Source organism: Streptomyces sp. NPDC089424 (assembly GCF_044749345.1).
Classification (GTDB): Bacteria; Actinomycetota; Actinomycetes; order Streptomycetales; family Streptomycetaceae; genus Streptomyces.
In genome coordinates, this window is sequence record NZ_JBIVHU010000007.1 from 1 (window position 1) to 115,343 (window position 115,343).

95 protein-coding genes, 1 pseudogene and 1 riboswitch (1 of these 97 running past the window's edge) are annotated in these 115,343 nt (G+C 72.5%); of the genes and pseudogenes, 30 read left to right on the plus strand and 66 right to left on the minus strand.

The window, feature by feature from the left end; genetic code table 11:
- Positions 1-412: 412 nt before the first annotated feature.
- Together ACIP2X_RS27055 and ptsP are read left to right on the plus strand one after the other, a co-directional pair.
- Positions 413-862, plus strand: a complete 450-nt coding sequence (locus ACIP2X_RS27055; RefSeq protein ID WP_401677263.1) for a PTS glucose transporter subunit IIA — start codon at positions 413-415, stop codon at positions 860-862.
- A gap of 78 nt (positions 863-940) precedes the next feature.
- On the plus strand, positions 941-2,611 hold the full coding sequence (gene ptsP / locus ACIP2X_RS27060; RefSeq protein WP_401677265.1) for a phosphoenolpyruvate--protein phosphotransferase: 1,671 nt from the start codon (positions 941-943) through the stop codon (positions 2,609-2,611).
- 81 nt (positions 2,612-2,692) lie between these two features.
- Here the strand turns inward: ptsP and ACIP2X_RS27065 are convergent, their stop codons facing one another.
- A complete protein-coding gene (locus tag ACIP2X_RS27065; protein WP_401677267.1) occupies positions 2,693-3,601 on the minus strand; it encodes a hypothetical protein in 909 nt (302 codons plus the stop codon).
- 132 nt (positions 3,602-3,733) lie between these two features.
- Positions 3,734-5,701, minus strand: coding sequence for an acetoacetate--CoA ligase (locus ACIP2X_RS27070; protein ID WP_401677269.1), 1,968 nt, complete (start codon positions 5,699-5,701; stop codon positions 3,734-3,736).
- A gap of 211 nt (positions 5,702-5,912) precedes the next feature.
- Here ACIP2X_RS27070 and ACIP2X_RS27075 point away from each other — a divergent pair, with 211 nt between their 5' ends.
- Complete coding sequence (locus ACIP2X_RS27075) at positions 5,913-8,276, plus strand: glycoside hydrolase family 31 protein (protein ID WP_401677271.1); 2,364 nt, start codon at positions 5,913-5,915, stop codon at positions 8,274-8,276.
- A gap of 1 nt (position 8,277) precedes the next feature.
- Here the strand turns inward: ACIP2X_RS27075 and ACIP2X_RS27080 are convergent, their stop codons facing one another.
- A complete protein-coding gene (locus tag ACIP2X_RS27080; protein WP_401677273.1) occupies positions 8,278-8,814 on the minus strand; it encodes an NUDIX domain-containing protein in 537 nt (178 codons plus the stop codon).
- A 180-nt stretch (positions 8,815-8,994) separates the two neighbouring features.
- Here ACIP2X_RS27080 and ACIP2X_RS27085 point away from each other — a divergent pair, with 180 nt between their 5' ends.
- The 4 genes from ACIP2X_RS27085 to glpK all read left to right on the plus strand — a co-directional run bounded on the left by ACIP2X_RS27085 (position 8,995) and on the right by glpK (position 14,650).
- Positions 8,995-9,420, plus strand: coding sequence for a Zn-ribbon domain-containing OB-fold protein (locus ACIP2X_RS27085; RefSeq protein ID WP_401677275.1), 426 nt, complete (start codon positions 8,995-8,997; stop codon positions 9,418-9,420).
- Positions 9,417-10,607: a lipid-transfer protein gene (locus ACIP2X_RS27090; protein ID WP_401677277.1), complete on the plus strand. Its 1,191-nt coding sequence runs from the start codon at positions 9,417-9,419 to the stop codon at positions 10,605-10,607. Before ACIP2X_RS27085 ends, ACIP2X_RS27090 begins: the two co-directional genes overlap by 4 nt.
- Positions 10,608-10,820: 213 nt before the next feature.
- Positions 10,821-12,473 carry an EAL domain-containing protein gene (locus tag ACIP2X_RS27095; RefSeq protein ID WP_401677279.1) on the plus strand — a complete coding sequence of 551 codons (1,653 nt, stop codon included), beginning with the start codon at positions 10,821-10,823 and terminating at the stop codon, positions 12,471-12,473.
- Between the two features lie 656 nt (positions 12,474-13,129).
- A complete protein-coding gene (gene glpK, locus ACIP2X_RS27100; RefSeq protein ID WP_401677281.1) occupies positions 13,130-14,650 on the plus strand; it encodes a glycerol kinase GlpK in 1,521 nt (506 codons plus the stop codon).
- Positions 14,651-14,733: 83 nt separating this feature from the next.
- Here glpK and ACIP2X_RS27105 read toward each other — a convergent pair whose 3' ends face one another.
- Genes ACIP2X_RS27105 through ACIP2X_RS27125 form a run of 5 tightly spaced genes read right to left on the minus strand, consistent with a single transcriptional unit; the run spans position 14,734 to position 22,725 of the window.
- On the minus strand, positions 14,734-15,342 hold the full coding sequence (locus ACIP2X_RS27105) for a GTP-binding protein (protein ID WP_401677283.1): 609 nt from the start codon (positions 15,340-15,342) through the stop codon (positions 14,734-14,736).
- Positions 15,323-18,970 (minus strand): hydantoinase B/oxoprolinase family protein, encoded by a 3,648-nt coding sequence (locus ACIP2X_RS27110; protein WP_401677285.1) that lies wholly within the window; start codon positions 18,968-18,970, stop codon positions 15,323-15,325. The genes ACIP2X_RS27105 and ACIP2X_RS27110 overlap by 20 nt, the downstream gene beginning before the upstream one ends.
- A gap of 24 nt (positions 18,971-18,994) precedes the next feature.
- Positions 18,995-19,390 (minus strand): DUF742 domain-containing protein, encoded by a 396-nt coding sequence (locus ACIP2X_RS27115; RefSeq protein ID WP_401677287.1) that lies wholly within the window; start codon positions 19,388-19,390, stop codon positions 18,995-18,997.
- A 9-nt stretch (positions 19,391-19,399) separates the two neighbouring features.
- A complete protein-coding gene (locus tag ACIP2X_RS27120; protein ID WP_401677289.1) occupies positions 19,400-19,837 on the minus strand; it encodes a roadblock/LC7 domain-containing protein in 438 nt (145 codons plus the stop codon).
- On the minus strand, positions 19,834-22,725 hold the full coding sequence (locus tag ACIP2X_RS27125; protein ID WP_401677291.1) for a nitrate- and nitrite sensing domain-containing protein: 2,892 nt from the start codon (positions 22,723-22,725) through the stop codon (positions 19,834-19,836). The genes ACIP2X_RS27120 and ACIP2X_RS27125 overlap by 4 nt, the downstream gene beginning before the upstream one ends.
- Before the next feature lie 419 nt (positions 22,726-23,144).
- Here ACIP2X_RS27125 and ACIP2X_RS27130 point away from each other — a divergent pair, with 419 nt between their 5' ends.
- Positions 23,145-23,765 carry a hypothetical protein gene (locus ACIP2X_RS27130; RefSeq protein WP_401677293.1) on the plus strand — a complete coding sequence of 207 codons (621 nt, stop codon included), beginning with the start codon at positions 23,145-23,147 and terminating at the stop codon, positions 23,763-23,765.
- 118 nt (positions 23,766-23,883) lie between these two features.
- Here ACIP2X_RS27130 and ACIP2X_RS27135 read toward each other — a convergent pair whose 3' ends face one another.
- From ACIP2X_RS27135 to ACIP2X_RS27150, 4 genes are all read right to left on the minus strand, one after another.
- Positions 23,884-28,638: a hypothetical protein gene (locus tag ACIP2X_RS27135; RefSeq protein ID WP_401677295.1), complete on the minus strand. Its 4,755-nt coding sequence runs from the start codon at positions 28,636-28,638 to the stop codon at positions 23,884-23,886.
- Positions 28,639-28,679: 41 nt separating this feature from the next.
- Complete coding sequence (locus ACIP2X_RS27140; RefSeq protein ID WP_401677297.1) at positions 28,680-29,552, minus strand: hypothetical protein; 873 nt, start codon at positions 29,550-29,552, stop codon at positions 28,680-28,682.
- A gap of 22 nt (positions 29,553-29,574) precedes the next feature.
- Positions 29,575-31,101 carry a hypothetical protein gene (locus tag ACIP2X_RS27145; RefSeq protein WP_401677299.1) on the minus strand — a complete coding sequence of 509 codons (1,527 nt, stop codon included), beginning with the start codon at positions 31,099-31,101 and terminating at the stop codon, positions 29,575-29,577.
- 91 nt (positions 31,102-31,192) lie between these two features.
- Positions 31,193-31,888 (minus strand): GntR family transcriptional regulator, encoded by a 696-nt coding sequence (locus ACIP2X_RS27150; RefSeq protein WP_401677301.1) that lies wholly within the window; start codon positions 31,886-31,888, stop codon positions 31,193-31,195.
- Between the two features lie 178 nt (positions 31,889-32,066).
- On the opposite strand from ACIP2X_RS27150, the gene ACIP2X_RS27155 reads away from it, so the two are divergent.
- The 5 genes from ACIP2X_RS27155 to ACIP2X_RS27175 are packed head-to-tail and all read left to right on the plus strand — an operon-like array spanning position 32,067 to position 36,484.
- Positions 32,067-33,386 carry an MFS transporter gene (locus tag ACIP2X_RS27155; RefSeq protein WP_401677303.1) on the plus strand — a complete coding sequence of 440 codons (1,320 nt, stop codon included), beginning with the start codon at positions 32,067-32,069 and terminating at the stop codon, positions 33,384-33,386.
- Complete coding sequence (locus ACIP2X_RS27160) at positions 33,383-34,204, plus strand: putative hydro-lyase (RefSeq protein ID WP_401677306.1); 822 nt, start codon at positions 33,383-33,385, stop codon at positions 34,202-34,204. Before ACIP2X_RS27155 ends, ACIP2X_RS27160 begins: the two co-directional genes overlap by 4 nt.
- Positions 34,205-34,221: 17 nt before the next feature.
- Positions 34,222-34,980 (plus strand): LamB/YcsF family protein, encoded by a 759-nt coding sequence (locus ACIP2X_RS27165; RefSeq protein ID WP_401677308.1) that lies wholly within the window; start codon positions 34,222-34,224, stop codon positions 34,978-34,980.
- Positions 34,977-35,618 carry an allophanate hydrolase subunit 1 gene (locus tag ACIP2X_RS27170; RefSeq protein WP_401677310.1) on the plus strand — a complete coding sequence of 214 codons (642 nt, stop codon included), beginning with the start codon at positions 34,977-34,979 and terminating at the stop codon, positions 35,616-35,618. Before ACIP2X_RS27165 ends, ACIP2X_RS27170 begins: the two co-directional genes overlap by 4 nt.
- Positions 35,615-36,484: a biotin-dependent carboxyltransferase family protein gene (locus ACIP2X_RS27175; RefSeq protein WP_401677312.1), complete on the plus strand. Its 870-nt coding sequence runs from the start codon at positions 35,615-35,617 to the stop codon at positions 36,482-36,484. Before ACIP2X_RS27170 ends, ACIP2X_RS27175 begins: the two co-directional genes overlap by 4 nt.
- 344 nt (positions 36,485-36,828) lie before the next feature.
- On the opposite strand, the pseudogene ACIP2X_RS27180 reads toward ACIP2X_RS27175, so the two are convergent.
- From ACIP2X_RS27180 to ACIP2X_RS27200, 5 genes and pseudogenes are all read right to left on the minus strand, one after another.
- Positions 36,829-37,674 (minus strand): annotated as a pseudogene (locus ACIP2X_RS27180) (SGNH/GDSL hydrolase family protein); the annotation flags it as partial.
- Complete coding sequence (locus tag ACIP2X_RS27185; protein ID WP_401677314.1) at positions 37,671-38,834, minus strand: glycosyltransferase; 1,164 nt, start codon at positions 38,832-38,834, stop codon at positions 37,671-37,673. The gene ACIP2X_RS27185 and the pseudogene ACIP2X_RS27180, both read right to left, overlap by 4 nt.
- Positions 38,831-39,958: a glycosyltransferase family 4 protein gene (locus ACIP2X_RS27190; RefSeq protein ID WP_401677316.1), complete on the minus strand. Its 1,128-nt coding sequence runs from the start codon at positions 39,956-39,958 to the stop codon at positions 38,831-38,833. The genes ACIP2X_RS27185 and ACIP2X_RS27190 overlap by 4 nt, the downstream gene beginning before the upstream one ends.
- Positions 39,959-40,151: 193 nt before the next feature.
- Positions 40,152-41,564, minus strand: a complete 1,413-nt coding sequence (locus ACIP2X_RS27195; RefSeq protein WP_401677318.1) for a HEAT repeat domain-containing protein — start codon at positions 41,562-41,564, stop codon at positions 40,152-40,154.
- Positions 41,565-41,887: 323 nt separating this feature from the next.
- Positions 41,888-42,280 carry an ankyrin repeat domain-containing protein gene (locus ACIP2X_RS27200; RefSeq protein WP_401677320.1) on the minus strand — a complete coding sequence of 131 codons (393 nt, stop codon included), beginning with the start codon at positions 42,278-42,280 and terminating at the stop codon, positions 41,888-41,890.
- 295 nt (positions 42,281-42,575) lie between these two features.
- Here ACIP2X_RS27200 and ACIP2X_RS27205 point away from each other — a divergent pair, with 295 nt between their 5' ends.
- A complete protein-coding gene (locus ACIP2X_RS27205) occupies positions 42,576-42,770 on the plus strand; it encodes a hypothetical protein (RefSeq protein ID WP_365458266.1) in 195 nt (64 codons plus the stop codon).
- Positions 42,771-42,834: 64 nt separating this feature from the next.
- A complete protein-coding gene (locus tag ACIP2X_RS27210; protein WP_401677322.1) occupies positions 42,835-44,433 on the plus strand; it encodes a hypothetical protein in 1,599 nt (532 codons plus the stop codon).
- 76 nt (positions 44,434-44,509) lie between these two features.
- Here the strand turns inward: ACIP2X_RS27210 and ACIP2X_RS27215 are convergent, their stop codons facing one another.
- Positions 44,510-46,009: a PLP-dependent aminotransferase family protein gene (locus ACIP2X_RS27215; RefSeq protein ID WP_401677324.1), complete on the minus strand. Its 1,500-nt coding sequence runs from the start codon at positions 46,007-46,009 to the stop codon at positions 44,510-44,512.
- A gap of 215 nt (positions 46,010-46,224) precedes the next feature.
- Here ACIP2X_RS27215 and ACIP2X_RS27220 point away from each other — a divergent pair, with 215 nt between their 5' ends.
- The 3 genes from ACIP2X_RS27220 (at position 46,225) to ACIP2X_RS27230 (ending at position 49,032) form a co-directional block, all read left to right on the plus strand.
- Positions 46,225-46,992, plus strand: a complete 768-nt coding sequence (locus tag ACIP2X_RS27220; protein WP_401677326.1) for a glycerophosphodiester phosphodiesterase — start codon at positions 46,225-46,227, stop codon at positions 46,990-46,992.
- Positions 46,993-47,044: 52 nt separating this feature from the next.
- The gene (locus ACIP2X_RS27225; protein WP_401677328.1) at positions 47,045-48,391 is read left to right on the plus strand and encodes an MFS transporter; all 1,347 of its coding nucleotides are present in this window, start codon (positions 47,045-47,047) and stop codon (positions 48,389-48,391) included.
- A gap of 266 nt (positions 48,392-48,657) precedes the next feature.
- Positions 48,658-49,032: an RNA polymerase-binding protein RbpA gene (locus ACIP2X_RS27230; RefSeq protein ID WP_003977404.1), complete on the plus strand. Its 375-nt coding sequence runs from the start codon at positions 48,658-48,660 to the stop codon at positions 49,030-49,032.
- Positions 49,033-49,424: 392 nt separating this feature from the next.
- On the opposite strand, the gene fxsA is transcribed toward ACIP2X_RS27230, so the two are convergent.
- From fxsA to ACIP2X_RS27250, 4 genes are all read right to left on the minus strand, one after another.
- Positions 49,425-49,979 (minus strand): FxsA family membrane protein, encoded by a 555-nt coding sequence (fxsA, locus tag ACIP2X_RS27235; RefSeq protein ID WP_401677330.1) that lies wholly within the window; start codon positions 49,977-49,979, stop codon positions 49,425-49,427.
- Between the two features lie 56 nt (positions 49,980-50,035).
- Entirely contained in the window at positions 50,036-50,842 is an 807-nt protein-coding gene (locus ACIP2X_RS27240) for a polyprenol monophosphomannose synthase (RefSeq protein WP_401677332.1), read from the minus strand.
- Positions 50,843-51,437: 595 nt separating this feature from the next.
- Complete coding sequence (locus ACIP2X_RS27245; protein WP_401677334.1) at positions 51,438-53,042, minus strand: amidohydrolase; 1,605 nt, start codon at positions 53,040-53,042, stop codon at positions 51,438-51,440.
- Positions 53,043-53,133: 91 nt separating this feature from the next.
- On the minus strand, positions 53,134-53,574 hold the full coding sequence (locus ACIP2X_RS27250; RefSeq protein ID WP_086703418.1) for an Lrp/AsnC family transcriptional regulator: 441 nt from the start codon (positions 53,572-53,574) through the stop codon (positions 53,134-53,136).
- 268 nt (positions 53,575-53,842) lie between these two features.
- Here ACIP2X_RS27250 and ACIP2X_RS27255 point away from each other — a divergent pair, with 268 nt between their 5' ends.
- Positions 53,843-54,289 (plus strand): hypothetical protein, encoded by a 447-nt coding sequence (locus ACIP2X_RS27255; RefSeq protein WP_401677336.1) that lies wholly within the window; start codon positions 53,843-53,845, stop codon positions 54,287-54,289.
- Positions 54,290-54,805: 516 nt separating this feature from the next.
- Here ACIP2X_RS27255 and ACIP2X_RS27260 read toward each other — a convergent pair.
- A complete protein-coding gene (locus ACIP2X_RS27260) occupies positions 54,806-55,978 on the minus strand; it encodes an acyl-CoA dehydrogenase family protein (RefSeq protein WP_401677338.1) in 1,173 nt (390 codons plus the stop codon).
- Positions 55,979-56,301: 323 nt separating this feature from the next.
- Here ACIP2X_RS27260 and ACIP2X_RS27265 point away from each other — a divergent pair, with 323 nt between their 5' ends.
- The gene (locus ACIP2X_RS27265; protein ID WP_401677340.1) at positions 56,302-57,543 is read left to right on the plus strand and encodes a glycoside hydrolase family 18 protein; all 1,242 of its coding nucleotides are present in this window, start codon (positions 56,302-56,304) and stop codon (positions 57,541-57,543) included.
- 74 nt (positions 57,544-57,617) lie between these two features.
- Here the strand turns inward: ACIP2X_RS27265 and ACIP2X_RS27270 are convergent, their stop codons facing one another.
- The 3 genes from ACIP2X_RS27270 to ACIP2X_RS27280 form a co-directional block, all read right to left on the minus strand.
- Positions 57,618-58,277, minus strand: a complete 660-nt coding sequence (locus tag ACIP2X_RS27270; RefSeq protein WP_401677342.1) for a TetR/AcrR family transcriptional regulator — start codon at positions 58,275-58,277, stop codon at positions 57,618-57,620.
- A gap of 65 nt (positions 58,278-58,342) precedes the next feature.
- Positions 58,343-58,483, minus strand: coding sequence for an SCO1431 family membrane protein (locus ACIP2X_RS27275; protein ID WP_401677344.1), 141 nt, complete (start codon positions 58,481-58,483; stop codon positions 58,343-58,345).
- A gap of 164 nt (positions 58,484-58,647) precedes the next feature.
- Positions 58,648-60,024, minus strand: a complete 1,377-nt coding sequence (locus ACIP2X_RS27280) for a peptidase C39 family protein (RefSeq protein WP_401677346.1) — start codon at positions 60,022-60,024, stop codon at positions 58,648-58,650.
- A gap of 159 nt (positions 60,025-60,183) precedes the next feature.
- Between ACIP2X_RS27280 and ACIP2X_RS27285 the strand changes: the two genes are divergently transcribed.
- Together ACIP2X_RS27285 and ACIP2X_RS27290 are read left to right on the plus strand one after the other, a co-directional pair.
- Positions 60,184-60,840 (plus strand): uridine kinase, encoded by a 657-nt coding sequence (locus ACIP2X_RS27285; protein ID WP_401677348.1) that lies wholly within the window; start codon positions 60,184-60,186, stop codon positions 60,838-60,840.
- A 434-nt stretch (positions 60,841-61,274) separates the two neighbouring features.
- Entirely contained in the window at positions 61,275-63,134 is a 1,860-nt protein-coding gene (locus ACIP2X_RS27290; RefSeq protein WP_401677350.1) for an AAA family ATPase, read from the plus strand.
- A 32-nt stretch (positions 63,135-63,166) separates the two neighbouring features.
- Here ACIP2X_RS27290 and ACIP2X_RS27295 read toward each other — a convergent pair whose 3' ends face one another.
- From ACIP2X_RS27295 to ACIP2X_RS27335, 9 genes are all read right to left on the minus strand, one after another.
- On the minus strand, positions 63,167-64,246 hold the full coding sequence (locus tag ACIP2X_RS27295; RefSeq protein ID WP_401677352.1) for a hemolysin family protein: 1,080 nt from the start codon (positions 64,244-64,246) through the stop codon (positions 63,167-63,169).
- Positions 64,243-65,568, minus strand: a complete 1,326-nt coding sequence (locus ACIP2X_RS27300; RefSeq protein ID WP_401677354.1) for a hemolysin family protein — start codon at positions 65,566-65,568, stop codon at positions 64,243-64,245. The genes ACIP2X_RS27295 and ACIP2X_RS27300 overlap by 4 nt, the downstream gene beginning before the upstream one ends.
- A 206-nt stretch (positions 65,569-65,774) precedes the next feature.
- Positions 65,775-66,218 carry a PH domain-containing protein gene (locus ACIP2X_RS27305; RefSeq protein ID WP_401677356.1) on the minus strand — a complete coding sequence of 148 codons (444 nt, stop codon included), beginning with the start codon at positions 66,216-66,218 and terminating at the stop codon, positions 65,775-65,777.
- A gap of 16 nt (positions 66,219-66,234) precedes the next feature.
- Positions 66,235-67,083, minus strand: a complete 849-nt coding sequence (gene hisG / locus ACIP2X_RS27310; RefSeq protein ID WP_401677358.1) for an ATP phosphoribosyltransferase — start codon at positions 67,081-67,083, stop codon at positions 66,235-66,237.
- Positions 67,084-67,133: 50 nt separating this feature from the next.
- Positions 67,134-67,406, minus strand: coding sequence for a phosphoribosyl-ATP diphosphatase (locus tag ACIP2X_RS27315; RefSeq protein ID WP_401677360.1), 273 nt, complete (start codon positions 67,404-67,406; stop codon positions 67,134-67,136).
- 34 nt (positions 67,407-67,440) lie between these two features.
- Positions 67,441-67,926: a 6,7-dimethyl-8-ribityllumazine synthase gene (ribH, locus tag ACIP2X_RS27320; protein ID WP_401677362.1), complete on the minus strand. Its 486-nt coding sequence runs from the start codon at positions 67,924-67,926 to the stop codon at positions 67,441-67,443.
- A gap of 20 nt (positions 67,927-67,946) precedes the next feature.
- Positions 67,947-69,245 carry a bifunctional 3,4-dihydroxy-2-butanone-4-phosphate synthase/GTP cyclohydrolase II gene (locus tag ACIP2X_RS27325; RefSeq protein WP_401677364.1) on the minus strand — a complete coding sequence of 433 codons (1,299 nt, stop codon included), beginning with the start codon at positions 69,243-69,245 and terminating at the stop codon, positions 67,947-67,949.
- Positions 69,242-69,886: a nicotinamide riboside transporter PnuC gene (locus tag ACIP2X_RS27330; protein ID WP_401677366.1), complete on the minus strand. Its 645-nt coding sequence runs from the start codon at positions 69,884-69,886 to the stop codon at positions 69,242-69,244. Before ACIP2X_RS27330 ends, ACIP2X_RS27325 begins: the two co-directional genes overlap by 4 nt.
- Entirely contained in the window at positions 69,883-70,485 is a 603-nt protein-coding gene (locus tag ACIP2X_RS27335; RefSeq protein WP_401677368.1) for a riboflavin synthase, read from the minus strand. Before ACIP2X_RS27335 ends, ACIP2X_RS27330 begins: the two co-directional genes overlap by 4 nt.
- Before the next feature lie 143 nt (positions 70,486-70,628).
- A riboswitch (FMN riboswitch) is annotated at positions 70,629-70,759 on the minus strand.
- 216 nt (positions 70,760-70,975) lie between these two features.
- On the opposite strand from ACIP2X_RS27335, the gene ACIP2X_RS27340 reads away from it, so the two are divergent.
- Together ACIP2X_RS27340 and ACIP2X_RS27345 are read left to right on the plus strand one after the other, a co-directional pair.
- Positions 70,976-73,327, plus strand: coding sequence for a chitinase C-terminal domain-containing protein (locus ACIP2X_RS27340; RefSeq protein WP_401677370.1), 2,352 nt, complete (start codon positions 70,976-70,978; stop codon positions 73,325-73,327).
- Positions 73,328-73,532: 205 nt separating this feature from the next.
- On the plus strand, positions 73,533-74,288 hold the full coding sequence (locus ACIP2X_RS27345; RefSeq protein WP_401677372.1) for an SDR family oxidoreductase: 756 nt from the start codon (positions 73,533-73,535) through the stop codon (positions 74,286-74,288).
- A 3-nt stretch (positions 74,289-74,291) separates the two neighbouring features.
- Here the strand turns inward: ACIP2X_RS27345 and ACIP2X_RS27350 are convergent, their stop codons facing one another.
- Complete coding sequence (locus ACIP2X_RS27350) at positions 74,292-75,602, minus strand: ROK family transcriptional regulator (RefSeq protein ID WP_401677374.1); 1,311 nt, start codon at positions 75,600-75,602, stop codon at positions 74,292-74,294.
- A gap of 117 nt (positions 75,603-75,719) precedes the next feature.
- Here ACIP2X_RS27350 and ACIP2X_RS27355 point away from each other — a divergent pair, with 117 nt between their 5' ends.
- The 4 genes from ACIP2X_RS27355 to ACIP2X_RS27370 all read left to right on the plus strand — a co-directional run bounded on the left by ACIP2X_RS27355 (position 75,720) and on the right by ACIP2X_RS27370 (position 80,171).
- Positions 75,720-76,940 carry an MFS transporter gene (locus ACIP2X_RS27355; RefSeq protein WP_401677376.1) on the plus strand — a complete coding sequence of 407 codons (1,221 nt, stop codon included), beginning with the start codon at positions 75,720-75,722 and terminating at the stop codon, positions 76,938-76,940.
- A gap of 42 nt (positions 76,941-76,982) precedes the next feature.
- Positions 76,983-78,359 (plus strand): uracil-xanthine permease family protein, encoded by a 1,377-nt coding sequence (locus ACIP2X_RS27360; protein ID WP_401677378.1) that lies wholly within the window; start codon positions 76,983-76,985, stop codon positions 78,357-78,359.
- A 91-nt stretch (positions 78,360-78,450) separates the two neighbouring features.
- Positions 78,451-79,137 carry a DUF5995 family protein gene (locus ACIP2X_RS27365; protein ID WP_401677380.1) on the plus strand — a complete coding sequence of 229 codons (687 nt, stop codon included), beginning with the start codon at positions 78,451-78,453 and terminating at the stop codon, positions 79,135-79,137.
- 104 nt (positions 79,138-79,241) lie between these two features.
- Positions 79,242-80,171, plus strand: a complete 930-nt coding sequence (locus tag ACIP2X_RS27370) for an LLM class F420-dependent oxidoreductase (protein WP_401677382.1) — start codon at positions 79,242-79,244, stop codon at positions 80,169-80,171.
- A gap of 2 nt (positions 80,172-80,173) precedes the next feature.
- Here ACIP2X_RS27370 and ACIP2X_RS27375 read toward each other — a convergent pair whose 3' ends face one another.
- The 11 genes from ACIP2X_RS27375 to fmt all read right to left on the minus strand — a co-directional run bounded on the left by ACIP2X_RS27375 (position 80,174) and on the right by fmt (position 92,729).
- Entirely contained in the window at positions 80,174-81,871 is a 1,698-nt protein-coding gene (locus tag ACIP2X_RS27375) for a flavin monoamine oxidase family protein (RefSeq protein WP_401677384.1), read from the minus strand.
- Between the two features lie 54 nt (positions 81,872-81,925).
- Entirely contained in the window at positions 81,926-82,714 is a 789-nt protein-coding gene (locus ACIP2X_RS27380) for a carbon-nitrogen hydrolase family protein (RefSeq protein ID WP_401677385.1), read from the minus strand.
- Between the two features lie 198 nt (positions 82,715-82,912).
- A complete protein-coding gene (locus tag ACIP2X_RS27385; RefSeq protein ID WP_401678292.1) occupies positions 82,913-84,058 on the minus strand; it encodes an MFS transporter in 1,146 nt (381 codons plus the stop codon).
- A gap of 79 nt (positions 84,059-84,137) precedes the next feature.
- A complete protein-coding gene (locus tag ACIP2X_RS27390; protein ID WP_385385848.1) occupies positions 84,138-84,590 on the minus strand; it encodes an Lrp/AsnC family transcriptional regulator in 453 nt (150 codons plus the stop codon).
- Positions 84,591-84,600: 10 nt separating this feature from the next.
- Positions 84,601-86,070, minus strand: coding sequence for an amino acid permease (locus ACIP2X_RS27395; protein ID WP_401677388.1), 1,470 nt, complete (start codon positions 86,068-86,070; stop codon positions 84,601-84,603).
- A 363-nt stretch (positions 86,071-86,433) separates the two neighbouring features.
- On the minus strand, positions 86,434-87,879 hold the full coding sequence (locus tag ACIP2X_RS27400) for a GuaB1 family IMP dehydrogenase-related protein (protein ID WP_401677390.1): 1,446 nt from the start codon (positions 87,877-87,879) through the stop codon (positions 86,434-86,436).
- Between the two features lie 132 nt (positions 87,880-88,011).
- On the minus strand, positions 88,012-88,326 hold the full coding sequence (locus tag ACIP2X_RS27405; RefSeq protein ID WP_401677392.1) for a barstar family protein: 315 nt from the start codon (positions 88,324-88,326) through the stop codon (positions 88,012-88,014).
- A 73-nt stretch (positions 88,327-88,399) separates the two neighbouring features.
- The gene (locus ACIP2X_RS27410; RefSeq protein WP_401677394.1) at positions 88,400-89,443 is read right to left on the minus strand and encodes a sugar-binding transcriptional regulator; all 1,044 of its coding nucleotides are present in this window, start codon (positions 89,441-89,443) and stop codon (positions 88,400-88,402) included.
- 89 nt (positions 89,444-89,532) lie between these two features.
- Positions 89,533-90,219 carry a ribulose-phosphate 3-epimerase gene (gene rpe / locus ACIP2X_RS27415; protein WP_401677396.1) on the minus strand — a complete coding sequence of 229 codons (687 nt, stop codon included), beginning with the start codon at positions 90,217-90,219 and terminating at the stop codon, positions 89,533-89,535.
- 88 nt (positions 90,220-90,307) lie between these two features.
- On the minus strand, positions 90,308-91,726 hold the full coding sequence (locus ACIP2X_RS27420) for an RsmB/NOP family class I SAM-dependent RNA methyltransferase (RefSeq protein WP_401677398.1): 1,419 nt from the start codon (positions 91,724-91,726) through the stop codon (positions 90,308-90,310).
- 70 nt (positions 91,727-91,796) lie between these two features.
- Positions 91,797-92,729: a methionyl-tRNA formyltransferase gene (gene fmt / locus ACIP2X_RS27425; RefSeq protein ID WP_401677400.1), complete on the minus strand. Its 933-nt coding sequence runs from the start codon at positions 92,727-92,729 to the stop codon at positions 91,797-91,799.
- Positions 92,730-93,012: 283 nt separating this feature from the next.
- Between fmt and ACIP2X_RS27430 the strand changes: the two genes are divergently transcribed.
- On the plus strand, positions 93,013-93,555 hold the full coding sequence (locus ACIP2X_RS27430) for a hypothetical protein (RefSeq protein WP_401677402.1): 543 nt from the start codon (positions 93,013-93,015) through the stop codon (positions 93,553-93,555).
- 131 nt (positions 93,556-93,686) lie between these two features.
- Here ACIP2X_RS27430 and ACIP2X_RS27435 read toward each other — a convergent pair whose 3' ends face one another.
- The 14 genes from ACIP2X_RS27435 to pyrR form a co-directional block, all read right to left on the minus strand.
- Positions 93,687-95,840, minus strand: coding sequence for a primosomal protein N' (locus tag ACIP2X_RS27435; protein WP_401677404.1), 2,154 nt, complete (start codon positions 95,838-95,840; stop codon positions 93,687-93,689).
- 125 nt (positions 95,841-95,965) lie between these two features.
- Positions 95,966-97,174 (minus strand): methionine adenosyltransferase, encoded by a 1,209-nt coding sequence (gene metK, locus ACIP2X_RS27440; protein ID WP_365449207.1) that lies wholly within the window; start codon positions 97,172-97,174, stop codon positions 95,966-95,968.
- 238 nt (positions 97,175-97,412) lie between these two features.
- Entirely contained in the window at positions 97,413-98,618 is a 1,206-nt protein-coding gene (gene coaBC, locus ACIP2X_RS27445; protein WP_401677407.1) for a bifunctional phosphopantothenoylcysteine decarboxylase/phosphopantothenate--cysteine ligase CoaBC, read from the minus strand.
- A 130-nt stretch (positions 98,619-98,748) separates the two neighbouring features.
- Complete coding sequence (gene rpoZ / locus ACIP2X_RS27450; RefSeq protein WP_003988945.1) at positions 98,749-99,021, minus strand: DNA-directed RNA polymerase subunit omega; 273 nt, start codon at positions 99,019-99,021, stop codon at positions 98,749-98,751.
- Between the two features lie 51 nt (positions 99,022-99,072).
- Positions 99,073-99,630, minus strand: a complete 558-nt coding sequence (gene gmk / locus ACIP2X_RS27455) for a guanylate kinase (RefSeq protein WP_401677409.1) — start codon at positions 99,628-99,630, stop codon at positions 99,073-99,075.
- Between the two features lie 60 nt (positions 99,631-99,690).
- On the minus strand, positions 99,691-100,014 hold the full coding sequence (locus ACIP2X_RS27460; RefSeq protein WP_003977346.1) for an integration host factor: 324 nt from the start codon (positions 100,012-100,014) through the stop codon (positions 99,691-99,693).
- A 256-nt stretch (positions 100,015-100,270) separates the two neighbouring features.
- A complete protein-coding gene (gene pyrF / locus ACIP2X_RS27465; protein ID WP_401677411.1) occupies positions 100,271-101,113 on the minus strand; it encodes an orotidine-5'-phosphate decarboxylase in 843 nt (280 codons plus the stop codon).
- Positions 101,110-102,216 (minus strand): quinone-dependent dihydroorotate dehydrogenase, encoded by a 1,107-nt coding sequence (locus tag ACIP2X_RS27470; protein ID WP_401677413.1) that lies wholly within the window; start codon positions 102,214-102,216, stop codon positions 101,110-101,112. The genes pyrF and ACIP2X_RS27470 overlap by 4 nt, the downstream gene beginning before the upstream one ends.
- A gap of 68 nt (positions 102,217-102,284) precedes the next feature.
- Positions 102,285-105,593: a carbamoyl-phosphate synthase large subunit gene (carB, locus tag ACIP2X_RS27475; protein WP_401677415.1), complete on the minus strand. Its 3,309-nt coding sequence runs from the start codon at positions 105,591-105,593 to the stop codon at positions 102,285-102,287.
- Positions 105,586-106,728 carry a glutamine-hydrolyzing carbamoyl-phosphate synthase small subunit gene (carA, locus tag ACIP2X_RS27480; protein ID WP_401677417.1) on the minus strand — a complete coding sequence of 381 codons (1,143 nt, stop codon included), beginning with the start codon at positions 106,726-106,728 and terminating at the stop codon, positions 105,586-105,588. Before carA ends, carB begins: the two co-directional genes overlap by 8 nt.
- Positions 106,725-107,294, minus strand: a complete 570-nt coding sequence (locus ACIP2X_RS27485) for a hypothetical protein (RefSeq protein ID WP_401677419.1) — start codon at positions 107,292-107,294, stop codon at positions 106,725-106,727. The genes carA and ACIP2X_RS27485 overlap by 4 nt, the downstream gene beginning before the upstream one ends.
- A complete protein-coding gene (locus ACIP2X_RS27490) occupies positions 107,291-108,577 on the minus strand; it encodes a dihydroorotase (protein WP_401677421.1) in 1,287 nt (428 codons plus the stop codon). The genes ACIP2X_RS27485 and ACIP2X_RS27490 overlap by 4 nt, the downstream gene beginning before the upstream one ends.
- A 5-nt stretch (positions 108,578-108,582) precedes the next feature.
- Entirely contained in the window at positions 108,583-109,557 is a 975-nt protein-coding gene (locus ACIP2X_RS27495) for an aspartate carbamoyltransferase catalytic subunit (protein ID WP_401677423.1), read from the minus strand.
- 104 nt (positions 109,558-109,661) lie between these two features.
- Entirely contained in the window at positions 109,662-110,222 is a 561-nt protein-coding gene (gene pyrR, locus ACIP2X_RS27500) for a bifunctional pyr operon transcriptional regulator/uracil phosphoribosyltransferase PyrR (protein WP_401677425.1), read from the minus strand.
- A gap of 275 nt (positions 110,223-110,497) precedes the next feature.
- Between pyrR and bldD the strand changes: the two genes are divergently transcribed.
- A complete protein-coding gene (gene bldD / locus ACIP2X_RS27505) occupies positions 110,498-111,001 on the plus strand; it encodes a transcriptional regulator BldD (protein WP_401677427.1) in 504 nt (167 codons plus the stop codon).
- 283 nt (positions 111,002-111,284) lie between these two features.
- On the opposite strand, the gene nusB is transcribed toward bldD, so the two are convergent.
- The 5 genes from nusB to aroB all read right to left on the minus strand — a co-directional run.
- The gene (gene nusB, locus ACIP2X_RS27510; protein WP_401677429.1) at positions 111,285-111,722 is read right to left on the minus strand and encodes a transcription antitermination factor NusB; all 438 of its coding nucleotides are present in this window, start codon (positions 111,720-111,722) and stop codon (positions 111,285-111,287) included.
- A gap of 2 nt (positions 111,723-111,724) precedes the next feature.
- On the minus strand, positions 111,725-112,291 hold the full coding sequence (gene efp, locus ACIP2X_RS27515) for an elongation factor P (RefSeq protein ID WP_365460426.1): 567 nt from the start codon (positions 112,289-112,291) through the stop codon (positions 111,725-111,727).
- A gap of 61 nt (positions 112,292-112,352) precedes the next feature.
- Positions 112,353-113,459, minus strand: a complete 1,107-nt coding sequence (locus ACIP2X_RS27520; protein ID WP_401677431.1) for an aminopeptidase P family protein — start codon at positions 113,457-113,459, stop codon at positions 112,353-112,355.
- 427 nt (positions 113,460-113,886) lie between these two features.
- Complete coding sequence (locus ACIP2X_RS27525) at positions 113,887-114,771, minus strand: Pro-rich N-terminal domain-containing protein (RefSeq protein WP_401677433.1); 885 nt, start codon at positions 114,769-114,771, stop codon at positions 113,887-113,889.
- A 162-nt stretch (positions 114,772-114,933) separates the two neighbouring features.
- A protein-coding gene (gene aroB, locus ACIP2X_RS27530; RefSeq protein ID WP_401677435.1) for a 3-dehydroquinate synthase crosses the window boundary here: on the minus strand, positions 114,934-115,343 show its final stretch. Its footprint extends 682 nt past the window's final position; 410 of the gene's 1,092 nt are visible here — the last part of the coding sequence; the start codon falls outside the window, past its right edge — the gene reads right to left on this strand; it ends in the stop codon at positions 114,934-114,936.

The following is a 115,343-nucleotide window of genomic DNA, read 5'->3' on the forward strand; positions in this document are numbered from 1 at the left end:
TTTGGCACGCTGTTGAGTTCTCAAGGAACGGACGCTTCCTTTGTACTCACCCGAGAATCTCTCTCGCGGCTTTCCTCCGGGCGCTTCCCTTCGGTGTTTCCAAACTCTATCAGGGTTTTTCCGGCCCTCTGACCACCGTTCTGCGGGCATGCAGAAGGAGACCCGAGTTAGGATCTGACAAGTTGGGTGCCGCCGGGCAACGACGCTTGTTCGCATCGCTCAGCCTCAAGCAGGAGTACGACTGTACATGGGGCCGCGGAGCGCGTGCAAATCCATTACGCTGGTGGTCTAGACCTCTATTGGGAGGTATCCGGCGAACCGGGACTTCCCATGACATACCCTGCTCAGCAGTGGGCCGTCCGGGACAGGCCGTGACGGCTCATCTATGAATCTCCACCCCTGGGAGGCTCCCATGACCACCGTTACGTCCCCGCTCGCCGGACGCGCCGTCGGACTTGCCGCAGTGCCGGATCCGGTCTTCTCCGGGGCCATGGTCGGCCCGGGTACCGCCATCGACCCCGTGCGCGAACCGTCCGAGGCCGTCGCGCCCGTGGACGGAGTCATCGTCTCCCTCCACCCGCACGCCTTCGTCGTGGTGGACGCCGAGGGACACGGAGTCCTCACCCATCTCGGCATCGACACCGTGCAGCTCAACGGTGAAGGCTTCGAACTGCTCGTGAGCAAGGGTGACACCGTGACCCGTGGTCAGGGCATCGTGCGCTGGGACCCGAGCGCCGTCGAGGCCGCCGGCAAGTCGCCGGTCTGCCCGGTCGTCGCGCTCGAGGCCACGGCCGAGGCGCTCTCCGAACTCCGTGAGGACGGCGACGTCAAGTCGGGCGACAGCCTCTTCGTCTGGGAGTGACGTCATCGCCGTCGTGTGACGGCATGCAGGACAACCACCGCGGCGGCGGGGTCCGCCGCACTATCGGAGACGGGTGAGATGGAGACAACGCTGCGAGGCGTCGGCGTGAGCCACGGGGTGGCGATCGGCGAGGTTCGGCACATGGGAACGGCGGTGCTCGAACCGCCCGCCAAGCAGATTCCGGCCGAGGAGGCGGAGCGCGAACAGGGGCGCGCCCGCCAGGCCGTGGAAGCGGTGGCGGCCGACCTGATGGCGCGGGGCAACCTGGCCGGGGGCGAAGCCCAGGCCGTGCTCGAGGCGCAGGCGATGATGGCTCAGGATCCCGAGCTGATCGCGGACGTGGACCGGCGGATCGCTGTCGGCAGTACCGCCGAGCGCGCGGTGTACGACGCCTTCGCCGCGTACCGGGATCTGCTCGCCGGTGCCGGTGAGTACCTCGCCGGGCGCGTGGCGGACCTCGATGACGTGCGGAATCGTATCGTCGCGCGGCTGCTCGGGGTGCCGATGCCGGGCGTTCCGGACAGCGACGAGCCCTACGTCCTGGTCGCGCGTGACCTCGCGCCCGCGGACACCGCACTGCTGGACCCCACGCTCGTTCTCGGTTTCGTCACCGAGGAAGGCGGGCCGACGAGCCACAGCGCGATCCTGGCGCGGGCGCTCGGCGTGCCGGCCGTGGTGGCGCTGCCGGGCGCCGGTGAGCTGGCCGAGGGCACGATGATCGCCGTGGACGGCAGCACCGGCGAGATCTTCGTGAACCCGAGCGATGGGAAGAAGGCCCAGCTGGAGGCCTCGGCCGCCGAGCGCAAGGCCGCGCTGGCCGCGTCGACCGGTCCCGGCGCCACCTCCGACGGTCACAAGGTGCCGCTGCTCGCCAACATCGGCGGTCCCGCGGACATCGCGGCGGCGGTGGAGGCCGGCGCCGAGGGTGTCGGCCTGTTCCGGACGGAGTTCCTCTTCCTGGACGACAGCAAGCAGGCACCCTCCGAGGAGAAGCAGGTCGAGGCCTATCGACAGGTTCTCGAGGCGTTTCCCGAGGGCCGGGTCGTCGTGCGGGTGCTGGACGCCGGTGCCGACAAGCCGCTGGACTTCCTGACGCCGGCGGACGAGCCGAACCCTGCCCTCGGTGTGCGGGGCCTGCGGACGCTGCTCGACCACCCCGAGGTGCTGCGCACCCAGCTGACCGCGCTGGCGAAGGCGGCCGAGGGACTGCCCGTCTACCTCGAGGTGATGGCCCCGATGGTGGCGGACCGTACGGACGCCAAGGCGTTCGCGGACGCGTGCCGGGACGCCGGGCTGCGGGCCAAGTTCGGCGCGATGGTGGAGATTCCGTCGGCGGCGCTCCGGGCTCGTTCGATCCTTCAGGAAGTCGAGTTCCTGTCGCTGGGCACGAACGACCTGGCGCAGTACACGTTCGCCGCCGACCGTCAGGTGGGCGCGGTGTCCCGGCTCCAGGACCCGTGGCAGCCGGCGCTGCTGGACCTGGTCGCGCTGTCCGCCGAGTCGGCGACGGCCGAGGGCAAGAGCTGCGGGGTCTGCGGTGAGGCCGCGTCCGATCCGCTGCTCGCGTGTGTGCTGACCGGTCTGGGTGTCACCTCCCTCTCCATGGGTGCGGCGTCGATTCCCTATGTCCGCGCGGCTCTCGCGAAGTACACGCTGGCGCAGTGCGAGCGGGCCGCGGCTGCGGCGCGTGCGGCCGACACCGCTGAGGAGGCGCGCAACGCGGCTCAGGCGGTGCTGTCCGGCGAGTAGGCGGACGCGGCCGACGACGGTGCTTCTGTCCGGGGCGCTCCACCTGGTGGTGGGGCGCCCCGCGCATGTCCGTGGCCCCGGTCAGTGGCGGTGTTCCGGCTCCGGGCCCTGACCGCCCTCCCCTTCTTCTCCCAGGTCCGGCGGGACGCCGTAGTCGACCCCGGATTCCGGGGAGATCAGGTCGCCCGATTCCACATCGGTGCAGTAGGCGTCGAAGACCTCGCCGGCGGTCAGGGGTTCGAGCCCGCCCCCGCGCAGGCGCCAGCCGTAGACGCGGTCCGTGGTGGCGGGAGCGGTGGTCCGCATGACCAGTCCCCCTGGGCTGCGGGTGGCGATGCCCAGGGCCAGCACCGTGGTGAATTCGAGCGCCTCGGCCTCGTCGAGCCGCGAGGTGCCGTCGGCGGCCCGGTCCGCGTGGAGAGCGGCGACCAGGGTTTCCGGGGTGCCGGAGACGCTGCAGACGAGGTGCCGGTCGCCGGGCGGCGCTGTGTCGAGGATGCGCACGAGCAGTTTGGAGGCCCGGTCGAAGGCGGTGCCGCCGATGTCCTCGCCGCAGGTCGCGCAGGCGCCGACGCGGGCCAGCAGTGTCGAGGCGTACTCCCAGGTCGCCTGCCGTACCGCTTCGTCGACGAGGGCGGGGAGGAGGTCGGCGAGCTGCTGGCCCTCGTAGGGAACGGTGGGGCCGGTGGCCGCGAGTTCGGCGGTGAAGCGTGCGCGGCTCGACGGGAGATCGGGGTCGAGACCTCGGCCCTCGCAGAAGTCGGCGTACTCCTGGGGGTCGAAGAGGGCGACGGTCGTGTGGCTGCCCTGGGCGGCGCGTGTTTTGAGCAGGGCTTCCACCTGCCGCAGGTAGGTTTCGTGGTCGTCGAAGATGAAGCTGCGGTAGCGCCGCATCGCCCGGAAGTCGTATTCGTCGGTGAGCAGGCCGATGGTGCCGGCGACCTCGCGGTGCAGGACGCGTCGCGTGGTCGTGCGGTCGGTGTGCGCCATGTTTTCCCCCTGTGTGCTGCACGGTCGATCAATGCTCACTCACAGTAACCGCCGCCACTGACAGCGACCTCGGCTCACCGTGTCGCCGTGGATGAGCCGAGGCCGTCGTCGTGGCGGTCGTGCGCTGGGGGGTCAGCCTCGCTTGCGGGCGAGCTCCTCGTAGAAGTGGAGCAGGTCGAGGTTGTCGATCGAGCCGGGGTTGACCGCCTTCTCCAGCGGGGTGCCCTGGAGGAGCCGCTTGACCGGGACCTCGATGCGCTTGCCGGTGAGGGTGTGCGGGACTCCGGGCACCTCGATGATCTCGTCGGGGATGTGGCGGGGGGAGAGCTGCTCCCGGATGGTCTGCTTGATCCGGGTCAGGAGGGCCTCGTCGAGGACGGCTCCGGGCGCCAGGTGCACGAAGAGCGGCATCCAGTAGCCGCCGTCGGGCTGTTCGATGCCGATGACGAGGGATTCCCTGATCTCGGGCAGTCGCTCGACCGCCTCGTAGATGTCGGCGGAGCCCATCCGCACGCCCTGCCGGTTGAGCGTGGAGTCGGAGCGGCCGTGGATGATCACGGAGCCCCGGGACGTGAGGGTGATCCAGTCGCCGTGCCGCCAGACGCCGGGGTAGGTGTCGAAGTAGCTGTCGTGGTAGCGGCTGCCGTCGGGGTCGTTCCAGAAGTGGATCGGCATGGACGGCATCGGGTTGGTGACCACGAGCTCGCCGACCTCGTCGGTCAGCGGTGTGCCGCTCGGGTCCCAGGACTGCAGGTCGGTGCCGAGTCCCGGGGCCTGGAGTTCGCCGATGTGCACGGGCAGGGTGGGCACGGCTCCCGCGAAGCAGGAGCAGACGTCCGTGCCGCCGCTGACGGAGGCGATCCACAGGTCGTCGCGGACCTCGTCGTGCAGCCAGCGGAATCCGTCGGGCGGGAGGGGCGAGCCGGTGGTGGCGACGCACCGCACGCGCGCGAGGTCGAAGTCCCGGCCGGGGTGGATGTCCGCCTTGCGGCAGGCCATGACGTACGCGGCGGAGGTCCCGTAGAACGTGGCTCCCGTGCGTTCGGCGATGCGCCACTGGGCGCCGGTGTCGGGGAAGCCGGGGCTGCCGTCGTAGAGGACGACCGTGGTCCCCGTCAGGAGGCCGGAGACGAGGAAGTTCCACATCATCCAGCCGGTCGAGGTGTACCAGAAGAAGCGGTCCTCGGGTCCCAGGTCGCAGTGCAGGCCGAGCTGCTTGAGGTGTTCGACGAGGATGCCGCCCTGGGACTGGACGATGGCCTTGGGGAGCCCGGTCGTGCCGGAGGAGTACAGCACCCACAGGGGGTGTCCGAACGGCACCTGTGCGAACTCGGGCTCCGTGTCCGCGCCCGTCAGGGCCGACCACTGAAGGGCGTCCTCGGGAGCCGCCGTGCCGAGGAGCGGGATGTGCACGACCGCGCGCAGGGTGGGCAGTTCGCGGCGCAGTTCGGCCACGGTGTCCCGGCGGTCGTGTTCCTTCCCGCCGTAGCGGTAGCCGTCGACGGTGAACAGGACGACCGGTTCCACCTGCTGGAAGCGGTCGAGGACGCTGCGGGCGCCGAAGTCGGGGGCGCAGGACGTCCAGACGCCGCCCACGGCGGCGGTCGCGAGGAAGGCGACGACGGCCTCGGCGATGTTGGGGAGGTAGCCGCTGACCCGGTCTCCGGGACGTACCCCGAGGGCGCGCAGTTCCGCGGCCAGGGAGCCGACCTGCCGGCGGAGCTCGGACCAGGTGACGGGGCGGGGCTCCTGGGTCTCGTCCACGCACAGGAGGGCCGGTTCGTCCGGGCGGGTCGCGGCGGCTCGCAGGGCGTGTTCGGCGTAGTTCAGGGTCGCGCCGGGGAACCACTGCGCGCCGGGCATCGACCGGTCGGCCAGCACGCGCGCGTAGGGCGTCGAGAACCGCACGTCGAACCACTCCGTGACGGCTTGCCAGAACGCCTCCAGCTCGTCGACGGACCAGCGGTGCAGCGCGGCGTAGCCGCCCTCGCTCGGTGCGCCGTGGTGCTCGGCCGCCCACGCCTGGAACTCCGTGATCTGCGCCTGGGCGATGCGTTCGGGATCGGGCTGCCAGAGCGGCTGGGGGTTCACGATCGACATGGCGGCTCCCGGACTGTGCGCGTCGTGTGCGTCGCTCGCGCACGTGCTGGGGTGTGCGCGTGACGCGGCTGACACGGACGATGCCATGTGATCGACTTCTGCACCAGGGTGCCGCCCACATAGTCCGTGTCGTGAAGATGTGGTCCTGGCACGGGTGAACGGCAGTTGAACGACACACGAGAAGGCGCCGGTCAGTGGCAGGGTGAGCGGCATGGACGGTCGTGACCTGGTGCATTCGGTGAAGGCGGTCGGTTTGGTGGGGGCGGCTCAGGGGTTGCGTACCGTACGGGCGGCGTGGCGCAGGCGCCGCGCGGACGCCGCCGGCCTGCCCGCGCGGGGGGCCGAACGCGCGCGGGTGCCCGGCCAGGTGCAGGAGGCGACGCCCGGTCCTGGTGGTGGCGTTCTGCGGTTCAGCAGGTCCGAGCTGCGGATCACCGTCGCGGTGAACGGTGCCGTGTTCTGGGGCTGGGACGGTGCTGCCCCGGAGCCGTCGTACGCGCTCGCCGGCCGTTGTCCGGAACCCGATCCCCGGGCGGTGCTGGAGCCGGACAAGGACGGCGGCTGGCGCGTGGTGGCGGAGCGGGTCACGGTCGTCGTGTCCCGGAACGGGGCCGTGGAGGTGCGCACCCCCGGTGGGGTGACGCTGCGCCGGGATCTGCCGCCGCGGTGGTGGGAGCCGGTCGGGGGCGGTCAGGCGCGTTGGATGCAGCGTTCCGAGGTGTCCGCGGACGCGCGTTTCTTCGGGCTCGGCGGGCGTTCCTCGGGTCCCCGGCTGCGGGACGGCTCCTACCGGCTGTGGAACACCGACCCGGGGCGCGCGTTCGCACCGGGCGACGATCCGCTGTACATCACGATGCCGGTGCAGCTGGTGGTGGCCGACGCGGGCACGCACCTGGTGTTCCACGACTCCTCGTGGGACGGCACGGCGACGGTGCGCGAGGGCGAGGAGGGCGGGGGTTCCGGGCACGATCGGCCGGGGACGTGCGAGATGCGTCTGGAGGGCGGTCCGCTGCGGTGCTGGGTGATCGTGGGCACCCCCGCGCGCGTGCTGCTGGCCTGGGCCTCGCTCACGGGCGCGCCCGCGCTGCCGCCGGCCTGGGCGCTCGGCCATCATCACGCGCGCTGGGGTTTCGGCAGCGCGCGCGAGGTGCGGCGGATCGTGGCGGGGTACCGCGAGCACGGGCTGCCGCTGGACGCCGTGCATCTGGACATCGACCACTTCGACGCCCATCAAGTGTTCACGGTGGACCGGGAACGGTTCCCCGAGCTGCCGGCGCTCGCCGAGGAGCTGCGCCGGGACGGCATCCGGCTGGTGTCGATCGTCGACCCCGCGGTGAAGGCCGAGCCGGGCAACGAGGTCTACGACAGCGGTACGGCCCACGACGTGTTCGTGCGGGACGCCTCGGAGGAGCCGGTGCGGGGTGTGGTGTGGCCCGGTGAGGTGGTGTATCCGGACTTCACGCACGCGCGCGTGCGCAAGTGGTGGGGCGGGCTCTACGAGGAGCGGCTGGCGCAGGGGTTCTCGGGGTTCTGGCACGACATGAACGAGCCGACGTCGTTCGCGGCGTTCGGGGAGCCGACGCTGCCGCGTTCGGCGCGGCACGGCCTGGAGGGGCGCGGCGGCGACCATCGCGAGGCGCACAACGTGTACGCCCTGTGCATGGCCAGGGCGGGCTACGAAGGGGTGCGCGAGCTGGCGCCCCAGGAGCGGCCCTTCCTGTTCTCACGGTCGGGCTGGGCCGGTATGCAGCGCTACGGGGGCACCTGGTCGGGCGACGTCGCCACCGGCTGGCCGGGACTGCGTGCGTCGCTGTCGCTCGTCTTGGGGCTCGGGCTGTGCGGGGTGCCGTACTCGGGGCCGGATGTGGGCGGCTTCGACGGGAGTCCCTCGCCGGAGCTGTATCTGCGCTGGCTCCAGCTGGGCGCCTGGCTGCCGCTGTTCCGCACACACGCGAGCATGCGCGCGGGGCGCAGGGAGCCGTGGGAGTTCGGGACCGAGGTGCTGGAGCATGCGCGCGAGGCGCTGGTCGAACGGCGACGGCTGCTGCCGTACTTCCTGATGCTGGCGCATCTGGCCCGCCGCACCGGCGCGCCCTATGTGCGGCCGCTGTGGTGGAGTTCGCCGGAGGACCGGGCGCTGCGGGACTGTGAGGACGCGTTCCTGCTCGGCGACTGTCTCCTGGTGGCGCCGGTGCTCGACCCCGGCGCGGACCGGCGTGCGGTCCAGCTGCCGCGGGGCCGCTGGTACGACACGGCCACCGAGCGGGCGTACGAGGGCCCGGGTCAGGTTCTCGTGGACGCGCCGTTGTCGCGGATCCCGGTGCTCGCGCGCGCGGGGGCCGTGATCCCCACGCGCGGGGCGGAGGGCGGGCTGGAGCTGGAGGTGTGGGCTCCCGTCCGGGGCCGGACCGGGTCCGGGCTGGTGGTGGCGGACGCCGGGGACGGGTGGGAGGAACCCACGATCGAGCGCTACTACGCGCGTCGGGAGGACTCCGGTGTGGTCGTCGAGCGCGAGGGGCGGGGCGGCGAGGAGCCGCCCCACCCGGTGCGGGTACGAGGGCTCGGCGAGCCCTGACTCAGATGTACCGGCCCTCGAACCAGGCCTTCACGGCGAGGGTGTGCAGCGGGAAGGCGAGTTCTTCTGGCGTGCGCAGGAGGTGCCAGCCCTCCGTCTCGTCCGTGGCGGCCGGCTCGGGCAGGCGGTCGGCGGGGCGCTCCGGCAGGGCGCCGAACAGCAGCAGGTGGCCGTCGGGTGAGCTCATCGCGTCCATGAGCCGGACGTCGCGGCTCGCCGCCTCGATGCCGGTCTCCTCCCTGAGCTCGCGGACCAGGGCCTGTCGCCAGTCCTCACGGTCGTCGATGTAGCCGCCGGGCAGTGCGACGCCCCCTTGCGCGGGGGCGACGGTGCGGGTGATGACGACCAGGGCGGTGCCCTGGGTGTCGTACACGGGCTGAAGTGCGACCGCGACCGGCAGCGGGTTGCGGTACGCGACGGTGGCGCAGGCAGGGCAGGTGCGGGGCCAACCGGAGACGCCCTCTCCGTAGGGCGATCCGCAGCTCGAACAATGGGAGTTCGGGGCGGAGTTGGGGGCGGAGTGCTGAGTTTCGGACACGCGCGGACTGTAGCCGATCTTGCCGGGAGCGTCTCCAGGTGGGTCGCCGAGCGGGACCGGGCGGGTCGTTCCCGGCCGGCCGATCGCTGCCCTTAGCGCTTCTCGGGATCCGGTGGGACACTTCTGACGCATCGTCAGTTGTCGTGCTCGGGAGGGATCTTGTCGCGTACACGAACACCCGTGGTCGAGGGTTGGTTCACCGGGGACGGGGAGGAGTTCCGCCTGCTGGGCACGCGCTGTTCGGTCTGCGCCGCCGTCTTCTTCCCCCGCGAGGACACCCTTTGCCGCAACCCCGGCTGCGACGGCGGGGAGCTGGAGGAGGTGCCGCTGTCACGGAAGGGGCGCGTCTGGTCGTACACGGACAGCCGGTACCGGCCTCCGTCACCCTACGTGAGCGATCCGGAACTTCCGTGGGAGCCGTACGCGTTGATAGCAGTGGAGCTGGAGTCCGAGCGGATGGTGGTGCTGGGGCAGGCGGCTCCCGGGATCACCGTCTCCGACCTGGCGGTGGGCATGGAGGTGGAGGTCGTCGCCGGCGTGCTGTCCCAGGACGTCGGGACGACCTGGACCACGTGGCACTGGCGGCCGACGGGGGTGGTGGCATGACGGGAGACGTGGCGGTGCTGGGGGCGGGCATGCACCCCTGGGGCAAGTGGGGGCGGCGTTTCGTCGAGTACGGCGTGGTGGCCGCGCGCGCGGCGCTAGCCGAGGCAGGGCTGGAGTGGCGGCAGGTGGGCTCCGTCGTCGGCGCGGACACCGTGCGTGGCGGCTACCCCGGGTACGTGGCGGGGGCCACCTTCGCCAAGGCGCTGGGCTGGCAGGGTGCGCGGATCACCAGCGTGTACGCGGCGTGCGCGTCGGGCGCGGCGGCCATCGGCACCGCCCGGGCACAGATCCTGGCCGGATTGGCCGACGTGGTCCTCGTGGTGGGCGCGGACGCCGCGCCCAAGGGCTTCTTCCGGCCCGCGGGAGGCGACCGGCCGGACGATCCGGACTGGCTGCGGTTCCGGGTGCTCGGGGCGAGCAATCCCACGTACTTCGGGCTGTACGCGCGCCGGCGCATGGCTGTCCATGGCGACACCCTGGAGGACTTCGCCCTGGTCAAGGTGAAGAACGCGGCCCTCGGCGCGCGGAACGCGAACGCGCGCTATCGCAAGCGGGTCACCGCCCAGGAGGTGGCCGCCTCGCCGGTGGTTGCGGACCCGCTGCGCTTGCTCGACATCTGCGCGACCTCGGACGGGGCCGCCGCACTGGTGCTGTCCAGCATGGACTTCGCGCGCCGCCACGGCGTGCCGGAGCCGGTACGGATCCGGGCCGTCTCCACCGTGACACCCCGCTATCCCAGTACCGTCCTGGACCTGCCGGACATCGCGACGGACTCCGCCTCGGCTGCCGCGCCCGCCGAGGAGACGTTCCGGGCCGCCACGGCCCGGGCCGCCTACGAGGAGGCGGGCGTCGGACCCGAGGACCTGTCCCTCGCCGAGGTGTACGACCTGTCCACGGCGCTGGAGTTGCAGTGGTACGAGGACCTCGGGCTGTGCGGGGAGGGCGAGGGCGCCGCACTGCTGCGCAACGGCGGGACGGCGCCGGGCGGGCGCATACCCGTGAACACGAGCGGGGGCCTGGCGTCCTTCGGGGAGGCGGTTCCGGCGCAGGCGATAGCCCAGGTCTGCGAGGTGACATGGCAGTTGCGCGGTCAGGCCGGTGATCGGCAGGTGCCCGGGGCGCGGGTGGGGATCACCGCCAACCAGGGGCTGTTCGGGCACGGGTCGGCGGTGATCGCGGTGCGGTGAGGAGGGCGGCGCTGCGCCGTATCGCGAGGCTCCCGCGTCGGCGAGCGGGGTAGGTGCCTCGTGCGGGCTCGGCGTCACCGTCGCACCACGGACGATGCCCTGTCACACCGTCCTCGTGCGCCTTGTCCGCACGCTGTGTGATCACCTCGGAATCCTGCGTGAACGTCTCATGAACTGGGCCTCAGCCCTCTCCGGGGGCGCCATCATGCTCCCGTGCGCTCCTGGTCGGACACTTTCCGCTTCGCTTTCCAGCCGGTGGTCAACCTGTCCACCGGCGGGGTCGCGGCGCTGGAGATCCTCGCCCGGCCGGAGGCGGGGGAAATCCTGGCCGAGGCGCGTCGGGATCCCGAACTCGACGGTCGTCTCGCCGTCCTGGCGGTCCGCGCGGCGGTGCGCAAGGAGTCACTGCTGCCGTTTCACGTCAACGTGTTCGCCGGGACGCTCGCGGACCTCGGTGGACTCACCTCGCTGCACGCCGCCGTGCGCGGGGCCGGGCGCATGCCGTGGGAAGTCACGATCGACGTCTGCCCGCCGTACACGCACGTGCCGCAGCACGCGCTGCTGGAGGCGGTCGCCGCGCTGCGGGAGCAGGGCTTCCGGATCAGTGCCGACGGCGTCGGGGACGGCGACGTACCCCTACGGCTGCTCACGGATCTCGGGCCCGACCTGGTGAAGCTCGACGCGTCCCTGCTGGCGCGGCCTGCCGCGGTGCGGGCGATGCGGACGCTCTGCGACGAGTTGGGGGCGCTGCTGTGCGTCGAGGGCGTGGAGACCGAACTGCAGTTCGCGGCAGCGTTGTCAGCGGGTGCCCAACTGGCGCAGGGTGAGCTGTTCGCGCCCCCCGCCAGGCTGCCCGCCGCGGAGGTGTACGTTCCGCCCCGCTCCCCCGAGACCGACGCGCCGTCGCCCTCGGGGCCGCTGGTGCGGGAGTTCGTGCGCCCGGCCGCTCTCCTGCCCGCGAACGCCTCCGCGGCTCAGGTGCGTGCGCTGCTCACCGGGTCCCCCGACGTCTCCGGGGTGCTGCTCGTGGACCGCGACGGGGTGCCGGTGCGGTCCATGCACCGGTCGCGGTTCCTGCTCTCCCTCTCGGGCCGCTACGGGCACGCCCTGTACGCCGACCGGCCCGCCGCCAAACTGGGTGACGCGCCACGCACGGTGGGCATCGACGCCACCGCGTGGGAGGTGCTGGAGGTCGTCGCGGACGGCGGCCGCGACCGTACGTCCGACGACGTGGCCGTCGTCGACGCGTACGGGCGGTGCGTGGGCGTCGTACGGCTCGCGGACCTCGTCCGGGCGCTGGCGGAGACGCGGGTCGAGGAGGCGGCCGGGCTCAATCCGCTGACGCGGCTGCCCGGGTCGGACACGATCACCGGCGAGGTGGACCGACGCATCGCGGGCGGCAGGCCGTTCGCGCTGAGCTGGCTGGACGTCGACCATTTCAAACAGGTGAACGACGGCGCCGGGTTCGCGGCCGGGGACGAACTCATCCGGTCCGTGGGACGAGCCTTGCAGGTCGCGGCCTACGGCAGCACGCGCGTGGGGCACATCGGCGGGGACGACTTCCTGGTGCTCGCCGATCCGGAGGGGCTGGATCCGCTCGCCGTCTCGGTCCTCGACGTGCCCTGGTCGGCCGGAGGCCTGCCGGTGACGCTGTCCCTGGCCACCGTGCTGTGCCCGCCCGGGAGCGTCAGTGATCACCGAGAGGCGGCGGCCTCCCTGGCGCCCCTGAAGAAGGCCGCGAAGGCGCTCAGAGGGGCCAGCTGGGTGCTGGGACGAGCGGGACTGCCCGGACACGAGATCCTGCGCGGCACGGACCCGACGCCGAGTGGGGCCGGGTGTGCCCTGGGGGAACCGGGCAGAGGCTGAGAGGGCGCCTGAGCCCGCGGGGACGCGCCCAGGCCTCCCGGTGCCGTGGGCTCGCGATCGCGGCTCAGACGGCGACCGAGGGGGGCGCGGGCCCGCACGCCGGAGCGAGCCCGTCTCGGGAACGGGTGCCGTCAGCGACCTTGACGCCCCCTGAGCGCCGGTGAACACTTCGGGTGGGCAGCCGACATCGCCGTACATTCGCGGCGCATTCCGGCACTGTGCCGTACGGCTCGTGGGTCGAGGCCCACTCCCTGGCCGGGCCGGCTGCGACGGCTCGCCCGTCACGGGCGCCGGCGGGGCGCGGAAACTGTCCGGCTCCGGCTGATCTGCACGGGAGCAACGCGAAGCACCCTGCACGGGGGATCGGGCCGAGCGCCCCGTCCACGGGCCTAGGAGCCGCCATGAACAGCGGAGACGTCTTCGCCGGCGAGGTCGGCACGACCAGGATCCCGCCCGCCACGGCGCCGGCGCGACACCGACGGTCACCCTGGGTGGCCGCCCGAGCACTCTCGCCCCACGCGGGCTCCCGCCGATCCGGCGCGAAAACCCTCCGACCGGGGCGACGCGTGGATTTCGGCCGATGGGCCACTCGGCGGTCAGTGCTCGCCGGCCTCACCCACATCGCCGCTTTCTGAACCGAGCCCAAGGGGAAAGCCATGACGAACAACGCCGAGAAGTACGTGGCCGCGATCGACCAGGGCACCACGTCGAGCCGCTGCATCATCTTCGACCAGAACGGCGCGATCGTCGCTGTGGACCAGCGTGAGCACCGGCAGATCTTCCCCAAACCGGGCTGGGTCGAGCACGAGGCGACCGAGATCTGGTCGAAGGTGCAGGCCGTGGTCGCCGGGGCCGTCGCCAAGGCCGGACTGCGCCCCGATCAGCTCAGCGCCCTCGGCATCACCAACCAGCGCGAGACGACGGTGCTCTGGGACCGCGCCACGGGCAAGCCCGTGCACAACGCCATCGTGTGGCAGGACACCCGCACCGCCGCGCTCTGCGTCGAACTGGGTGGCAAGGACGGCCAGGACCGCTTCCGTGAGCAGACCGGGCTGCCGCTGGCGAGCTACTTCTCCGGGCCCAAGGTGTCGTGGCTGCTGGACAACGTGCCCGGTCTGAGGGCGCGCGCGGAGCAGGGTGAGATCGCCTTCGGCACGATGGACTCCTGGCTGATCTGGAACCTCACCGGTGGCACCGACGGCGGCCGGCACGTCACCGACGTCACCAACGCCGGGCGCACCATGCTGATGAACCTGGAGACCCTCCAATGGGACCCCGCGATCCTCTCGGCGATGCAGGTGCCCGAGTCGGTGCTGCCCGAGATCATGTCCTCGGCAGAGGTGTATGGGACGGCCGTCGGCCAGCTCGCGGGCGTGCCGGTGGCGTCCGCGCTGGGCGACCAGCAGGCGGCCGTGTTCGGGCAGGCGTGCTACGACGTGGGGTCGGCGAAGAACACGTACGGTACGGGCAGCTTCCTGTTGCTCAACACCGGGAGCAGGCCGGTGCCGTCCAAGAACGGGCTGCTGACGACGATGGGCTACAAGATCGGCAGCGAGGCGCCCGTGTACTGCCTGGAGGGATCCATCGCGATCACGGGCGCCCTCGTCCAGTGGTTCCGCGATCAGCTCGGTGTCATCCGTACCGCCGACGAGATCGAGACGCTGGCGGCGAGTGTCGACGACAACGGCGGCGCGTACATCGTGCCCGCGTTCTCCGGCCTGTTCGCGCCGTACTGGCGCTCCGACGCGCGCGGGGTCGTCGCCGGGCTGACCCGGTACGTCACCAAGGGGCATCTGGCGCGTGCCGTGCTGGAGGCGACGAGCTGGCAGACGCGCGAGGTCGTCGACGCCATGTACCAGGACTCGGGCGTGCACATCCGCACCCTGAAGGTGGACGGCGGCATGACGAAGAACAACCTGCTGATGCAGCACCAGGCGGACGTCCTCGGCGTGCCCGTGATCCGGCCCGAGGTGTCCGAGACGACCGCCCTGGGCGCCGCCTACGCGGCCGGACTCGCCACCGGCGTGTGGAACGACCTCGACGAGCTCAAGGGGCAGTGGCAGAAGGACGCGGAGTGGACACCGGCCATGGAGGCCTCGGAACGGGACCGCGAGTACCGGCGCTGGCGCCGGGCGGTGGAGAAGACCCTCGGCTGGGTGGAGGACGGCGACAACTAGCCGTCGCCACACCTCAGTGAGGGCGTCGCGCCCATGGGCTGCGGCCCGTACCCCGGTCGGCGAGGGTACGGGCCGCTTGCGCGTCAGGTCGTCGTCACGGCCTGACGGCGGTCCGCCGCCTGCGTCATCGCGTGCTGGACGACGCCGATGAGGACCTCCTTGACCGACTCCCGCTCACGCGCGTCGCACAGCAGCAGCGGTACGCCGTCGTCCAGGTCGAGGGCCTGGCGTACCTCCTCCACCGGATAGCGGGCGGCGTCGTCGAAGCAGTTGACGCCGACGACGAACGGTATGGAGCGCCGCTCGAAGTAGTCGACCGCCGCGAAGCAGTCGTCCAGACGGCGGGTGTCGGCGAGTACGACGGCGCCGAGCGCGCCTTCGGTCAGCTCGTCCCACATGAACCAGAACCGTTCCTGGCCCGGTGTGCCGAAGAGGTAAAGCACGAGGTCCTCGCGCAGCGTGATGCGGCCGAAGTCCATGGCCACCGTGGTGGTGTGCTTGCCTTCCACGCCACTGGTGTCGTCGACCGGCCGCCCGGCTTCGGTGAGCAGTTCCTCGGTGCGCAGCGGCCTGATCTCGCTGACCGCGCCGACGAGGGTCGTCTTGCCCACCCCGAAGCCGCCGGCCACCAGGATCTTGAGCGTGACGGGCTCGACCGGGGGCTTGCCGCGCTCAGATCGCCCGAAGATCATCGGTCTCTTCTCCTGCTCGATGGGGGTCGGGGGGCGGTGGCCCGTAGCCTCCGCCGCCGGGGGTCTCGATGACGAGTACGTCGCCGGGGCCGACGTCCGTCGTGTCACTTCCGCCGAGTGCGCCGACCGTTCCGTCCGCGCGCTCGACGCGGTTGGCACCGAGGGCCCCGGGCTCGCCGCCGGCCATGCCGTACGGGGGAACCCTGCGGTGCTGGGAGAGCGTGGATACGGTCATCGGCTCGCGGAACCGGATACGGCGGACCGCGCCGTCCCCGCCGCGCCACCGCCCCGCGCCGCCGCTGCCACGGCGGACGGAGAACTCCTCCAACTCCACGGGCAGGCGCCACTCCAGGACTTCGGGGTCGGTGAGGCGGGAGTTGGTCATGTGGGTCTGGACGACGCTCGCGCCGGGGAAGCCGTCGCCGGCCCCCGAGCCGGAGGCGACGGTCTCGTAGTACTGGTGGCGTTCGTTGCCGAAGGTGACGTTGTTCATCGTTCCGGAGCCCTCCGCCTGCACGCCGAGCGCGGCGTAGAGGGCGCCGGTGACGGCCTGGGAGGTCTCCACGTTGCCGGCGACCACCGCTGCGGGCGGCTCGGGCGAGAGCATCGAGCCGGACGGCACGATGATGCGGATCGGGCGCAGACAGCCGTCGTTCAGGGGGATGTCGTCGGCGACGAGGGTGCGGAAGACGTACAGGACCGCGGCGTTCACCACCGAGTAGGGGGCGTTGAAGTTGCCGGCCAGCTGCGGTGACGTACCGGTGAAGTCCACGGTGGCGGAGCGGTCGTCGCGGTCCACGCGCACGCGTACGCGAAGGACGGCGCCCGAGTCGGTCTCGTAGGCGTACTCGCCGTCGTCGAGTGCGTCGATGACGCGGCGCACCGCTTCCTCGGCGTTGTCCTGGACGTGCCGCATGTACGCCTGGACCACGTCGAGGCCGAAGTCCTCCATCATGCGGGTGACTTCCTCGACGCCCTTGTGGTTGGCGGCGATCTGGGCGCGCAGGTCGGCGAGGTTGGTCCCGGGGTTGCGGGAGGGGTGGGCCGCCTCGGTGAGCAGGCGGCGGGTCTCCTCCTCGCGGAAGCGGCCGTTCTCGGCGAGGAGCCAGTTGTCGAAGAGGACGCCTTCCTCCTCGATGGTGCGGCTGTCCGCGGGCATGGAGCCCGGGGCGATGCCGCCGATCTCCGCGTGATGGCCGCGGGAGGCGACGTAGAAGAGGATCCGCTCACCCTCCGTGTCCGACGTGCCGCCGGTGTCGAAGACCGGGGTGATCACGGTGACGTCGGGGAGGTGGGTGCCCCCGTGGTACGGGTCGTTGACGGCGTACGTGTCCCCCGCCCGCATGCCAGGGCCCCGCCGTCGGATGACCTCTTGGACGCTGGTGCCCATGGATCCCAGGTGGACGGGGATGTGGGGGGCGTTGGCCACCAGGTTCCCGTCCGGGTCGAACAGGGCGCAGGAGAAGTCCAGGCGTTCCTTGATGTTGACGGACTGGGCCGTGGATTCGAGCCTGGCGCCCATCTGCTCGGCGATGGACATGAAGAGGTTGTTGAAGACCTCCAGGAGAACCGGGTCGGCTTCCGTGTCCACTTCGGAACTCTGCGTGACCGCCGCGCGTTCCATGACCAGATGCCCGTCGTCGGTCGCAGCGGCCCGCCAGCCGTCGTCCACGACGGTCGTCGCGCCGGCCTCGGTGATGATCGCGGGTCCGGTGACGGTGTCGCCCGGGGGCAGTTCCTCGCGGCGGCGCAGGGGCACGTCGCGCCAGGCGCCGTCGCTGTGGAGGCGGACGGTGTGCGCGGCCGCGGGGCTGCCTTCGCGGTCGGCCTGGTAGGGAGCGAGAGCGGAGAGATCGGGGGGTTCGGTGATGCCGGTGGCTTCCACGGAGAGGGCTTCGACGACGACCGGGCGGTCGAGGGTGAAGGAGTACGTGGCGCGATGACGTTCCTCGAAGGCCTGTTTCATGGTGGCGGGCTCGGTGAGCTCGACGGTGAGGGTCGTGTCGGTGCCGTCGTAGCGCAACTGGGCGCGGCGGATGATCTCGATGCGGCTTTCGGGGACGTCCTCGGCGAGGAGTTCGGCGCGGGCCGCGGCCTCCAGTTCGTCCGCCGTCCTGGTGACGCCGGCCATGGAGGCGTCCTCCAGGGGCGCTTCGACGGACTGTTCCCGCATCGCGGTGGTGTCGGCCAGACCGATACCGAGCGCGGAGAGGACACCGGCCATGGGCGGGACGAGTACGGTGCGGATGCCGAGCAGGTCGGCCACCTTGCACGCGTGCTGCCCGCCCGCCCCGCCGAACGTGGTCAGGGCGTAGCGGGTGACGTCGTGGCCCTTCTGGACGGAGATCCGCTTGACGGCGTTGGCGATGTTGGCGACGGCGATGTGCAGGTAGCCCTCGGCGACCTGCTCGGGCGTCCGGTCGTCGCCGGTGCGCTTTCGGATCTCGCCCGCGAGGGCGTCGAAGCGCTCGCGGACGAGGGAGGTGTCGAGGGGCTGGTCGCCCTCGGGGCCGAACACCTGGGGAAAGTGGTCGGGCGGGACGCGGCCGAGCATGACGTTGGCGTCGGTGACGGTGAGGGGGCCGCCCGCGCGGTAGCAGGCGGGGCCCGGGTCCGCGCCCGCCGAGTCCGGCCCTACGCGGTAGCGGGAGCCGTCGAAGTGCAGGACCGAGCCGCCGCCGGCCGCGACGGTGTGGATGTCCAGCATGGGCGCGCGCAGCCGCACACCGGCGATCTGTGTGGTGAAGACCCGTTCGTAGGCGCCCGCGTAGTGCGACACGTCGGTGGACGTGCCCCCCATGTCGAAGCCGATGACGCGGTCGAAGCCGGCCAGTCGCGACATGCGGGCCATGCCGACGATGCCTCCGGCGGGTCCGGAGAGGATCGCGTCCTTGCCGCGGAACTGCCCGGCTTCGGCGAGTCCTCCGTTGGACTGCATGAACATCAGCCGTACGCCTTCGAGCTCGTCGGCGACATGGCGGACGTAGCGGCGCAGCACCGGCGACAGATAGGCGTCGACGACGGCCGTGTCCCCGCGTGGGACGAGCTTCATCAGGGGGCTGACCTCGCTCGACAGCGAGATCTGCTCGAAGCCGGTACGGGCGGCCAGTTCCCCGACGGCCTGCTCGTGGGCGGGGTGCTGGTGGCTGTGCATGCAGACCACGGCGACCGCGCGGATGCCGTCGTCGTACGCCTGGCGGAGCGGCCCCGCGAGGGCGTCCAGGTCGGGCTCGCGCCGGACGGTGCCGTCGGGGGCGATGCGCTCGTCGACCTCGACGACCCGCTCGTAGAGGAGCTCGGGGAGGTCGATGCGGCGGGCGAAGATCAGGGGCCGGTTCTGGTAGGCGATGCGCAGGGCGTCGCCAAAGCCCCGCGTGATGACGAGCAGGGTGCGTTCGCCCTTGCGTTCCAGGAGCGCGTTGGTGGCGACGGTCGTCCCCATGCGCACCGCCTCGACGGGGTCCTCGGAGCCGGAGAGGAGTGCGCGCACGCCCGCGACGGCCGCGTCGGAGTAGCGTGCCGGGTTGTCGGACAGCAGCTTGTGGACCAGCAGCCGTCCGTCCGGGCGCCGCGCGACGATGTCCGTGAAGGTGCCGCCCCGGTCGACCCAGAACTGCCAGCCGCTCACGTCTCCACCTCGCTTCCGCGCTGCTCAGAGCGCCCGGAGGCCGTTGATCACGTCGCGCAGAATACTCTCGTCCGGCAGCTCGGCCGGGGGTACGGGCCGGGTCACATGGACGAGTTCCGCGTCCGTCAGGTCCCCCACGAGTACCCGTATCACCCCGATGGGCAGATCGAGCTCCGAGGCGAGTTCGGCGACGGACTGCGGGACCTCACGGCACAGCTCGACGATGTCGACATGTTCCGGGGACAGGGTCGGGTCCGTCTCCGGGTCGTCCACATGGGGCTCCGTCACGACCACCGCGATCAGGTCGAGGCGGTGCTGGGCCGCATGGCTGGTGCGGCCCCGCGTCATGGCGTACGGACGGACGACCGGTCCAGCTTCGTCGTCGAACCAGTGGCTTCTTGCCTGACCGTCTGCGCTCATGCCATCCCACTACCCGCCCGAGGGCAGATCGGTGCGTGGAGCGGTGCCCAGATGCACGCCGACCCGCTTGACGAGGAGCGTCATCTCGTACGCGACGAGGCCGACGTCCGAGTCGGCGTCGGACAGGACGGCGAGGCAGCTGCCGTCGCCGGCGGCGGTGACGAAGAGGAAGGCGTCGTCGAGCTCGACGACCGTCTGGCGGACGCTTCCCGCCTCGAAGTGGCGGCCGACGCCCTTGGCGAGGCTGTGGAAACCGGAGGCGACGGCGGCGAGGTGCTCGCCGTCCTCGCGGGTGAGGTCCTTGGAGACTCCCGTCGCCAGACCGTCGCCGGAGAGCACGACGGCCTTGCGGATGCTCGCGACACGGTCGACGAGATCGTCGAGAAGCCAGTTGAGCTCGCCGGACTTCCCGTTCACGCTCTGGCCGGTCGCCTTCGGTGCGGTCATCGACCGTCCCCCTCTGTCGTTCCTTGTGGTGCTGTGCCGCGGGGGGCGTCGTCCCCCGTGGCGTTCTCCTTGCGGCCACGCTGCCAGCCGCGCTGGAGCGAGGCCATACGGCTGCGGACCTCGTCGGCGTCGCGTTCCACCGGCGCCGCCCGTTCCTCGCTGCGGCGGCCGGGATCCTGCTTGAGCTGCGGTGCCAGGCTGGCCTGGCGGACACGGCGGGGCAGGGTGCCGGTGCCGGGCGCCTCGGGGCCGGCCTCGCCTGGGCGGGCGGATCCGGTGGCGATGGCCCGGACCGTGGCGTCCTCGTCCTCCCGGCCGAGGTCATGCGTTCGGGGCCCGTGGTCCTCGCCTCGGCGGCCAGGAGGCTCGGCGCCCGCGTCGCTGCCCTGCCTGCCCGGGGCTTCGGGTGAGTCGCCGGTGCCGTCGGACGTGGGCTCGTCCGGGTCGCCGAGCCGCCCAGCGGGTTCTGCGCCTCGGCCGAGGGGTGAGCCGCCGCGGCGACGGGTCGGCAGGGCCGGGGTGCGCTCCTGGTCCGGACGGCGGGGGCCCGGTCCGGACGCGGTCTCCTCGTCGGTCTCCGGGCCGCGCGACCGCTGGTCGGTGACCGGCCTGCCGTGCGAGCTGACCAGCTTGGGTGCGCGGCGTCGCGGCAGCGGCACCGGAGCGCTGACATGATCGTCCGTCGCGGAGCGGGCAGGGCCGCCGGGGGCGTCGGACCTGGGTGTCATGTCACCGTCCGCGGGGCTGAGGCCTCGGCGCGGACGGAACAGGCCGCCGTGTTCGTTCTCCTCGCCGTCGAGCGCGTCGGGGAAGTCCTCGATGGCGTCGAGGTCGACCGGGCCCTCCAGCTCCACCGGACCGTCCAGCAACGCAGGCGACCGGCCGGGCAGTTGGACCGGCACGTGGGAGAAGGTGGTCCTGCGGCTCTCCTCCAGCTCGGCCTCCCTGGAGGGGCGCGCGCGATCGAGCCGGAAGCCGAGACCGTTGGTGTCGGGCACCTCGTCGGTCAGCAGCGAGTCGGGGATGAAGACGACCGCTGTCGTGCCGCCGTACGGCGAGGGCTGGAGCGAGACCCGGACGTTCTGCCGCTGGGCGAGGCGGCTGACGACGAAGAGCCCGAGCCTGTCCGTGTCGGACAGCTCGAATTCCGGCGTCTCGGCGAGCCGCAGATTGGCGTCCAGCAGGGCCTCGGCCGCCATGCCGAGGCCGCGGTCGTGGATCTCCAGGGTGAAGCCGTTGGCCACGCGCTCGCCGAGGACCTGGACGGCGGTGTGCGGCGGGGAGAACACCGTGGCGTTCTCCAGGAGTTCGGCCACGAGATGGGTGAGGTCGGCGACGGCCGGGCCGGTGACGGCGATCCGGGGCAGGCGGCGGACCTCGATGCGTTCGTAGTCCTCGACCTCGGCGACGGCGGCGCGCACGACGTCCATCAGCTGGATGGGCTTGCGCCACTGCCGGGAGGGCGCGGCGCCGGAGAGGATCACAAGGCCCTCGGCGTGCCGGCGCATCCGCGTGGTGAGGTGGTCGAGCCGGAAGAGGTCGGCGAGTTCCTCGGTGTCCTCGGTCCTGCGCTCCATCGTGTCGAGCAGGGTGAGCTGCTTGTGCAGCAGGACCTGGCTGCGGCGAGCGAGGTTCACGAAGACCTCGGACACGCCGGCGCGCAGCGCGGCCTGCTTGACGGCGGCCTCGACCGCGGCCCGCTGGAGGGTGTTGAGGGCCTGACCGACCTCGCCGATCTCGTTCCTGTCGAACTCCAGGCGGGGGACCTCGGTCTCGACGTCGACCTGCTCGCCCACGGAGAGGCGGCGCATCACGCTGGGCAGCCGCACACCGGAGGCCTCGTGGGCCTCCAGCCGGAGCTGGCGCAGGTCACGGATGAGACCGCGGCCGATGCGTATGGAGACGACGAGCGAGACCAGTACGGCGATCAGCCCGAGGAACCCGGCCACGACGGCCTTGACGATGATGCCGGTGGCGATCGGGCGGACGCGGTCCTGATAGCGGTCCGCGGCCTCGTCGTCGAGGCTGCCGAGTTCGTCGAGCACGTTGCCGGCCGTGGTGTCCCACGTGCGGGCCGAGATGCCACCGGCGTCGTCCGAGGCGGAGCCCACGGCGGACTCCTCGGCCACCCGCAGTGGAGCGGTGGCGGCGTTCTTCCAGAAGCGCTCGTACCGTTCGCGTTCCGAACTGGGCAGCATCGGCAGGCTGGTGTCGTAGAGGACGCCGCGCTGCGCCACGAGATCGGAGATGTCACGGCTCTCGGCGCGGGAGAGCTTGCCGACGACCAGGGCCGAGCCGAGGAGGGCGTCCTCACGGGAGAGGAGTTCGCGGGCCCGGACCACGTTCACGAGGGCGCGGTACTGGGTGTCCATCTCCACGTTGTCGACGACGTGGAGGTCACCGAGCAGGACGAAGCAGGGGTCGACCAGGCGGTTGTAGAGGTCGAGCGCCTGGGAGCGGTTGACGGTGCCGTCCTCCACGCTCCGGCGCAGGGATCCGATGCCGTCGAACGCGTCGAGCATCGCGGTCAGTCGCTCGCCCGAGGTCTCACCGAGATCTTCGCGCACCTCGGCGCTCTCGGCGTTCCTGCGCACCTTGGCCAGGGCCTCGTCGGTGGCGGCGCGACTGCGCTGAAGTGCGGCGAGCCCGTCGGAGGCGCGCGGGTCGGCGAGATAGACCAGGGTCTGCCGCCGCTCCTGCTGGAGGACCCGGACGGTGTCCTCGGCCGGATAGCCGATCTTCTCGACGACGGTCGAAGCACTGAACAGCTGTGCTGCCTCGCGTCCCGTCAGCACCGTGGCGAAGGCCCAGATCGCGCTCAGGGACAGCAACGGCACGAGAAGCAGCGCCACGATCTTCCGGCGGATGGACTTCCCGCGAAAGCGCATGGCCTCCCCCAGCTCGACCCCCCACCGGCAGGGGGGTACACATGTGCGTCAACAAACGGCGCGAGCCTACTACCGACGCACCCGTAACTCGAAGAACGTTCCGGAACACGATCTTCCGTTCGCCTGTGAGGCACGGGGAGTTGTCCGGTCATTGCGGGAGATTGCCGCCCTGAATCCGGCGGCCCCCGGGAAACCGGGCCCGTTCGACTCGCCTGGGTGTTTGGCCGGAATTCTTCGTTCGCCGGGAATCTTCGGGGCGCCCCGTTCGTCCTTCTCTACAGGGAATGGGGGCGGAATCGGCCACAGGAGCCGCTTCCTGCACCCGGGCGGCGTAAAACAGCGCAAGCCGGGCAGCCACTGGGGAGTCGGGTCTTCGGACCGGGGCAATCGGTCTGCTGGCGGTGGGGAGTGACACGGTGATGGGCACGGCGGAGCGGCAAGAGGCACCTGGGACGGGTGGAGTCGCACAAGTAGCGGCGCGGCGGGGCGCCGAGGCGCCGGATCACGACATTCGGGTGGGCGGACCGACGGTGCGGGACGGGGACTTCACGCCGGAGAAGAGCGAACGGAAGCGCGAGACCGAGGGACGGGCCGGCTACGGGGGCCCCGACCGCTCCCCGGAATCGGACACGTCCCAGGAGCGGTCGTCCTACCGGCCGTTGTGGATCGAGGAGCCGGCGAAGCGGCGCCGGCTGCCCGATCCGGTGCGGACGGCGGCCGTGCGGGCGGTGCTGATCATCTCCGTGACGCTGATACAGGCGATGGTGGCGTTCCTGTGCACCCTGGCCGGGTCCTGGCTCGCCTTCCCCATGGTGCTCAGCAGCATCGCCAGCACCGTGGCGGCGACCTGGAGCGTCCTCGACGTCTGGGTGACCCGTCAGGTGTGGAACCAGCGCAACGGTGTGGTGTCGGTGCCGAGCAGCACCGCACGCGCCCTGCGCCGCGAACGCCGCAGGGCGCGCCGGCAGGCGCGGTCCGCCGAGCGTGCGCAGGAGCGGATACACGGGCGAGGCGGGGCCGGGCAGTTGTCGCATCCCTGAGGCACGGAGACCGCTCCGGGCCGAGCCGGTCGGCCCCGAGCGACGAGACGGGTCTCTGGACGGATCCTCCGACGGATCTCTTGGGCGGATCTCTTGGGCGGATCTCTTGGGCGATCTCTCAGGCAGGCCTCTCCGACGGCCGCTTGTACATGCGCGTCGCCGTGATCTCGCTGTGGACCGTCTCTCCGGATCGGGGCTGCGCCGGCAGCCCCGGCCGGAGGTGCTCCTCGACGCTGATGTACTTCAGGCCCGCCCTCAGGTCGGCGTCGTTGCGCAGCCGAATGACCAGCGGGAACTCGGCCAGCGCGGTCGTGTCGAACAGTCCGGTCGTGTAGAGGAGCTGCACGCCCAACGCGTCCGACACGGCCCGCTGGAGCTCCAGCAGGTACGTGGCGTTGGCCCGGCCGATCGGGTTGTCGAGGAAGAGGGTGCCCGCGTGCCGGTGCCGTGCCCTGCCCCGGTCGTTGGAGCGCAGCGCGGCCATCGTGCAGTACAGGGCGATGGCCGCGGTGAGCAGCTGGCCGCCGGAGAACACGTCGCCCATCTGCCCGACGGGCACACGCTCGGCCCGCAGCACGGCGTCCGGCTTGAGGATCTCGACGGCGACGCCCTTGGGCTGGAGGGCGGCGGCCACACCCCGCAGAAGCAGGGACATGCCGTCGCGGCGCAGATCGGAGTTCTTCTTGACGGCGGCTTGGGTGGCCTCGTCGACGACCTCGCCGAGCCGCTCGGTGAGAGTGGCCTGGTCGGGTTCCTCGAAGCGGATCCGCAGGAACTCCTGCCCGGACCACTCGCCGAGTCCTTCGGGCAGCCGTGACAGCCGCTGCGCGGCGCGCAGGGTGGCCAGCGCCGACTCGACCAGTCCGCGCAGCCGGTCCACGATCGAGTCCCGGTTGCGCTCCAGCTGCTCCAGCTCGTCGGTGAGGACCCGCAGCCGGGGCGCGAAGGCGTCGGCCCACTTCTGCGCGTGCTCGGGCAGCGCGGACGCGGGCAGTTCGCGGATCTGCTGGCGGGCGGGGGTGCGTACCTGCTCGTAGCGGGTGGAGTTGGCGTGCCGTACGAGGACGTCGCTCGCCTCCCGGACGGCGCCCTCGGCGGCGGAGAGGTCGGCGGCGCAGCCGCGCAGCGACCGGCGCGCCTCGGCGGCGGACTGCCGGGCGTCCTCCAGGCCGCCCGGGTACGGCTCCGGCGCGTCCCGCTCCTCGTCACCGGCGTGCTCGCGCAGCAGGTCCCGCAGCAGCGCGGCGATCTCGTCGAAGCCGCCCGCGGCGTCCTCGGCGGCGCAGTGCGCGTCGAGCAGTTCGGCGTGCGCCTCGCGGGCCTGGGTGAGCGCCTCGGCGTGCGCGGCGAGTTCGGCGCTCGCCGTGCGCAGCAGTGCCTGCGCGTGCTCGGCGTCGCGCGGCTGAAGCTCTTCGGACAGCTCGGTGTGGGCCTCGCCCTCCTCGGGGGCGTGCCGTTCGGCCTCGCCGCGCAGCCGGCCGAGCTGCTCGCTCGCGCCGGACATCCGGGTCTCCAGGAGCTGCACCAGCTCCTCCGCACGTGCGGCCGCGGACTGCCGGGAGGGCCCGTCGGATCCGTCGGGGGACTGCAGAAGCTGCTCGGCGCGGGTGCGGACCTTGTTGCTGAGCCGGTCCAGATCCGCGCGCGCGGCGCTCTCGTCGCTCTCCGCCCGCGCCTGCTCGGCCCGCAGGTCGGCGCCGACGCCGACCTTCTCGTACAGCTGGGAGGCGGCGCGGTACGCCTCGCGCAGGGCGGGCAGGGCCGCCTTCGGCGTCTGCGCCTCGTCCTCGGGCACGTCGTCGGGGGCGCCGGCGATCTCGGAGCGCTCGGCGCGCAGCGCACGCGCGGTGCGGCGGGTGTCGTCGGCGGCCCGCTGGGCGGCGCGCCGGTCCTCGTCGGCGGCGCGGGCCCGCTCCAGGCAGGTCTGCGCGCGTGCCTCGGACTCGGCCGCCTCGTCGGCGAGTTCGCGCACCTTGACCTGCCAGCCGGCCCGTTCGCGCAGCCGGAAGGCGAGACCGGCCAGGGCGTCGGCGGAGCGCCGTGCCCGCTGCGCGGCCTCCTGCCGCTCCTCACGCACCTGCGCCGCCTCGGCGGCGGCCTCCTCGGTCTCGGCCCGTGCGGTGCGCGCCTCGCTCAGCTCCGCCTCGGCCTCCTCGGCGAAGGCGCGCGCCTCACGCGCGGCCTGCGCCAGTTCCACGAGCCGCCCGGCCGGGCAGCCGGTCCGCCAGGACGTGAGCCGCGCGGCCAGTTCACGGTCCTTGCCGAGCCGGGTAGCGAGTGCGCGGATCTCCTCGTCGCGTGCGGTCGCCCGCGCCCGCAGCGTCTGCCGTTCCTCGTCGGCGGCGTGTTCGTCGTGCATGGCGGGGTTCGGCGGGACGAGGAAGACGTCGCCCTCGCCGGCGGTGTCCGGGGCCGGGGTGGGGGCGAGCAGGGCGGCCGCCGTGCCGACCGCGACGGCCGACCGGGGCAGCAGCGCGGCGTCGCCGAGCGCGTCCCGCGCGCGGGCGTGCGACCCCGGGTCGGTGATGATGACGCCGTCCACCAGCTCGGGGCGGGCGGCCAGCACCCGCGCGTGGTCGGTGGGGTCGACGGCCTGCGCGAGGTAACGCCAGCCGGGCAGTGCGGGGATGCCGTGCTCGCCGAGGAACTCGACGGTCGCCAGCACGTCCGGGCCGGGCGGCAGCAGGCCGCCGTCGCCGAGCGCGCCGAGGATGCGGGAGTCGTCGGCGGCCGCGGTCCGCAGCTCGAAGAGCTGGCGCTCGGCCGAGGAGACGGCGTCGTCGAGCAGTTCGCGCAACTCGTCTGCGAAGCGGTCGAGTTCCTCAGGGGCGAGCGCGCCTTCGGCGACGGGGCGTCGGGTCCTCGGGGCCGTGCTGGTGCCGTCGTCGCCGGTGGGGGCGTCGCCCGGCCGCGGCCCGGTGGCGGGCGCGGGGTCAGCCGAGCCGGGACGCCCGGATCCGGTGACGTCGGCGCCGTCGGCACCCGTGCGCGGCGCGGGCACGGAGCCGGACGTGGCCGGTGCCGGGGCGACCGGCAGGCTGAGCAGTTGCGCGAGCCTCTCCTCCGCCGCCAGTGCCTCGGCGGTCCGCCGCTCTCCGTCGTAGGCACGCTCGGCGGCGGTCGCCGCGTCCGCCGCGCGGGCGGCCGTCAGCTCGGCCCGGGACTCGGCGGACGCTGCCTCGCGCGCGTGCTCGCTCGCCCGGCGGGACGCCTCCCGGGCGGTGTCCCAGGCGGCCACGGCCGACTTCTCCGCGTCGCTGGCGGCCAGGGCGGCCCGGGCCGGATCGGCGTCGGGCGCGCTGTCGTCGAGCCAGCCCGCGCGCACCGCCTCGGCGGTCTCCTGCTCGACCTCGGTGAGGCGCTGCCGCAGGTGGCCGACCTCGCTGCGGGCGCGCTGCGCCTCGGTGGCGGCGGCGGTCGAGTCCCGGTGGGCGCGGTCGCCGACCTCCTGGAGCGCGGCGGACCGCTCCTCCTCCTCGTTCGCCAGCGTCTCGGCGCTCTCCGCCGCCGCGTGCAGGGCCCGTACGAGGTCCACGGCGGCCCGGGTCCGCGCGGCGAGCGCGGGAGCGGCGTCCCGTTCGGCCTCCTGGATCGCGGCCGCCACGCGGGCGACCCGGTCGGCGGCGGCGCGGTGGCGCAGCACGGCCTCGGCGGCCTGCCAGGCCGAGTGCAGGGTGCGCGCGTCGGCGAGTTCACGCTTCTGGGCGGCCGCCGACTTCTCGGCGGCGGCCAGCGCCAGGGAGGCGTGCCGGAAGGCGAGTTCGGCGGCGATCAGCGCGCTGCGCTCGCGCGCCGACTCGGCGTGGGTCACGGCGTAGGCGGCGGCCGTGACGCGCTGCGCGAGGTCGGCGGCCCGGACGCGCTCCTGGGCGCCGCGCGCCGACAGCCGCCGGGCCAGGGCGCGCGTCCGCCGCTCGGCCCCGGCGTGGATGTCGCGCGCGCGTGCGCGGGTCTCGGCGGCGTCGACGATCCGCCCGAGCAGATCGACCGACCCGGCGGTGAAGTCCCGCTCGGCGATCAGCTCGGCCCGGCGCCCGAGCTTGTTCCCGAAGCCGCTGACCAGGTCGGCGAGGCCGTCGGTGTCCCGGGTGTCGGTGACGGCGCGCAGCAGCAGGTCCGTGAAGTCGGAGTCCTTCTTCACCGCGAAGAGGCCGGCCGCCTCACCCTCGTCGGCGTTCATCTCCCGTTGGTAGCGGAAGAGTTCGGGGTCGAGGCCGAGGTCGCCGAGGTGCTCGGTCCAGCGCTCGTGGATCTCCTCCCAGTGCACTTCGAGATGGGGATACGCCTTGCCCGCGTCGGTCAGGGCGTCGCGGAACCCCTTCATGGTGCGACGCCGCCCCTGCGCCCCCGACTGCCCCTCCACGGAGGGCCGTACGGCGGTGGCCTCGGCGACGGGCAGGTTGTCCAGGGTGAGTCCCGGTCCGGGCCGGAAGGAGTACCAGGCCTCGGCGAACTTCCGGGGGTCGTTGGAGACCTGCCGGCCGCGCCATTCGCTCACCTTGCCGACGACGACGCACTCGCCGGTGAGCACGTGCTGCCACTCCAGGGCGACATGTCCGCAGTCGTCGGCGAGCAGGAACTTGCGCAGCACACCGGAGCTGGCGCCGCCCAGGGTGTTCCGGTGGCCCGGCAGCATCACCGAGAAGATCAGCTTGAGCAGGACGGACTTTCCGCCGCCGTTCTCCAGGAAGAGCACTCCGGCGGGGGCGGGCCGGCGCGGCGGGCCGACCGGCTCCTCCTCGAAGAACTCCGCCTGCGTCGGTGCGGGGTCGGGCACGGGCTCGCCCACGCCGCGCAGGTCAAGCACGGTGTCGGCGTAGCGCGCACCGGCGGGCCCGATGGAGTAGAGGCGGACCCGGGACAGCTCGTACATGGCGGACTCTCGTAAGTCTTCGGTGTGGATCAGAGGGGGTGTCAGACGGAGTGGAAGGGCAGCCCGGCGTCGGCCACCAGCTCCGGGGCGTCGCCCTCCTCGGGGGGCAGCAGCGTCGGGGTGCCGTCGGTCACCGGGACGACGCCCAGCTCCAGCAACTCGGCCATGGCCGCGCTGCCCGCCATGTCCCGCACCTGGAGCTGGTAGCGGGCGGTCGTGCGGTAGGTGCCGCCGCTGTCGTCGCCCGTCCGCTGCAGGAACCCGGAGTCGGTGAGGAAGGCCACGGCCTTGCCGACGATTCCGGTCGTGGAACCCGCGAGGCGGCGCGCGTCCTTGGTGGCACCGGTGGCGCTGCGTCTCACCCAGATCCGCCAGGCGGCCTCCAGTCCCGGCGCGTCGGTCGCGGGGTCGGTGTTCTCGCCCTGCTCGGCGGCCCGCTCCTCCAGCCGACGGCAGGCCTGACGTACGAAAGCGTCCACGCCGTTGACCGTCACGCGGCCGATGTAGCCGTCGTCGGCGAGGTCCTCGGGGCGCGGGAACGCCATCGCGGCGACCGCGAGATGCGCGAGCCCGTGCAGGAACCGGTCGCCGGAGTCGGCGGCCGTGCGTCGCGCGTAGTCGCCCATCCGCACCGCGAACACGGAGTCCTCGGCGGCGGTCACGGCCATGCCCGCGCGCGCGGACACCTCCAGCACGACGAGGCCCAGCCCGGCGGCGACGGCGTCCGCGAGCCGCGCGAACGCGGGGTCCTCGCGGTACCGCCGCAGCAGGTCGGCGTACTCCTGGTCGCGGGCGGGCAGCAGCTTCGGCTGCAGCCCGAACGCGACGAGCCGCGCCGCGTCGGCTGCGTCCGCGGGGGTGACGACAGCGCTCCCCGGCGCCCTTGCGCCCTCCGACTCCACGTGCTCGCTCACGACTTCGACTCCTCAGTGGTCCTCACGCGGCCTCCGTACGGTCCGCCGCCATCCCCGCCGCGTCCAGCAGGGCCGTGCCGACGATCAGGTCGGCCCCGCCGAACTCGGGGTCGTCCAGTTCCGTCCCGTCGTCCACGGAGAACAGCAGCTTCTCCTCACCTTGCCGGTAGGCCGTCCCGACCGGTGGGCTGGCCGCGTGGACGGCCATGAGCGCCACGAGGTACGGCAGGTCGGGATCCGTGCGCCGGGCCTCGGCCAGCAGCCCCGACAGACGTCTCGGCGCGTCCGGCTCCAGGTCCAGCAGTACTCTCGCCGCCGCGAGTTGCTTCTCGCTGAACCGACTGTCGTCCGGTGTGGCGATCAGATCGGGCTCCGGCATCTCCGCTCCGAGGTGCGCACGCTCCACGGGCGGGGTCAGCAGTATGTCGACCAGGTCCCCGACCCGGACGGAGACCGGCGTTCGCAGGCCGGTCCCCTTGGCGAAGAAGGCGTCCGTGACGCGGAGTGCCTGCTCCAGGGGCAGCGGCAGCACCGGCGCGACCAGGTGCCCGTACAGGTCGATGCCCGCCGTGGCCATCGGCGTCGCGAAGGCCTGCCGGTCCTGTTCGGCGCGGAACAGGGGCCCGGCCTCCAGCAGTCGGGACTGCAGCTGCGTGTGCCGCCGGATGCAGTCCTTGACGATGTCGACCAGTTCGGCGGCCCGCCGCTTGTGCTCGGGGTCCTCCGACTCGTCCCGTGCCTTGCGGATGTTGGTGAGGATCGCGTTCTCGTGCCGGTAGCGGTCGGCGACGTGGTCGAGGGCCTCCGCGATCATGTCGGGGACGGTGCTGAGCCAGTCCACCGCACGGACGTTGCGCCGCGTCGCCTCCAGGGCGCGGCGGAGCGTCTCCGAGTACTGGACTGTGCGGTATCGCGCCTGTTCGGCCGCGAGCTGGGCGTCGGCCAGCCGGCCCCGGTTGATCAGCACCTCCAGCTTGACCTCGGCCGCGATCTGGGCGCTGGTGACATCCGTGTCCAGGGCGCCGACGAGGACGTTCACCGCCTCGTCGGTGGTGCGGAGGTAGACGCTGCCGCCGGGTCCGGGCACCTCTTCGATCAGCTTGAAGTCGTAGTCCCGCCGGACATATGCACCGTCCGGGGCGAACGTGCCGTAAACGGCGCGGAATCCCCGGTCCACGCTGCCGACGTTGATGAGGTTCTCCAGGACCCAGCGGGCCACCCGCTCGTGTTCGGCGGCCGGTCGGCGCGGGGCCTGGGCGGCGATGCGCGGCACCAGCCGGGCCACCACCTGGTCGTGGTCGGCGCCGGTGTCGAAGTCCATGTTCAGTGTGACGAGGTCGATGGCGGCGAGCGCCACCTCGGCCATCCCGTACACCGAGTACTCACCCGCGAGGTTGGCCTTGCGCGCGTCGAGGTCGTGCAGCGGCGCGGTGCAGGCGAGCGCGCGCAGCCGCCGCGCCAGTCCCTCGTCGGCGGCCGGGCCCAGAGCTGGGCGCGGCCCCGCGGTGAACTGGGGCGGAACACGGTCCGTCGACGCAGGCGAAGTCACGGTGCACAGATTAGGTCCTCGGTCCGACAACGGCCCAAACGACGCAGATGCCGCCCCAGGTCACGCAGGTCGCCGGGACCCGGCCGGCGCCCTACACGTCGTCGCCCACCCGCCGCCGGTAGACCTCGACCACCCGCGCCAGCGAGTCGTCGAGGTACACCTCCAGCAACCGCTCCGCCTCACGCCTGTCGCCGGCCTGGAGGGCCTGCAGTATCTGGCTGTTGCGGGTGAGGTAGGGCTCGTGGAGCCGGCGCGGGTCGTCCACGACGTGGAAGGCGAGCCGCAGTTCGGCGAAGACGCTGCGCATCAGCTCGTCGGTGCGCTCGCTGCCGGCCAGGGCGACCAGTTCCCGGTGGAAGTGGATGTTGGCCGTGCCGAGGCCCTTCCAGTCGTTCTCGACCGAGGCCCGCCGCCCCTCCGTCACGGCGGAGGCGAGCCCGTCGAGCGCGTAGGGCGGCTCGCCGAGCCCCCGCACGACGGCGCACTCGACCAGGCGCCGGGTGCGGTAGATGTCCTCGACGTCCTCCACGGCCAGCACCCGGACGAAGACGCCCCGGTTCAGCTCGTGGACCAGCAGTCGTTCGTGGGTGAGCAGCCGGAACGCCTCGCGCAGGGTGTTGCGGGAGACGCCGAGCGCCCCGCCGATGCTGTCCTCCGACAGCCGGGTGCCGGGCGGGAAGTAGCCCTCGGCGATCCGGCTCCTGAGGATGTCCGAGACGCGCTCGGCGGTGCTGGTGCGCCCCAGGAGGGCCCGGTCGTCGGCCAGTCCCGTCAGCTGCTCTGCCATGCCGGGAATTCAATCGCAGATACCAGAACGAAACAACATGAGTATTGAGGGATCGTTGAACGATCCTCTACCTTGCTACGAACGGCGCCGCCCCTCCCTCACGGCGGCGGCGCCGTGACGCTTCCGCACGGCACGGCTCAGTCCGCAGCACCCTCCGTCCCCCCTCTGCGAGGTGCCCATGAGCACGACCCCTCCACCACAGGCCCCGCCCACCGACACGCACCCGGGAAAGGGTGAACAGCACGACGACAACGGCGCGTTCGGCTGGCTGCGCGCCCTCGGCCCGCGCGGCCGGCGTGCCTTCGCCGGCGCCTTCGGCGGCTATGCGCTGGACTCGTACGACTACTTCACGCTCCCGTTGAGCATGGTCGCGCTGGCCGCCTACTTCGGCCTGGACAGCGGCCAGACGGGCCTCTTCACCACGGTCACGCTCGTCGTCTCCGCCATCGGCGGCGCCCTCGCCGGCGTGCTGGCCGACCGCATAGGCCGGGTCAAGGCGCTGATGATCACGGTGGTCACGTACGCCGTGTTCACGGTGGCCTGCGGTTTCGCGCCCAACTACGAGACGCTGCTGGTCTTCCGGGCCCTGCAGGGCCTCGGCTTCGGCGGCGAGTGGGCGGTCGGCGCGATCCTGGTCGCGGAGTACGCGAGCGCCAAGCACCGGGGCCGCACCCTCGGGGTGATCCAGAGCTCCTGGGCCGTCGGCTGGGCCCTGGCCGCGATCGTCTACACGCTGGTCTTCTCGTTCCTCGACGAGGGTCTGGCCTGGCGCGTGATGTTCTGGACCGGCGCCCTGCCGGCCCTGCTCGTCATCTGGATGCGGCGACGCGTGCACGACGCCCCCGAGGCCGCCGCGGCCCGCCGGCGCAGTCCCCGCAAGGGCTCCTTCGCGGCCATCTTCCGCAGGGGGACGGCCGACTCGCCGGGACTCCTGCGCACGACGGTGTTCGCGGTGCTGCTGTCGACCGGTGTCCAGGGCGGCTACTACACGCTGGCGACCTGGGTGCCGACGTACCTGAAGTCGGAGCGCGGGCTGTCCGTCGTCGGCACCGGCGGCTACCTGACCTTCCTGATCTCCGGCGCCTTCATCGGCTACCTCACGGGTGGTTACCTCACCGACAAGCTGGGCAGGCGCCGCAACATCTGGCTGTTCGCGCTGCTGTCGGCGATCTGCATCCTGGCGTACGCGAACATCCCGAGCGGGGCCGACACCCTCGTGCTGGTGCTCGGCTTCCCGCTGGGGTTCTGCATGTCCGCCATCTTCAGCGGCTTCGGCTCGTTCCTCAGCGAGCTCTACCCGACCGCGGTGCGGGGCACGGGGCAGGGCTTCACGTACAACACCGGCCGTGCCATCGGCGCGGTCTTCCCCACCACCGTCGGTTTCCTGGCGGACAGTTGGGGTGTGGGAGGCGCGCTGGTCTTCGGCGCGATCGGCTACGGACTCGCGGCGCTGGCCCTGCTGGGGCTGCCCGAGACGCGCGGGAAGGAGCTGGTGTGAACCGCACCGAGGACCGTCCCCTGACCGTCGTCGACGAGCACGCGCACGCGTGGAGCCCCAAGGACGCCCGGGCCCGCTTCCGGGCGGGACTGACGGGCCCCACGGCCGGGGTCGCGGCGGGCCACACCCAGGCCAACCTCATCGCGGTCCCCTCCGACTGGGCCTACGACATGCTGCTGTTCTGCCAGCGCAACCCGAAGCCGTGCCCGCTGCTGGACGTCACGGACGCCGGTTCCTGGACGACCGGCCTCGCGCCCAAAGCGGACCTGCGCACCGACCTGCCGCGCTACCGGGTGTGGCGGGACGGCGAGCTGGTGGACGAGCCGACCGACGTGCTCGGGCACTGGCGGGACGACCTGGTCTCGTTCCTGATCGGGTGCAGCTTCACCTTCGAGTGGGCTCTGTCCGCCGCGGGTGTCCCGCTGCGCCATGTCGAGCAGGGACGGAACGTCCCGATGTACGTCACCAGCCGTCAGTGCCGTCCGGCGGGGCGGCTGCGGGGGCCCATGGTGGTGTCCATGCGGCCGGTCCCGCCCACGCGGCTCGCGGCGGCGATCCGGGAGAGCAGCCTGCTGCCGGCGGTGCACGGCGGTCCCGTGCACTGCGGCGACCCGTCGGCGCTCGGGATCGGCGACCTCGCCCGGCCCGACTTCGGCGACCCGGTGACCGCCGATCCGGACGACATCCCGGTGTTCTGGGCCTGCGGGGTCACCCCGCAGGCGGCGGTGACGGCCTCGCGGCCGCCGTTCGCCCTCACCCACGCGCCGGGCCAGATGTTCCTGACCGACGCCCGCGACGAGCAGTACCGCGTGGCCTGAGCAGCACAAGGGGACCCATGACCGCGATCGATCTGAACGCCGACCTCGGCGAGGGCTTCGGGCGCTGGCGGCTGACCGACGACGAGCGGCTGCTGTCCGTCGTCACCAGCGCCAACGTGGCCTGCGGCTTCCACGCCGGGGACGCGGCCACCATGCGGCGGGTGTGCGAGCAGGCCGCCGCGCGCGGGGTGACGATCGGCGCGCAGGTCTCCTACCGCGACCTGGCGGGGTTCGGGCGGCGCGCGATGGACGTGCCGCCCGCCGAACTGGCGGCCGAGGTGGCCTACCAGATCGGCGCCCTGGAGGTCTTCGCGCGCGCGGCCGGCTCCCGCGTGGCCTACGTCAAGCCGCACGGCGCGCTGTACAACCGCGTGGTGCACGACGAGGAGCAGGCCGCCGCGGTCGTCGACGGCGTGCTCCTGGCCGACGGCTCGCTGCCCGTGCTGGGACTGCCCGGCTCCCGGCTGCTGGCACGCGCCGCCGAGGCCGGGCTGCCGCCGGTCCCGGAGGCATTCGCGGACCGCGCCTACACCGACGAGGGCACCCTCGTGCCGCGCGACCGCGACGGCGCCGTCGTGACCGATCCCGAGGCCGTCGTGGCGCGGTCGGTGGACCTGGCCCGCTCCGGGTCGGTGGCCGCCAGCTCCGGGGCCCGCATCGCCGTACGCGCGCGCTCCCTGTGCCTGCACGGGGACACGCCCGGCGCGGTGGAGCTGGCCCGGCGGGTGCGCCGGCGGCTCGAGGAGACCGGTGTCCGGGTGGAGGCCTTCGCATGAGGGTCCTTCCGGTCGGGGACGAGGCCCTGCTCGTCGAGGTCTCCTCCGGCGACGAGGCGCAGGCGCTGCACGCGGAACTGCTGCGCCGGCGCGCCGACGGATCGCTCACGGTCCGCGAGATCGTGCCCGCGGCCCGCACCGTCCTCCTGGACGGCGTCCTCGACGCCGCCCGTCTGGCCGCCGAGCTGACCGCCGCCGACGTGCCACCGGCTCCCCCGCGCGCGGGCGAGGTCGTCGACATCCCGGTGCGCTACGACGGCCCCGACCTGAGGGACGTCGCCGCACTGTGGGGCGTGAGCGAGCGGGAGGTGGCACGCCTCCACGCCGGGACCGAGTTCCGCGTCGCCTTCTGCGGGTTCGCGCCCGGCTTCGGCTACCTCACCGGTCTGCCGTCGCGCTACGACGTCCCGCGCCGGGCCACACCGCGCACCGCCGTCCCGGCGGGGTCGGTCGCCCTGGCCGGGCCCTACACGGGCGTGTACCCGCACGCCTCGCCGGGCGGCTGGCAGCTGATCGGCACCACGGACGCGGTGCTGTGGGACCACACGCGCGTACCGGCCGCCCTGCTGTCGCCGGGCACGCGCGTGCGCTTCGTCGCGGTGGCCCCCGGAGTCCCGGACCCGGTGGGGCTTCCATGACGGACCGTGCGCTCGCCGTCGTGCGGGCCGGAGCGCTGACCACCGTCCAGGACCTGGGCCGTCCGGGGCATGCCCACCTCGGCGTGCCGCGCTCCGGGGCGCTCGACCCGCCCGCGGCGGCCCTGGCCAACCGGCTGGCCGGCAATCCGCCCGGGGCGGCGCTGTTGGAGACCACGCTCAACGGCTGCGCGGTGCGGCCGCGTTGCGCGGTCACCGTCGCGGTCACGGGCGCCCCGTGCCGGGTCACCGTGGACGGGCGCCCGGTCGCCTGGGGCGCGCCCGTGCGGGTGCCGGCGGGCGCGGTCCTGGACGTCGGCGCGGCGACCCACGGGGTACGCGGCTACCTGGCCGTCTCCGGTGGCGTCGCCGTCGAACCTGTCCTCGGGAGCCGCTCCACGGACCTGCTGTCGGGGCTCGGGCCGCCGCCGCTCGCGAACGGCGCGGTGCTGCCCCTCGGCCGGGCCGGCGGCCCCCACGCGCGCGTGGACGGCGTCCCGCAGCCAGCGCCGCCCGCGGAACTGGTCCTGCGGGTGACGCTCGGGCCCCGCGACGGCTGGTTCACCCCGGAGGCCGTACGGACCTTCCTGTCCCGCCCGTACCGCGTGTCCGCCGCCGCGAACCGGATCGGGCTGCGCACCGAGGGGCCCGCCCTGGAGCGGGCCCGTCCCGGCGAACTGCCCAGCGAGGGCATGGTCCTGGGCGCGGTCCAGGTACCGCCCGACGGCCGGCCGGTCGTCTTCCTCGCCGACCACCCGACCACCGGCGGTTACCCGGTCGTCGCGGTCGTCCGCACGGCCGACCTCTCGGCCGCCGCGCAGGCCGCGCCCGGCACCCCGGTGCGCTTCGTGGCGGTACGTCGTCGCTGACGCGCCGTGCGGGCTCGTGCGCGCGCTCGGCCCTACGCCGCCTCCGGCTCCGGCTGCGGCTCCGCGACCGAACGCTGATCCGGTACCGGACGCTGGTCGGTGACCGACCGCTGTGCGGACATCGCCGCCTGCTCGACCTCGACCCGCTGATCCGCCATCGCGCCCTGCTCCGTGACCGACCGCCGGCCCGGCACCGCCGCTTGCTCCACCGCGACCCGCTGATCCGCGCGATGCTCGGCCCGCGCGCGATGCTCCGCCGTCGCCCGGTGGTCCGGTGCCGTGCGCTGACCCGGCATCGACAAGCCCTCCGGCAGGAAGGACTTCCCCGGCTCCGGCCCCAGCCCTGCGCCAGCCCTCGGCTGCGGCAGCGACAGGGTCGCCAGCGCCGTAGTCACCGCGGTCGCCGACCGCAGGTCGAGCCGGGCGCTGGTGCCGCGCGCGCGGTGGCGCATCTCGACGGCGGCCAGCCGCAGCAGTTGGGGCAGCAGGTCGTTGCACCGCCGCAGCACCCAGGCGGTGCCCGCGGTCGCGAGCCACAGCAGGCTCGCCGACCTCGTCGGCGGCGGGAACTCGGGGTCGGCGGCGGGCGCGGCGCCCGTGGCGATCCCCGCCTCCGCGAGCAGTCCGTGGAACCGGACGGCGAGTTGCCGGTGCCCCCGCTCCCCCGGGTGCAGCCGGTCCGAGGACCACATCTGCCGGTCGTCGACCCAGTCACCCTCGGCGGCGTGCACGTGCACGGCCCCGTACCGCTCGGAGAGCGCGTGGACCACGGTGTTCACCGCACGCTGCCGGCGGGCGAGCGGGCTGGCGAGGACCCCCGGCAGCCCCAGCATGGAACCCGGGTCGGGCAGGCAGGCGGTGAGGACGGCCGTGCCCTGCCGGGTGAAGGCCGCGTACACCTTGTCGAGGCGTTCGGTGATCTGGTGGATGTCGAACGTGCGGCGCAGGGTGTCGTTCACCCCGACGAGCACGGAGGCGACGTCCGGCCGCAGGGCCAGCGCGGCGGGCAGCTGGGTCTCCAGCACGTCACGCGTCTGCGCGCCGCTGACCGCGAGGTTGGTGAATTCGGCGGGCGGCTCGGACAGGCCGCCGGCGAGCAGCGCGGCCCAGCCGCGCCACCCATTCCCCAGGGGGTCGCCCACCCCTTCGGTCAGCGAGTCCCCGAGGGCGACGTATCGGACGGATCTCATGCCACGCCCTCCGCACGGGCGAAGGGCCGCTCGGGCACCGCCGCGTCGTGCGCGGCGAGGAAGGCGTCCACCGCCGTACCCCAGCCGAAGCACTCGGCACGCGCGCGTGCGGTCTCCCGGCGCTCTCGCTCGGGGCGGTCGAGCAGCATCTCCACGGCGTCCGCGAAGGCGTCCCCGTTGTCCGCCGCGGTGGCACCGGCGGATCCGATCACCTCGGGCAGCGCGGAGGACGCGCTCGCCACGACCGGTGTGCCGCAGGCCATGGCCTCCAGCGCCGCCAGCCCGAACGTCTCGGCCGGGCCGGGGGCCAGGCACACGTCGGCGGTGGCCTGGAGCGCGCCGAGCAGGCTGCGGTCGGCGACGTGCCCGAGGAAGGTCACCGGCAGGTCGCGTTCCTGCGCCCGCTTCTCCAGACCGGCGCGCATCGGCCCGTTGCCGGCCACGACGAGCACCGCTCGCACCCCGCGCTGGCGCAGCGACTCCAGGGCGTCCAGGGCGGTTCCCGGCCGCTTCTCGACCGACAGCCGCGAGCACATCACCAGAAGCTTCTCGTCCGCCCGCGCGTGGGTCTCGCGCAGGGCCGCGTCGCGCAGGGTGGGGCGACGGTTCATCAGGTCGACGCCCAGGGGCGCCCGTACGACGTTGCGGGCGCCGATCCGGATGAACTCGCGCTCGGCGAACTCCGTGGTGCACACGACCTTCGCGTAGGTGTGGGCCGTGCGGACGTTGAGGGCGTCGGCGGCCCGCCGGGACAGGTTCTCCGACAGGCCCCAGGTGCGCAGCACGCCGTCGGCGGTCTCGTGGGACACCATCACGGCGGGCACCCGGGCGCGCCGCGCCCACCGGCCGGTCCACCTGAGGGTCGTCCGGTCGGAGACCTCCAGGCGGTCCGGTCCGAGTTCCTCCAGGAGGGCGGCGACGCGGCGCTTGTCGACGAGCACGCGGTAGCCGCCGGTGCCGGGCAGCACGGGCCCGGGCAGGGTGATCACCCGGCCCTGCTCGGTCTCCCGGTCGCTGTACCTCTCGCCCGGCACGATCAGGACGGGGTCGTGGCCGGCGAGCTTGAAGCCCTTGCCCAGCTCCCGCAGCGCGGTGCGCAGGCCGCCGGAGGCGGGGGCGACGAAGTTCGCCAGCCGGACGATGCGCAGGGACGTGTTCATGCCGCCACCGCCGGCCTGCGCGCGTCGAGGACGGCCTCGTAGTGCGTGATCAGCTGGTCGCCGATGGCGCCCCAGGTGCGGCCCTCAACGGTGGCGCGGGCGGTCGTACCGAAGGCGGCGCGCAGCGCCGGGTCGGCGGCCAGGCCGGCCACGGCGTCCCGCAGGGCGTCCGCGTCGCGCGGCGGCACCAGGATCCCGGTGCGGCCGTGGTCGACGAGGTCCATGGGGCCGCCGGCCGCGGGCGCGACCACGGGCACACCGCTCGCCATGGCCTCCTGCACGGTCTGGCAGAAGGTCTCGAAGGGGCCGGTGTGGGCGAAGACGTCCAGCGAGGCGAAGATCCGGGCGAGATCGTCGCCGGTGCGGCGGCCCAGGAAGACCGCGCCGGGCAGCGCCTCGGCCAGGCCGGGCTGGCTCGGTCCGTCGCCGACGACGACCACGCGCACGCCGGGGAGCCCGCAGACGCCGGAGAGGAGTTCGACGTGCTTCTCGGGGGCGAGCCGCCCGACGTAGCCGACGATCAGCTCACCGTTCGGGGCGAGTTCGCGGCGCAGTGCCGCGTCCCGCAGTTCGGGGCGGAAGCGCGCGGTGTCGACTCCGCGCTGCCACAGGTGCACCCGGGGGACGCCGTGGACCTCCAGGTCGCTCCGGGAGGCGCTGGAGGGGGCGAGGGTGCGGTCGGCGGCGGAGTGCACGGAGCGGATGCGCCGCCAGGCCGCGGCTTCCCCTGCGCCCACATAGGTGCGGGCGTATCCGGCGAGGTCGGTCTGGTAGATGGCGACGGCGGGGACACCGAGCCGGGCCGCCGCGGCCATGCCACGGACGCCGAGGATGAAGGGGCTGGCGAGGTGCACGATGTCGGGCTGGTGGTCGATCAGCGCGGCGGCCAGGCGCCGGCTGGGCAGGGCGACCCGGACCTGGGGGTAGCCGGGGAGCGGGAGGGAGGGGACGTGGACGACGGGGCAGGGCGCCAGGGCGTCTGCCTTGTTCCCGGGAGCGGGGGCCGGGGCGACGACGATGGGAGCGTGACCGCGATCGACGAGGTGTCGGGCGGTCTGGAGCGCGCAGTGGGCCACGCCGTTCACATCGGGGGGAAAGGATTCGGTCACGATGACGACACGCATAGGGCTGTTGTCGCCACGCTGGACGTGGCCGCGTCAACGTCGATCTTTCCGGACGGGGAACGATCCATGAGCGTTGCGCTGCGCACCCGAGCGCGTCGGCGCGCGGTCACGCACTCCTGATCTCCGGGTCGCCTGCCGTTCACCCGGCGGGTACGACGGCGCCCTGTCACCCCCCGCGGGGGATGGGTGGCGTTCACATGGCTTCGGGGCCGATCCGGCTGCGTACCGCGGTCTGGACCTCCGCCTCCTCGGCGGGGTCGGAGGCGAGTCGGCGCAGTTGCTCGACGACGCGGGTGTCCCCCGTCTCGGCGTGCCGGGCGGCGAGCTCCCGGGTGGTCTCCTCACAGTCCCAGAGGCACTCGACACCGAAACCGGAGGGGAAGGAGGGGTCGGTCGCGGCGAGGGCTCGGGCGGCCCTGCCCCGTAGATGGGAGGAGCCGGTCTCGCGGTAGACGTGGCGCAAAACCGGTGCGGCGCAGCCGATGCCGAGCCGTCCGGCGCCGTCCACGAGCGTCCACAGGGTCGGCGCGTCGGGGCCTTCGCCGCGCACGGCCTCCCGGATCGCGCCGAGGACCAGGTCGCTGTCCTTGGCGCCGCCCCGGCAGGCGAGCACGCGTCCGGCCGCGGCACCCAGCGGATCGGGCCGGCGGGCCCAGCCGCGCGCCCGCTCGACGGCGGCCGGGCCACGCATCCGTTCGAAGGCCTCGACGGCGGCTTCGACGACCGGCGCGGAGCCGGTGACCACGGCCGCCTCGACCAGATCGAGGACGTCGGGGTCGTCGGTGTCCGCGAGATAGCGCAGCGCGGTGCAGCGGGCGCCCTCACTGCCGTCCTGGGCGGCCCGGACGATCTCGGCCCGGTCCTCGGGGCCGGCGACGGCCGACAGACAGCGGGCGGCCGGAACGTGCAGCGCGACGCCGCGTTCGATGCCTTGCTGGGCCCACTCGAACACGGCCTGGACGCTCCACCCGGGGCGGGGCCCGGCCGGTCGCATCTGCCGCTGCCAGCGGTCGAAGCAGCCGGCTTCCTGCGCGGCACGCACCCGCGTGCCGACGGAGGCGCGCGAATCCTCGGCCCACAGCCGCCAGGGCCGCGGCTCGAAGGCGTCCCGCACGACGGCGGCCAGCTCGGCCTCGCCCTCGGCGTCGGCGGGGAAGCGGGCCAGCACGGGCACGGCCAGGGCGCGCAGCCCGGCGTCGTCGTCGCGCAGCGCCAGTTCGTCCAGGGCCCAGGCCCAGTTGGAGCCCTGGGCGGCGTACCGGCGCAGCAGGACGAGCGCGTCGCGCCTGCCGTAGGAGGCCAGATGGCCGAGGACGGAGAGGGCGAGCCCGGTGCGGGACTCGTCGTCGTCGACGACGTCCTCGGGGGCGAAGAGGTGTGCCTCGATCGCGTCCAACTCGCCGTTCAGGTCGAGGTAGAGGCGGGCGTAGTACAGGGAGCGGTTCTCCACCTGCCAGTCGTGGCGGGGATCGCGCAGCACACAGTGGTTCAGGGCCGCGAGGGCCTCGGGGCGCGGGGCGGTGAGCGCGTGCAGTGTGCCGTCGCCGCGGCCCCGCTGAAGCAGGCCGAGCAGCGTACCGCTGGGCGCTATGACCGGATCGAACATGGGAAACAGCCTCACATCAAGCGTCGACGCAACCGGGGAACGTGCTCTACCTGGCCGCGTGACAACACGTCGGGGCGCCCGCCGTCTTCTGCTTGCTGTAGACCATCTTCCTCTGCCTCTCGTCGGTGGCCCATGCGGGCCGCGTCACGGCCCACGCGGTGCGGCATCACCTGCCCAGCCATCGCGTCCGTGAATCACGACGTCATGATGACCCGGCACTTCTCGATGCCGCGACCGATATTTCCGGCGGCCAGGTACCGCCTCCCCCGTTTTCCGTGTCCTGCCCGGCCGGCGGGCCTGTCCCGCGTGGCCGGGGTGGTGTCTCAGGACGTGCCGAACAGTTCCAGCAGCTCCGCCTTGCCGAACATCCGGGCGGTGTCGACGGCCGACGGCGTTCCCGCGGCCGGGTCGGCGCCACCCTCCAGCAGGGTCTTGATCACTTCCTGCTCCCCCTTGAAGACCGCCCCGGCGAGGGGCGTCTGGCCCCGGTCGTTGACGCGGTCCGCCTCGGCGCCACGGGCCAGCAGCTCCCGCACCGTCGTGGCGTGGCCGTGGTAGGCGGCGAGCATCACGAGGGAGTCGCCGCGGTCGTTGGTGAGGTTGACCGGGACGCCGGCGTCGACATAGGCCACGAGCGCCTCCGTCTGCCCCTGCCGGGCCAGATCGAAGATCTTGGTCGCGAGCTCCACGACCTCGGGGTCGGGGGCTTCGGTCATCGGCCGGACCACCTCTCACTGCGTACGCGTAGGAACCGCGGCTGGCACACCGCTGGGCCCTCCGGGTGAATCGCCAGCGTACTGGCTGCGCGGGGACATGACCGGCCATGCCCGAGGCAAAGATCAGCAATGCACCCGCCGGGGCGCACACCCGTGGTGCCCCAGGGCCGCCACGGCTCCGCCGTACGGACGATATCAACCAGATTTCACTCAGTTGCACCTTTTATCGTATAGATACATCCTGTGAACAGGGAAGCACTCATGGTGACTGTCCCCCTCGACACCAGGAGACCTCATGATTCTGTCCATCTCAGGCGTCGTCCTGCTCGGCATCCTCGTCTTCATCTTCTTCCGCAGGGACGGACTGAAGGCGTCCCATGCCTGCATCGCGGCCCTGTTCGGCTTCTACCTCGCGAGCACGGCCATCGCGCCGAGCATCAAGGCGGGCGGCGAGAGCCTGGCGGGTCTCCTGGGCGGCATCAAGTTCTGACCCCACCCACCGGCCGTCCGGCCGCACCGTCCCGCCCGCACGCACGCACCTCCAGGAGACAGCAGTGGCACGGCGCCCACTTCCCCGCATTCTCAGCCACGGCGGCCTGCAGTTGGCCAGGAGCCGGGAACTGGCCCGCACGGCGGCCGACAGCGCCACCGACGTCCTCCACCCGCTGATCATCGTCACCAGGGGGCTGCGCCGGCTGGCGGCGGCCGGACGGCGCAAGTGGGTGGAGACGCCCAAGGACAAGCGGGGCCATCTGCTGTTCCTGGTGGCCTCGGTGATCCTCGCCGTGGCGCTCGCACCGTACGGTCCGCTGCTCGCCGCCATCGCCCTGATGGCGGCGGCAGCCTGGCAGGGGCGGGACCGCACGCCCCCGGCTCCCGAGGGGCCCGACGAGACCCAGACGCAGCGCCTCACGTCCCTGTACGAGGCGCTGGTCCCGTGCTTCTCGGTGGCGGAGGACCCCGCTCCCCTGTACGCCCACGGCGGGGAGTGGGAGAAGGTCTTCCCGGAGTACGAGTTCGACGGCGCGGGCCGGATCGCGCACCTGGAGGTGCGCTACCCGGCGTACTTCGCGGACAGCGAGGCGGAGACACGCGCGCGTGTCGAGCACCTGCTGACGGCCAAGGCGGGCCGCGACCGCGAGTACCACTTCCTGTGGGACGAGGAGGCCAACCAGCTCACGGTCACCGTCCTCGCCCCCCTGCCCGCCGACATCGCGGCCCAGCGCTTCGTGACGGCACCCGGGGAGACGGTCCTCGGTTTCACCGACGCGAGCGAGGTCCAGCGCACGCTGCCGCTGGTCCACGGCGACGAGCGGCGCGACGTCCCGCCCGTGGTGTGGCGCACGGGCATCCGCTCGACCGAGCCCCACCTGCTGGTCACCGGCCAGCCGGGCAGCGGCACCTCGACCCTGCTGCGCTCCGTGGCGCTCCAGGCCCTGCAGTACGGCGACGTGCTCGTCGTCGAGGGCGGCGGCACCGGCGAGTACGCCTGCCTCATCGGGCGGGACGGCGTCCTCGCCGTGGAGTGCGCGCCGGCCGGGGCGCTGGCCAGCCTGGAGTGGGCGGCGACCGAGACGGAGCGGCGGCTGATCGCCGTCAACCGCGCGCGTCAGGCCGGCCAGCCGGCACCGGACGACACCAAGCGGCCCCTGTGGATCCTGCTGGACCGCCCGGCGGCGCTCGCCCACGTCGCCGCCGCGGACGGCCGCCAGGACCCGCAGGCCCTGCTTCAGGTACCGCTCCGGCACGGCCGCGCCGCGAACGTCACGGTGGTGATCGCCGAGCAGTTCGACAGCCTGGACACGCTGAGCGAACCGGTGCGGCAGCACACCCGCGCGCGGGTGGTCCTCGGGCCCGCCACCAGGGAACAGCTCACGACCTTCCTCGGGGCGCCCCCGCACACCACCCCGGTCGCGCACGTCCCCGCCGGCCGCGGCTACGCCCGCCTGGGCGCGGGCCCGGTCCTGCGCCTCCAGGTCCCGGCGACCCCCGACCCGTACGACGACGCCACGAGCGACGCCCACCGCCAGGCCGTGCTGGATCTGCTCCCGCCCCGCACGACTCCGGCGGACGCGGCGGCGGACCCGGTGGTGACGGGGGCGCCGGTACCCGGACCGGTCGCGGCGAAGGCGGCGGTGGCGGAGAGCTCCTGATCCCTCCCACCTGCACGACGAGGCCCCCGCGACACCCGGCCGCGGGGGCCAGGTCGTCCCGGACCGCCCCCCCTGGCTACGCCACGAACGTCCGCGGCGTCTCCGCCCCCACCGCCCCGCCGCTCCTCACCAGACGGGCCGCCGCGGCCAGGCGTACCGCCGCCTCCTCGGCCACCGCGCCCCCCACGGTGAACGGCAGCCGCACGTACCCCTCGAAGGCGCCGTCGACACCGAAGCGGGGACCGGACGGCACCCGTACCCCGACCCGCTCCCCCGCCTCCGCGAGGCGCGAGCCCGACAGTCCTCCCGTGCGCACCCACAGCGTGAGCCCGCCCTGCGGGACCTCGAACTCCCAGTCGGGCAGCTCCCGGCGCACCGCGGCGACCAGGGCGTCCCGGTTGTCCCGCGCCTGCACGCGCCGCAGCTCCACGGCCTGCTCCCAGCCGCCGGTGCCGAACAGCCAGTGCACGGCGAGCTGCTCCAGCACCGGCGTGCCCAGATCGGCGTACGCGCGCGCGGCGACCAGGCTGCGGATCACGTCGGGCGCCGCCCGCACCCAGCCGATGCGCATCCCGGCCCAGAAGGCCTTGCTGGCGGAGCCGACGGTGACGACGGTCGACCCGGCCGGGTCGAAGGCGCACACCGGGCGCGGCATCTCGACGTCGGGGTCCATCCACAGCTCGTTCATCGTCTCGTCGGCGACGATCACGGTCCCCGCCGAGCGGGCCGCCTCCACGAGCTGCCTGCGCTGGTCCTCGTCGGCCAGCGCGCCGGTCGGGTTGTGGAAGTCGGCGACGACGTAGGCGAGGCGCGGCGCCGCGTCCCGCAGCACCTGACGCCAGCGGTCCACGTCCCAGCCGCCGAGCCCCTCGGCCATCGCCACGGGCACCAGCCGGGCGCCCGACTCCCGCATCAGCTGCAGGATGTTGGCGTACGACGGCGACTCGACGGCGACGCGCTCGCCACGGCCCGCGAACAGATGGCAGATGGCGTCGATGGCACCCATCGCGCCGGTCGTCACCATGATCTGTTCCGGCATGGTGGGGATCCCGCGCGCGGTGTAGCGCTCGGCGAGCATCGAGCGCAGCGCGGGCAGCCCGGCCGGATAGTCCCCATGCGTGTGCGCGTACGGCTGGAGCTCGCCCAGGGCTCCCTGGACGGCACGGGTGAGCCAGGGCTCCGGCGCGGGCAGTGCCGCGCAGCCGAGGTCGATCATCGAGCCGAGCGCCTCGGGGGGCAGCGGTTCGAGCCCGCGCGCGGGGAGCGGGTTCCCGGCCGGAACGGCGGTCCAGCTGCCGGCGCCGCGCCGGGACTCCAGGAACCCCTCGGCGCGCAGCGCCTCGTAGGCCGCGGCAACCGTGGTGCGGCTGACGGAAAGGGCGAGCGCGAGCTCGCGTTCGGCGGGCAGCCGCGCGGCGACCGGAACGCGCCCTTCCAGGACCAGCAGCCGGATGCCGTCGGCGAGCGCCCGGTAGGCGGGCGGCCGGCGCGATCCCGGTCCCGCCGGGCGGTCCTGTTGCGACTGGAGCTGGCGCGCCAGCTGTGCCGCGCCCACTGCCGAGGTCCACTGCCCCATGACGATCAGTCCACCTTCCCCGAATTGGCCCCTGGTTGCGCCACTCCCCCTGCCACAGGGTGCCACGCGCCAGGCCACCGGCACCACCAGAGGGCCTGCCCGCCCGGACCGTCGCCCACCCGCCGCCCCGGCGGCGACGTGTTCGCCGCTGTCCCGGCATCCGGCGGAAGCACCGGCTTTGCCGCGGGTCAACCCCGGCGCGCCATACTGCGTCCGTGAGCACGCACATACGCCATCCCTATCTCGACCACCCCGGCCCGATCGCCTTCGCCCACCGGGGCGGCGCCGCGGACGGCCTGGAGAACACCACGCTCCAGTTCCGGCGCGCGGTGGAGATGGGGTACCGGTACATCGAGACCGACGTCCACGTCACCCGGGACGGGCGGATCGTCGCCTTCCACGACGCGACGCTGGACCGGGTGACCGACGGGGCGGGCCGCATCGCCGACCTGCCCTGGGACGACGTACGGCAGGCGCGTGTGGCGGGCGCCGAGCCGGTGCCGCTCTTCGAGGAGCTGCTGGAGACCTTTCCCGAGGTCCGCTGGAACGTCGACCTGAAGGCCGAGTCGGCCCTCCACCCCTTCCTGGACCTGATCGGCCGCACCGACGCCTGGGACCGGATCTGCGTCGGCTCGTTCTCGGAGGCCCGCGTGGTGCGCGCCCAGCGCCTGGCAGGGCCGCGCCTGGCGACCTCGTACGGCACCCGGGGGGTGCTCAACCTGCGGCTGCGCTCCTGGGGCGTGCCCGCCGCGCTGCGCCGCTCCGCCGTCGCCGCCCAGGTGCCCGAGACGCAGTCCGGCATCCGGGTGGTGGACCAGCGGTTCGTGCGCGCCGCCCACGCACGCGGGTTGCAGGTGCATGTGTGGACCATCAACGAGGCGGAGCGGATGCACCGGCTCCTGGACCTCGGCGTCGATGGCATCATGACCGATCACATCGACACGTTGCGCAAGGTCATGGAGGACCGGGGCGTCTGGGTCTGACGCCCCGGACGGCGTCCCGCGCACGGCACTTGACGGGGAAGCGAGGGCACGGGTGGGCACCGACACCCTGCGGACACCGGCGGCGGACGAAGCGGCCGGACGGCGGCGCGAACAGCGCGGCTGGTACTTCTACGACTGGGCGTGCTCCGTCTACTCGACGAGCGTGCTCACCGTGTTCCTGGGCCCCTATCTGACGTCGGTGGCCGAGTCGGCCGCCGACGCGGAGGGCTTCGTCCATCCGCTGGGCATCCCGGTGCGCGCCGGTTCCTTCTTCGCGTACTCGGTGTCCCTGTCGGTGATCGTGGCCGTGCTGGTGATGCCCCTGGTGGGCGCCGCCGCCGACCGCACCGGCCGCAAGAAGCCGCTGCTGGGCGCCGCCGCCTACCTCGGGGCCGCGGCCACGGCCTGCATGTTCCTGCTGGACGGCGACCGGTATCTGCTCGGCGGCGTGCTGCTGATCGTCGCGAACGCCGCGCAGTCGGTGGCGATGATGCTCTACAACTCCTACCTGCCGCAGATCGCGCCGCCGGAGGAGCGGGACGCGGTCTCCTCGCGCGGGTGGGCCTTCGGCTACGCGGCGGGCGCGCTGGTCCTGGTCGTCAACCTGGTCCTCTACCTCGCCCACGACAGTTTCGGGCTCTCGGAGAGCATGGCCGTGCGCATCTGCCTGGCCTCGGCGGGGCTGTGGTGGGGCGCGTTCGCGCTGATTCCGCTGCGCCGGCTGCGCGACCGCCGCTCCCCCGCGCGCGAGTCGGCGGTCACCGGCTGGCGGCAGCTCGCGGCGACCATCCGCGACATGCGCCGCCACCCGCTGACGCTGTCCTTCCTGCTGGCGTACCTCGTCTACAACGACGGCATCCAGACGGTGATCACCCAGGCGTCGGTGTACGGCTCGAAGGAACTGGGCCTCGAGCAGTCGACGCTGATCGGCGCGGTGCTGCTGGTCCAGGTGCTCGCGGTGTTCGGCGCCCTGGGGCTGGGCCGCCTGGCCCGCCGGTACGGCGCCAAGCGCACGGTCCTCGGCTCGCTGATCGCCTGGACGGTCATCCTGGCCGCGGGGTACTTCCTGCCCGCCGGGGCACCGGTCTGGTTCTTCGTCCTGGCCGCCGGGATCGGGCTCGTCCTCGGCGGCAGCCAGGCCCTGTCGCGCTCGCTCTTCTCCCATCTGGTCCCGCCGGGCAAGGAGGCCGAGTACTTCTCGGCGTACGAGCTGAGCGACCGCGGGATGAGCTGGCTGGGGCCGCTGCTTTTCGGGCTCACCTATCAGCTGACCGGGAGCTACCGCGACGCGATCATCTCGCTGGTGGCGTTCTTCGCCCTGGGCTTCGTCCTGCTGGCGCGCGTGCCGGTGCGGCGTGCGGTGGCGGAAGCCGGGAACCCGGTCCCCGAACGGATTTAGCACTGACGGCGAAAGGGCGGTAGTGTACGCGTTTGGCCTGCCAGGCGTACCGTTACTGCGCGTCAAAGATGCCGAAACGCTGGGTGACATCTGCTGTCAGATGTGACAAACCGGGCGCTGGTGGGTACAACATGGGCGGCTACGACGGCGACGCATGACCCGGAACGGGACTCCGAACGGGAATCTTTACCGCCGACCGGACGTTGACCGGATGACGACGACAGCGACACCTGTCCTGTGGGCGACAAGCCCGGGAGGCACGATTCATGAGTGAGCGAGCTCTTCGCGGCACGCGCCTCGTGGTGACCAGCTACGAGACGGACCGCGGCATCGACCTGGCCCCGCGCCAGGCCGTGGAGTACGCATGCGAGAAGGGGCACCGGTTCGAGATGCCCTTCTCGGTCGAGGCGGAGATTCCGCCGGAGTGGGAGTGCAAGGTCTGCGGGGCCCAGGCACTCCTCGTGGATGGCGACGGCCCGGAGGAGAAGAAGGCCAAGCCGGCGCGTACGCATTGGGACATGCTGATGGAGCGGCGCACACGTGAGGAGCTCGAAGAGGTCCTCGAAGAGCGTCTCGCCGTTCTGCGCTCCGGCGCCATGAACATCGCGGTGCACCCCCGAGACAGCCGCAAGTCCGCCTAGTTCCCGAGCGGCTTCGGCGGGGTTTCACACAGCACCCCCATTGACCGCGGGCGCCGTACGTGAGTGTGCGTACGGCGCCCGCGGTCGTTTCGTGCTGCTCGCGCGCGCCCGCGGCCGTCCGTGGTGGCCGCGGGTGCCCGTAGTCCTTGGTGTGCCTGCGGGCCGAGCGGGGGGCTCCGCCCCGTCGGGGTGGGAGGCGGACACGGACGGCTCAGCGGGCCCCGGCCGGGTCGGCCGGGCCCTTCCTGTTCCGCCCACCGGTGGCCGGCCGGAAACGGCGGTCTGCCGCCACGGCGGGTCGGCCGGACGCACCGGTCGTGCCGGTGCGCCGCGCCGACCTCGGTCGGCCCCCTCGCATCAGGGCGCTTTGCCGGCCTGGTGTCCGGGCGGCCTCAGCGGTTCAGCGGCGGGCGAGGTTCCTGGGGAGCGTCGCCCGGCTCCTCCCTGATGACCTCACCCTGCACGACCTTGCCGTCCGGGCGGTGAATGCGGGCCTGCTGGAAGGCGTCGCCGAAGCTTCCGGGGGTGGCGGCCCGGAGCCTGCGGTCCACCGTCCGCTCCGTGTAGCGGCCGACGGCCTTCTGGACCGGCGGCAGCAGCAGGAGCAGACCGGCCGCGTCCGAGACCAGGCCGGGCAGCATCAGGAGCAGGCCGCCCAGCATCATCAGACCGCTGCCCCCGCCGCTGGACGGCGGCACACCGCGCTGCAGCGCCTCGTTGAGGTTCTGGAAGGCGCGCCGCCCGGCACGCTTGATGACCACCGCGCCCAGCGCGAATCCGGCGACCAGCAGCAGGAACACCGTGAAACCGCCCGCCGCGCCCGCGACCACGGTCAGCAGCCAGATCTCCAGCACCAGCCAGGCGGCGATGCCCAGCGGCAGGAACGTACGCAGCCGCGAGCGCCGGGGCCGTGCGGGACAGGGAGGGTTCGAAGCGCCAGTCGTCATGCCCCCAGTGTGCCTGGCACCCGCTCAGCACGGGATAAGCGCCGGCGTCGGCCGCCCTACGACCGCGTGGGCCCCGGCCCGCCCTTCCCCATCAGCTTGGTGACCCGCTCGCCCACGCCCCACGTGGTGACCCGCCACAGGGCCTCGACCAGGATGTCGCGGCTCATCTTGGAGTCCCCGAGCTCGCGCTCGACGAAGGTGATCGGGACCTCGACGACGTGGTAGCCGGCCTTGATGGCGCGGCGGGCGAGGTCGACCTGGAAGCAGTAGCCCTGGGAGGCGACCTCGTCGAGGCCGAGGCCCTCCAGCGTCTCGCGGCGGAAGGCGCGGTAGCCGCCCGTCACGTCCCGGATCGGGACGTCCAGCAGCACGCGCGAGTACAGGCTGCCGCCGCGGGAGATGAACTCACGCGACTTGGGCCAGTTCACGACCCGGCCGCCGGGCACCCAGCGGGAACCGAGCACGAGGTCGGCGCCCTTCAGCGCGGTGAGCAGCCGGGGCAGTTCCTCGGGCTGGTGGGAGCCGTCGGCGTCCATCTCGATCAGGACGCCGAAGTCGTGCTCCATGCCCCAGCGGAAGCCGGCCAGGTAGGCGGCGCCGAGTCCCTCCTTGCCCCTGCGGTGCAGCACGTGGACCCGCTCGTCACCGGCCGCCAGTTCGTCGGCGATCTTGCCGGTGCCGTCGGGGCTGTTGTCGTCGGCCACGAGCACGTGGGCCTCGGGGACCGCCTCCCGCACCCGGCCGACGATGGTCTCGATGTTCTCCGCCTCGTTGTAGGTCGGAATGATCACCAAGACCGCGCCGAGCGGGCCGAAGCGCCTCCCCTGGGCCTCTGCCGCACGGTTCCCCTCGCCGTCGTTCACTGCTGCCCCTTCACGTCAGTCCGCACGGCTCCACCATAGTGGCCGCCGCCTGCACCGACGCGAGGAGACGTCGCCAAGGTGGTGTCACATCCGAGGGAGTGGGGTAAGGATGGCAGTTTGGTCCTCTATGCGGGACATGCGGGCCAGGCGTGACATGCGGGCCAGGCGTGACATGCGGGCTTGCCATCGCCCGGCGGATGGGAGCCCGGCGCCCTTCGGGCCGACCTGGGACCCGCTGGCTGCGGATCGACCTGAAGCCGTTGTCTACTGAGCGCCCGGGCCCCATCCGGGTCACACCGTGCCGACCTGGCCGGAACGTTCCCCCGCCGTGGCGCGGTCGCTGTGCCTGGCTCCCAGTGACGGTGCCCCGGTGCGGTACACCGTCCCTGACCCAGCGGCGCCGCGACGAGTGTGCGGACGATGCCCGGTCGGGCGTCCCGTGGTGGACTCGGCCGAACCTACCCGCCCCGGGCCGCCGCCTGTCAATAGCCGTACGACCTGCGGGTCTTCCCGCGGAGCGCGGGTCGGCCCGGTGGTTACGCAGGTCGTGAGACACCGCTCGGGGCGCCGATCCGCTGCGCGCCACCCCGGGAGATCACTCGCTCGGCCGCACGAACACCGTACGGCCGCCCACCACGGTGCGCAGGCAGACGGGCAGGTCGGAGCCGGGAGTCAGGTCGGGCAGCCCGGGGGTGCCCGAGCGCGGGTCGGTCGACCAGCGCGCGACCCGGTCGTCGGGCGCCTGCACCACGAGCGCGCCGGTGCGCCACACGGCGTAGTCCGCGGGCGCGCCCGGCACCAGGACGCCCGCGTCGTCCCGCCCGACGGCCCGCCATCCGCCCCGGGTGTGCGCCGTGAAGGCGGCGCGTACGGAGACCCGGTGCGCGGGCGTGCGGTGGAAGGCTGCGGCGCGGACGGTGCCCCACGGGTCCAGGGGGGTGACCGGGCTGTCGGAGCCGAACGCCAGCGGTACGCCGGCCCGCAGCATCGCCGCGAAGGGGTTCAGCAGGGCGGCGCGTTCGGCGCCGAGGCGCTGGGCGTACATGCCGTCCGTGCCGCCCCACAGCGCGTCGAAGGCCGGCTGGACCGAGGCGGTGAGGCCGAGTTCGGCGAAGGCGGCGATGGTCTCGGGGGTGAGCATCTCCGCGTGTTCGACGCGGTGCCGGGCGGCGCGGACTCGGGCGAGGCCGAGCTTCTCGGCGGCGGCGCGCACGCCCTCGACGACGGTGGCGACGGCGGCGTCTCCGATGGCGTGGAAGCCCGCCTGGAGGCCCGTCTCGGTGCAGGCGACCACGTGTGCGGCGACGCTGTCGGCGTCCAGGTAGGCGGTGCCGGTGTGGTCCGCGTCGGCGTAGGGCTCGTGCAGACAGGCGGTGTGCGAGCCGAGGGCGCCGTCCACGAACAGGTCCCCGGCCGCGCCGACCGCACCCAGCTCGCGCGCCTTGTCGATGTCGCGCTCGGCCCAGTAGCCGACGACGCGCGGGCCGGCCTCCTCGGCCGCGAGCCGCAGCAGGGCGGTGAAGTCGTCCTCGGAGGAGATGTCCGGCCCGGCGCACTCGTGGACCGACCCGATGCCGAGGGAGGCGGCGTGCGCGAGGGCGGCGCGCTGCGCCTCGGTGCGCTGGGCGGGCGTCACGGCCGCGAACGCGGCGGCACGCACGGCGTGGTGGGCCTCGCGGGTGAGGGGGGCGTCCTCCTGCCGCTCCAGACCGGGCACGAGGTCGAGCAGGGCGGTGCTGACGACCGCGGAGTGGACGTCGATGCGGCTCAGGTAGAGGGGGCGGCCGCCGGTGGCCGCGTCGAGTTCGGCGCGCGCCGGGGGGCGGCCGCCGGGCCAGCGTGCCGCGTCCCAGCCGTGGCCGAGCAGGACGCGGTCGTGGGGTCGCGCGGTGGCGAACTCCCGCACGCGGGCCAGCGCCTCGTCCAGGGAGCGCGCGCCGGACAGGTCGAGGCCGGTCAGGGCCAGACCGGTCGAGGTGGTGTGCACATGGGCGTCGGTGAACGCCGGGGTGACCAAGGCGCCGTCCAGGTCCACGACCTCGTCCACGCCGTCCGCGAAGGCGTCGGCGGCGCCCTCGGAGCCGACCCAGGCGACCTGGCCGCGCTCGACGACCATCGCGGTCGCGAACGGATCGGCGGGACTGTGGACCTCTCCGCGGCGCAGCAGGACGGTCTTGGTCGGGACGGTGCTCTCACTCATGACAGACAGTCTCCCGCCTCGCGCGCCCCCTGCAGCACGCAGGTGCCCCACGGCGCCCGGCCCGCGCACCGGGGGCGGCGCCGGGAGCCCGTCAGACCCGTGGCGGCCGGGCCTCGTACGGCGTGGACAGCACCACCGTCGTGCGCGTCGAGACGCCCGCGAGCGAGCGCACCCGGGCCAGCAGTTCCTCCAGCTCGTGCGGGGTCGCGACCCGCACCTTGAGGATGTAGTTCTCGTCGCCGGCGACACTGTGGCAGGCCTCGATCTCGGGGACGCCGGCGAGCCGGTCCGCGATGTCGTCGGGGGCGCTGGGGTCGAACGGTTTCACCGAGATGAACGCGGTCATCGGCAGCCCGACCGCCTCCGGGTCGACGACCGCGGCGTACCCGCGGATCACACCGCGCTGCTCCAGCCGGCGCACCCGCTGGTGCACGGCCGACGTGGACAGCCCCGTGGCCTTGCCCAGGTCGGTGTAACTCATCCGCCCGTCCTTGACGAGCAGCTGCACGATCTGTCGGTCCAGCTCCTCCATGGCGCAGAACCTACAGTGCGCCTGACCTCATGGGACACCTCAGCCGTGCAGGTCATGCCCGGTTCGTGACGTCCCGGCGGGCCGTACGTGAGCCGCTCGGGGGACAAATGCACCAGGCCGCGGCACCTGCGAGCGGCATGTGACGAACGCCACAGGCTTCGAACAGTCTCCGTAATGAAGTCGTGATTACCCCGCGGAGGCGCTGGGAAGTGCTTGCTGTGGTCGAGGCCGCAGCGCCGTCACGGCCCAGCCCGAGGGGGAGAATCCCATGCAGAGTCTTAAGCGCCCTGGTCGTACCGCACCCAAGCGGCAGCAGCTCGTCGTCGAGCCCGAGCCGGAGGGCGTCGAACCCGACGCCTTCGGTGGTGAGGATGCCGACGAACTCGACGCGTACGACACCTTCGAGATGTACCGGGTGATCTGCCCGGACTGCGCACAGCCCATCGCCCTGCTCGCGGACGAGGACTTCCTCCCGGAGCACGCGCTGTGCGCCTCGCCGTGGAACCCGTTCGGACTCACGGTCTGCGCCGGGACGGGCCGCCGGGCCGCCGACGCGCGCCCCGCGGACGAGTCCATCGAGCCCCAGGAGCAGCAGACCGCACTGCTGTTGACGCTCCCTCAGGGTCTCGACTGGCGCACGCAGCCCTTCTCGCACGTCGGCGGCCCGGGCTCGCGCCCGATGCGGGTCCCCGTCATGCGGCGCCACGCCGCCTGAGCCACCGCGCTCGGCCTCAACTCCCGTAGCCGCCCCGCACCATGGAGCTCAGGCCGCCGTGGTGCGGGACCGGTGCGTCCGGGTCCCCCGAGCACAACACGCGGGTGCGCAGGGGCGGTTCGGCGGCCGCTGGACATCAGCGGCGGAGGGTCCCGGTACGGCGGACCCGGCCGGCGGGGACGACCGGAACGGGCGACGAACCCACGCTCGATTCCGGGGCCCGGTGACCTGTCCGCATACCGTCGCGTTGCCCAGATATGACCCCGACCCCTACCTCGTCCACGACCGGGCGTCAGTACCGCGTTTTCGCTCCCCGGTACGCAGAATCGCTTCCGCACGCCCCGCGCCCGCTGCCGACCCCGCTCCCGCCGCCACCGCCGCAGGCCCAGCCGCTTCCCGACCCGCCCATCTACCGCGATCTGATGCGCACTTGGGCGCACCGCGGCCGCACCCTGCCGGGGCACCACGACCCGGAATGGATCCGGCTGGCGGCGCCCCTGGTCAAGGCCGGTCAGTTCAGCGCGTCTCCGGACCTGCCAGGTGACGGGCGATGACCATCCGCTGGATCTGGTTGGTGCCCTCGACGATCTGGAGGACCTTGGCCTCCCGCATGTAGCGCTCGGCCGGGAAGTCCGCCGTGTAGCCGTAGCCCCCGAGGATCTGGACGGCGTCGGTGGTCACCTTCATGGCCGTGTCGGTGCAGTGCAGCTTGGCCATCGCCGCCTGCCGGGCGAAGGGCCGCCCGGCGTCGCGCAGTCGCGCCGCCGCGAGGTACAGCGCGCGGCCCGCCTCGATCTGGGTCGCCATGTCGGCGAGCATGAAGCGCAGCCCCTGGAAGTCGGCGATCGGCCGCCCGAACTGCCTGCGCCCGGTGGCGTACTCGACGGCCTCGTCGAGCGCCGCCTGTGCCACACCGATCGCGCAGGCGGCGATGCCGAGCCGTCCGGAGTCGAGCGCGGACAGGGCGATCGCGAAGCCCTGCCCCTCCTCGCCGAGCCGCCGCGCGTCCGGGACGCGCACACCGTCGAGGTGGACCTGGGCGGTGGGCGAGCCCTTCATGCCCATCTTCTTCTCGGGGGCGGCCGCGCTCAGCCCTTCGGCGTCGCCGGGCACCAGGAAGGCGGTGATGCCGCGTGGACCGTCCGCGCCGGTGCGGGCCATGACGGTGTAGAAGTCGGCGACGCCGCCGTGCGTGATCCAGGCCTTGGTGCCGGTGATCACCCAGTCGTCGCCGTCCCGGACGGCCTTGGTGCGCAGGGAGGCCGCGTCGGAGCCGGAGGCCGGCTCGGAGAGGCAGTACGCGCCGAGCAGGCCGCCGCCGAGGATCGCGGGCAGATGCTCGACCTGCTGCTCCTTGGTGCCGTAGGCGGCGAGGGCGTAGGAGGCGAGGGTGTGGACGCTGACCCCGAGGCCGACCGTCAGCCGGGCCATGGCGAGCTCTTCGAGGACCTGGAGGTAGACCTCGTAGGGCTGGTCGCCGCCGCCGTATTCGGCGTCGTAGGGCAGGCCGAGCAGCCCCGACTGCGACAGGAGGGTGAAGACGTCGCGGGGGAAGCGTCCGGCCTCCTCCTCCGCGGCCGCGTGCGGGGCGATCTCGCGCTGCGCGATGTCGCGGACGAGCGAGATCAGATCCCGGGCCTCGTCCGTGGGCAGTAGCCGGTCCACCGGCTGCGGGGCGCGGTCGGGCATGGCGACGCTCTCCTCCCTTTCGGGCGCTGCGGCGGGCGCACGCCATGGGTGGGGCGGCTCCGCCGGGTCTCACTGATGCGGCCGATGCTCCTACTCCCGGGTCACGAAAGCTGCTGACCAGCGGCTGCGCGCTGTGAGTATGCCCGATCGGACGCAGCACGTCACCGGTTAACGACCGCTTACTTCAGGAATTCCCCGCCGCGTCATATTGGTCCGCACCATTGACCCCACTGGTCTAGTCCTCCTACTGTGACGGATCACCAACGCCTCATCGCGTTCATGCCAATCGGCAGTCCCCCTCTCCCCCACGAGGAGACCACCCGATGCACATCCGCCTCAGTCCCCGCGTCCGCTTCCGGGCGCTCGTCGCCGCCGCCTGTTCCGCCGCCCTCGGCGCCGGGCTCCTGACGGGCCTCGGCACCGCCTCCGCCGCCCCGGCAGCCCCGGCAGCCCCGGAGGCGGCCGGCTCCAAGGTCGTCGGCTACTTCACCGAATGGGGCACCTACGACCGCAAGTACCTGGTCAAGAACATCGAGACCTCCGGTTCCGGCGCCAAGCTCACCCACATCAACTACGCCTTCGGGAACGTCACCGGCGGCAAGTGCGCGATGGGTGACGCCTACGCCGCGACCGACCGCGCCCACACCGCCGCCGAGTCCGTGGACGGCGTGGCGGACACCTGGGACCAGCCGCTGCGCGGCAACTTCAACCAGCTGCGCAAGCTGAAGAAGAAGCACCCCGACCTCAAGATCCTGTGGTCGTTCGGCGGCTGGACCTGGTCGGCCGGCTTCACCGAGGCCGCGCGCAACCCGGCGGCCTTCGCCCAGTCCTGCTACGACCTGGTCGAGAACTCCAAGTGGGCGGACGTCTTCGACGGCATCGACATCGACTGGGAGTACCCGAACGCCTGCGGCGCCACCTGCGACACCAGCGGCCGGGCGGCGTTCAAGAACCTGATGGCCGCCGTCCGGGCCAAGTTCGGCTCCGGCAACCTGGTCACCGCCGCGATCACCGCCGACGCCACCGCAGGCGGCAAGATCGACGCCGCCGACTACGCGGGGGCGGCCCCGTACGTCGACTGGTACAACCCGATGACGTACGACTTCTTCGGCGCCTGGGACGCGGCGGGACCGACCGCGCCGCACTCGCCGCTGACCTCGTACACCGGCATCCCGAAGCCGAACCTGCACAGCTCGGCCACCATCGCCAAGCTCAAGGGCCTCGGCATCCCGTCGTCCAAGCTGCTGCTCGGCATCGGCTTCTACGGCCGCGGCTGGACCGGCGTCACCCAGGCGGCACCTGGCGGCACGGCGACCGGGCCGGCGGCGGGGACGTACGAGCCGGGCATCGAGGACTACAAGGTGCTGAAGACCAAGTGCCCGGCGAACGGCACGGTGGCGGGCACCGCGTACGCCAAGTGCGGGAGCAACTGGTGGAGTTACGACACCCCGGCGACCATCGCCACCAAGATGACGTACAAGAACCAGCAGGGTCTGGGCGGTACGTTCTTCTGGGAGCTGAGCGGGGACACCGCCAACGGTGAGCTGATCAGGGCGATCAACTAGCCGCCGGAACGCGGGAAGGGGCGTGGGTCCAGGTGGACCCGCGCCCCTTCTGCGTCTGCGTCGCCGCTTCGGTCTCAGCCGTCCCGGCGGGCCGGATCCGGGGCCGGGTACGACGGGTCCAGTTCCTCGATCGCGCGCATGGCGCCGCCCAGGGTCTTCACCAGCAGCTCGCGCATGGTGTCGCGGGTGAGGTCGGGGCGGTCGATCCAGTCGAGGGTGGCGCCCTCGACACCGCACACCCAGGTGAGCAGGCCCATCCGCGCGAGCGGGGCGATCTCCCGTTGCCCGTACGCCCCTTCGGCGAGGGTCGCCACCATGGCCTCGCGCACCCCGTCCCGGATCGCGTGCACCTCGGTGTCGAAACCGACACCGCCGCTGACGATCGTGCGGTAGGCGGCGTGGTTGTGCTCGGCGTAGCGCAGGTAGCCGTCGATCGTGCGGTGCACCCGGTCCACGGGGGCGAGTTCCAGACCGCCGGCGGCGTAGGTGACGAGGTCGGTGACCGAATCCTGGACGATGGCCAGGTAGTAGCCCCGCTTGGACTGGAAGTAGTAGTAGATCAGCCCCTTCGCGACGTGGGCCTGCCGGGCGATGTCGTCCATCGAGAGCGCGTCGTACGACGTGTCGGAGAACAATCTGCGCCCGATGGCGATGAGTTCGGCGCGGCGAGCCGCCGAACGCTCGGTGCCGCGCGCCCGGGGCCGGACGGCGTCGCGCTGTTGGCTGATATTCAATTTCGACCCTGGTTCCAACGGGTGGCGGGACAAGCGCAGTATGGCAGGTCGGCCCACCGGTCAGATCACAGCAGTCCCACCTGCGTCAGGAGCATCGCGAGCACCACGACGAGGGCCCAGCCCGCGATGTGTTCGACGATCTTCGGGCCGTCGTCCTTGGGGCCGCCGGTCCGGACGCGGGCGGCGGTGGCTGACTCTGCGCTCATGATCTCTCGCTGATGTGTCGTACGGGCGGTGGACTCCCCCCACCGATCTGTCCACCTTGCCATCGTCGGCGGCATTTGCGACGGAGACGTTGGTCACAGCGCAACGGCTCCCGGCGTGCTGCCGGGAGCCGTCAAAGCGTCGCGGCGGACGGCCGCCGCCGAGGTCAGCGCACTCCCACCGCCGCGAGCGCCAGCCGCTGGCGGACGGTCGGACGCGCCGGGAAGTACAGGTAGCAGACGCCGCCGGTGCCGGAGGACACGTTGCCGGAGGCGTTGTAGCGCTTGGTGCGGAGCCAGATGTTCTCCCACTCGCGCCGGTCGTAGACCCGCCGCACCGCCTGGTTGCTCGGCGAGGCCGGGTCGTTCGCGATCACGTCGCCCTCGGCCGTGAAGCCGATCACGGTCATCAGGTGGCCCGAGGTGCCGTAGCCCGCGCCGGTCAGCTCCTTCTCCAGGAACGACTGGGACGTTATGGCCGGGATGCCGGCCGCGATCAGCACCTCGAGGTCGGTGAGCGAGCCGAGCCGGGTGACCACGCCCTGCAGACCCGGGAAGGTCGCGGCGTAGGCGGCGTTGAACGGCCAGTTGCCGCAGCCCGCGTACTGGTAGTCGTAGGTGTGCCGGGCCGCGTGGCACACCTGCGGGTCGGCGAAGTCCGGGTTCACCCAGGACAGCTGCTCCTTGCTGAGCCGGCCGCCCCAGTACTCGACGATCATCTGCGAGGAGGTCGGGCTGCACCAGGCCTCGCCGCCGTTGTCGTACTCCGGGTACTGCCCCTTGTGGATCTCCTGCGAGTACCTCGGTACGAGCAGCTCCTTGGCCAGGCGGGGCTCGGACGCCGGGACCGTGAAGCGGTCCGGGACGTCGGAGCCCATCGCGCCGAGCCGCCAGACCGTCGGCGTGAGCCGGGTGCCGGGCTTGCGGTAGAGCGTCAGACGCAGCCGGTACGAGGTCAGGCGCAGGCCCGACGCCGGGTCGTCGACGGAGAAGGTGTCCGTCCAGATGGTGCTTCGGCCGTCGGTCTGGTCGTCCACCGAGGTGCGCCGGATGTCCTGCTCACCGGCCGCCCAGCGGCCCATGACGTACCAGGGCGTGTCCGTGCCGTCGGAGTAGGTGCCGCGCAGGTCCACCTGGATCCAGGTGCCGGCCGGTGTGTGCGCGTTCCAGGAGGCGATCACCTCCGTCGCGGGGACGGTGAGCCGGTGCACCGGTCCGGTCCAGGTCGCGTACTCCCAGGTGGAGGTCGTGCCGGTGTGCGGATCGGGGTAGCTGGTGGTGCCGGCCCGTGCGGCGATCACCACGCCGGGGCGCGTGCCGTCGACGGCACGGGTGCCCTGGGTGGCTCCGGCGCGCCAGTCGGCGTACGTCGTCCAGAAGCGGTTGTCGACCAGGCGCGCGGGCACCTTGGTGAGGCCGGCCGCCACCGGGTCCTCGGCATCGGCGGACGGGGCGGCAACCGCCGGGCCCGCGCTGCCCGCGACGGCGGCGGCGACCGCTGCGGCCAGGAGGGCTCTGCGGGACGGCTGTTCGGCTCTGCTCATGGGCGGATGACTCCCAGGGTCCGAGTCGGGGCAGGTCCACTGCACGGATGTGTGCGCCAACTATGGCCTCAGGAGGCCGTCACTGCCAGCACTTCGGGGCATGCCGCGCCCGGCAATATTGGTCGGGACCACTGGCATGAGCTGGGGGATGATGGGGAGGTGTCGCACTTCTGCCGCCTTGCCCCGGCCACCGCGCTGCCCCGGCTCGCCCGTCTGCTGGGCGAGCTGCCGCCGTCCTGCGGCCCCGTCCGCCTGATCGGCGTCGACGGGCACGCGGGCTCCGGAAAGACCACGTTCGCCGGGCAGTTGGCGGACGCGCTGGGCGGCGCGCCTGTGCTGCACCTCGACGACATCGCCAGCCACGACGAGCTGTTCGCCTGGACCGAGCGCCTGATCGGCCAGGTGATCGAGCCGCTCGGGCGGGGCGAGACCGCGCGGTACGCGCCCTACGACTGGCGGGCCCGGCGGTTCGGGCCACCCCGTCCGCTGCCGCCCGCCCCGGTGGTCCTCGTCGAGGGCGTCGGAGCCGGCCGGCGTGCCCTGCGGCCGTGGCTGGCGCATCTGCTGTGGCTGGAGTTTCCGCACGAGGACGCCTGGGCGCGGGGACAGTCGCGGGACGGGGAGGAGCAGCGGGACTTCTGGGCCGGGTGGATCCAGGCGGAACGGCGGCATTTCGACGAGGACCCCTCGCGCCCGTTCGCCGACATGCTGGTACGCCCGTTGCGGACGGGATATGAGGTGATTCCGGGGCCTGGGGGATCGCCTGGTCCGGACCAGAATGTGACGCACGGTGACGGGCCATCCGCAATGTGCTGAACTGGTGAAGACCCCTGCGGCTGAACTTGGCCGACTGCTTCAACTCGGCTTGACCGGGGGGCCGTACAGGTCTTACGTTCTCAATGTGCGGCCCCAGGGGGTCGCCGACAGACGCGAAGCCCCCGGTTGTTCCCCCGTGACCGGGGGCTTCGTTCTGCCCTCATTCACTTCCGGCAGCCGCTCCGAGGCGCGATCCGCTCACCCTCGGTCACCATGCGCGGCGTGCCCCGTGAGCTCCCACCTCGCCGAACGCCCGCTGCCGCACCCTACGGCGGGCACCGACCCGACGGTACGATGCCCTCGGTGCGACCTGCGGACGACTGCTCCGCGCACCGTGGCAACTCCGGTCCGCAGCACAGCGGTTCGACATCGGTCGGCCGACGGGCGTCGGCCCGGCGGCGAACCAGCGGGGGCATGGTTTGTGGGGGGACGGGATGGACTTCGGCACGCAGGGCCCCGAGGCCCCGGCCGACCTGGCCTGGCTGCGCGGCGTGGACGCGTACACCATGGGCGCCTATCCGCAGGCGGAGGAGGAGTTCCGGGCCGCGGTGCGGCTGGACCCCGCGATGGCGGACGGCTGGCTCGGGTTACACGCGTTGCGGGTGGACACGACGACCGCGCTGCTGCGGATGTTCCGGCACCGGGACCGCTTCGGTGAACAGCGCACCCGGCACCGGCGCACGCTCAACTCCTGGTACTGGCTGGGCTGGTGGGTGCAACCCGTGCTGGAGAGCCCGCGCGACCTGCTGCTCGCGCACGCCTCGCACTGGCTGGACGGCCGGCACGTCCCCGAGCTGGACCGCGCCCTCGCGGGCCTGCCCCCCATAGACACCGACCGCCAGGTGCGCTTCCTGCACGCCTGCCGTGCCTATCTCGTCAAGGACTGGGAGCAGTTGGTACGGCACACCGACCCACTGCTCGACGATCCGCTGCTCGGCATCGAGGCCGGCCTCTTCGGCGGTATGGCCCGGGTCCGCCTGGAGATGTACGGACAGGCCGAACCGCTGCTGTCGGCGGCCCTGATGCGCTGCCGCAGCGAGCAGCCGCAGCGCAAGGAGCTGCGCTACTGGCTGGCCCGCGCCCACGAGGGCACCGGCCGCTCCGCCGCGGCGCTTCCCCTCTACCGGGCGGTGCACCGCGTCGATCCGGCCTTCATGGACACCTCCGCCCGGCTCGCGGCGATCGCCGAGGGCGACGGCTACGACGACACCGCCGACTTCGCGTCGATCGCGCTCACCGGGGCGGGGGACGTGGTCGACGGTCCCGACATGCTCGATCCGCTCTTCGGCACCGAGGGCCGGGACCTGAGACTGCCCGACGCCGGGCCGCCCACCGGTCCCCCGCCCTCGGTCACCGATCCGGCGGTGCGGGAGCGGACCGTGCTGCCCTCGCTGCCGCTGCCCGCCGGTCCCACCGACCCCGGGCTGCTGGAGGAGGCGCTCGCCGAACTGGAGCGCATGGTGGGCCTGGAGCCGGTCAAACGCCAGGTCAAGGCGTTGTCCGCACAGCTGAACATGGCCCGGCTGCGGGCCGGTCAGGGTCTGCCGGTGCAGCCGCCCAAGCGCCACTTCGTCTTCTCCGGCCCCTCCGGCACCGGCAAGACCACGGTGGCCCGCATCCTGGGCCGGGTCTTCTACGCCCTCGGGCTGCTCGGCGGCGACCACCTCGTGGAGGCACAGCGGGCGGACCTGGTCGGCGAGTACCTCGGGCAGACCGCCGTCAAGGCCAACGAACTGATCGACTCGGCGCTCGGCGGCGTGCTGTTCGTGGACGAGGCGTACTCGCTGTCCAACTCGGGCTACGGCAAGGGGGACGCCTACGGCGACGAGGCGCTCCAGGTGCTGCTGAAGCGGGCCGAGGACAACCGGGACCACCTGGTGGTGATCCTGGCCGGCTACCCGGAAGGCATGGACCGCCTCCTCGCCGCGAACCCCGGGCTCTCCTCCCGCTTCACCACCCGCGTGGACTTCCCCTCGTACCGCCCCCTCGAACTCACCGCGATCGGCGAGGTGCTGGCCGCGGAGAACGGCGACGCGTGGGACGAGGAGTCGCTGGACGAGCTGCGGTCGATCGCGGGGCACGTGGTCGACCAGGGGTGGATCGACGAGCTCGGCAACGGGCGGTTCCTGCGCACCCTGTACGAGAAGAGCTGCGCCTACCGGGACCTGCGCCTGTCCACCTGTCCGGGGGTGCTCTCGCGCGACGACCTGGCGACGCTGCGGCTGCCGGACCTGATGCAGGCGTACGGAGAGGTGCTCTCGGGCCGGGGGCCGCAGGACCCGTCACCCATGTGACGGACCCCGCGGCCACGCCGCGCAGGGCCGGCTCAGCCGGCCATGACCTCCTCGGCCGTACGGGGTTCGGACAGCACGGGCGCGGGCGGCAGCTCCCGGTGCGCCGGATCCGTCACCTCCCCGACCAGCAGCTCCAGTACGTCCTCCAGGGCGACCAGCCCGAGCACGCGCCCGGAACCGTCCGCCACCTGCGCCAGATGGGTGGCGGCGCGGCGCATGACGGTGAGCGCGTCGTCCAGCGGCAGCTCGGAGCGCAGCGTCGTCATGGGCCGCCACAGGTGCTGGGGCACGGCCCGCTCCGACTCCTCCAGGTCGAGGACGTCCTTCACGTGCAGGTACCCCATGAACGCCCCGTTCTCGGCGACCACCGGGAAGCGGGAGTACCCGGTCCGGGCGGTCAGCGCGATGATCCCGCCGGGCGTCACGGAAGGGCTCACCGTCACCAGCGACTCGCGCCGCAGGAGCACGTCGGTGACCGGGCGGGAGCCCAGTTCCAGCGCGTCCTCCAGGCGCTCGGCCTCCTCGGGGTCGAGCAGGCCCGCCTGGCCGGCGTCCTCCACGAGCCGGTTGAGCTGCTCGCTGGTGAACACCGCCTCGACCTCGTCCTTGGGCTCGACCCGGAACAGCCGCAGCACGCCCTGGGCGCAGGCGCCGAGGGCCACCGTGATCGGCCTGCACACGCGGGCGAAGGCGACCAGACCGGGGCTGAGCCACAGCGCCGCCTTCTCCGGCGCCGCCATCGCCAGGTTCTTCGGGACCATCTCGCCGATCACGAGGTGGAAGAAGACGACGGTGGCCAGCGCGATGACGAACCCGAGGGGGTGGATCACCGCGTGCGGCAGGTGGAGCAGGCCGAAGACAGGTTCCAGCAGGTGCGCCACCGTCGGCTCGGCGACCGCTCCGAGGGTCAGCGAGCAGATCGTGATGCCGAACTGGGCGGCGGCCATCATCTGCGGCAGGCGTTCCAGGCCGTACAGCACCTGGCGGGCCCGGGTCGTGCCGAGCGGTTCGATCTGGCTGCGGCGCACCGAGACCAGGGCGAACTCGGCGCCGACGAAGAAGCCGTTGGCGAGCACGAGCAGCGCCGCGAACAGCAGCTGGAGCAGACTCATCGCACGGCCTCCCTCACCGGGGCGGTGCGCACGATGCGTACCCGCTCGGCGCGGTAGTGCCCGATCTCACGCACGGCCAGCCGCCAGCCGGGCAGTTCGGCGCGGTCGCCGGCGGCCGGGATCCGTCCGAGCAGGTCGGCGACCAGGCCGGCGACCGTCTCGTAGGGTCCCTCGGGCACGTCGAGACCGATGCGCTGCAGGGCGTCGACCCGGCAGCTGCCGTCGGCGTCCCAGGCCGGCCGGCCGTCCTCGGGCGGGGCGGACACGAGCTCGGGCCGGTCGTGCCCGTCGTGCTCGTCCCGGACCTCGCCGACGAGTTCCTCGACGATGTCCTCCAGCGTGACCACACCGGCGGTGCCGCCGTACTCGTCGACGACGACCGCGATGGGCTGCTCGCTGCGCAACCGGGCGAGCAGCGGCTGCACCGGGAGCGTCTCGGGGACCAGCAGGGGCGCCTTGGCGATCCGGCCGACGGGGGTGCGCAGCCGCTCCGGCGCGGAGACGGCGAGCGCGTCCTTGAGGTGGACCATGCCGACGACCTCGTCGATGCGCTCCCGGTAGACCGGGAAGCGGGACAGCCCGGTGGCCCGGGTGAGGTTGACCACGTCCTCGGCGGTCGCCGAGGACTGCAGGGCGCTCACCCGCACCCGTGGGGTCATCACATGCTGCGCGGTGAGCTCGCCGAGCGACAGGGTGCGCACGAAGAGGTCCGCGGTGTCCTGCTCCAGGGCCCCGGCGCGCGCCGAGTGCCGGGCGAGGGAGACGAGCTCACCCGGGGTACGGGCGGAGGCCAGCTCCTCGGTGGGCTCGACGCCGAGGGCGCGGACCAGCCGGTTGGCGACGGAGTTCAGAGCGGCGATCACCGGCCTGAACACCCGTGCGAACAGATGCTGCGGGCCGGCGACGAAGCGCGCGACCTGCATGGGGCGGGAGACCGCCCAGTTCTTGGGGACGAGCTCACCGACGACCATCTGCACGGCCGAGGCCAGCAGCATGCCGACGGCCACGGCCACCCCGGACACCGCGCCCTCGGGGATGCCGACGGCCGTGAGGGGGCCGTCGAGCAGCGCGGCGAGGGCCGGTTCGGCGAGCATGCCGACGACCAGGGAGGTGATGGTGATGCCGAGCTGGGTGCCGGAGAGCTGGAACGACAGCTCCTTCAGCGACTCGACGACCCGGTGGGCCCGTCGGTCGCCCTCGGCGGCGGCCTTCTCGGCGTCCGGGCGGTCGACCGTCACAAGGCCGAACTCGGCCGCGACGAAGAAGCCGTTGGCGAGGATGAGCAGGAACGCGGCTGCCAGAAGCAGCAGGGGGAGGGTCATGATGCCGCCGCCCGAGCACGATGTCGGCAGGGGGCGGCGCAGGTACTACAGGACGATCCGTCCATCGCCGGAGAGGGTCACTCCTCGGGTCGCAGGAACCCCTGTGCGCCGGGCGGGCACCACAGGGGCGGAGGCGTCATGGAAAACGCCTCCGCCAACAGATTAATCAAGACACCGGCCGGTTCGGCAGGGTGAAGTGCTCCGAGTCAGGCCCGATGTTCCCCGGAACGGGCCTCGACCAGCGTCCGCAGCGCCCGCGCGTCGGCGATGGCCTGGGCCTTGGCGATGCCGGGCTGGATACCGATCGCGGCCAGGCTGGTGCCGTCGCTGAGGTCCAGGAAGACCCACGGATCGCCGACCCGCAGATGCACCTGCACGATCTCGGCCCACTCCAGGCGCCGGGTGCTGGCGAAGTTCACGACGGTGACGCCGGACTCGTCCGCGACCACCTTCGGGCGGGCGAGCAGCACCGCCACCCCCGCCAGTATGGCGGCCGTGAAGATGAAGCTGAGCCGCTCACCGGGGCCGAGCCGGTCCAGCAGCAGCGCGATCGTCGACACGACGACGAAGGTCACCACCGCGGCGGTGAGCAGCACGGCGCGGGTGCGGCCCGGACGGAAGGTGACGGGCAGCGTGGGCAGGTCGGACATGGCGGTGCGGTGTCCCTCAGAGGCGGCAGGCGTGGATGGCGGTGGTCAGGATGGCCCGGGCGCCGATCTCGTACAGGTCGTCCATGATCCGCTGGGCGTCCTTGGCGGGGACCATGGCGCGGACCGCGACCCAGCCCTCGTTGTGCAGCGGCGAGATGGTCGGGGACTCCAGGCCGGGGGTGAGCGCGACGGCCTTCTCCAGCTGCTCCACGCGGCAGTCGTAGTCCATCATCACGTACGTCCGTGCCACCAGGACGCCCTGGAGCCGGCGCAGGAACTGCTGCACCTTGGGCTCCTCGCCGTCCGCGCCGGTACGGCGGATGACGACGGCCTCGGACTGCATGATCGGCTCGCCGACGACCTCCAGGCCCGCGTTGCGCAGGCTGGTGCCGGTCTCGACGACGTCCGCGATGACCTGGGCCACGCCGAGCTGGATGGCCGTCTCGACGGCGCCGTCGAGGTGGACCACGGAGGCGTCGATGCCGCTGTCGCCGAGGTGCCGGGCGACGATGCCCTCGTAGGAGGTGGCGACCGTCTTGCCCTTGAGGTCCGCAAGGTCGCCGACGGTGCCGGGCTTGGTGGCGTAGCGGAAGGTGGAGCGGGCGAAGCCGAGCGGCAGGATCTCCTCCGCGTCGGCGCCGGAGTCGATCAGCAGGTCGCGGCCGGTGATGCCGATGTCGAGCTGCCCGGAGGCCACGTAGATCGCGATGTCCCGGGGGCGGAGGTAGAAGAACTCCACGTCGTTCACCGGGTCGACGATCCGCAGTTCCTTGGACTCGCGGCGCTGCCGGTAGCCGGCCTCATGCAGCATGTCCGCCGCAGGGCCGGAGAGGGAACCCTTGTTGGGGACGGCGATGCGCAGCATGAGGTCGGCTTCCTTTGCTCGGGGTGCTTCGGTGGGTGCTGTGGGGCGGGTCAGAGGTGGGCGTAGACGTCGTCGAGGGAGATCCCGCGCGCGACCATCATCACCTGGACGTGGTACAGCAGCTGCGAGATCTCCTCGGCGGCCGCGTCCTTGCCCTCGTACTCGGCGGCCATCCAGACCTCGGCGGCCTCTTCGACGACCTTCTTGCCGATGGCATGGACGCCCTTCTCGACCAGCTCGGCGGTGCGGGAAGTGGCGGGATCGCCGTGGGCGGCCTTGTGCTGGAGCTCGGTGAAGAGCTCCTCGAACGTCTTCTTGGACATGGTGACGCCCACTCTACGGGTTGCCCCGCCCGACCTAACGCCAGGGTTCGGACACCGAACGGAGCGTAGCCGCGGTCGCCACCGCCGCCGTCACCGCCTCGTGTCCCTTGTCCTCGTTGGAGCCCTCCAGGCCGGCCCGGTCCAGGGCCTGTTCCTCGGTGTCGCAGGTGAGGACGCCGAAGCCGACGGGGACGCCGGTGTCGACGGAGACCTGGGTCAGGCCCTGGGTGACGCCCTGGCACACGTACTCGAAGTGGGGGGTGCCGCCGCGGATGACGACGCCGAGGGCGACGACCGCGTCGTAGCCGCGGCCCGCGAGGACCTTGGCGACGACCGGGAGCTCCCAGCTGCCGGGGACCCGCAACAGGGTCGGTTCGTCGATGCCCAGATCGTGCAGGGCGCGCAGCGCGCCGTCCACCAGACCGTCCATCACCTTCTCGTGCCATTGCGCCGCGACGACGGCGACCCGAAGGTCACCCACGTTGCGTACGGACAGTTCCGGTGCGCCCTTGCCGCTCACGTTTCTCCTCGGTCGTTCTCTTACTGGTTGCCGCAGGTGGTCACGGCAGGCGTGTCCAGCCAGGGCAGGTCGTGGCCCATCCGGTCCCGCTTGGTGCGCAGGTACCGGAGGTTGTGCTCGCCCGCCTGTACGGGCATCGGCTCGCGCTCGGTGACGTCGATGCCGTGCCGCACGAGCGCGTCGGTCTTGTCGGGGTTGTTGGTCATCAGGCGGACGCTGCGCACGCCCAGGTCGGCCAGGATCTGCGCGCCGGCCGCGTAGTCGCGGGCGTCGGCGGGCAGGCCCAGCTCCAGGTTGGCGTCGAGGGTGTCCCGGCCGCGCTCCTGGAGCTCGTACGCCCGGAGCTTGGACAGCAGGCCGATGCCGCGGCCCTCGTGTCCGCGCAGATAGACCACCACGCCCCGGCCCTCGGCCTGGATGCGCTCCAGGGAGGCCTCCAGCTGGGGGCCGCAGTCGCAGCGCAGGGAGTGGAAGACGTCGCCGGTCAGGCACTCGGAGTGGACGCGGACCAGGACGTCCTTGCCGTCGCCGAGGTCGCCGTGCACGAGGGCGACGTGCTCGACACCGTCGACGACGGAACGGTAGCCGTACGCCGTGAAGGTGCCGTGGACGGTGGGGAGCCGGGTCTCGGCCTCGCGGCGGACGGTGGGCTCGGAGGTGCGCCGGTAGGCGATCAGGTCCTCGATGGAGATGATCGTCAGGCCGTGCTTGCGGGCGAACGGGACCAGCTCGGGCAGCCGCAGCATCCGGCCGTCCTCGCCGGCGATCTCGACGATCGCGCCGGCCGGGCGCAGGCCCGCGAGGCGGGCGAGGTCGACCGCGGCCTCGGTGTGGCCGTTGCGGGTGAGGACACCGCCGGACCGGGCGCGCAGCGGGAAGACGTGGCCGGGCCGGACGAGGTCGGTGGGCTCGGCGGTGCCGCTCGCCAGCAGTTGCAGCGTGGTCGCGCGGTCGGAGGCCGAGATGCCGGTGGTGACACCGTGCGCGGCGGAGGCGTCCACGGAGACGGTGAAGGCGGTCTTCATCGACTCGGTGTTGTCCTCGACCATCTGCGGGAGCCGCAGGCGGTCCAGCTCCTCCGCCTCCATGGGGGCGCAGATCAGGCCGCGGCACTCGCTCATCATGAAGGCGACGATCTCGGGGGTCGCCTTCTCGGCGGCGATGACGAGGTCGCCCTCGTTCTCGCGGTCCTCGTCGTCGACGACCACGACCGGGCGGCCGGCCGCGATGTCGGCGACGGCCTGCTCCACGGGGTCGAGGGAGAGGTCGGTGAGGTCTTCGGTGTACTCGGTGCTGTAGAGGACGGGGGCCGCGGTCATGCCGGTGCTCCTTCCAGGACGGGCCGCGTGTCCCTGCGGGAGCGCAGCCACCAGTCGCGCATGCCCCACAGGACGAGTGCGCCGTAGATGACGTAGACGAAGCCGGAGAAGGCGAAGCCGTTGGCGAAGTTCAGGGGCACGCCGACCAGGTCGACGAGGAGCCAGGCGAACCAGAACTCGACCATGCCGCGCGCCTGGGCGTACATGGCGACGACCGTGCCGACGAAGATGTAGGCGTCCGGCCAGGGGTCCCAGGACAGGGACGGGACCGCCGTGAACAGGCCGCCGACCGCGAGGGTGCCGAGCGCCGCCGCGCCGAGCAGCGCACCGCGCTCGCGCCAGGTGGCGAACCGGACGGCGATCGAGCCGTCCTGCGCCTGCTGCCGGCCGCGGTTCCACTGCCGAAAGCCGTATACGGCGACGAGCATGACGACGATCTGCTTGCCCGCGCTGCCCGAGAGGTGGGCGGTGGCGAAGGCCGCGAAGAGGATCAGGCCGGAGACGAACTGGGCGGGCCAGGTCCAGATCGAGCGGCGCCAGCCGAGCGCCAGGGCGAGCAGCCCGATCACGTTGCCGATCATGTCGGACCACTTGATGTGCTGGCCGAAGAGGCTGAACGCCTCGGAGTTGAGCCAGTTCACCGGCCGGCCCCCTGACCGCCCAGCAGCCGCTCCACGTACTTGGCGATGACGTCGACCTCGAGGTTGACCGGGTCGCCGGGCTGCTTGAGGCCGAGGGTGGTCAGCGCGAGGGTGGTGGGAATCAGGCTGACGGTGAAGTGGTCCGGGCCGGCCTCGACGACGGTGAGGCTGATGCCGTCGACGGTGATGGAGCCCTTGTCGACGACATAGCGCGCCAGCTCCGCCGGGAGCGAGATCCTGACGATCTCCCAGTGCTCGGAGGGGGTGCGCTCCAGCACGGTGCCGGTGCCGTCGACGTGGCCCTGCACGATGTGGCCGCCCAGCCGGGCGCCCACGGCGGTGGGCCGTTCGAGGTTGACGCGGGAGCCGACGGCGAGGACGCCCAGGCTGGAACGCTTGAGGGTCTCGGCCATGACGTCGGCGGTGAATTCGTCGCCCTCGTGCTCGACGACCGTGAGGCACACGCCGTTGACGGCGATGGAGTCGCCGTGCTGCGCCCCTTCGGTGACGACGGGGCCACGGAGCCGGAAGCGGGAGGCGTCGCCGAGGTTCTCGACGGCGGTGATCTCGCCCAGCTCTTCGACGATTCCGGTGAACACTTCCCGGGTCCTCCTGCCATTTCGGGCACGGACTCCGGGGCTGCCGAGACGGCAGAGCACGAGTGAGAACACCGGGGCGACGCCGGACGGACACGTCCCACGAGGGACGATCACGGTCGGCGGCGCGCACGAATGCCCGCTCGCCGCGCACTGCCTCCCATCCGGACTTTAACCGTCGGTCCAGGAATTTCACCTGGTCAACCGGTCGCTGGAGGCGACCGGGTCGCGGACTGTAACCGCCGGTTCGGACTTTCACCGACCCCGGAGTGCGCTGCTACTGGTACACGGCCAGTGTGCCACGACCGATCGGCGTCCATGCGGGAGAGTGATGTGGGGTGGCTCACAAGGTGCGTCGCTGGACTTCTCAGGCGACCGGAATCGTGCCTCAACTCCCGGGCCTCGATGCCCCCTTGGGAATTGGTACAGACCTATTGACGCACTGGTCTAGTCCTCTCTAGGGTCTGCGCAACTCCGTGGAGAGGAACCGATCGTGCTGTCCCCCTCACGTCACAGAACCAGACCCGCCCTCCTCGCCGCCGCGGCGGCCGTGGCGGGCCTGGTCCTCGCGAGCCTCCCCGCCACCGTCTCGCACGCCGCCGACCAGGAGACCTGCCGCCCCGACGGCCTCCACCGGACCGCGGGCGTGGACGTCCCGTACTGCTCGGTCTACGACTCGGCCGGGCGGGAGAAGATGGGCGCCGACCACCAGCGCCGGGTGATCGGCTACTTCACCGGCTGGCGCACCGGCAAGGACGGCACACCCGCCTATCTGGCCTCGGACATCCCATGGGACAAGATCACCCACATCAACTACGCCTTCGCGCACGTCGACGGCGGCAACAGGATCTCCGTCGGCGCGGACGGCGCCACGAACCCGGCGACCGGGATGACCTGGCCGGGGGTGACCGGCGCCGAGATGGACCCGGCGCTCCCCTACAAGGGCCACTTCAACCTGCTGAGCAAGTTCAAGAAGCAGCACCCGGACGTCAAGACGCTGATCTCGGTCGGCGGCTGGGCCGAGACCGGCGGCTACTTCGACGCCGACGGCACGCGCGTGGACTCCGGCGGCTTCTACGCGATGGCCACCAACGCCGACGGTTCGGTCAACCAGGCCGGCATCGACACCTTCGCGAACTCGGCCGTCGACTTCCTCAGGAAGTACGGCTTCAACGGCGTCGACATCGACTACGAGTACCCGACGACCATGAAGGACGCGGGCCACCCGCTCGACTGGCCGCTCGCGAACGCCCGCCGGGCCGGGCTGGTCAAGGGCTACGCCGCCCTGATGAAGACCCTGCGCGAGAAGCTCGACCGCGCGGGCGCGGCGGACGGCAGGCACTACCTGCTGACGGTGGCGGCGCCCTCGTCCGGATACCTGCTGCGCGGTATGGAGACCTTCCAGGTCCAGAAGTACCTGGACTACGTCAACATCATGTCCTACGACCTGCACGGCGCCTGGAACGAGTACGTCGGACCCAACGCCTCGCTCTTCGACGACGGCAAGGACGCGGAACTCGCCGCGGCGGGCGTCTACTCCACGTCCCAGTACGGCGGCCTCGGCTATCTGAACACCGACTGGGCGTACCACTACTTCCGCGGCTCGATGCCGGCCGGGCGCATCAACATCGGCCTGCCCTACTACACCCGCGGATTCAAGAACGTCACCGGCGGCACCGACGGCCTGTGGGGCAGGGCCCCCGCCACGAACTGCCCCGCCGGTTCCGGGCTGACCAAGTGCGGTGACGGCGCCGTCGGCATCGACAACCTGTGGCACGACAAGGACGACAACGGCAGGGAGTCGCCCGCCGGCTCCAACCCGATGTGGCACGCCAAGAACCTGGAGAGGGGCGTCGTCGGCGACTACGTGACGCGGTACGGCTTCCCGGCCGGGACGACGCTGACCGGGACCTACGCCCGGAAGTACGACGCCACGCTGGTCGCGCCCTGGCTGTGGAACGCCGAGAAGAAGGTCTTCCTGTCCACGGAGGATGAGCAGTCCGTGCGCGCCAAGGCGGACTACGTGGTCGACCGGGGCATCGGCGGCACGATGATCTGGGAACTGGCCGGCGACTACGGGTGGAACGCGGCCAAGGGGCAGTACGAGCCGGGGTCGACGCTGACGACGGCGATGTACGAGAAGTTCAAGTCCGCCTCGCCGTACGGCACGAAGCGCTCGACGATCGACCTGCCGTCCGAGGCGCTCAACATCGAGGTCGAGCTCGGGCAGTTCCCGCTCGGCGACTCCAACTACCCGATCGGCCCCAAGCTGAAGATCACGAACCGGACGAACGCGACGCTGCCCGGCGGTACGGAGTTCCGCTTCGACTACGGCACTTCGGCACCGGGCAACGCCAAGGACCAGTCGGGCTGGGGCACTTCGGTGATCCGCAGCGATCACACCGGGCCGAACGTCGGCGGTCTGAAGGGCGACCACCACCGGGTCTCGCTGAAGCTTCCGGCCTGGCAGACGCTGGCACCGGGCGCCTCGGTGGAGCTGGACTTCGTCTACTACCTCCCCGTGTCGACGCCGTCGAACTGGACGGTGACGTTCGGCGGGAGGACGTACGCGCTCGCGGCGGATCTGGCACGGGGCACGACGGTGGTGGAGCCCGGGACGGGAACCCCGACGCCGACGCCCTCGCAGACGCCCTCGCCCACCGCGAGCCCGACGGGCGGCACGGGGCAGTGCACGAATCCGGCCTGGAACGCCGTGACCGAGTACGGCGGAGGTGCCACGGTGGCCCATCGTGGGCACTCGTGGAAGGCCAAGTGGTGGACGAAGGGCGAGGAGCCCGGCACCACCGGCGAGTGGGGGGTCTGGCAGGACCTCGGCGTCTGCTGACCCCGTACGGAACGGACCCGGCGGCGGTGACGACGGCCCTTGCCCGCCGCCGGGTCTCCCCAAGGACGCGCGGCACCCGATCGGATGCCGCTCGCGTGCCGACGCGGTGCCGCCACGGCGGTTGTCCGCACCGCAGGAGGGCTACTCGGTCCCCGCCGGCGAAAGGCGCTCCCCTCGGAGCGCAACGCGTCCGAAGGGACTGACCATGACCACGATCCTGGTGACCGGCGGAACCGGAACCCTCGGCCGGGTCGTCTCCGAGCGGCTGCGCGCGGACGGCCACGCCGTGCGGGTGCTCAGCCGCCACGCCCAGCCGTACGCCGTCGACCTGCGCCAGGGCGGCCCGGTGTTGGACCGCGCCGTCGCCGGCGTGGACACGGTCGTGCACTGTGCGAGCACGCCGGGCGGCGGTGACGAGGAGGCCACCGCGCATCTGGTCGCGGCGGCGCGGCGGGCCGGGGTGGGCCATCTGCTCTACATCTCGATCGTTGGGGTCGACCGGGTGCCGCTCGGCTACTACCGGACGAAGCTCGCGGTGGAGCGGCTGATCGAGGAGTCGGGTCTGGGCTGGACCCTGCTGCGCACCACGCAGTTCCACGATCTGCTCGTCCGGGTGTTCGACACCTTGACCAGACCGCCGGTGCTGGTGCTGCCGGCCGGGCTGAAGGACCAGCCCATCGAGGTCACCGAGGTCGCGGCACGGCTCGCGGGGCTGGCCACCGGCGGGCCGGCGCGGCGGGTCGCGGACATGGGCGGCCCCGAGGTGCGCACGTTCGAGTCCCTGGCGCGCACGTACCTCAGGGCCACGGGCCGCCGCCGCAAGATCGTGAACGTGCCGCTGTGGGGCCGGACCTACGGCGCGTTCCGCGACGGCGGGCACCTGACACCGGAGCAGGCCGTCGGGAAGGGCACGTTCGAGGAGTACGTCGCGGTGCGCATCAGGGGCGCCCCGAGGGTCTGACGCCTACTTCCCCGGAGGCGCGAACACCTCGTCCTGGGCCCGGTCCCGCGCCGTCAGCAGTGCTCCGCGCAGTACGGCGCCGCCGCCCAGGACACTGGCCCGCACCTCGGTGACCAGCGGCGACATCCGCCGCACCCGTTGCCCGACCAGCCCGGCGAGCACCTCGCCCCCGGCCCGGCCGACCTCCCCGCCGAGCACCAGGCACCCGGGGTCCAGCACGGCGACGACGGAGGCGACCCCGAGCGCGCACCGCTCGGCGAGGGCGTCCAGGAACCGTGCGTCACCCTCACGGGACTCCGCACCTTCACCGGACTCCGCACCCCCCGCCGACCTCACGACCCCCGGCCCCTCCCCCACCGGCTCCGCGTCCCGCCGCACCACGTCCGCCGGACCCGCGTCCCCCCGCACCGCCTCCGCCGCCTTCACCGCCCGCCGCACCACCTCCGCCGCCTCCAGGCCGGTGCCGCTCCCGGGCAGCCGCAGCCCGTGCCCCTTCGCCAGCTCCACGATCGCGCCGGCCGCCGCCAGCGAGTGGAAGCCGCCCGCGCAGTCCGTCGCCGTCGGCAGCCCGCCCGTCCCCGGCACCGGCAGGAACCCGATCTCGCCCGTGCCGCCGGACGCCCCGCGCCGCAGCGACCCGTCCAGCACCACCGCCGCGCCCGTGCCCTGCCCGAGCCACAGCAGCACGAAGGTGTCCCGGTCCCTCGCGGCTCCCTCACGCTGTTCGGCGAGCGCCGCGAGGTTGGTCTCGTTCTCGACGATGACCCGGGCCTCGGGAAGCCGTTCCTGGAGGGCGGCGACGAGGCGCCGGTGCCAGGCGGGCAGGCCGGAGGAGTCGCGGAGTTCGCCGGTGGCGGGGTCGATCAGGCCCGGTGCGCCGATGCCGACGGTGTGCAGCGACTGCGCCCCCGCCTCCTTCGCCGTCCGCTCGACCAGGGCGACCGCCTGCTCCACCGCGGGTCCGGTGCCGGTGTCGTCGCCGATCGGCACGGAGGCCTCCGCGAGCACCCGGCCGAGCAGGTCGGAGACGATCACGGAGACGCCCTCGGTGCGGACGTCGAGTGCGGCCAGGTGGGCGCGGTCGGCGACGATGCCGTACAGCTTGGCGTTGGGGCCGCGCCGCAGCTCGCCCGCCTCGCCGACGACCTCGATCAGGCCGGCGGCGGAGAGGCGTTCGACGAGGTCGGCCACGGTCGGCCGGGACAGGCCGGTCAACTGCTTCAGCTGCCCGGCCGTCAACGGCCCCTCCTGCTGCAACAGCCGCAGGGCGAGCCGGTCGTTGATGGCTCGGGCGGTGCTCGGGGATGCGGGCATGCCGGGATCCTTCCAGATGGGCCGGTCGGGCCCTCGCCCTCTATCTATCAGGCAGGGTCCCTGATAATTTACCGCCGGACGCGATCGGCGCCAGAGGACGGGACAAGGGGCGGGAACATGAGTGACGTGGTCTACCAGCACCGAGAGGTGGTACGCGCCCGGTACGCGGTGGCGGCCGTGTTCGCCGTGCACGGCGCGGTCACCGGCTCGTTCGCCACCCGGGTCCCCTGGATCCAGGACCACGCCTCGGTGAGCCCCGGCCAGCTCGGCCTCGCGCTCGCCTTCCCCGCCCTCGGCGCGTCCCTCGCGATGCCGCTCGCCGGCCGGATCAGCCATCGCTTCGGCGCCCGGACCGCCCTGCGGGGACTGCTCGCGCTGTGGACGCTGTCGCTGCTCCTGCCGTCCCTGGCGCCCAATCTGCTCGCGCTGTGCCTCGCCCTGTTCACCTTCGGCGCCACGGCCGGCATGGCGGACGTCGCGATGAACGCGCTCGGCGTGGAGGTCGAGAACCGCCTCGGCCGCTCGATCATGTCCGGCCTGCACGGCATGTGGAGCGCCGGCGCCCTGATCGGCTCGGCCGGCGGCACGCTCGCCGCGCACCTCGGCACGGACGCCCGGCTGCACCACGCGCTGGCGGCCGGCGCTCTCACCCTGCTGGGCCTGCTCGCGTGCACCTGGGTGCTGGACCTCCAGCCCGCCGAGGACGAGGAACCCCCGCCCCGCTTCGCGCTGCCGCCGAGGTCGGCGCTGCTGATCGGCGCGGTCGGCTTCTGCGCGGTCTTCGCGGAAGGCGCGAGCCTGGACTGGTCGGCGATCTACCTGGAGGACGAGCTCGGCACGTCGGCCGGACTCGCGGCGGCCTGCACCACCGGCTTCACGCTCACCATGGCGATCGCCCGGCTCGCGGGTGACAAGGTGGTGGACCGGTACGGCTCGGTCCGCACCGTCCGGGTCGGGGGTGTCCTCGCCTTCGCCGGCGGGCTGCTGATCGTCCTCGCCGACCACCCGGCGCTGGCCATGTCCGGCTTCGCGCTGACGGGTCTGGGCATCGCGGTGGTCGTCCCGCTGTGCTTCGCGGCGGCGGGCCGCAGCGGCCCCAACCCGAGCCTGGCCATCGCGGGCGTCGCCACCATCACGTACACCTCCGGCCTGGTGGCCCCGAGCGCGATCGGCACGCTGGCCCAGGCGACGAGCCTGGTGGTGTCGTTCGCGCTGGTGACCGTCCTGTCCGGCGGGCTCGCCGTGTTCGCGGGCGTGCTGCGCTCCGGCGACCGGGACCGGCCGAAGGTCGTGGCCGCCGCCGGCCCTCGGGTAGGGAGCACCCGCGACCAGACCTGACAATGGTCCGGCACTGCACGTACGACGAAAGCGACACCTCCCATGGATCTCGGCGTCCGCTGGAAACTTCACGGTGACGGACGCACCCCGGCCCCCGGGGCGGTGGTCCGGCCCGACGAGCGGCTGTCCTGGCCGCGCACCGTCGGGCTCGGCGCCCAGCACGTGGTGGCGATGTTCGGGGCATCCTTCGTGGCACCGGTCCTGATGGGCCTGGATCCCAACCTCGCGATCATGATGTCCGGTGTCGCCACCGTCATCTTCCTGCTCGCGACCCGCGGCCGGGTGCCGAGCTACCTCGGCTGCTCCCTCTCGTTCGTAGGCGTCGCGGCGGTGATCCGGGCCCAGGGCGGCACCAGCGCGACCGTGACGGGCGCGGTCCTGGTCGTCGGTGCCGCGCTCTTCCTCGTGGGACTGGCCGTGCAGCGCTTCGGCGCCCGGATCATCCACGCGACGATGCCGCCGATCGTGACCGGCGCGGTGGTGATGCTGATCGGCTTCAACCTCGCGCCCGTCACGGCGACCACGTACTGGCCGCAGGACCAGTGGACCGCCCTGCTGGTCATGGCCTTCACCGCGCTGGCCGTCGTCTGTCTGCGTGGTTTCTGGTCCCGGATCGCGATCTTCCTGGGGCTGCTCTTCGGCTACGGCGTCTCCTGGGCCTTCGACCGGATCTTCGGCCGCATCCACTCGGTCGACGCGAGCGGCAAGCTCACCGACCACTGGCGCCTGGACCTCTCGGGTGTCGCCGACGCCGACTGGATCGGCCTGCCCGCCTTCCACGGCCCGTCGTTCGAGTGGTCGGCGGTCCTGGTCGCGCTGCCCGTGGTCATCGCGCTGGTCGCGGAGAACGCCGGGCACGTCAAGGCGGTCGGCGAGATGACCGGCGACCCGCTCGACGACAAGCTCGGTACGGCGATCGCCGCCGACGGCGTCGGCTCCATGCTGTCCACCGCGGTCGGCGGCCCGCCCAACACCACGTACTCCGAGAACATCGGCGTGATGGCCGCGACCCGCGTGTACTCCACGGCCGCCTACTGGGCCGCCGCCGGTTTCGCCCTGCTCTTCGGCCTCTGCCCGAAGTTCGGCGCGGTGGTGGCGGCGATCCCCGGCGGCGTCCTCGGCGGCATCACCGTCATCCTGTACGGCATGATCGGCCTGCTCGGCGCCCAGATCTGGCTCAGCGCCCGGGTCGACCTGCGCAACCCGCTCAATCTCGTACCGGCCGCGGCGGGCATCATCATCGGCGTCGGCAACGTCTCGATGGAGTTCACCGACACGTTCTCGCTGAGCGGCATCGCCCTCGGCACGCTCGTCGTCATCGTCGGCTACCACGCGCTGCGCGCGTTCGCCCCGGCCCACCTCAAGTCGCAGACTCCGCTCCTGGACGAGGGCACGTCGAGCTACGACACCCGGTCCTAGGCGCACGACGGCGGCCCCGGCGTTCGCCCGTTCCGGGGAACCGCCGGGCTCGCCGCCCCGCCGGCCGGCCCAGGACTGGGACGCTGCCCCCATGACGCAGTTGGAAGAGCTCACCACTCCGGTGGACGTGGTCGTCTCCCGGATGCGCGCGCTGGCCGCGGCCCTGCCCGCGCGGGACGGGGTCGCGGTCTTCAACCGTGTCTACCTCGCCGTCACCGAGTCCGTCGGCCGCCGCATCGAGGCCGGGGCCTTCCCCGACGCCCGGGCCGCGGCCACGCTGGACGTGCGGTTCGCGGAGCGCTATCTCGCGGCCGTCGACGCGGCCGCCGCGGACGGGCGCCCACCGGCCTGCTGGCGGCCCCTGTTCCAGTTCCGCCGCCATCCGGGCGTACGGCCGCTGCAGTTCGCGCTCGCGGGCATCAACGCCCACATCGGGCACGATCTGGCCCTCGCCGTCGTGGACGCCTGCCGCGCGCTCGACTGCGACCCGGTCGAGCTGGAGGACGAGTTCGACCGGGTGGGCGACCTCCTCGTGACGCTGGAGGAGCGCATCCGCGAAGATCTGATGCCGGGTCCGGACCTGCTCCAGATCGCCGACCCGCTCACCCATCTGCTCGGTGCGTGGAGCCTGGAGCGCGCCCGGGACGCGACCTGGTCGGCCGCGCGTGCCCTGTGGGCGCTGCGCCGTCTGCCCGACCTCGCCGCCGAGTTCACCGACCGCCTGGACGCGGCGGTGGGCTTCGCGGGCCGCATGCTGCTCACCCCGCTTCCCGACTGACCCGACGACCCGACGGCCCCGACCTGCGCTGCCGCCGCACAGAACTTCCGTGCGTCCGCGACGCGTTGCCCGTCGGGTACCCCTACTGCGAAGGAGCACAAGGTATGGCGATCCGGCTCGGCCTCGGCCTCCCCCAGATGCGGCAGTACGACCTCGGCAAGGACGTGCCCGACGTGGCGCGCGAGGCCGAGCGCATCGGCTACCGCAGCCTGTGGGTCTTCGAGCGCGCCCTGTTCCCCGAGCCCGCCACGCAGGGCCTGTACGGCATCGAGGGCCTGCCCTGGCCCGACGAGTACCGGCATGTCGCCGACCCCTTGGTGACGCTCACGCTGGCCGCCGCGGCCACCGAGCGGGCCGAGGTGGGCACGAGCGTGCTGGTGGCGCCCCTGCACGTGCCGTTCCAGCTGGCCAAGGCCCTGGCGAGCCTGGACGCGGCGACCGGCGGCCGGGTGGTCGCCGGATTCGGCACCGGCTGGTCCCACGACGAGTACGCGGCGGCGTCGGTCCGGCCGTTCGAGGAGCGCGGCAAGGTCCTGGACGAACTGATCGCCGTGTGCCGTGCGGTCTGGGGTCCGGACCCGGTCCGGTACGACGGGCGGGTCACGAAGATCGCGCCGGCCCTGGTCGGCCCGAAGCCCGCCCGGCCGATCCCCGTCCTGCTCGCCGGGAGCAGCCCGCGGGCGCTGCGCCGACTCGTCGACCACGCCGACGGCTGGGTGCCGGTGGCCATGTCGTCCGACGCGTTGGCCGCGCAGTGGAGCACGCTGCGGGAGCTGGCCGAGGAGCGCGGCCGCACGGAACCGATCCGGACGGTGGTGCGCGTGAACGCCTCGTACTCCGCCAAGGCGTACGAGGGGTCCGACCGGCAGCCCTTCCAGGGCAGCGTCGAGCAGATCGTCGAGGACCTGGTGCCGTACGCCGGGATCGGTGTGGAGGAGCTCCTGCTGGACCTCCAGGGCACCCCGAGGGACGGCGAGGAACTCAAGGACGTGGCCGCGCGGGTCTACGAACAGGCCCGCGCGGCCGGGATCTGACCTCAGTCCTCCGGAAGCTCCACCGGCGCGATCTCGTCGTAGACGTCGCCGGGGCCGGGGTTGGCCGCGTCGGTCTCCCCGCCGAACTGGTGCATGACGCCCCAGACCGCGTTCAGCGCGGTCTGGACGGCGCCCTCGGCCCAGCCGGCCGTCCAGGAGATGTCGTCGCCTGCGAGGAAGACGCCCCGCTTGTCCTCGGGCAGCCGGTCCTGCATGAAGTGCGTGAACAGGCGCCGCTGGTAGCGGTAGTGGCCGGGCAGGTTGGCCTTGAACGCGCCCATGAAGTAGGGCTCGTTCTCCCAGGAGACGGTCACCGGGTTGCCGATGATGTGCCCGCGGATGTCGACCTTCGGATAGATCTCGCCGAGCGACTTCAGCATGACCTCCATCCGCTCGTTCGCGGACAGCGGCAGCCACTTCAGGCTGTCGTCGCACCAGGTGTACGACAGGCAGATCACGGCCGGCTTGTCCGGGCCGTCGTCCAGCAGGTAGGTGCCGCGGGTCATGCGGTCGGTGAGCGTCATCGACATGACGTCACGGCCGGTGGCCTCGTCCTTGTCCAGCCAGAAGGGCCGGTCCACCGGGACGAAGAGCTTGGACGACTCCATGTAGTGGGTGCGCTCGATGGCGGTCCAGTGGTCGATCGGGAAGAGCGAGTCGTCGCACTGGATCTTGGACAGCAGCATCCAGGACTGGGCGGTGAAGATCGCCGCCCGGAAGGTGCGGATGTCGCCGTGCGCGTCGGTCACCGTGATCCGGTTGCCGGCGGTGCGGTGCAGCCGGGTCACGGCCGGACGGGGCTCGCCGCCCTCGTGCAGCGAGGCCAGCGACGTGCCGTGGGGCCAGTGCACGATCTTCTCCGGCTCGCGCTCCCACAGCCGCAGCGGCAACTGCTGCGAGCCGCCGACGATCCCGCGGTGGTGGTCGTCGGCCTCGGTGTAGACGACCCGCAGGATCTCCAGGATGGAGTTGGGGAAGTCGGTGTCCCAGCCGCCGGTGCCGAAGCCCACCTGGCCGAAGATCTCCCGGTGCCGGAAGGACTTGAAGGCGTCGGAGTCGCAGAGGAAGCCGTAGAAGGTCTGGTTGTCGAGCTTCTCGACGAGCCGGGCCCAGATCTCGCGGATGCGCGGGATGTCGCGCTCGCGCATCGCCCGGTTCATGTCGGAGAAGTCGGCGCCCTCCTCCAGGCACCTGTTCCACGCCGCGGCCACGTCGCGGTAGACCTGCGGCAGGTCCTCGACGGTCTCGGCGTAGTGCGACTCGCCCTTGAGGTCGACGACGGTCGAGGGGGTTCCCTCGGCCAGCGGGTTGGGGAAGGGGCGGGTCTGCAGGCCGACGAGGTCGATGTAGTGCTGGAGGGCGGTGGAGGAGGGCGGGAAGCGCATCGCGCCCATCTCGGCGGTGAGCTCGGGGTCGCAGCCGTCGAAGCCGACGGTGCGCAGCCGGCCGCCGATCCGGTCGGCCTCGTACACGACGGGCCTGAGGCCCATCTTCATGAGCTCGTACGCGGCCACGATGCCGGACAGGCCGCCGCCGATGACCGCGACCTCGGCACCGTGCTCGGTCGCCGGCACCTGGCCGAGGCCCGCCGGGTGGGCGAGGAAGTCGTCGTACGCGTAAGGAAAGTCCGGGCCGAACATGGTGATCGGCGGCTGCTGCTCGTCGGCGTGCTCGACGGCGTTGGGCACCGTGGACGTCATGGGGTACGGACTCCTTGCGCGGAACGGAAGATCAGGGTGCGTGGGGGCGGGGCGTCAGACCAGGGACCCGTAGAGGCCGGGGCGGCGGTCCTTCAGATACGGGTTGGCCTCGCGGGAGGCGGCGAGGAAGGCGGGGTCCACCTCGGCGAGGACCAGTTCCTCACCGCGTCCGGCGCGGGTGCGGGCGAATCCGTCCGGCCCGGCGAGGGTGGACAGCCCCACGAACTCGAACTCGCCTTCCTGGCCGACCCGGTTGACGTACGCCACGTACATCTGGTTCTCGAAGGCCCGCACCGGCACCAGGGACTCCGCGACGAACTGGAACGGGTGCATCTGCGCGGTCGGGACCAGCAGCAGATCGGTGCCCGCGAGGGCGTGCGCGCGGACGTTCTCCGGGAACTCCACGTCGTAGCAGATCATGAGCCCCACCCGCAGCCCGTCCAGCTCGGCCTGGACGACGGGCTGCTCACCCGGCGTGAAGTGGTCGCGCTCGAAGCAGCCGAAGAGGTGGGTCTTGCGGTAGTTGGCGAGGCGCGTGCCGTCGGCGGAGATCAGCTGGGCCGAGTTGAAGACCGTGTCCCCGGCGCGCTCCGGGTAGCCGTACGCGATGGCCAGGCCGTGCCGCGAGGCGATCTCGGCCACGGTGTCGGTGGCGTCACCGTCGGCGGGCTCGGCGAGGCGGGCGATGTCGTCGCCGATCGCGTAGCCGGTCAGGAACATCTCCGGCGCGACCAGCAGACCCGCGCCGGACGCGACGGCACGGCCCGCGGCCTCGTCGAGGACCTTCAGGTTCTCGGCGGTGGAGCCGGGCCGGCCGGAGCTCTGGAGCAGGGCGGTGCGCATGCGTGTTCCTCACCGGGACGAATGGGTGTGGGGGCCACGTAGACGGTACGGGCGGCGGGCACGGCCGGACAAGGCGGAGCCGTTGCGCGCCGACGGCCGGTTCGTTGCGTCCGTCGCGCGCCATCCGGCGATTCGTTGCGCGCCCCCCCGCCGGACGCCCGCTCCGCCCGGTTCACCTGCGGAAACGATGCCTCGACGTCAGTTTCGAGGAGTGCGCCGCCGGCCCCGTCCGAGCGCCACCAGCGCGGCGGTCACCAGGTAGGGCACCGCGAACACGGCGAAGGCGGTGCCGTGCCCGGTCGCCGAGCCGATCACCGCGTAGGCGCCGAACACCGCGACCGTGGCCAGTTCGGTGCCCAGTCCCCCGAGCGAGGTGACCGTGGCCCGCGTGCCGTCGTCGATCCGTCGCTGGAGGCGGGCGTCGGCCAGCACGTTCGCCAGCTGGAAGCCGCCGAAGGCGACGGCCACCAGCACGAGTCCGGCCGGCGACCGGGCCGTCGCGCCCACGGCGAGGGCCAGCGCGGAGCCGGCCAGCAGGCCCGCGAACCCGGCTGTGCGCAGGCGCTCGGCCGGCCCGGCGAGCAGGCTGCCGCCGGTGGCCCCCGCCCAGATCATCAGCAGCAGATAGGGCCCGGCCCAGTCCGGTACGCCGGTGTCGCGGACGAGGAGAGGGGTGTACTCGTCGAGCGCGCCCCACACCGAGCCGACGGCCGCGACGAGCAGCAGGGCGCCGGTGACCTGCCGCCCGGGACGCCCGGCGGCGCGCAGCGTGGCGAACCAGCTCTCGCTCTCCTCCGGCGCGGGCCGGTGCTCAGGGAATCGGGCCGCGACGGCCGCGGTCAGCAGACAGGTCAGTACGCTCGCCGCCCCGACCAGCGGATATCCGCCCGCGGCGAGCACCGGTCCGGCCAGCCCCATGGCCGCCGTCACGGCCACCAGGCCCGCGGCACGGGCCCGGCCCGTCACCCGCGCGTAGGCGGCGGCCGCGCCCAGCCGGTCCAGTTCCTCGTAGACCAGCGCCTCCAGCGCACCCGAGCCGAGCGCCCCGCCGGCGCCCCAGAGGACGAACCCGAGCGCGAACGCCCAGTACGACGGGGTGAGCACCCACAGGGCGAAGCCGACGGCGGTCAGCACGGGGCCGACGCGCAGCAGCAGCCGACGCGAGACGGCGTCGGCCCACGCGCCGGAGGGGACCTCCAGGAGCACGCCGGTGACCGACCACAGCGCGAAGAGGGAGGAGATCTGTCCGAGGGACAGCCCGGTGTCGCCGAAGAGCAGCGCGTAGACCGGGTACAGCAGGACGAAGTCGTCCAGGAAGGCGTAGCAGTACAGCGTCCGGGTCAGTCGCCGGACGCCTGGCTCAGGGGCGGGTGAAGGTCAATGTCGCCACGTCATGCAAGCGATGGTAGACGGCGCGCCGGGATCAGGTGGGCGATCCCGAGGAGAAGCGGCGCAGCAGCGGCGACAGGACGAGCACGGACTTGGTCCGCTCCACGAACGGCTCCCCCGCGATCCGCTCCAGGACCCGTTCGAAGTGGCGCATGTCGGAGGCGAAGACCTGGGCGATCGCGTCCGCGTCCCCGGTGACGGTGGACGCGGCCACGACCTCCTGGTAGCGCTCCAGGCCCCGCTGAATGATCTCCGGCGAGGTGTTGCGCCGGCAGTAGATCTCGACGAACCCCTCGGTCTCCCAGCCGAGCGCCGACGGGTCCACCCGGACGGTGAACCCGGTGATGGCGCCGGTGGCGCGCAGCCGGTCCACGCGGCGTTTGACGGCCGGCGCGGACAGGCCGACGAGCTGCCCGATGTCCGCGTAGGAGCGGCGGGCGTCCTCGGCGAGGGCGTGCACGATGCGTTCGTCGAGATCGTTCAGCACTGCGGGTGGTTCACTTCGCTTCGGGTGCGGCGAGACGGGAACGGCGGTAGCCGTACAGGAAGTAGAACACGAGACCGGCGGCCATCCAGCACCCGAAGACCACCCAGGTCACGGTGTCGAGGCTGAACATGTTGTACGCGCAGAAGACGAAGCCCAGCACCGGCAGCACGGGCCCGAACGGCACCTTGAAGGTGCGCTCCAGCTCCGGACGCCGGCGGCGCAGGACGATCACCGCGATGTTGACCAGCGCGAAGGCGAACAGCGTGCCGATGCTGGTGGCGTCGACGAGCTTGCCGAGCGGGATCATGGCGGCGAGCACCCCGCAGAACAGGGACACGAGGACCGTGTTGAGGCGGGGCGCGCCGGTCTTCTCGTGGACCTTGCCGAGCGCCTTGGGCACCAGGCCGTCGCGGGACATCGCGAAGAGGATGCGGGTCTGGCCGTAGAGCACGGTCAGGACGACACTGGCGATGGAGATGACCGCGCCGAGGGCGAGCAGGGTGCCCCAGAAGCTCTGGCCGCTGACATCGTTCATGATCGCGGCGAGGGAGGCGTTCGAGCCCTCGAACTCGGTCCAGTGCCAGGCGCCGACGGCGACCGCCGCGACGAGCACGTACAGCGCGGTGACGATGATCAGCGAGAGCATGATCGCGCGCGGCAGGTCCCGCTTGGGGTTCTTGGCCTCCTCACCGGCGGTGGAGGCGGCGTCGAAGCCGATGTAGGAGAAGAACAGGGTGGCACCGGCGGCGCTGACGCCCGCCATGCCGAGCGGCATGAAGTCGGCGTAGTTGCCGGACTTGAAGCCCGTGAAGCCGACGGCGCAGAAGAGCACCAGCGCGGCGATCTTCACCGCGACCATGACCGTGTTGGCGCGGGCGGACTCGCGGACGCCGCCGAGCAGGAAGACCATCGCCAGCAGGACGACGATCAGCGCGGGCAGGTTGATGATGCCGCCCTCGCCGGGCGCCGAGGACAGCGCGGAGGGGAGGGTGACGCCGATCGTCCCGTCGAGCAGTTCGTTGAGGTACTCGCCCCAGCCGACCGCCACGGCCGCGACCGACACGCCGTACTCCAGGACCAGGCACCAGCCGCAGACCCAGGCGACGAGTTCGCCCATCGTTGCGTAAGCGTACGAGTAGGAGGAGCCCGCGACCGGGATGCTGCCCGCCAGCTCGGCGTACGACAGGGCCGAGAACAGGGCGGTGAGACCCGCGATGACGAACGCCAGGGTGACCGCCGGCCCGGCTTCGGGAACGGCGTCGCCGAGCACCACGAAGATGCCGGTGCCGAGGGTGGCACCGATGCTGATCATGGTGAGCTGCCACATCCCGAGGGAGCGCCGCAGCGAGCCCCCCTCACCCTGGCCGCCCTCCGCGACCAGGCGTTCCACGGGCTTGCGGCGCAGCAGACGCGCGCCGACCCCTGGGGACGCGGGGTCGATCCGACTGCTGTGCTGCGGGGGTGCGCCTTGGTCGAGCACGCGCTGGCTCCTTCGTTGCTGCCGGTCAGGCCGACGGGGACAGGCGGCACCCCTCGACGTCAGGGGACCCGCCGAGCGGGGTCCCCGCCACGCCACGTACGAGGCGACAGCCTATGAGCAGGGGCGTTGCCGGTGTAATGCAGCAACCTTGCGTGTGCGTGCAAGATCATTGCGTTCCTCCGGGCTCGGTGAGCCTTCGTTGCACGGCGGCTGTGCGGCGTTGCGCGCGACCCGCGCCGGCCCTGTGCCGCCCGGCCCCGTGGCCGCCCACGCCGGGCGCGCCCACGGGTGCCCGGACATGCCGCACGGCCCCCGCCGTTCCCGGCGGACGGGACAACGGGGGCCGTGCGAAAAGACGTTGGCTCAGCTCCAGCTGGCGTGCAGCGGCTTGCCCTCGGCGTAGCCCGCGGCACTCTGGATACCGACGACGGCCCTCTCGGCGAACTCCTCCAGGGAGGCCGCGCCGGCGTAGGTGCAGGAGGAGCGGACGCCCGCGATGATCGAGTCGATCAGGTCCTCCACACCGGGGCGTGCCGGGTCGAGGAACATGCGGGAGGTGGAGATGCCCTCCTCGAACAGGCCCTTGCGGGCGCGGTCGTACGCCGACTCCTCGGACGTGCGGTTGGCCACCGCACGCGCGGAGGCCATGCCGAACGACTCCTTGTAGAAGCGGCCGCCCGCGTCCTGCTGGAGGTCGCCCGGCGACTCGTAGGTCCCCGCGAACCAGGAGCCGACCATCACGTTGGAGGCACCGGCGGCCAGCGCCATCGCCACGTCACGGGGGTGGCGTACACCGCCGTCGGCCCACACGTGCTTGCCGTACTTCTTCGCCTCGGCCGCGCACTCCAGCACCGCCGAGAACTGCGGCCGGCCCACGCCGGTCATCATCCGGGTGGTGCACATGGCGCCCGGGCCCACACCGACCTTGATGATGTCGGCGCCCGCCTCGATCAGGTCGCGCACGCCCTGCGCGGAGACGATGTTGCCGGCCACGACCGGCACCTGCGGGTCGAGGGCGCGCACCACCTTGATGGCGCTGATCATCGACTCCTGGTGGCCGTGCGCGGTGTCGATGACGAGCGTGTCGACGCCCGCGTCGAGCAACTGCTTGGCCTTGCCCGCCACATCGCCGTTGATGCCGACGGCGGCGGCGATGCGCAGCTTGCCGTGCGCGTCGACGGCCGGCGTGTAGAGCGTGGCGCGCAGCGCGCCGTTGCGGGTGAGGATGCCGGCGAGCTTGCCGTCGGCGTCGACGGCGGGGGCGTAGCGCCGGTTGTGGTGGTCGAGGGTGTTGAAGGCCTCGCGCGGGTCCATGTCGGCGTCGAGCAGCAGCAGCTCGTCCTTGGACATGACCACTTCGAGCTGGGTGAAGCGGTCGACGCCGGTGAGGTCGCGGTCGGTGACGACACCGATCGGGCGGTTGTCCTCGTCTACGACCACTCCGGCGTTGTGGGCCCGCTTGGGGAGCAGGGAGAGCGCGTCGGCGACGGTCTGGTGCGGGGCGAGCACGATGGGGGTGTCGAGGACGAGGTGGCGGCTCTTCACCCAGGAGACGACCTCGGTGACGACGTCGTTCGGGATGTCCTGCGGGATGACCACGAGGCCGCCGCGCCGCGCCATGGTCTCGGCCATGCGGCGGCCGGCGATGGCGGTCATGTTGGCGACGACGAGCGGAATCGTGGTGCCCGTGCCGTCCGGGGAGCTGAGGTCCACGCCCTGACGGGAGCCGACCGCGCTGCGGCTCGGCACCATGAACACGTCGTCGTACGTGAGGTCGTACGAGGGCTGGATGTCATTGAGGAAACGCACGTGCTGCACATCCCAGTCGATCAGAGGTGGCCCCCGGACAGGTCAGCCAGGGGAGAAGAGCACGTACTTCATTGTCCCATGGCGACCGGAATGCGATGCCCGGTGGCTTCGTCCAGGCAGGTCAGGGGGTCTTTAGGAGGATCCTCCAAGGGCGAGGGCCACGGTCAGGCCCGGCGCCGCGTCCGCGGCCTGCGCGAACACCTCCTGCGCCGTCTCCCACTCCTTCGGCCGCTCCCGCGCGTAGCCCCGCCAGTTCCGTACGACCACCAGCAGCCCCCGCTCGGCGGCGTCCCCGGGCCATACGCCCTGGTCGGACAGGCTGTCGGCGAGCGCGTCCCAGTTGCGGCCGAACCAGCCGGGCAGCTGGAGCGCCCCGGCACAGCGGTCCATCAGTCCCGCCTTGTCCACGACCCCGTCGAGGTCGAGGGTCACCACGCGATCCGTCATCCCGCACCCCTCGTCGTCACGGACGGGAGAGCCGCGGCGGCGCGCCGGCCCGGCTCCCCCGTCCGACCATCCGTCAGGGGCCGTCCGGGTCGGCCCTGTTCAGTGCCGGCCGCGGCGTCGGCCCGGCCGCCATCAGGTAGTCGGCCGCGGACGTGTCCGTGACCAGGCTGGTGACGAGGCCCGACCGCAGCACCGCGTCGATGGCGGCCGCCTTGCGCTGCCCGCCCGCTATCGCGACGACCTCGGGGACACGGCGCAGCTGGTCGGCCTTGACCGTGATGCACCGCTCCCCCAGGTCCCGTCCGACCCGGCGGCCGTCGGCGTCGAAGAGGTGCGCGGACATCTCGGCGGCGACGCCGAGGGAGGCGTAGTGAGAGCGCTCCTCGTCGCTGAGCATGTCGTGCACCGTGGAGATGCCGGGCTCCCAGGAGCCGATGGAGACACAGGCGACCGTGACCTTGTCGAAGTACTCGAAGGCCCGGGCGATCCCGGTCTGGTGACGCAGCGCGGCCGCGGTCGCGGCGTCCGGGAGCAGCATCGGCGCGTAGATGGGGTGGGCGTCGCCCCCGGAGACCTGCGCGGCCCGGCGGACCGCCTCGACGGAGCCGCGCTCGGCGGTGCCGGCGTCGTAGACACCGGTCAGCTGCACGACCGTGCAGGGCGGCAGCTTGTCGAGGGCGGCGGCCATGTGGATGGTGGACCGGCCCCAGGCCAGCCCGAGCACATCGCCCTCGTCGACCAGCTCGCCGAGCAGCTCGGCGGCCACCTCGCCCAGGTTCTCCGGGTCCGGCGTCTCCTCGGCCTCGGCCGGGGACTCGACCACGACGGCGTGCCTGAGGCCGTACCGGGCGCGCAGCGCGTCCGAGCGCTCGGCGTCCAGTTCGGCCGGGACACGGATCTCGATGCGTACGAGATCCCGTTCGAGGGCGGTCTCCAGGACCCGGGCCACCTTGAAGCGGCTGACGCCGAACTCCTCCGCGATCTGGATCTTGGACTTTCCCTCGAGGTAGAAGCGGCGGGCCATGGCCGCCGCCTGCACCAGCTCTGCGGGTCCCATCCGCATGGCTGACCGGCCCGCCGACATACCCGACACGGCGATCTCCTCACTGCTGTTCACACTCTGGATTCGCCGTTCATCCTTGCAGATACGGCGCGCTTGATCAGCCCTGCTGGGCGCCCGACGGGCGCCGTTCACGTAACCGTGGCTCAGTGGTCGCACGCCCATGCCGCGTGCTTCGTCGCGGTCTCCGCCTTGGCGCGCAGGGCCCGCACCGCGGCGGCCGGATCGTCGGCCCCGTACACGGCGGATCCGGCCACGAACACGTCGGCGCCGGCTTCCGCGCAGCGCTCGACGGTCGCGTCCGAGACCCCGCCGTCGACCTGGAGCCACAGCTCCAGTCCGTGCTTCTGGATCAGTTCACGGGTGCGGCGGATCTTCGGCAGCATGATGTCGAGAAACGCCTGTCCGCCGAAGCCCGGCTCCACGGTCATGATCAGCAGCATGTCGAGCTCGGGCAGCAGATCCTCGTACGGTTCGATGGGCGTGGCCGGCTTCAGCGCCATGGACGCCCGGGCGCCCTTGGCCCGGATCTCCCTGGCCAGCCGGACCGGCGCCGCGGCCGCCTCGACGTGGAAGGTGACGGAAGAGGCGCCCGCCTCCACGTACTGCGGGGCCCACCGGTCGGGGGCCTCGATCATCAGATGGCAGTCCAGCGGGATGTCCGTCGCACGGGCCAGCGACTCCACGACCGGCACGCCGAGCGTGAGGTTCGGGACGAAATGGTTGTCCATGACGTCCACGTGGAGCCAGTCGGCCCCCTCGACCGCCCGCGCCTCGTCGGCGAGACGGGCGAAGTCGGCGGACAGGATGCTGGGGTTGATCTGCGCGGCCATGACCTAAGCGTGCCATGTCCTTGCACGGATGTTCGCGTCGGTCGGGATATCGGACGCTCTTCGGATGTTCCGCCCGCGCCCCGGGCCGTCAGCCCGTGCGCCGCAGGAGCGCCAGATACATCGCGTCCGTCCCGTGCCGGTGCGGCCACAGCTGTACGTCCGGCCCGTCACCGAGGTCCGGCACGCCCGCCAGCAGCGGCCGGACGTCGACGAGCTCCGTCTCGGGGAACTGCTTGAGCACGTCCGCGACCACCGCGCGGGTCTCCGCCAGGTGCGGCGAGCAGGTGGCGTACCCGACGACGCCGCCGACCCGCACGGACTCCAGCGCCGTGCGCAGCAGGCCGCGCTGCAACGGGGCGAACCCCTCGAGGTCCTCCGGGCGGCGCCGCCAGCGGGCCTCGGGGCGCCGGCGCAGCGCGCCGAGCCCGGTGCACGGCACGTCCATCAGCACCCGGTCGAAGGAGCCGGGCCGCCACGGCGGCCGGGTCCCGTCGGCGGCGATGACCTGGTAAGGGCCGGGATTGCCGTCGAGCGCCCTGGCCACCAGCCCAGCCCGGTGCGGCTGCTTCTCCGAGGCGAGCAGCAAGGCCCCCCGCTCGGCGGCGAGGGCGGCCAGCAGCGCCGCCTTGCCGCCCGGACCCGCGCACCCGTCCAGCCACTTCTCGTCGGGCCCGTCGAGCGGCGCGTTCGCGAGCGCCAGCGCGACCAGCTGGCTCCCCTCGTCCTGGACACCGGCACGCCCGTCGCGCACGGCCTCGATCGAGCCGGGCTCGCCGCCCTCGGTGAGCCGCACGGCGTACGGCGACCAGCGCCCCGGCACGGCGGCGTCCTCGCGCAGCAGCTCCTCGGCGGTGGCCCGTCCGGGCCGCGCGACCAGCGTCACCTCGGGCCGCTCGTTGTCGGCCGCCAGCAGGTCCTCGATGCCGGAGCGCCCGCCGCCGAGCGAGTCCCACAGCGCGGAGACGACCCAGCGCGGGTGCGAGTGCACCACGGCGAGATGGTCCTCGGGGTCCTCGTCGTAGGGCGGCGCGACCCGCTCCAGCCAGCCGTCGAGATCGTGCTGCGCGACCTTGCGCAGCACGGCGTTCACGAACTTGGCCCGCCCGTCGCCGAGCACGACCCGGGCCAGCTCCACGGTGGCGGAGACCGCCGCGTGCGAGGGGATCCGCGTCCCCAGCAACTGGTGCGCGCCGAGGCTCAGCACGTCCAGGACCGGCGGGTCGACCTCCCGGAGCGGGCGGTCGACGCACTCCGCGATCACGGCGTCGTACGTTCCCTGGCGGCGCAGCGTCCCGTACACCAGCTCCGTCGCCAGCGCCGCGTCCCGCCCGTCGAAGTCCCCGCCCTCGCGCGCCTTGCGCAGCAGCGGCGGCAGCACGAGGTTGGCGTAGGCGTCCCTCTCGTCGACGGCCCGCAGCGCCTCGAAGGCGAGGACGCGGACGGGGTCCTTCTTGGGCCGGCGATAGGGCTTGCCGTGCGTGCGGGGCCGACGGGGGGTGTCGCTCACGTAAAGGTGCTCCGGATCTCTGTCTTGCGGTGTGCACTCCAGCCTACGTCGCAGGCCCCTGGGCGGCGGCTCAGCCCCCGAGCGTCTCCCCGTCCGCGATCCGCACCCCGCGCGCCCAGTCCGCCGCCCGCATCGGCTTCTTGCCCTGGGCCTGCACCCACAGCAGTTCGACGGCGTGCGAACCGGTCCCGGCGTACACGTCGTTCTTGCCGACGGACAGCTGCCCGGGGGCGAGGTCCGTCCGGTCGGGCACGGGCGAGACCTGCACGAGCTTGAGCCGCTCGCCCCGGAAGGTGGTCCAGGCCCCGGGCGCGGGGGTGCAGCCGCGCACGACCCGGTCGACGCGCAGGGCGGGAGCGGCCCAGTCGACGCGGGCGTCGTCGACGGAGATCTTCGGCGCGAGGGTCACCCCGTCCGCGGGCTGCGGCACGGCCTTCAGGGTGCCGTCGGCGATCCCGTCCATGGTCGCGGCGAGCAGCCCGGCGCCCGCGAAGGCGAGCCGGGTCAGCAGGTCGCCGCTGGTGTCGGTGGGCCGGATCGTCTCGGTCACGGTGCCGTAGACGGGCCCCGAGTCGAGGCCCTCCTCGATCAGGAACGTGGAGGCGCCGGTGATCTCGTCGCCGGACATGAGGGAGTGCTGCACGGGGGCGGCGCCGCGCCAGGCGGGCAGCAGCGAGAAGTGCAGGTTGACCCAGCCGTGGGCGGGGATGTCCAGGGCGACCCGGGGCAGCAGCGCGCCGTACGCCACGACGGGACAGCAGTCGGGCCCGATCTCGCGCAGCCGCTCCAGGAACTCCGGCTCCCGGGGCCTGGCCGGCTTCAGCACCTCGATGCCGGCCTCCTCGGCCCGCTGTGCCACGGGCGACGCGACCAGCCGGCGCCCGCGCCCGGCAGGCGCGTCCGGCCGGGTGACGACGGCGACCACCTCGTGCCGCCCGGAGTCGAGCAGGGCGTCCAGGGCGGGAACAGCGACCTCGGGGGTACCGGCGAAGACGAGCTTCATGTGCGGACACGGGCCTCTCGGCTGGGGGTGGTCGGGGCAGCGCACAAGTCTATTGCGCGGTCCGGCGATTGCCCGCTCAGCCTCATGCCGCGCAGGCGACAGGGGTGGCACGGGTGGGCGACGGGCCCCGGCGCACCCCCCACGGGACGGCGCACGCATATGCCCCCGCGCCCCCTTACCGTGACCACCGGCCCCCGAACGCGTTGGTCAAGAAAGAGTTGACCAACGGGCCGCCCCAGCGGCCCGATCCTTTCTCCTCAACGCCGGTTCGAGAGGCTTGTTCATGGCCGACCACGCAACCCACGACGCCCAGGCTCGGGCCAGCCTGCACTTGCTGGTGCGGGACATCGAGCGGGTCCGCCGGCAGGTGGACGCACTGCGCACCCTCACCGCCCAGCTGGGCAACGTCTACCGCCCGCGCCGCTCCGGTCCCTCCACGGGCTTCGTCGTCTACGGACGCGCGCCCGCCCCGACGGTCCGTCTCGCCCAGGAGCTGCGGGACAGCGTCGAGACCCTGGTCACGGCCGCGGTCGACTTCGACCGGTCGCTCGGCTTCTCGTGGGACGCGGTGGGCTCCGCCCTCGGCGTCACCAAGCAGGCGGTGCACCGCCGCTACGGCTCCCGCCGCGCCACCACGCAGGCCGCGGCGGAGGCCGAGCGCAGCACGGAACCGGCGACGACCCGCGCGGTGAACGTGGGCGCCGGCCTCCCCACCGTGCCGACCGTTCCCGCGGCCCGCGCGATGCCGACCCAGCCGACGGCGGGCAGTCCGTCGCTGCGCGAGGAGATCAGGCCGACCGCCTTCCCCGGTCCCCGCAACGGCTGACCCCCCCACCCCACGGCTGCCAGACCCGCCCTCCCGGCGACGCCGGGAGGGCAGCCGTATGTCACGGGGCGGAGACCCGCCCCCGCGTGCCCCACGCGCCCGGGTGCCGGCAGCCCTTCAGCGCCGCTGCCTCACCCGATGTCCGGCGGATCGATCCGTACCCACACCGGCGGTCCGCTCCCCCGGGCCATCCGTGCCGCCTGCGCGGCCTTCAGCGCGGCGGCCAGGGCCGAGCCCCGCCCGGGCGGCACCCGGACCAGGCCCCGTACCCAGTGCTCCCCGGCCGGCGGCGCCCCGGCCCGCCGCGAGCGGCCCGCCGCGACCGGTGTGACGGGCAGCGGCACCGGACCCAACACCTCGGCCTGGGGCGGCAGTTCGACCATCGCCAGGAACTCGGCCACCGCCTCCGGCGGGCCCGACACGGCCGCCATCCGCGACACCGGCGGGAACCCCAGCTCGGCCCGCTCGGCCAGCTCCCGCACCGCGTGGCCCACGGGATCCCACCGCACCAGCGCCTGCACGGGCCGGAGCGTCGGCTCGGCGACGACGACCACCGTCCCCCCGTCGCCCTGCGGCCGCACCAGCGCCGAAGCCGCGATCCACCGCCGCAGCGCGTCCTCACCGGCCCGCAGATCCGGCCGTCCGAGCATCGCCCACCCGTCGAGCAGCAGCGCCGCCGCGTACCCGCCCTCGGCCACGGGCTCGGCCCCCGGCGTGCTCACCACCAGCGCCGGCGCCCCCGGCACCGTGTCCAGCACATGCTCCCGCCCGGACGTCCGCACCGGCACGGCGGGAAACGCCCGCCCCAGTTCCTCGGCGGTCCGCCGCGCGCCCACCACCTGCGCCCGCAACCGGAACGACCCGCACTCCGGGCAGTGCCACGAGCCCTCCTCGCGCCCGCACCACCCGCAGCGCAGCGCCCCCGCGTCCCGGGCCTCCAGGGGCCCCGCGCAGTGCCGGCACCGCGCGGGCGCCCGGCACTGCGCGCAGGCCATCCGCGGCACATAGCCCCGTCGCGGCACCTGCACCAGCACCGGCCCCTGCCGCAGCCCGTCCCTGACCACCTGCCAGGCCAGACTCGGCAGCCGCGCGGCCCGCGCGGCCTCGTCCCGCGCCAGATCCTGGTCGCCCACGGTGCGCACCAGCGGCGCGGCGGCCCGCACCTGCTCCCGCACGGCGACCAGCGGCCGCGCCCATCCGCTCTCCACCAGCTGCGCGGCCTCGACGGTGCAGCTCCAACCGCCCAGCAGGAAGGCGCACTTGTCCTGGGCGGCACGCAGCAGCAGCACGTCCCTCGCATGCGGCTGCGGCGCGTGCTGCTCGCTGTGGCTGTCGTCACCGTCGTCCCAGATCGCGACCAGCCCGAGGTCCCGCACGGGCGCGAACATCGCGGCGCGCGTGCCCACCACGGCCCGTACCGAACCGCGCCGCACGGCGAGCCACTCCCGGTACCGCTTCTCCGGGCCCGCGTCTGCGGTCAACAGGGCGTGCCGCCCCTCACCCAGCAGAGCCGTCAACTCCGCGTCGACCCGGGAGGCGGTCCGTCCATCCGGTACGACAACCAGCGCGCCGCGTCCCGCGGCCAGTGCGGCTGCGACGGCCCGGGCCAGTTCGGCACTCCACGCGGGTCCGGGCAGGGCGTTCCAGACGGCCCGTGGCGCGCCGCCGGAGGCCAGCGCCTCCAGGAACGCCACCCCGTTCTCGTAGCGGGCCCAGGACCCCGCCTCGGGCGCCGGGGGCGGCGGCAGCGGCGCGGGCGACGGCCGCTGCTCGGCGCGGGCGCTGCGCGGCGGCACGGCCAGCTGGAGCACGTCGGCGAGGCTCCCGGCGTACCGGTCGGCGACCGCCCGGGCCAGTCCCAGCAGTTCCTCGCTCAGCACCGGCTCGGGGGACACCACCTGGGCGAGCGCCGCCAGGGGACCGGAGTAGTCCGACTCCGCCCGCCGCTCGACGAGGAACCCGTCGATCAGGCCCCCGCCCTCACGGCGCCCCTCGCGCACCCGGTGCCGCCCGGCCCCGAACCGCACCCGCACCCGCACGCCGGGCTGTGCGTCGGCGTCGAGCTCCTCGGGCACGGCGTAGTCGAAGTAGCGGTCGAGGTGCAGCACACCCTTGTCCACGAGCACGCGCGCGACGGGCAGTTCCCCGGCCAGCGCGGCCCCTCGCCAGGTACGCGGCTTGGCGCGCGGCGTCGTGGCCTTGCGGACGCTCTCCCGGATGAACGCGAGCTGCTCCGGCGGCGCGCCCTCCGCGCCGCCCTCCCCCTGGCTGTTCTCGCTGCTCACGCTTGCATTCTTACCAAACGCCACCGACAACCGACGGGCGCGTGTCCGGAAGGGGACCGGGACAGGGCGAGGCCCGGCCCCCCGAAGGGACCGGGCCTCGTCGCACGTGCGGGAACCTCGGGAACCTACAGCCCCGCGGCCGCGCGCAGCGCGTCCACGCGGTCGGTGCGCTCCCAGGTGAACTCGGGAAGCTCGCGGCCGAAGTGGCCGTACGCCGCGGTCTGGGCGTAGATCGGGCGGAGCAGGTCGAGGTCGCGGATGATCGCGGCCGGACGGAGGTCGAAGACCTCCTCGATCGCCTTCTCGATCTTCTCGGGCTCCACCTTGTGGGTGCCGAAGGTCTCGACGAACAGACCGACCGGCTCGGCCTTGCCGATGGCGTACGCCACCTGGACCTCGCAGCGGGAGGCCAGGCCGGCGGCGACCACGTTCTTGGCGACCCAGCGCATCGCGTACGCCGCCGAGCGGTCCACCTTGGACGGGTCCTTGCCGGAGAAGGCGCCGCCGCCGTGGCGGGCCATGCCGCCGTAGGTGTCGATGATGATCTTGCGGCCGGTCAGGCCCGCGTCACCCATCGGGCCACCGATCTCGAAACGGCCCGTCGGGTTGACCAGCAGGCGGTAGCCCTCGGTGTCGAGCTTGATGCCGTCGTCCAGGAGCGCCTTCAGCTCCGGCTCGACGACGAACTCGCGGATGTCGGGCGCGAGCAGCGACTCCAGGTCGATGTCGCTGGCGTGCTGCGAGGAGACGACGACCGTGTCGAGGCGGACGGCCTTGTCGCCGTCGTACTCGATGGTGACCTGCGTCTTGCCGTCGGGCCGCAGGTAGGGGATGGTGCCGTTCTTGCGCACGTCGGACAGGCGCTTCGACAGGCGGTGCGCCAGGAAGATCGGCAGCGGCATCAGGGTGGGCGTCTCGTCCGAGGCGTAGCCGAACATCAGGCCCTGGTCACCGGCGCCCTGCCGGTCCAGCTCGTCGTCGTCGCCCTCGACCCGGCTCTCGTACGCCGTGTCCACACCCTGCGCGATGTCCGGGGACTGCGCGCCGATCGAAACCGAGACACCGCAGGAGGCGCCGTCGAAGCCCTTCTTCGAGGAGTCGTAGCCGATGTCCAGGATCTTCTCCCGGACCAGCTGCGGGATCGGCGCGTAGGCCTTGGTGGTGACCTCTCCGGCCACGTGCACCAGACCGGTGGTGATCAGGGTTTCCACGGCTACGCGGGACGAGGGGTCCTCGCGCAGCAGCGCGTCGAGAATGGTGTCGCTGATCTGGTCAGCGATCTTGTCGGGGTGACCTTCGGTCACGGACTCCGAGGTGAACAGGCGACGGGACACAACGCTCCCTGGGGTTGCAGCGGCTGCTGGCTGATCATGGGTGGACGGGACGGGGGCTGCGCCCGCCGACGTCCGAGACACAGTTTATCGGTCGCGCTCCGCCACGGGGCCACCGTCTCGCCTCTCGGGAGCGCTGTGACCTGCGGCACGGGCATTCTGCCCAATGTGCGGCGATGTTGGCCAGGGGCGCCACGCCCCTAATGGAGGCATCCGGGGGCGCGGCACGGGCCGGCGGGTCTCACCCGAGACGCGCGGCGACGAGATCCCAGACCGTGTCGGCCAGCGCTTCCTTGGGTCCGTACGGCACGGGCGTCTCGCTGCCGTCGGCGCCCAGCACCACCGCCTCGTTCTGCTCCGAGCCGAAGGTCTTGCGCTCGCCCACCTCGTTCACCACGAGCAGGTCACAGCCCTTGCGCCGCAGCTTCGCGCGCCCGTTGGCGAGCACGTCGTCGGTCTCGGCGGCGAAGCCGACGACCACCTGTCCCGGGCGGGCGCGGTCGGCCGAGATCTCCGCGAGTATGTCCGGATTGCGGACGAGGACGACGGGCTCGGGGTCCTGGCCGTCCTGCTTCTTGATCTTCCCGGACGCGTACGTCGCCGGGCGGAAGTCGGCCACCGCGGCGGCCATGACGACCGCGTCGGCGTCCGCGGCCGCCTTCAGCACCGCCTCCCGCAGCTGCACGGCGGTGCCGACCTGCACGACGTCGACGCCCGCCGGGTCCGGCAGCCCGGAGGTGTTCGCGGCGACCAGCGTGACGCGGGCGCCCCGGGCGGCGGCCGTGCGGGCCAGCGCGTAGCCCTGCTTGCCGGAGGAGCGGTTGCCGAGGAAGCGGACCGGGTCGAGCGGCTCGCGGGTGCCTCCGGCGCTGACGACGACGTGGCGCCCCGCGAGGTCCGGTGCGGCGACCCCGCGGGCCAGCACCCGGCGGCAGACCTCGAAGATCTCGCCCGGGTCGGGCAGCCGGCCCTTGCCGGTGTCGACGCCGGTGAGACGGCCGACGGCGGGCTCGACGACGACGGCGCCCCGGCGGCGCAGCGTCGCCACGTTCTCCTGGGTGGCCGGGTGCTCCCACATCTCGGTGTGCATCGCGGGGGCGAACACGACCGGGCAGCGGGCCGTGAGCAGGGTGTTCGTGAGCAGGTCGTCGGCGAGGCCGTGGGCGGCCTTGGCGAGCATGTCGGCGGTGGCGGGCGCGACGACCACGAGGTCGGCGTGCTGGCCGATGCGCACGTGCGGCACCTCGTGGACGTCGTTCCAGACCTCGGTGGAGACCGGGTGCCCGGACAGCGCCGACCAGGTCGCCGCGCCCACGAAGTGCAGCGCGGAGGCGGTGGGGACGACGCGCACGTCATGGCCCGACTCCGTCAGCCGCCGCAGCAGCTCACAGGCCTTGTACGCGGCGATGCCGCCGCTCACCCCCAGAACGACCTTGGGCTTGTCCACCGTGTCTCCCCGGACTCGACTACCGCGTGTACCGCGTGCGCGGTGTGCGCCGCGTACGCGTCTATGACACACCCAGGCCCGGCGGACGCGCCGCCGGGCCTGTGGGCAGGTCTGCCGCAAGCAGGTCGTACTACTGGGCCGGGCCTTCGACGGCCTCGGACGTCAGCAGCCCCGCGTTGATCTCGCGAAGCGCGATCGAGAGCGGCTTCTCGTGGACGTGGGTGTCGACGAGCGGACCGACGTACTCGAGGAGGCCCTCGCCGAGCTGCGAGTAGTACGCGTTGATCTGGCGGGCCCGCTTGGCCGCGTAGATCACGAGGCTGTACTTCGAGTCGGTGGCCTCGAGGAGCTCGTCGATCGGCGGGTTGATGATGCCCTCGGGCGCGGAGATGGAAGAGGACACGCTCTACCTTCCGATGGATGGGAAAGATTCAGGATGCACGATCAATCACGATCACACAACGTCCATCAAGGCTAGCAGCTCACGCGCCACGTCCTCGACGGAGGTGTTGACCAGGGTCTGATCGAACTCGGGCTCCGCGGCCAGCTCGACCTTCGCGGCCGCCAGACGGCGCTCGATGACCTCGGGCGGTTCGGTGCCCCGGCCGGTGAGCCTGCGCACCAGCTCCTCCCAGGAGGGCGGAGCGAGGAACACCAGCTGGGCCTCGGGCATGGACCCCCGCACCTGCCGGGCGCCCTGGAGGTCGATCTCCAGCAGGACGGGCTCGCCCTTCTCCAGCCGCTCCAGCACGGCCGCGCGGGGCGTGCCGTACCGGTTGCCGGCGAACTCGGCCCACTCCAGCAGCTCGCCGTTGGCGATCAGCTTGTCCATCTCCTCGTCGGTGACGAAGAAGTAGTGGACACCGTGCTGCTCACCGGGGCGCGGCCTGCGGGTCGTCGCCGACACCGAGAGCCAGACCTCGGGGTGTTCCTTGCGCATATGGGCGACGACCGTGCTCTTGCCGACCCCGGAGGGTCCGGAGAGCACGGTCAGCCGCGGACGTTCACTCATGCAGCGATTATTCCAGCTGTCCCGGAGTGCCCGGGACCATGCCCGGAGTCCTCCGGAGGGTCAGGAACCCGTGCTGCCGAATTCGCGCTCGAGCGAGGCGATCTGGTTGGAGCCGAGACCACGCACGCGGCGGCTCTCGGAGATACCGAGTCGCTCCATGATCTGCTTGGCGCGGACCTTGCCCACGCCCGGCAGGGACTCGAGGAGAGCCGAGACCTTCATCTTGCCGATGACGTCGTTCTCCTGGCCCTGCTTGATGACCTCGTGAAGGGAGGCGCCGGAGTGCTTGAGTCGATTCTTGACCTCGGCCCGCTCCCGGCGAGCCGCGGCGGCCTTCTCGAGCGCGGCTGCGCGCTGTTCGGGGGTAAGGGGCGGAAGAGCCACGCCTACGTCACCTCGGATGTCGAACTGTCGGATACGGACCGGTGAGGAACCTAGTGGCCCCACACCAGGGGAGCTACGAGCAACACGCTTGCCCGTTGACTCTCGTCGGAGACTAGCGGTCATGTCCGCCAGAGTCAGCGAGAACAGCGGAAAAGTCCTGGTCAGCCTCTGTCAGGACAGGATATTTCAGACATACTGCCCTGGATTTGAGGATGTATCCAGCCTCAAGCGCTTCCTGAACCCCTGGTCGGGGCCTTCAGGCCGCCGTCAGCGCGGCCGAGATCTCCTCCGCGAAGCGCTCCGCGGCGGTACGCAGAGCGACCACGTCGGGACCGTGCCGCAGCACCCCACGGCTGACGTTCGGCACCACGTTGCGCACGGCGGCACCGAAAACCGCGGGCAGGTCGGCCGGAGTGGCCCCCTGCGCACCGATGCCGGGGGCGAGCAGCGGACCGCCGACGGCGAGGTCGTACGACGAGAGGTCACCGAGCGTGGCGCCGACGACCGCGCCGAAGGAGCCCATCGGCTCCTCCCCCGCGTTCTCGGCGGCCAGGTGGGCCAGCACGGTCGCGCCGACCGTACGGCCGTCGGCCCGCACCGCGTGCTGGACCTCCGCGCCCTCGGGGTTGGAGGTCAGGGCCAGCACGAACAGGCCCGCGCCGTTCTCCCGTGCCAGGTCCACGGCCGGCTTCAGCGACCCGTAGCCGAGGTACGGCGAGACGGTCAGCGCGTCGGAGAACAGCGGGGCGTCCTTGTGCAGGAAGCTCTCGGCGTAGGCGGCCATGGTGGAGCCGATGTCGCCGCGCTTGGCGTCCATGACGACCAGCGCGCCCGCCGCCCGCGCCTCCTCGACCGTCTTCTCCAGCACGGCGACACCGCGCGACCCGAAGCGCTCGAAGAAGGCGCTCTGCGGCTTGAGGACGGCGACCCGGTCGGCCGTGGCCGCCACCACGGTGCGGCTGAACCGCTCCAGGCCGGCGACGTCGTCGTTCAGGCCCCAGTCGGCGAGCAGGGAGGCGTGCGGGTCGATGCCGACGCAGAGGGGACCCCGCTCGTCCATGGCGCGGCGCAGGCGTGCGCCAAAGGGTTCCAGGCTCATGTGGCCTTCCTCACATCGGCGCCGACGGCGTCGGCGAGCGTGGCGTACGGGCTCGTGCGCAGTCGGGCGGCGAGGCCCTTGTGGATCGCGCGGGCCCAGAAGGGGCCCTCGTAGATGAAGGCGCTGTAGCCCTGCACCAGGGTGGCGCCGGCCAGGATGCGCTGCCAGGCGTCCTCGGCGTTCTCCACGCCGCCGACGCCGATCAGGGTGATGCGGTCGCCCACGCGCGCGTACAGGCGGCGCAGCACCTGAAGGGAGCGGGCCTTCAGCGGGGCGCCGGACAGGCCGCCGGCCTCCTCGACCAGCGCCGGGTCGGCCTTCAGGCCCAGTCCGGAGCGCGCGATGGTGGTGTTCGTGGCGATGATCCCGTCCAGGGCCAGCTCGACGGCGAGGTCGGCGACGGCGTCGACGTCCTCGTCGGCCAGGTCGGGCGCGATCTTCACCAGGAGCGGCACCCGCCGGGAGGTGACCATGCGGTCGGCGGCCTCGCGCACGGCGGTCAGCAGGGGGCGCAGGTGGTCGACGGCCTGGAGGTCGCGCAGCCCCGGCGTGTTGGGCGAGGAGACGTTCACGACCAGGTAGTCGGCGTACGGCGCCAGCCGCTCCGCCGACTTCACGTAGTCCAGGACGGCCTCGGCCTCGGGGACCACCTTGGTCTTGCCGATGTTGACACCCACGACGGTCCGGAAGACCGGCTCACGCGAGGCGAGGCGGGCGGCGACGGCCAGCGAGCCGTCGTTGTTGAAGCCCATGCGGTTGATCAGCGCACGGTCCGGGACCAGCCGGAACAGCCGCTGCTGCGGGTTGCCGGGCTGTGCCTCACCGGTCACCGTGCCGATCTCGACGTGGTCGAAGCCGAGCATCGACATGCCGTCGATGGCCACCGCGTTCTTGTCGAAGCCGGCCGCGAGCCCGAAGGGGCCGTGCATGCGCAGGCCGAGGGCCTCCGTGCGCAGCTCCTTGTGGCGGGGCGCCAGCACGGCCGCGACGAAGGTGCGCAGCACGGGGACGCGCACGGCGAGGCGGATCCAGCGGAAGGCGAGGTGGTGTGCCCGCTCGGCGTCCATGCGCCGGAAGACGAGACGGAAGAAGATCTTGTACATGTGTCCTCACGAAGACAGGTGTCCTCACGAAGAGGGGGACACCGTCTTCGGTGTCCCCCTCAGGGCGGTCAGTCGCGGGCCGCGGTCAGCACCTGCGCGTGTTCCTGGAGCGATCGCACGCCCACGTCCCCGTGGTTGAGCGCGTCGATGCCCTGGACGGCGGCGGCGAGCGCCTGGACGGTCGTCAGGCACGGCACGGACCGGGCCACGGCCGCGGTGCGGATGTCGTAGCCGTCGAGACGGCCGCCGGTGCCGTACGGGGTGTTGACGATGAGGTCGACCTCGCCGTCGTGGATGAGCTGGACGATCGTCTTCTCGCCGTTCGGGCCGGTGCCCTCGGACTGCTTGCGCACCACGGTGGCGTGGATGCCGTTGCGCTTGAGCACCTCGGCCGTGCCGGACGTGGCGAGCAACTCGAAGCCGTGCGCGACCAGTTCACGGGCCGGGAAGATCATCGAGCGCTTGTCGCGGTTGGCGACCGAGATGAACGCGCGGCCCTTGGTGGGCAGCGGGCCGTAGGCGCCGGCCTGCGACTTGGCGTACGCCGTTCCGAAGACGGAGTCGATGCCCATGACCTCGCCGGTGGAGCGCATCTCCGGGCCGAGGACGGTGTCGACGCCGCGCCCGGAGGTGTCCCGGAAGCGGGTCCAGGGCAGCACGGCCTCCTTGACGGAGATCGGCGCGTCCAGCGGCAGCTCGCCGCCGTCCCCGCGCCCGGGCAGCAGGCCCTCGGCCCGCAGCTCAGCGATGGTCGCGCCCAGCGAGATGCGCGCGGCGGCCTTGGCCAGCGGCACCGCGGTCGCCTTCGAGGTGAAGGGGACCGTGCGCGACGCGCGCGGGTTGGCCTCCAGGACGTAGAGGATGTCGCCCGCCATCGCGAACTGGATGTTGATCAGACCGCGGACGCCCACGCCCTTGGCGATCGCCTCGGTCGAGACGCGCAGGCGCTTGATGTCGAAGCCGCCGAGCGTGATCGGGGGCAGGGCGCACGCCGAGTCGCCGGAGTGGATGCCGGCCTCCTCGATGTGCTCCATGACACCGCCGAGGTAGAGCTCCTCGCCGTCGTAGAGGGCGTCGACGTCGATCTCGATCGCGTCGTCGAGGAACCGGTCCACCAGCACCGGCCGGGAGGGGCTGATCTCGGTCGACTCGGCGATGTAGGACGACAGCCGGGCCTCGTCGTAGACGATCTCCATGCCGCGGCCGCCCAGGACGTACGACGGGCGCACGAGGACCGGGTAACCGATCTCGTCGGCGATGGCCTTGGCCTCGGTGAAGGTGGTGGCCGTGCCGTGCTTGGGGGCAGGCAGGCCGGCCTCCTCGAGGACCTGGCCGAAGGCGCCGCGGTCCTCGGCGGCGTGGATGGCCTCCGGGGGGGTGCCGACGATCGGCACGCCGTTGTCCTTGAGCGCCTGCGCGAGGCCCAGCGGGGTCTGGCCGCCGAGCTGCACGACGACGCCCGCGACCGGGCCGGCCTGCTGCTCGGCGTGCACGATCTCCAGCACGTCCTCCAGCGTGAGCGGCTCGAAGTACAGCCGGTCGGAGGTGTCGTAGTCGGTGGAGACGGTCTCCGGGTTGCAGTTGACCATCACGGTCTCGAACCCGGCGTCGCTCAGCGCGAACGAGGCGTGCACGCAGGAGTAGTCGAACTCGATGCCCTGGCCGATGCGGTTGGGACCCGAGCCCAGGATGATCACGGCGGGCTTCTCGCGCGGCGCGACCTCGGTCTCCTCGTCGTAGGAGGAGTAGAAGTACGGGGTGCGCGCGGCGAATTCGGCGGCGCAGGTGTCCACCGTCTTGTAGACCGGGCGCACACCGAGCGCGTGCCGGACCTCGCGGACGACGTCCTCGCGCAGCCCGCGGATCTCGGCGATCTGCTGGTCGGAGAAGCCGTGCCGCTTGGCCTGCGCGAGCAGGTCCGTGGTGAGCTCGGGCGCGCTCGCCAGCTCGTCGGCGATCTCCTTGATGAGGAAGAGCTGGTCGACGAACCAGGGGTCGATCTTCGTGAACTCGAAGACCTCCTCGGGCGTCGCACCGGCCCGGATGGCGCCCATGACGGCGTTGATCCGGCCGTCGGTCGGGCGCACCGCCTCGCGCAGCAGCTCGGCCTTGTCGCCGGGCTCGCCGACGAAGGTGAACTGGCTGCCCTTCTTCTCCAGCGAGCGCAGCGCCTTCTGGAAGGCCTCGGTGAAGTTGCGGCCGATGGCCATGGCCTCGCCGACCGACTTCATCGTGGTCGTCAGGGTCGAGTCGGCCTGCGGGAACTTCTCGAAGGCGAACCGGGGCGCCTTGACGACGACGTAGTCCAGGGTCGGCTCGAAGGACGCCGGGGTCTCCTGGGTGATGTCGTTGGGGATCTCGTCGAGGGTGTAGCCGACGGCGAGCTTGGCGGCGATCTTGGCGATCGGGAAGCCGGTCGCCTTGGAGGCCAGCGCGGACGAACGCGACACGCGCGGGTTCATCTCGATGACGATCACCCGGCCGTCGGCCGGGTTGACGGCGAACTGGATGTTGCAGCCGCCGGTGTCGACGCCGACCTCACGGATGACGGCGATGCCGATGTCGCGCAGGATCTGGTACTCGCGGTCGGTGAGCGTCATCGCGGGCGCGACCGTGATCGAGTCGCCGGTGTGCACGCCCATCGGGTCGAAGTTCTCGATGGAGCAGACGACCACGACGTTGTCGTTCCTGTCGCGCATCAGCTCCAGCTCGTACTCCTTCCAGCCGAGGATGGACTCCTCCAGGAGCACCTCGGTGGTCGGGGAGAGCGTCAGGCCCTGGCCGGCGATGCGGCGCAGCTCCTCCTCGTCGTGCGCGAAGCCGGAACCGGCACCGCCCATCGTGAAGGACGGGCGGACCACCACGGGGTAGCCGCCGAGCTCCTCGACGCCCGCGAGCACGTCGTCCATGGTGTGGCAGATCACCGAGCGGGCGGACTCGCCGTGCCCGATCTTGCGCCGGACCTCGGCCACGACGTCCTTGAACTGGTCGCGGTCCTCGCCCTTGTGGATCGCCGCCACGTTGGCGCCGATCAGCTCGACCCCGTACTTCTCCAGCACGCCGTTCTCGTGCAGCGAGATCGCCGTGTTGAGCGCCGTCTGGCCGCCCAGCGTGGGCAGCAGCGCGTCGGGCCGCTCCTTGGCGATGATCTTCTCGACGAACTCCGGGGTGATCGGCTCGACGTAGGTGGCGTCGGCGATCTCCGGGTCGGTCATGATCGTCGCCGGGTTGGAGTTCACGAGGACGACCCGCAGCCCCTCGGACCGCAGGACGCGGCACGCCTGGGTGCCGGAGTAGTCGAACTCGGCGGCCTGGCCGATGACGATCGGGCCGGAGCCGATGACCAGGACGGACTGGATATCGGTGCGCTTAGGCACGCTGGCCCTCCATGAGCTTCACGAAGCGGTCGAACAGGTAGGCGGCGTCGTGCGGGCCCGCTGCCGCTTCGGGGTGGTACTGGACGCTGAAAGCCGGCTTGTCGAGGAGCTGGAGACCCTCCACCACGTTGTCGTTGAGGCAGACGTGGGAGACCTCGGCGCGGCCGAAGGGGGTGTCGGACACCTCGGCGAGCGGGGCGTCGACGGCGAAGCCGTGGTTGTGCGCGGTGACCTCGACCTTCCCGGTCGTACGGTCCTGCACCGGCTGGTTGATGCCGCGGTGGCCGTACTTCAGCTTGTAGGTGCCGAAGCCGAGGGCGCGGCCCAGGATCTGGTTGCCGAAGCAGATGCCGAACAGCGGCGTGCCGCGCTCCAGGACGCCGCGCATCACGGAGACGGGGTGGTCGGCGGTGGCCGGGTCACCGGGGCCGTTGGAGAAGAAGACGCCGTCGGGGTTCACGGCGTAGACGTCCTCCACGCTCGCCGTGGCCGGCAGCACGTGCACCTCGATGCCGCGTTCGGCCATCCGGTGCGGGGTCATGCCCTTGATGCCGAGGTCGACGGCGGCGACGGTGTACTTCTTCTCGCCGATCGCGGGGACGACGTACGGCTCGCTGGTGGCGACCTCCGCGGCGAGGTCGGCGCCCTTCATCTCGGGGGCCTGGCGCACCTCGGCGAGCATGGTGCCCTCGTCGGGCAGCGCGTTGCCGGAGAAGATGCCGACGCGCATGGCGCCGCGCTCGCGCAGGTGCCGCGTCAGCGCGCGGGTGTCGATGCCGGAGATGCCGACCACGCCCTGGCGGCGCAGTTCCTCGTCGAGCGAGCGGCGGGAGCGCCAGTTGGAGGGCACGCGCGCGGGGTCGCGCACGACGTAGCCGGCGACCCAGATGCGGCGGGACTCGGGGTCCTCGTCGTTGATGCCGGTGTTGCCGACGTGCGGGGCGGTCATCACGACCACCTGGCGGTGGTACGACGGGTCGGTGAGGGTCTCCTGGTAGCCGGTCATGCCGGTGGAGAACACGGCCTCGCCGAAGGTCTCCCCCACGGCCCCGTAGGCGCGGCCGCGGAAGACCCGGCCGTCCTCCAGGACGAGTACGGCGGGGACCTTCGTGGTTCCCCCTGTGGAGGTCGTCATCGTTCGGCGCCTTCCGTGGTGCTGGTGGTGATCATGGAGTTGATTGCGTCGACCCACTCGTTGTGCTCGGCCGCGCGGTCGGAGCGGAAACCGGAGTCGATCAGCCGCTCCCCGTGCGCCCAGGTCACGACGAGCAGTCCGCCCTCGGTGAGGACCTTGCCGGCGATGCCCTTGTCCAGCCGGGCCTCGCGCAGTGCCGCCACCGGGACGAAGAAGTCGCTCGCCCCGGGGCGTACGACGCCCAGGCCCGCGTCCGTCAGCGTGAGCTCGACCCTGCTGCGGGTGCCCAGGCCGTGCGCCACGATGCGGTCCAGCCACTGACCGGCGGTGGTGGAGCCGTGGTAGCGGCCGCTCAACGTCAGTCTCGCCGTGCCGGGCTCTTCCGGCGCGCCGGGCAGCTCCGGCAGGTCGCCCTGGAGCGTGCCGCGCCACTTCCAGCCCTCGCGCATCAGCCAGTAGACGAGCGCGACGAACAGGGCGAGGCCGACGACCCAGCCGATGCGGGCGGCCCAGTCGGTCACTTCCGCCGATTCCTTACCGGCGGCGAGCAGGATTACAGGTGTCACGTGAGCTTCCCGTCGACGAGCGTGGCCTTGCCCCGGAGCCAGGTGTGCGTGACACGGCCCGGCAGCTCGCGGCCCTCGTAGGGGGTGTTGCGGCTGCGCGAGGCGAAGCCCGCGGGGTCCACCGGCCCACGGTATGCCGTGTCGAGGAGGGTGAGGTTCGCGGGCTCACCTGCCGAGACGGGCCGTCCGTGGCCGGTGGCCCGGCCGATCCGGGCCGGCGCGAAGGACATCCGGTCGGCCACGTCCGCCCAGCCGAGCAGCCCCGTGTCGACCATCGTCTCCTGGACCACCGACAGCGCGGTCTCCAGGCCGACCATGCCCATGGCGGCGGCGGCCCACTCGCAGTCCTTGTCCTCGTGCGGGTGCGGGGCGTGGTCGGTGGCGACGATGTCGATCGTGCCGTCGGCCAGCGCCTCGCGCAGCGTCAGCACGTCCCGCTCGGTGCGCAGCGGCGGGTTCACCTTGAAGACCGGGTTGTAGCTGCGCACCAGCTCGTCGGTGAGGAGCAGGTGGTGCGGGGTGACCTCGGCGGTGACGCGGATGCCGCGGGACTTGGCCCAGCGCACGATCTCCACCGAGCCGGCGGTCGACAGGTGGCAGATGTGCACGCGGGAGCCGACGTGCTCGGCGAGCAGGACGTCCCGGGCGATGATCGACTCCTCGGCCACCGCGGGCCAGCCGCCGAGACCGAGCTCGGCGGAGACGACGCCCTCGTTCATCTGGGCGCCCTCGGTCAGCCGCGGCTCCTGCGCGTGCTGGGCGACGACCCCGTCGAAGGCCTTCACGTACTCCAGGGCCCGGCGCATGATCACGGCGTCGTCGACGCACTTGCCGTCGTCGGAGAAGACGGTCACTCCGGCCGCCGACTCGTGCATGGCGCCGAGCTCGGCGAGCTTCCTGCCCTCCAGGCCGACGGTGACGGCACCGATCGGCTGCACGTCGCAGTAGCCGTGCTCCCGGCCCAGCCGCCAGACCTGCTCGACCACACCGGCGGTGTCCGCCACGGGGAAGGTGTTGGCCATGGCGAACACGGACGTGTAGCCGCCGGAGGCGGCCGCGCGGGTGCCGGTCAGCACGGTCTCGGAGTCCTCGCGGCCGGGCTCGCGCAGATGGGTGTGCAGGTCGACCAGGCCCGGCAGCAGCACCTTGCCGCCTGCCTCCACGACCTCGGCGCCCTCGGCCGACAGGCCGGTGCCGACCGCGGCGACGACCTCGCCGTCGATCAGCACGTCCTGCGGTTCGCCGCCGAGCACCTTCGCACCACGGATCAGGATCTTGCTCATCTTTCTTACTTCTCCTCGGTACGGGTGGTGGTGGCGGGTTCGTTTCCACCGAGCAGCAGATACAGAACGGCCATCCGGATGGAGACTCCGTTTGCGACCTGCTCGATCGCGGTGCAGCGCTCGGAGTCGGCGACCTCGGCGGTGATCTCCATGCCGCGGACCATCGGACCGGGGTGCATCACGATGGCGTGCTCGGGCATCTTCGCCATCCGGTCGCCGTCCAGGCCGTAGCGCCGCGAGTACTCGCGCTCGGTCGGGAAGAACGCGGCGTTCATGCGCTCGCGCTGCACGCGCAGCATCATCACGGCGTCCGACTTGGGCAGCGTGCTGTCGAGGTCGTAGGAGACCTGGCAGGGCCAGGTCTCGATGCCGACCGGCAGCAGGGTGGGCGGGGCGACGAGGGTGACCTCGGCGCCGAGGGTGTGGAGCAGGTCGACGTTGGAGCGGGCGACCCGGCTGTGCAGGACGTCGCCGACGAGGGTGACCCGCTTGCCGGCCAGGTCGTGGCCGAGCCCGGCGTCCCTGCCGACCAGGCGGCGGCGCATGGTGAAGGCGTCGAGCAGCGCCTGGGTGGGGTGTTGGTGGGTGCCGTCACCGGCGTTGATGACGGCCGCGTCGATCCAGCCGGAGTTCGCCAGCCGGTAGGGGGCCCCGGAGGCGCCGTGCCGGATGACGACCGCGTCGACGCCCATGGCCTCCAGGGTCTGCGCGGTGTCCTTGAGGGACTCGCCCTTGGAGACCGAGGATCCCTTGGCGGTGAAGTTGATGACGTCCGCCGACAGCCGCTTCTCGGCGGCCTCGAAGGAGATCCGGGTGCGGGTCGAGTCCTCGAAGAAGAGGTTGACCACGGTGCGGCCGCGCAGGGTCGGCAGTTTCTTGATCGGCCGGTCGGCGACCCGGGACATCTCCTCGGCGGTGTCGAGGATCAGGACGGCGTCGTCGCGGGTGAGGTCGGCGGCCGAGATGAGATGGCGCTGCATCTTTCAGGCTCCGTAAGGCAGTTCATTCGGGAGGATTCGGGCAACCAGGAGCACGCCGGGGCGTGCCGAGCCGGCGTACGGCAGCGGCCGTACGCCTTCCGTTGCTACTGGGCGGTCTGCTTCACACCGAGCAGCACGGTGTCGCGACCGTCCTCCTCGGCGAGCTGGACCTTGACCGTCTCCCGCAGCGACGTGGGGAGGTTCTTGCCGACGTAGTCGGCACGGATGGGCAGTTCGCGGTGGCCCCGGTCGACGAGGACCGCGAGCTGGACCGCGCGGGGACGCCCGATGTCGTTCAGGGCGTCGAGGGCGGCGCGGATGGTGCGGCCGGAGAACAGCACGTCGTCGACGAGGACGACCAGCTTGCCGTCGATGCCGTCACCGGGGATGTCGGTGCGGGCCAGCGCGCGCGGTGGGTGCATGCGCAGGTCGTCGCGGTACATGGTGATGTCCAGCGAACCGCACGGCACTTTGCGCTCGGTGATCTCCTCCAGCTTGACCGCGAGCCGCTGGGCGAGGAAGACGCCCCGGGTCGGAATGCCGAGGAGCACCACGTCGTCGGCGCCCTTGGCGCGCTCGACGATCTCGTGGGCGATGCGGGTCAGCACCCGCGCGATGTCGGGGCCTTCGAGCACGGGCCGCGCATCGGACTCTTGCGTGTCCATGGAAACGGACCTCCTTCTCCGCCTCACGGGACGGACCTTAAAGGACGTCGGGATTGCGCCATCCACCGTAGCAGCCCCCGGCGACACCCCAGATCACCCCCCACGGGGTCACGGAATCACCCGTTCGGCCCAAGCCGCGGCCGATACCACGGAAGAGTCGGTGCGGACCATTCGGCTTGACGCAGGAGAGTAACGCTGCGTAACCTCACAGTGAGTTACCAGCCGCGCGGCCTGGAACCACACCAGTCGCGTCGACACAGTGTCCGGGGAGCCATATGTCCAGCGAATACGCCAAACAGCTCGGGGCCAAGCTCCGGGCCATCCGCACCCAGCAGGGCCTTTCCCTCCACGGTGTCGAGGAGAAGTCACAGGGGCGCTGGAAGGCGGTCGTGGTCGGTTCGTACGAGCGCGGCGACCGCGCCGTGACCGTGCAGCGACTCGCCGAGCTGGCGGACTTCTACGGCGTTCCCGTGCAGGAGCTGCTTCCGGGCACGACCCCGGGTGGCGCCGCCGAGCCGCCGCCGAAGCTGGTCCTGGACCTGGAGCGGCTGGCCACGGTGCCGGCCGAGAAGGCGGGTCCCCTCCAGCGCTACGCGGCCACCATCCAGTCGCAGCGCGGTGACTACAACGGCAAGGTGCTCTCGATCCGCCAGGACGACCTGCGCACCCTCGCCGTGATCTACGACCAGTCGCCCTCGGTCCTGACCGAGCAGCTGATCGGCTGGGGTGTGCTGGACGCGGACGCCCGTCGCGCGGTGGCGTCGCACGAGGACGCCTGAGCCCCTCACCGCTTCAGCAGAAACGTGGCGCCGGGGGGGGGGGGGGGGGGGCGGGGGGGGGGGCCCCCCCCCCCGGGGGGGGGCGCCGGGGGGGGGGGGGCCGCCCGCCCCCCACCGCTTCTCCATAACGGTCCCGCGGGGGGGGCCGAAACTCCTGGGTCCCGCCCACCCCGGCGGCTTTCTGAGCGCCTCGTGGGTCCCGGACGTCCCTCCGGCACCCCGGTCGTATGAGAACGCCGGAGGGCCGCAGCGCGGGCTGCGGCCCTCCGGCGTTCTCGGGCGTTCAGTCCTCGGCGGTACGCCGCAGCGAGGGCTTCAGGTCCTTCAGCCGACCGAGTAGGCCGTTGACGAAAGAGGGCGACTCGTCCGTCGAGAACTCCTTCGCGAGCTGCACCATCTCGTCCAGCACGACCGCGTCCGGGGTGTCGTCGACCCAGATCAGCTCGTACGCGCCGAGCCGCAGGATGTTGCGGTCGACGACCGGCATCCGGTCGAGGGTCCAGCCCACCGAGTACTGGGCGATCAGCTCGTCGATGCGCGTCGCGTGCCCCGCGTAGCCCTCGACCAGCTCCATCGTGTACTCGCTCACCGGCGGCTGCCGGGTGTCGGTCCGCGAGTGCCGGATCCAGTCGGCGAGCACCGTCAGGACGTCGGCACCGCGCTGGTCGGCCTCGAAGAGGATCTGGAAGGCGCGCTTGCGGGCCGTGTTGCGGGCAGCCACGGTTAGCTGTTCACCCGGCCGAGGTAGTCGCTGGTGCGGGTGTCGACCTTGATCTTCTCACCGGTGGTGATGAAGAGCGGGACCTGGATCTGGTGACCGGTCTCCAGGGTGGCGGGCTTGGTGCCGCCGGTGGAGCGGTCGCCCTGCACGCCCGGCTCGGTCTCCTGGACGACGAGCTCGACGGCGGCCGGCAGCTCTACGAAGAGCACCTCGCCCTCGTGCTGCGCGACGGTGGCGGTGAAGCCCTCGATCAGGAAGTTGGCGGCGTCGCCGACGGCCTTGCGGTCGACCATGAGCTGGTCGTAGGTCTCCATGTCCATGAAGACGAAGTAGTCGCCGTCCATGTAGGAGAACTGCATGTCGCGCTTGTCGACGGTGGCCGTCTCGACCTTCACGCCGGCGTTGAAGGTCTTGTCGACGACCTTGCCCGAGAGCACGTTCTTGAGCTTGGTGCGCACGAAGGCCGGGCCCTTGCCGGGCTTGACGTGCTGGAACTCGACGACGGACCAGAGCTGGCCGCCGTCGAGCTTGAGCACCATGCCGTTCTTGAGGTCGTTCGTGGAAGCCACGGTTGCTTCAATCTCCTGGACTTACGTGGACGACCCGGGGGCAGGCGCGACAGCTCTGAGGCTAGAGCGCGAGCAGCTCCTTGGTCGTGATGGTGAGTAGCTCGGGTCCGCCGTCCGCCTCGGGGCGCACGACGAGCGTGTCATCGATCCGGACACCGCCCCGGCCCGGGAGGTGGACCCCCGGTTCGACGGTGACCGGCACGCAAGCGTCCAGTTTACCCATGGCCGTGGGGGCCAGCTGCGGGTCCTCGTCGATTTCGAGCCCCACACCGTGACCGATGAGCTCCGGGAGGCCCTGCCCGTACCCGGCGGAGTCCAGCACCTGGCGCGCCGCGCGGTCCACGTCGCGGTAGGCGGAGCCGGGGGCGAGCATCTCGCGGCCGGCCCGCTGGGCGGCGAAGACCAGGTCGTAGAGCTCGATCTGCCAGTCCGCCGGGGAGGTGCCGATGACGAACGTACGGCCGATCTCGCAGCGGTAGCCGCGGTAGGTGGCGCCCAGGCAGACGGAGAGGAAGTCGCCCTCCTCGACGCGGCGGTCCGTGGGGCGGTGGCCACGTCGGCCGGCGTTGGCGCCGGTGGCGACCGAGGTGGCGAAGGCGGGGCCGTCGGCGCCGTGGTCGACGAGGCGGCGTTCGAGTTCCAGGGCGAGGTGGCGCTCGGTGCGGCCCACGAGAATCGACTCCAGCAGCTCACCGAGGGCCTGGTCGGCGATCTCGGCTCCGATGCGCAGGCAGGAGATCTCTTCCTCGTCCTTGACGACCCTGAGCTGCTCGACGGCGTTGCCGAGATCGGCGAGGCGCAGGGCGGGGGCGGCCGAGCCGATGGCCCGATGGCGGGCGACGGTGAGGTGGTGCTCCTCCACGGCGAGGGAGTCGGCGCCCTGGTCGGTGGCGAGGTCGGCGGCGGCGACGGCGGAGTCGCCGCCGGGGGCGGGGAGCGTGCGCAGCGGCAGGGTCTCGTCCAGCCGGCCCTCGGTGGGGCGGTCGTCCGGGGGACCTGGGCTGACCAGCAGATCCTCTTGCTTGCCCAGCAGCAGTACGGCGCCCTTGGGGGCCGCGCCCGCGAGGTAGCGCACGTTGGCGGGCCGGGAGATCAGCGCCGCCGCGCTGCCGGCCGCGTTGCAGCGCTCCCGTAGCCGGGTCCGGCGGGTCGCGTACACCTCTGACATGTGCCGAGCGTAAGAGCTTTGGGCCGGGGGCGCCGCTCGGGGAGGCCGAGTGGGCGGTGGGCCGACCACGCAGGTGCGGGCGGGTCACGACGCCCACGGAGCTGCCGGGCGCTGTGGGCGCCGGCCCGCGTCCGGTGCGCGCCGGTGGCAGTGGCTCCCTCACGCTCCCCGCGTCACCAGGCCGGAAGGCTCGCTGTCGAGCCGGTGAGGACCTCGTCCAGAAGCGGGCCATACCGCTCAACGCGCCGGCTCGCGTCCGGTGCGCGCCGGTTGCGGTGGCTCCCTCACGCTCCCCGCCTCACCAGGCCGGAGGGCTCCCCATCGAGCCGGTGAGGACCTCGTCCAGAACGCGGGCGGTGCACGGTGGCTCGGTGTCGGTCCCGGGGTCCCCCGGCCCCTTGGCGGCGGCGTTCTCACGCCCCGTGCCTCACCAGGCCGGAGGGCTCGCTATGGAGCGGGTGAGGACCTCGTCCAGGACGCGGGCCGTGGTGGGGACGTCCAGTTGGGAGTTGTCGATGATGGGCAGGCCCGAGCCGTACCAGCCGGCCATGCGGCCGTGGATGCGGGCCACCTCCTCGTCGGTGAGGCGCCGGTTGCCCGAGCGTTCCGCGTTGCGTTCCAGGACGATGTCCAGGCCGGGGAGGAGGACGACGGGCAGCAGGCCGGGGCCCACATGGCGCTTCCAGCCGCCCAGGCCCACGACGGGGCGGTCGGGGAAGACCGCGTCGTCGAGGATGCACGAGATGCCGTTGGCCAGGAAGTTGCGCGCGGCGAAGCCGCAGGTACGGCGGGCCAGCCGGTACTGGGCCTCGGAGCTGTCGTTCCAGCCCGACTGGGGGTCGGCGAAGCCCGAGCGGACCCACTCGCGCACGTCGTCGAGGCTGATGTGGGCCGTGGGCACCCGGCGGTGGTCCGCCCAGTACTTGGCCACGCTGGTCTTGCCCGCGCCCGCCGGGCCGATGAGCAGCACCGCGAGGGTGGTGGCCCCCGGGTCGGGGACGGTGGTGGTGGCCGGTGCGGTGGGCATCGTCACCGGACCGCCGGGTGGCAGCTGGACGTGACCTGTGGTGTCCGGGGGCGGCGGGGCCGTCGGCGGATGGTGCGGAGCCGAGGGCGGGGGGCCGGAGAAACCGGGGGGCGGGGGCACGGGGGCGGAGCCCTGCGGGAGGGGCATGGGCCCTGGCGGGACGGGCGCGGGTCCCTGGGGGTGCGGACCCGGACCCGGGTGTTGTGCGGCCGGCGACCAGCCGTCGGCCGGTCCCTGCCCCGGCTGGTGGGGCGGCGGCAGCGGAGACCCCACTGCGTGCTGCATCCGGTGCCACTCCGTCTCGTACAGGCAATTGGCGCTCGCTACCGAACGGTACCGTCCCCCGTCGTCCTTTGGTGAACGCCGGGGGACGGCCCGAAGTGCCCGGCGGGCAAGGGGAATCGGACGGAAGGGGCCCCGTGGGACGTACCGGACCCCGCGCCGGAACTACTGGCCGACCTCGCCGTACGCCGCCAGCAGCATCGCCGGGTCGGGTCCCTCCAGGACCGTCGGCTTGGCGAGGCCGTCCAGGACGATGAAGCGGAGCATGTCGCCGCGCGACTTCTTGTCGACCTTCATCGTCTGCAGCAGCTTGGGCCACTGGTCGTAGCGGTAGTGCAGCGGCAGCCCGACCGCCTCCAGGACCGTGCGGTGCCGGTCGGCCGTGGCGTCGTCCAGTCGGCCCGCGAGCCGGCCGAGCTCGGCGGCGAAGTGCATGCCCACGGAGACCGCGGCGCCGTGCCGCCACTGGTAGCGCTCGTTCTTCTCGATGGCGTGGCCGAGGGTGTGGCCGTAGTTGAGGATCTCGCGCAGCCCCGACTCCCTGAGGTCGGAGGAGACGACCTCGGCCTTGACGC

Bases quoted from the DNA above. Each gene is read 5' to 3' on its own strand.
- ACIP2X_RS27055 (WP_401677263.1), top strand. From the start codon at position 413: ATGACCACCGTTACGTCCCCGCTCGCCGGACGCGCCGTCGGACTTGCC.
- ptsP (WP_401677265.1), top strand. From the start codon at position 941: ATGGAGACAACGCTGCGAGGCGTCGGCGTGAGCCACGGGGTGGCGATC.
- ACIP2X_RS27065 (WP_401677267.1), bottom strand. From the start codon at position 3,601: ATGGCGCACACCGACCGCACGACCACGCGACGCGTCCTGCACCGCGAG.
- ACIP2X_RS27070 (WP_401677269.1), bottom strand. From the start codon at position 5,701: ATGTCGATCGTGAACCCCCAGCCGCTCTGGCAGCCCGATCCCGAACGC.
- ACIP2X_RS27075 (WP_401677271.1), top strand. From the start codon at position 5,913: ATGGACGGTCGTGACCTGGTGCATTCGGTGAAGGCGGTCGGTTTGGTG.
- ACIP2X_RS27090 (WP_401677277.1), top strand. From the start codon at position 9,417: ATGACGGGAGACGTGGCGGTGCTGGGGGCGGGCATGCACCCCTGGGGC.
- glpK (WP_401677281.1), top strand. From the start codon at position 13,130: ATGACGAACAACGCCGAGAAGTACGTGGCCGCGATCGACCAGGGCACC.
- ACIP2X_RS27105 (WP_401677283.1), bottom strand. From the start codon at position 15,342: ATGATCTTCGGGCGATCTGAGCGCGGCAAGCCCCCGGTCGAGCCCGTC.
- ACIP2X_RS27115 (WP_401677287.1), bottom strand. From the start codon at position 19,390: ATGAGCGCAGACGGTCAGGCAAGAAGCCACTGGTTCGACGACGAAGCT.
- ACIP2X_RS27120 (WP_401677289.1), bottom strand. From the start codon at position 19,837: ATGACCGCACCGAAGGCGACCGGCCAGAGCGTGAACGGGAAGTCCGGC.
- ACIP2X_RS27125 (WP_401677291.1), bottom strand. From the start codon at position 22,725: ATGCGCTTTCGCGGGAAGTCCATCCGCCGGAAGATCGTGGCGCTGCTT.
- ACIP2X_RS27130 (WP_401677293.1), top strand. From the start codon at position 23,145: ATGGGCACGGCGGAGCGGCAAGAGGCACCTGGGACGGGTGGAGTCGCA.
- ACIP2X_RS27135 (WP_401677295.1), bottom strand. From the start codon at position 28,638: ATGTACGAGCTGTCCCGGGTCCGCCTCTACTCCATCGGGCCCGCCGGT.
- ACIP2X_RS27150 (WP_401677301.1), bottom strand. From the start codon at position 31,888: ATGGCAGAGCAGCTGACGGGACTGGCCGACGACCGGGCCCTCCTGGGG.
- ACIP2X_RS27155 (WP_401677303.1), top strand. From the start codon at position 32,067: ATGAGCACGACCCCTCCACCACAGGCCCCGCCCACCGACACGCACCCG.
- ACIP2X_RS27165 (WP_401677308.1), top strand. From the start codon at position 34,222: ATGACCGCGATCGATCTGAACGCCGACCTCGGCGAGGGCTTCGGGCGC.
- ACIP2X_RS27170 (WP_401677310.1), top strand. From the start codon at position 34,977: ATGAGGGTCCTTCCGGTCGGGGACGAGGCCCTGCTCGTCGAGGTCTCC.
- ACIP2X_RS27175 (WP_401677312.1), top strand. From the start codon at position 35,615: ATGACGGACCGTGCGCTCGCCGTCGTGCGGGCCGGAGCGCTGACCACC.
- ACIP2X_RS27185 (WP_401677314.1), bottom strand. From the start codon at position 38,834: ATGAACACGTCCCTGCGCATCGTCCGGCTGGCGAACTTCGTCGCCCCC.
- ACIP2X_RS27190 (WP_401677316.1), bottom strand. From the start codon at position 39,958: ATGCGTGTCGTCATCGTGACCGAATCCTTTCCCCCCGATGTGAACGGC.
- ACIP2X_RS27195 (WP_401677318.1), bottom strand. From the start codon at position 41,564: ATGTTCGATCCGGTCATAGCGCCCAGCGGTACGCTGCTCGGCCTGCTT.
- ACIP2X_RS27200 (WP_401677320.1), bottom strand. From the start codon at position 42,280: ATGACCGAAGCCCCCGACCCCGAGGTCGTGGAGCTCGCGACCAAGATC.
- ACIP2X_RS27205 (WP_365458266.1), top strand. From the start codon at position 42,576: ATGATTCTGTCCATCTCAGGCGTCGTCCTGCTCGGCATCCTCGTCTTC.
- ACIP2X_RS27215 (WP_401677324.1), bottom strand. From the start codon at position 46,009: ATGGGGCAGTGGACCTCGGCAGTGGGCGCGGCACAGCTGGCGCGCCAG.
- ACIP2X_RS27230 (WP_003977404.1), top strand. From the start codon at position 48,658: ATGAGTGAGCGAGCTCTTCGCGGCACGCGCCTCGTGGTGACCAGCTAC.
- fxsA (WP_401677330.1), bottom strand. From the start codon at position 49,979: ATGACGACTGGCGCTTCGAACCCTCCCTGTCCCGCACGGCCCCGGCGC.
- ACIP2X_RS27245 (WP_401677334.1), bottom strand. From the start codon at position 53,042: ATGAGTGAGAGCACCGTCCCGACCAAGACCGTCCTGCTGCGCCGCGGA.
- ACIP2X_RS27250 (WP_086703418.1), bottom strand. From the start codon at position 53,574: ATGGAGGAGCTGGACCGACAGATCGTGCAGCTGCTCGTCAAGGACGGG.
- ACIP2X_RS27255 (WP_401677336.1), top strand. From the start codon at position 53,843: ATGCAGAGTCTTAAGCGCCCTGGTCGTACCGCACCCAAGCGGCAGCAG.
- ACIP2X_RS27260 (WP_401677338.1), bottom strand. From the start codon at position 55,978: ATGCCCGACCGCGCCCCGCAGCCGGTGGACCGGCTACTGCCCACGGAC.
- ACIP2X_RS27265 (WP_401677340.1), top strand. From the start codon at position 56,302: ATGCACATCCGCCTCAGTCCCCGCGTCCGCTTCCGGGCGCTCGTCGCC.
- ACIP2X_RS27275 (WP_401677344.1), bottom strand. From the start codon at position 58,483: ATGAGCGCAGAGTCAGCCACCGCCGCCCGCGTCCGGACCGGCGGCCCC.
- ACIP2X_RS27280 (WP_401677346.1), bottom strand. From the start codon at position 60,024: ATGAGCAGAGCCGAACAGCCGTCCCGCAGAGCCCTCCTGGCCGCAGCG.
- ACIP2X_RS27290 (WP_401677350.1), top strand. From the start codon at position 61,275: ATGGACTTCGGCACGCAGGGCCCCGAGGCCCCGGCCGACCTGGCCTGG.
- ACIP2X_RS27295 (WP_401677352.1), bottom strand. From the start codon at position 64,246: ATGAGTCTGCTCCAGCTGCTGTTCGCGGCGCTGCTCGTGCTCGCCAAC.
- ACIP2X_RS27300 (WP_401677354.1), bottom strand. From the start codon at position 65,568: ATGACCCTCCCCCTGCTGCTTCTGGCAGCCGCGTTCCTGCTCATCCTC.
- ACIP2X_RS27305 (WP_401677356.1), bottom strand. From the start codon at position 66,218: ATGTCCGACCTGCCCACGCTGCCCGTCACCTTCCGTCCGGGCCGCACC.
- hisG (WP_401677358.1), bottom strand. From the start codon at position 67,083: ATGCTGCGCATCGCCGTCCCCAACAAGGGTTCCCTCTCCGGCCCTGCG.
- ACIP2X_RS27315 (WP_401677360.1), bottom strand. From the start codon at position 67,406: ATGTCCAAGAAGACGTTCGAGGAGCTCTTCACCGAGCTCCAGCACAAG.
- ACIP2X_RS27325 (WP_401677364.1), bottom strand. From the start codon at position 69,245: ATGACCGCGGCCCCCGTCCTCTACAGCACCGAGTACACCGAAGACCTC.
- ACIP2X_RS27345 (WP_401677372.1), top strand. From the start codon at position 73,533: ATGACCACGATCCTGGTGACCGGCGGAACCGGAACCCTCGGCCGGGTC.
- ACIP2X_RS27350 (WP_401677374.1), bottom strand. From the start codon at position 75,602: ATGCCCGCATCCCCGAGCACCGCCCGAGCCATCAACGACCGGCTCGCC.
- ACIP2X_RS27355 (WP_401677376.1), top strand. From the start codon at position 75,720: ATGAGTGACGTGGTCTACCAGCACCGAGAGGTGGTACGCGCCCGGTAC.
- ACIP2X_RS27360 (WP_401677378.1), top strand. From the start codon at position 76,983: ATGGATCTCGGCGTCCGCTGGAAACTTCACGGTGACGGACGCACCCCG.
- ACIP2X_RS27365 (WP_401677380.1), top strand. From the start codon at position 78,451: ATGACGCAGTTGGAAGAGCTCACCACTCCGGTGGACGTGGTCGTCTCC.
- ACIP2X_RS27370 (WP_401677382.1), top strand. From the start codon at position 79,242: ATGGCGATCCGGCTCGGCCTCGGCCTCCCCCAGATGCGGCAGTACGAC.
- ACIP2X_RS27375 (WP_401677384.1), bottom strand. From the start codon at position 81,871: ATGACGTCCACGGTGCCCAACGCCGTCGAGCACGCCGACGAGCAGCAG.
- ACIP2X_RS27380 (WP_401677385.1), bottom strand. From the start codon at position 82,714: ATGCGCACCGCCCTGCTCCAGAGCTCCGGCCGGCCCGGCTCCACCGCC.
- ACIP2X_RS27405 (WP_401677392.1), bottom strand. From the start codon at position 88,326: ATGACGGATCGCGTGGTGACCCTCGACCTCGACGGGGTCGTGGACAAG.
- rpe (WP_401677396.1), bottom strand. From the start codon at position 90,219: ATGGCCGCGCAGATCAACCCCAGCATCCTGTCCGCCGACTTCGCCCGT.
- fmt (WP_401677400.1), bottom strand. From the start codon at position 92,729: ATGAAGCTCGTCTTCGCCGGTACCCCCGAGGTCGCTGTTCCCGCCCTG.
- ACIP2X_RS27430 (WP_401677402.1), top strand. From the start codon at position 93,013: ATGGCCGACCACGCAACCCACGACGCCCAGGCTCGGGCCAGCCTGCAC.
- gmk (WP_401677409.1), bottom strand. From the start codon at position 99,630: ATGAGTGAACGTCCGCGGCTGACCGTGCTCTCCGGACCCTCCGGGGTC.
- pyrF (WP_401677411.1), bottom strand. From the start codon at position 101,113: ATGAGCCTGGAACCCTTTGGCGCACGCCTGCGCCGCGCCATGGACGAG.
- ACIP2X_RS27470 (WP_401677413.1), bottom strand. From the start codon at position 102,216: ATGTACAAGATCTTCTTCCGTCTCGTCTTCCGGCGCATGGACGCCGAG.
- carA (WP_401677417.1), bottom strand. From the start codon at position 106,728: ATGACGACCTCCACAGGGGGAACCACGAAGGTCCCCGCCGTACTCGTC.
- ACIP2X_RS27490 (WP_401677421.1), bottom strand. From the start codon at position 108,577: ATGAGCAAGATCCTGATCCGTGGTGCGAAGGTGCTCGGCGGCGAACCG.
- ACIP2X_RS27495 (WP_401677423.1), bottom strand. From the start codon at position 109,557: ATGCAGCGCCATCTCATCTCGGCCGCCGACCTCACCCGCGACGACGCC.
- pyrR (WP_401677425.1), bottom strand. From the start codon at position 110,222: ATGGACACGCAAGAGTCCGATGCGCGGCCCGTGCTCGAAGGCCCCGAC.
- bldD (WP_401677427.1), top strand. From the start codon at position 110,498: ATGTCCAGCGAATACGCCAAACAGCTCGGGGCCAAGCTCCGGGCCATC.
- ACIP2X_RS27520 (WP_401677431.1), bottom strand. From the start codon at position 113,459: ATGTCAGAGGTGTACGCGACCCGCCGGACCCGGCTACGGGAGCGCTGC.
- ACIP2X_RS27525 (WP_401677433.1), bottom strand. From the start codon at position 114,771: ATGCAGCACGCAGTGGGGTCTCCGCTGCCGCCGCCCCACCAGCCGGGG.